Origin of the sequence: Streptomyces sp. NPDC058650 (genome assembly GCF_042717315.1) — a bacterium.
Lineage (GTDB): Bacteria > Actinomycetota > Actinomycetes > Streptomycetales > Streptomycetaceae > Streptomyces.
On sequence record NZ_JBHXRL010000007.1, the window covers coordinates 221,853 to 337,195 of the forward strand.

The following is a 115,343-nucleotide window of genomic DNA, read 5'->3' on the forward strand; positions in this document are numbered from 1 at the left end:
CCTCCGGTGAAGGGGTTGGTGCTCACAGACTGGACTGCTCTGTCGTCGGACGGGGACAGGTTCTGGGAGTTCACCGGGGACAAGGGCGTGGGCTACTGCGCCAATTACGCCGGCTACCTGTGCGCCTCGACGCCGTACACGCAGCGCATGTACTTCGAGTACCCGATGTCGTCGCTGTACGGGAAGAAGATCCTGGACGCCACCTGGGAGGTCTACCAGACCTGGAGCTTCACCTGCACCCAGCACAACTACCTTCTCGTCCGAGTCGACGAGAACAAGGGCATCTCCAGCTCCACGACGTGGGGATCCAAGCCCGCGTATGTCGACATGATGGGCGACAGGTGGGCGGCGCAGGGACGCGGAGCGCTGTGCGACCCCGCACAGCCGGCGAACTGGCTGCGTTACAGCGACAACGCGACCGGCGGCGAGACCGACGAGAACCTCACCCCCACGCTGCAGTCCTTCGTGGACAACCAGAAGTCCCAGCTCACTCTGGAGCTGCGCGCCCAGGACGAGTCGACGACCGCTGCGTGGGCACGATTCCGTAACGACGCCAAGCTGTCCGTCACGTACGTCTCCAAGCCCACCGCGCCCACCTCGGTAGGCGTGCGCAACGGCACGACGGGCAGGGCGTGCAACGCGTCGAGCACGCCGCTCGTGACGAGTGACGACACGCCGTACCTCACTTCTGTCGTCCAGTCCCCCGACGGTGCGCAGGCCCAGCTCAGGGCCCTGTACGAGGTGTGGAAGGCGGACGGTTCGCAGAAGATGTTCTGGGCTGTGTCGCCCACAGGCGGAGCCCGCGTAGCGGACAACGCGGCGGCCGACACCACCTCGCCCACGCTCGCCGACAACACGAACTACCGGATGCGCGTCCTGACGGAGGCGTACTGGGCGAACGATCGCGGCGCTTCCGGGAACCTGCAGTCGCCGTGGTCGACCTGGTGCTATTTCCGTGTCGACAAGAGCAGCCCCCCGCCACCGATCATCACGAGCGACGACGGCCTGTACCCGCCCGCAGCGAGCAGCGTGCCTTCCGGTGCGGTCGGCAAGGCGGGCAAGTTCCGCTTCACGCCGGCGGACACGAACGCGAGCCTGTCGGGCATTCAGTCGGATGTCACCTCCTACAAGTGGCGGCTGAACAGCGGTCCCCTTTCGGCGCCGATCAACGTGTCCACCGGTGCGTCGGCGACGTTGTGGGTGACTCCGAACCAGGACATGGAGAACACCCTCCAGGTGTGGGCCTACGACGCGGCCAGGCACAGCTCGGTGACGGCCTTCTACAGCTTCAAGGTCAATCGAGCCGAAGCCCCTGTGGGGAAGTGGTCCCTCGACAACAGCGGCGCCGACTCGACCTCCGCCACGAAGCATCCCCTCACACTCGGCGGGTCCGCCGTGTACGGCACCAAGAGCCGCGCGGGCTCTCACGGCCTGCAGACGAACGGCACCACCTCGTACGCGGCCACGTCCACGCCGCCGGTGAACACGCTGTACTCGTACAGCGTCTCCGCGTGGGCGAGGATCAACCCTGGTGAGACGGGCGGAACCGTCGTCGGCATCGACGGCGAGGTCTACAGCGGTTTCTACATCGCCTTCGACGAGGGACGCTGGAAAATGATGACCTCTCCCCTCGACACCACGAGCGGGAACATCAACGACCAGGTAGTAGCGTCCGATCAGCCGGCCACCACTGGCGTGTGGACGCATCTGACGGGGGTGTACGACTCCGTCGAGAAGGAGATGCGCCTCTACGTGAACGGGCGCCTCCAGGGAACGCACGCGATGCAGGCCTCATGGAAGGCCACGGGTGGCCTGCAGATCGGCCGCGCTCTGTGGAATTCCGAGTACCACGGATACTTCGCCGGATCCATCGACGAGGTGAACACCTGGTCTCGGGCGCTCTCCGGTGACGAGGTTGCCCAGATCGCGACCCAGGAGGACGAGGACGCCAGCGACGGTTACGCGGGCGACCCCACCACCGCCAACGTCGCCTCCTGGGACGCCACCACGGCGACCGGCAACACCATCCAGGACGCCTCCGGGTACGGCCGCGCGATGACGCTCAACGGCGCCACCATCGACATCGACCCGGCCACCGCCGACAACGAGGCCCTGGATCTGCCCACGACGAACGCGATGGCGCTCAACGGATCGTCCGGCTATGCCAGTGCCTCCGGTCCCCTCGTGGACGACACGGGCTCCTTCACCGCCTCCGCCTGGGTGCGTCTGGACTCCTCGAAGGTCACGGACACGTCCAAGGGGTACCTCCTCCAGGTCCTGGGCCAGCAAGGCAAGTCGAACTTCTCGTGGGGCATCTGGTACGAGCAGGCCGCCGGATCCTCTGTCGGCACGTGGAAGCTCGGACGTTCCAGTAAGGACGCCTCAGGTTCCGCATGGTCCTATGTCTCGTCCGCGCCGGCGGTGAAGGACCAGTGGGTCCGACTGACCGTCGTCTACGACGCGCAGGACGCGACCACCTCCGGTGACGGCGACGAAGTCAGCCGCGGCACCCTGCTCCTCTACGTCAATTCGGCGAAGTACGGCAGTGACAACGGAGTGGCGTTCACGACCCCGTGGCAGGGCCTCGCGAAGTTCGAGGTCGGCCGGGGCATCGTCGACGGCGCCGTCGGGCGCTACTTCCCCGGGTATGTGAGGAACGTCCGGGTGTGGGTGGGTGCCATGTCACCGTCCGCGGTCGGCGACTTCTACGCGACCGAGCAGGACTAGCGACACCATGCCGGTGGCTCGCCGCGCGTTTGCGGCGAGCCACCGGCTTTCCATTGGTCGGCACCGCATCCGTTGCCGGCTTTCCTCCCCCTAGAAGAAGGAAAAGCCCATGTCACCTGCCCCGAAGGGCAGACGACGCCGATCCTCCCTGCACAGGTGGTTCGGCCGAGGCGCACTCGCGATCTCGATAGCCTTGGTCCCGCAGATCGCGGTTCCCGACGGTTTCGATCTCACCACCAGTGCCGCCGCCTCAGCCCAAGAGTTCGAGACGCCCGCGAAACCCAAGATCGACCGTGTCGAGGACTACGACCGGAAGGCGTTCAAGCCCGTCGACGCCACGGCCCTCGCCGCCAAGGCGACGAAGGAGCGACTGGCCAAGGCGCAGTGGCCGACGGCCGGTAAGGCGACCCTCCCGCTGCCCACCGACGGCACGACTCAAGCAGAGGTCGGCGGCCTGCCCGTCTCGCTGGCGCCGGTCGGGAAGAGAGGGAAGCGGTCGGCCGGAATCGGCGCGGCCTCGGCCGGCCAGGCCGAGATCAAGGTCCTCGACCAGGGAACCGCCCGCAAGGCAGGCATCAATGGCGTCGTCGTCTCCGTCGTCCCCGGTAAGTCGGCGGACACGGCGGACCCGCTTCGCTTCTCGCTGGACTACTCGTCCTTCGCCGACGTCTACGGCGGCGACTTCGGCGCCCGTCTCCACCTGGTCCGGATCCCCGCCTGTGCGCTGACCACGCCCGACAAGGCCTCCTGCCGTACCCAGACCTCCGTCGACTCGAAGAACGACACCGTCGACCAGACCCTCAGCGCCGACCTGTCGGGCGGCACGCTCCGTACGGCCCAGCCCATGCTCCTGGCCGCCACCGCGGGTGCCTCCTCGACGCAGGGTGACTTCGGTGCGACTCCGCTGTCGTCCTCGGCAACCTGGTCCGCCGGCGGCAGCACGGGTGACTTCAACTGGAGCTACCCGCTGCGGATGCCGCCGACCACGGCCGGTCCCGCGCCTTCGCTCGCCATCAACTACAACTCCGGCAGCGTTGACGGCCGTACCGCGAGCGAGAACAACCAGACGTCCGTGATCGGCGAAGGCTTCTCCCTCACGGACTCCTACATCGAGCGCAAGTACGGATCCTGCAAGGACGACGGCCAGGCCGGCAAGGGCGACCTGTGCTGGAAGTACGCCAACGCGACTCTCGTCCTGAACGGCAAGGCATCCCAGCTCGTCAATAACTGTGCCGACGCGGCGGCCTGCACCACGGCGGAGCGCTCCGAGGCTGCCGGTGGATCGTGGCGTCTGGGGGATGACGACGCGAGCAAGGTCGAGCACCTCACCGGCGCCGCCAACGGTGACAACAACGGCGAGTACTGGAAGGTCACCACGCCCGATGGTGTCCAGTACTTCTTCGGGAAGCACAAGCTCGAGGGCTGGAGTGACAACGGCACAGCGGCGGACGACCCTGTGACCCACTCCGCCTGGACCGCTCCGGTCTTTGGCGACGACGCCAGCGAACCGTGCCACGCCAGCACGTTCGACACCTCCGCCTGTACCCAGGCGTGGCGATGGAACCTCGACTACGTCGTCGACCCTCACGACAACGTCATGACCTACTGGTACGGCAAGGAAACCAACAACTACGCCAAGTCCGGCGTCGACAGCCCCGGCACCCCGTACGTCGCCGGCGGCTACCTCAAGCGCATCAACTACGGCCAGCGTCTGGACAGCATCTACTCCAAGCCGGCCTCCCAGTCGGTGGCCTTCGTCTACTCGCAGCGCTGCACCGCCACGGACTGCAGCGGCCTCACCAGTACGACCAAGGCGAACTGGCCCGACGTCCCGTTCGACATGATCTGCGACACGGGCAAGGCCTGCACCAACATCATCGGTCCCGCGTTCTTCACGCGATACCGCCTGACGCTCATCAGCTCCTACGTCTGGTCGGGCACCGGCACCACCATGCGGCTCGTCGACTCCTGGACGATGGAGCACGACTTCCCCGCCACCGGCGATTCCTCATCTCCGAGCCTGTGGCTGAAGTCCATCCAGGCCCACGGCAAGGCCGACGGCACCACCCTCAGCATGCCGAAGACGACGTTCGGCGGCAGCGCTCCGATGCCCAACCACGTCGAAGGCGGCGACAACACCCTGCGCTACTACAAGTGGCGCGTGCGCGTGTTCACCTCGGACACCGGCAGCAAGACCACCGTCAACTACTCCGATCCGCAGTGCGTCCGCGGTACCACGATGCCCGCGAGCGAGGACAACAACAGCCTGCGCTGCTTCCCCGTCTACTGGTCTCAGTCCGGCGGAATACCCGAGCTGGACTGGTTCCACAAGTACGTCGTGGACTCCGTCGTCGTCACGGACCCCACCGGCTACGCCGACGCCCAGGAGACGCACTACACCTACGCGGGTGGCGCCGGCTGGGCCTTCGCCGACGACGACGGCATCACCAAGGACAAGTACCGCACGTGGTCGCAGTGGCGCGGCTACTCGAAGGTCACGACCGCCACCGGCGTCACTACCGGCACGCAAGGCAAGACCTTCACCCTGTACATGAGGGGCCTCGACGGGGACAAGACGAAGGGCAGCGCCGTCCGTGACGAGAAGATCACGGACTCGGCTGGCCAGACGATCGAGGACTCACGCCAGTACAGCGGCTTCGTCCGAGAGAGCATCACCTATGACGGCGCCGAAGAGGTAAGCGGCAGCATCACGGATCCGTGGTCGTTCAGGACCGCCAGCCACAAGTACACCTGGGGCACGCCCGAATCCTGGTTCGTCAAGCCGGGCACGGTACGAACCCGGCAGAAGACCTCGACCGGCACTCGTACCGTTTCCACCACCACGACCTACGACACCACGTACGGCATGGCCACCAAGGTGGACGCGGCCGGAGACATCGCCAAGTCCGGCGACGAGACGTGCACCCGCAGCACCTACGCCCGTAACACGACGGACTGGCTGGTCCAGTTCGCGTCGCGTATCGAGACGTACGGGGTGGGCTGTTCGGTCACGCCCTCGCTGCCCGGGGACACCATCTCCGACCTGAAGACCGCGTACGACGGCCAGGCCGCCGGCGTCGCTCCCACCAAGGGCGACATCACCAGCTCCTACCGTCTGTCCGGCTACAACTCCGGGACCCCCACCTACCAGACCGTCTCGACGTCGACCTACGACACGCTCGGCCGACCCACGGCGGTGACCGACTCGCTCAGCCGCACGACCAAGACCAGCTACGTACCCGCCGTCTACGGCCCGCTGACCCAGCAGACCGTCACCGACCCCAAGCTCTACACCGCCACCACGTGGCTCGACCCGGCATGGGGCAAGGCCACCAAGGTCACCGACGCCAACAGCAACACGACCGAGTGGGAATTCGACGCTCTCGGCCGGCTCACCTCCGTCTGGAAGCCCAACCGCATCCGGGCCATGTCGGACGCCGCGAGCATCGTCTACACCTACAACGTCAGCAACACGGCCGAGACCTGGATCCGCACGGACGTCCTGAAGAACGACGGCACGACCTACAACAGCTCCTACCAGATCTACGACTCCCTGCTCCGTCCTCGCCAGACGCAGGTCCCCGCACCCAACGGCGGACGAGTCATCTCCGAGACTCTCTACGACGACCGGGGCCTGGCGACGATCGCCAACGGCGGCATCCACGACAACATCGCGCCCAGCGGCAGCCTCGCGAACACCTTCCCCGGCTCGACGCCCGCTGCCACCGAAACCGTCTTCGACGGAGCCGGCCGTCCGACCGAGACCCACTTCCGCGTGTACAACCAGCCGAAGTGGACGACCTCCACCGCCTACGAAGGCGACCGGACCGCCTACACCGCGGCCTCCGGCGGCACCGGCACCCTCACCTTCACCGACGCCTACGGCAAGACCACCGAGCGCCGCGAGTACCCGGGCACCACACCGACCGGGAGCGAATACACCGCGACGAAGTACACGTACACGCCGGGCGGCCAGATCGAGACCATGACCGGTCCCGACAAGGCCAAGTGGACCTACACATACGACCTGCGCGGCAGGCTCATCGAGTCCACCGACCCCGACAAGGGCAAGAGCACCAGCACGTACAACGATACGGACCAGGTCCTGACGTCCACGACCACCGTGGACGGCAAGGCCAAGACCCTCATCCGCGAATACGACGCCCTCGGCCGCCAGACCGGCACCTGGGAAGACGTCAAGGACAACGCCCATCAGCTCACCAAGAACCTCTACGACACGGTGGCGAAGGGCAAGCTGACGGCTGCCATCCGCTACGTCGGGGGCACCACGGGCCAGATCTACTCCAACGTGGTCACCGGCTACGACACGATGGGGCAGCCCGCGGGTATCAAGACGGTCCTGGCGGCCGCCGACCCGCTGGTCGTCGCGGGAGCGCCGCAGACCTTCACCACATCCACCGCGTACAACCTGGACGGCACGGTCCAGAACACCATCCTCCCCGCCGTCGGCGGACTCCCCATCGAAACCGTCGCCTACAAGTACAACGACCTCGGCATGCCGACGTCCGTCGAGGGCATGACGGACTACGTCCGGTCCATCGGCTACTCACAGTACGGTGAAGCCGAGGACACCCGTCTGGGCACCTCCACCACTGCCAAGCACTTGCAGGTGGTCAACCGGTACGAGGACGGCACCCGGCGACTCAGCAACAGCCATGTCGTGGACGAGACGAGCGTCGGCTACCTCAGCGACGTCGACCTTAGCTACGACGCCAGTGGCAACGTCACGTCCATCAAGAACAAGGCCGGCGTGCCGGACAACCAGTGCTTCGCCTACGACGGCTACCGCCGTCTGACCGAGGCGTGGACCCCTGCCTCGGGTGACTGCACCACGGCACAGTCCGTGTCCGCGCTGGGAGGACCGGCTCCGTACTGGCACAGCTGGACGTACAAGCCGGGCGGCCTGCGCGAGACCCAGACCATCCACACCACGTCCGGCGACACCAAGACCGAATACAACTACCCGGCCGTGGACGAATCCGGAGCAGGACAGCCCCACACCCTGACGAGCACGGTCACGGGAACCACGACCGCGAACTACACCTACGACTCCCTCGGCAACACCACCAAGCGCCCCGGCACCACCGGCGACCAGACCCTCACCTGGAACATCGAGGGCAAGCCGGCCACGCTGACCGAAGGCACCAAGACCACCACCTACCTGCACGACGCCGGCGGCGCTCTCCTCATCCGCCGAGGCCCGACGGAGACGGTGCTCTACCTTCCCAGCGGCCAGGAACTCCGCTACGACACGGTCACCAAGAAGTTCTCCGGCCAGCGCTACTACGGCGCGGGAAGCGGCAAGGCCCTGCGTACGGAAACAGGGCTGAGCTGGATCGTAGACGACCACCACGGCACCGCGTCCATGAGCGTGGACGCCACCACCCAGGCCGTCACCCGCCGCTACACGAAGCCGTTCGGCGAGGCCCGCGGCACCACCCCGACCTGGGTCGACGACAAGGGATTCCTAGGCAAACCCCAGGACGAGGAAACCGGCCTGACACACATCGGCGCCCGCGAGTACGACCCCGCCATCGGCAGGTTCATCTCCGTGGACCCGATCCTCTCGCCCGGCACCCACGAATCCGTCAACGGCTACACGTACTCCAGGAACGCTCCCACCACGTTCTCCGACCCCACGGGCCTCAAGGAGATCATCACGGAGCGCGGCGGAGCGTCCGACAGCATCTATCTCAGCACCCACAAGGCGAGCTGGAGCGGCGGCCCCGGCAACTGGGTCTACACGCAGAACAATGACCGTAAAGTCACCTTCAGGGATGGCTCGTCGGTCACTCTGCGGACGACGGTGACCATCGGCAAGACCATCAAGGTCGAACACTTCACCAAGGGCCCCGACCCCATCCCGATCAGGAAGGAAGCAGCACCCTTCACCGGATACGCGATGGGAAGCAATTCCAACTACAACCCCACGCAGAGCCTGGGCGTCGATCGCGGTCCGCTCGCCACATGGCAGAAGGTGCTTCTTGGAGGTGCGGTAGTCGTAGCCCTCGCAGTAGCGGTCGCACCAGTAGCGGCCGTCGCGGGTCCGGCCTGCCTGGCAGCCTGGGTCGCTTGCGCCGAAGGCGTTGCGGAAGTAGCGGCAGGCGACGCGGCAGGTAGTGGTGTCGCAGTAAGCGGCGCGCTCGGTGCAACGGCGGTTGCCAGTGCGGGACGGAACAAGGCAGCCACCGCAGCGACCAAGTGCAACAGCTTCGTCCCTGGCACCAAGGTGCTCATGGCCGACGGCACGACCAAGCCGATCGAGAAGGTCAGGGTCGGCGACAAGGTTCTCGCTGCCGATCCCAAGACGGGAACGGTCAGGCCGGAAACCGTCACAGCCGAAATCCGGGGCCAAGGCACCAAGCGCCTCGTCAACCTCACCATCGACGTCGACGGACCCGGCGGCACCAAGAGCGCCCGAATCTCGGCTACTGCCGGCCACCCCTTCTGGGTCGCAGCAGAGCGACAGTGGATCGACGCCACAGACCTTCGCCCCGACCAGATGCTTCAGACCAACATCGGGACGTACCTCCGGATCGACGCCATTCAGCGGAAAACAGCCCTGAATGCCAAGGTCTACAACCTCACCGTATCCAACCTCCACACGTACTATGTCCTCGCGGGCAGCACACCAGTACTCGTGCACAACAGCTCGGGTAACGCATCTATCGATGACTTTAGAGGCGGATACTACTTTCATACGGTGCTGAACACGGCCCAAGGGAACATAGACGTCGGAGCCTTCGTCGAAATCGATGGAAATAAGCTCGTACTAGATAATGTGTCCATCTATGGAGCAAACGGCGATCTTCCCCGAGGCTCTGTCGGTGCGAGTGATTTCTTGGCTCTTAAGAGAAAGGTCACCGACGCGGCCGCGGCCCAGGGATTTGAGAGGCTTGAGGTCAATTGGCTTCGCACAAGCTCAGGTCCGGAGAATGGCAAGTCGGGAAAATGGAATATCGACCTTCCTAAGGGATGCTAGCGAAAACTCACCAAACGATGGGAAGAGTATCTACATGGATAGATATCTAAGTGCGCTGAGCTCAGTGCGCGGGGACCTTGAAGACGGTGCTGGCCGTGAAGCCATCCTAATCAAGTTGAAGGAGGCGGGCCTATCGCAAGTCGAATGCATTCGCGCCGTTGTGGATCTCGGATTGAGTAGTCGATCAGATGCCAAGCATCTGGTACATTTCAGTCGGGCTTGGTCGTCCACCAGAATGCAGAGCGAGCGCTTGCATAACAGTCTCGAAGACCTTATGGATGAAAATCCATAAGCTAACCGAGATTGCCGCGAAAGCCGATCGGGCTGGCTTATTTCGGCGTCTACCTTCAGCTCAGAATTGAGATGAAGGCGTAAGGGCAGCCTGCAGAGGCTGACGCACAGCGGGTTCACTCCTTGCCCAGAACGAGGAGTGAACCCGCAGGGTCGTCACCACTGGCCGCGGTGAGGTGTCCGAAAGGGCAGGGGCGGCTGGTGGCCGCGAGGCTACATCCGCATTCATCAACTTGGCCGCCACGGGTTGCCCTCAGCGGCAGATCCTGCATAACCTCGATTAAGTCAGCGAGGTTCGGCCGCTGATTGGTTCGACGGTTCGCCCGTAATTTTCTCTGTTGGGGAAGGCGGCATCTGAACCGTCTGCTTCCTCCCTGTTCGAAATGACCTGCGTTGTGGCCACGCGTGCACAGCCGTGCCCACTACGCCGTTCTCGTGCCCCGGAATCCGCCAACCGTCCCGGCGGCCTGTCGGCCTGTCGGCCTGTCGGCCTGTCGGCCTGCGATGGCATCACCCCCTCAGTCGGGAAGTGATCACTGGGCGGACGGGAAGCGATCTTCAGGGTCTCGAAGCGCCGCAGGCCAGACCTAGTCGTGAACACCCCTGCCCCGGCATCGCGGCTGGGCTGCCGGACGAGGAACGGACCGGGGTCTGGCACGCTGTGCGTGTCGACCGGCCTCTCGATGCCCTCGGGCACGTCCGCGCCGTCGTGGGAGGCGAGCCGGGTCACCCGACGTACGGAGAATGCGACAACTGCCCGGTGGACACGGTCGCCACGGGCGACCTCACGACAGTACTGAAGGCAGCACAGGAAGCCGGCGCGGACACCGAGCCGCTGTACGTCCCGGACATCCTCACACCCATCGCCGCTTCCTTCGCCCGGCCCCTTCGGTAAGCGCAGCTGGGGACGGAGCCCAGTTGTGAGGACACCCGGCCGATCCTAGGAGAAGTTCGGCAGGATCGTGCCATGGACTCCTCGGTGTTAGCGGCTCTCATCTCGGTCCCGGTCGCCCTGCTCGCCTCGGCCGCCGCATACGCGGCGGGCCGGGCCCAGGCCAGCGGCGCCTACCGCGGCCCCGTGACCGCCGTGCGACGGCAGCACCAGCGCGAGGCGTACGCCGCTCTGCTCACCGCGGCGAACACCTACACCGAACTGACTGAATGGGGGGTCTGCCTCACCGAGGCGAGGATCCACCTGGGCGTCGACGCAGTCTTCGAGGACCGTGCCGAGGAAGTCACGAGGCATGCCGCCCGTGTCCGTGCCGACGTTCCCGTCGAACCGGTCCGGGCCGCCGCCTCGGTGGTCCTTCTCGAGGGCCCCGACCACATCGCCGAACTGGCCAGGAATATCGAGCTGATCGCGCAGCGGGTGCGCTCGGACGCACGTGTCGGCCGGGGAGGTCCTGCCGGGGCGCTGTTCGCGTTCACCGAGGGGCGCGACTGGGAGGTTCCGGCTCGCTACAACCTCATCGAGGCGGTCGACGCGTTCACCGCCGCTGCGCGCGGCCACCTCAACGGAGGCGACGTGCCCGCGTGACTCGGGAATCCGACCGCACCACGGCGTTCCGCCGGAGCCACTCAGCCGCCGGCCGGGGGCATGCACCAGGGGCAGCGCGGTTTCGACCGCGTGTAAAGGACCGGAAAGCTGAACCGTTAACCATTGTCGAGTTTGCAGACGCGTATACAGGTCGGCTTGGGAGTGCCGTGAAGGGCTGAAAGATCGACTTCGGGGCTGTGGTGAAGGTTCGCCTGGCAAAGGGGCGAGACGTGCGTCACATCGTCGCAGCTCATCCGGTGTTCCTCGTGCAATTGCGCGAAGGGCGCGACGGTCGGAAATGGCGCCGAAACCCAAAGCAACGGCAGGGCAAGAGCCGGCGGGTGGTGTGCTTCGTGCCGGATCTCTTCTTCGCCCTTCGACTCAACCTGTACCCAGACACCTGGAAGCAGCTAGGGACCTTTCCCTGGGACGCGATCCGCCCCGTCACCGACGTCGTTGTGGTGTCACCAGACTTTCACCGCGCCACGGTCTTCTCGGACGCCGCCCCCACCAAGCAGACACCGGTACGCAACGCGGAAACAGTGCCAGCCCAACGCACACTCGGATGTCACCCCCGCAGATAGCACGTCCAGCACACTCCCCGACGGGCGGCCTTCCGGCTCACACAGTGGCGCGGACGACGATGCGATCGCGCCTGGCCACAGTGTCCTTGTGGCGGGATGGTGTCGGGGCGTACGCGTGGACGGTGGGCCGGGTCGCCGCTGTTCCAAGTGGCGGCCTGTCCGTTGGCGAGCCCAAGAAAGATGCTCTGCTGCGCTTCACCTCCGACTGCCCCAAAGCGGTCTGCGCTACGAACTGGCCGAGCAACCGGCAGCGCGCGCCGGCCCGGGTGGTGATGTCATCGATGCAAGGCGGCCGGGTCAGCGTGCGGCGAGGGGACTCCACAACCTCGCCGGCTGCTGAATGACGCTGAGTCCCGTGGTTTGTAGCGAGGCTCCGGATACCACCGAAATTGGGTGCCTTGCCCCTTGTGAGGTATGCGAGCATGCGGCCATGAACGAGCAGCATGACCCGGAGCCCCCGGACCCGGAGCCGGACCCGGCGGCCGAGACGGTCGGAGAGGCAGATCCTTTCCGGATCGACCTGCCAAACCTCCCTGGCTTCTACGTCCCCCGGCTGCCCGGCATTTATGAGTCGGTCTTCAGGCCGCTGCAGCCGTACCTCGAGCAGCAGAGCCATCTGTCCAGGTTCGTCGCCGCGGCTGCTCGCATGCAGGAGTTCGCAGTTCCACGCGTGCCCGTCGTCGTCCCGGGACTCAACGCTGCGATAGAGGCCATGCGTGCGCAGATGGCCGACCTGACCGGCTTCAACGACGCGATCACGCAGGCCCTTGCACCGCTCACAGCCGGGGCCTTCCAGACCGCGCGCTGGCATCGGGTCTTCGCGTCGATGGCCGAAGCGGCCCGGGGTATCTACCCGGAGAACCTGCGAGAGCTGACACCTGGGCTCGACGAGATGGAGACGCTCCTCGTCGACGAGGGGATCCCGCTCATGTGGGTTCCCGGTCCGGGCACGGTTCAGGCTCTCCTGGAAGCACCCGACGCCGCTACGCGCCGACGGCTCATCGGGCAGCGCTGGAAGGGCATCGCCAACGACTGCGAAGGCGTCCTCGACAAGGTCAAGCACCCCGACCTCGAGGCTGCCCGCAGCTTCGCCCTGGACGTAGTGCACGCGTTGAGGGACGGCCACACCAGCGCGGCCCAGGCCCTGGCGGCCAACCTGCTCGACTCCGTCCTTCAGCGTCACCTCAGCCAGGCCCTGCGAGTCGAGCTCACGAGGAACGACTTCAAGGAGAAGGGCGTCAAGTTCAGGCTGGACGCCTACAAGTTCAAGATGGCCTGCACGTTCGCCCCCGTCTGGTACGCACACGCCAAGTACTACGCGGCCAACGGAGACGCTATCCCCCGTACGTTCGGCAGGCATCCCAGTGCCCACGGCGTCTCCAAGAACCAGTACTCCCGCATCAACACTGTCTACGCTCTGATGCTCGTCACCTCGGTGATCAAGTTCTTCGACACCGAGTTGCCTCGCTGAATCGGCAGTGCCGAAGACGGGGTAAGCGACATGTGTGGCTCGTCGGTCAGTCCGGGATCCATCGGACGCGATAGCGGGCCTGGAGGTCGTCGGCCGTCATGCCCCGCCGCTGCGCGCATTCCTGCTGCTCGGCGGCCTGCTGGGTGGCATCGAGTCCGAGTCCATCGGGGGGAGAGGCATCGTCGAGGGCGAGCTCGGGTACCGCCCAGTCTGTCTCGATGCCAAGGACCGGACCGAACGGGGCCGGGCCCAGGCCGGAGACACCAACAAGGTCGGGTGATCCGCTCGTGGCCATGAACGTTTCGGTTCGGCCATCGGGGAGAGTCAACCGACCGGGCGCGGCGTCCCATAGGTCGTCGCCGGTGTCTGTGTGGAGGCTTCCCGCCCAGGTGGTGTGGCGGTCGTAGGTGAACTCCGGCATGGTCTCGGGATCGAGCTTGAGGACCAGAGCGGCGACGACCGGCACCTCGCGTCCATCGCCGAGTGTCACGGTGCCCTCACCTACATAGCGGGGCTTCCCGTCTTCCCACGGCATTGCGCCCCCTTTTTTTGCGTTTGCCCGACGGAGATGGGTCCGTTGGCCTGCCTGGCACGGCAGCTGACCCCAGCGGCACTCCACGCCCTACCTGCGTCTCCCCAGGAGCGGTCGTACGACGCGTCGCCACTCAACCCCGTAGTCGGGCTCGGGACCGGCCGCCCTCGGCGCACTGACGGCTCACCGGACCAAGGACGACGCGGATGCATCTCCGCTCACGCCCGTTCGAGCGGCGGATCACGCGGAGCCGAGGCTGGGCGGCACCGCCCAACCGCATCTCCTCGCCGGGCGGCCGTCCATCACCACTCCGGACCGTCGGTGGGAGCGCCCGACAACCGCGGCCGGTCCGGGCGACGGGATCGAGGCCAACTCGCTCACCACCCGTCCGCCGGCACCATGCGCCAGGACTGCTCCGGCCACGCGACGGAGGAGCACCGCTTCAGGCTGCCGGTGCCCCGCCGTCCACGGGGACGCCCAGTCGGCCGGCCAGGGTGGTCAGGGTCGGCCCCAGAGGAAGAGCGACCCGGGCGACCGCGTGCCGGTCGCCCCGTGTGGGGTCCCGGTTGACGATCAGCACCGGCTTTCCCGTCTGGGCCGCCTGGCGGACGAACCGCAGCCCGGACATCACCGTCAGCGAGGAGCCCAGGACCAGGAGCGAGATCGCCGCATCGACCAGTTCTCGGCAGTACTCGACCCGCTGCGGCGGAACGGCCTCGCCGAAGAACACCACGTCCGGTTTGAGGATGCCGCCGCACGCGGAGCAGGGCACCACGGAGAAGTCCCCGACCTGCTCGTCGGTGAGGTCGGCGTCGCCGTCCGGATTCAGTCCGGCGGCCACCGGCGCGAACCCCGCGTTGGCCTCCTCCAGTCGCCGGGCGAGTTCCCGGCGCGAGCCGGAGGCACCGCAGGAAAGGCAGACGACCCTGCCCAGGCTGCCGTGGAGCTCCACCACGCCCTCGCTGCCGGCGGCGTGGTGCAGGCCGTCGACGTTCTGGGTGATCACACCCGAGAGCAGACCGTGCCGCCCGAACGCCGTCACAGCCCGATGCCCGGCGTTGGGCCGGGCCCGGCCGAACGTGCGCCAGCCGAGGTGACTGCGTGCCCAGTACCGGCGCCGGGCCCGGGCGCTGGCCGTGAACTCCTGGTAGGTCATCGGCGTATGCCGCCGCAGGCTCCCGCCCTCACCCCGATAGTCAGGGATGCCCGACTCCGTGGACAGGCCCGCCCCGCTGAGCACCAGCACACCGCCGACTCTCAGCACGTCGGCGACCGGCTCGGGATCCGTGATGCCTGGCGGCAGATCCTGGGGCGGAGTCCAGCTCAGAGTGGGGCGCATGCGCATGCCGCCAGCGTACGGAACGGGCCACGACCCCGCGGAGCCGATGGCAACCTGAGGCCGTCTGCCGCGGACGTTAGGGCACACTCCCGGCAACCGAGCCGGGAGCAGCGCGCACAACCTGCTGGGTGGGGCGCCGGCGCAACACCGTCGCCGCGACGACGAGGTCCACGCAACCAAGATCCGGACCTTTCGCGGACCGTCCTCCCGGCAGTACAGGCCCCAACCGTCATCGTTGCTGGTCAGCGGGTATCTGGCACATGTACCACCAGCAGACGAAGAATCTTCTCGTGTCGTACTCGCCGAAGAGGCTCGGGTTCTTCTAGGGGCACAAAAAGGACGCCTGACCTTGGATTTCGCCCAGGCAGGCGCCCCTCGGTCGGGGTGCGGCCAGCGCGAGAAGGGTTATGCGGCGCAACTCCCGGTTTCTCCCACTGTCATCCCACTCTTGACCAGCTCTTCCGGTCTATTTCCGGTCCAAGTCCGGTCCGGCTGAGGGGGTGGCGGACGTCGATCCCGCCGGGGCGTCTGGTCAGCCGCCACCCAGCACACATGGGAAGGGCCCCACCCCGGGCGAACCGGGGTGGGGCCCTTCCTGTTTGCGCTGCTCGTTCAGGCTACTCCTGGACGGTGCGGCGACGCCGCATCCACCACACCAGGGCCGCGCCGGTGGCGGCGATCGCCGCGGCGATGCCGGAGATCAGGCCGATCGGGGTGTCCGATCCGGTGTCGGCGAGGCCGCCGTCCGGGTCCGGCCGGTTCGCCGGAGGCGTCGCGCCCCCACTGCCGCCGGTGTCACCGTTGCCAGGGTTGGTCGGGTCCGGGCCCGGCGACGTGGGCGGGGCGGTCGGGTCGGTCGGCGTCGGCGTGGGCGTCGGCTTGGGCGTCGGCGTCGGCGTCGGCGTCGGCGTCGGCGTCGGGTCAGGCTTCCCGTCATCCGTCAGGGCGGCGCCGTTGCCGCCCAGGAACGCGGTGTCGCTGTCGCGGGCGGAGGTCTCGGTGCGCACGGAGTCCTTCGTCGCGCGGGGCAGTTCACGGTGCTGGACGGTGAACTCGCCGCCGGTGATGTTCCGCTTGGGGACCTTTGCGAAGTCGATGCCGCCGACGAAGAACGTGTAGATCCTGCCGTCGCCGAGGGGCCATTCGTAGGTGAAGTCGCCCTCGGTGAAGGACTTCACCATCTCCTGCCACACGGTCCGCTTGTCCCAGTGGGCGTTCTCACCGCGCAGCGGCCACCGCTTCAGGTTGTTGCTGTTGATGAGGGGACGGAAGTCGGTGGCCCTCTTCGCGTCCTGCTGGCGGATCCACTCGGCCGCGACGCGGGACTTGTAGACGCGGCGCAGGTCAGCGTACTTGGGGTCGGTGTTGATCTGCTTCTCGACGTGCGGGACGAGATGCTGGGTGATCAGCCGGTGGCTGCGCTCCTTCTCCTCCTTGCTGAGCTTCTTCGAGCAGTCCTCTCCCGGTACGGGGGTGTCGAAGTCCATCGCCGCGTGGTTGACCTCCAGCGGGGCGTCGAGGATGTAGATCCCGCCGTCCTGCTCGCGGACCTTCGCCCGGCCGGGAACGATCCAGTTGCGTCCCGATCCCCAGCACGGCACCCCGTCGACCTTGGGGGCGGCGTCCATGAACTCCTTGCCCGGGGACTTCTTGGGGTCCATGGCACGGGAGAAGTCCCGCTTCATCTCCATGTCGGCTACGAGGAGGACACGGCCGGCGTCGGTTTCACCGAACGCCTTGTCCATGATGGTGTCGGGCTGGTCGGGGTTGAGGTTCACCCACTGCCGGTCCGGGGTGAGCGCCAGCCACGTGAACAGGGCATCGGAGGCCAGTTCGAGCTTCGCCTGTCCGCCCCAGCCCGGGTTGTTGTCCTCATCGGGCATGAGGTCGGCCTTCATGGAGAAGTCCAGAGCCTTGCCCTTGACCGGGTTGCCGACGTACTGGAGCTCCAGAGTGGAGAAGTCCACCCCGCCCGGGCCCCGGCCGAGCGCGGACCGGGCGTTGTTCGCCAGGTACTGGTTCTGCAACTGCCGAGCTTGGGCCGGGTTCTGTCCCGACCCGTAGGCCATCGAGGCGCCCGGGCCCTGGGTGCCGCGGTTCGGCAGCGGGTTGAACACATTGTACGTCTTCGTGTACTTCGTCTGCGGCCACAGGCCCTTCGCGGTCGCCCGGCGCTCCGCGATCCGGATCGGATTGTTCCCCGTCCCACGCTCCGCCCGCAGCTTGTCGTTCTCGGCCTTGAAGTCGCGGAGGGTGGCCCCGTTCGGCTTCTCCGACGTGAACATCGTCAGGCGGTGCCGGGTGAAGTCGTACTTCGCGTCCTTGTGTCGCAGGATGATCCTGTCGGCCCGGAGCTGGGCCGGCTTGCGCTTCCCGTCGGACTTGAACTCCCCCAGCTCACCGGTGCGCTGGTTGTAGGAGTCGTACCGCCGGGAGGCGATCTTCTTGCCGTCCTTGTCGAAGATCTCGATCGTGACCTCGCACAGCCAGTCAGGGCCGACCATGTTGAAGTCCTGAACCGCCTTGACCTCGAACACGCCCCCCTTCTGCTTGCTGACCTGCGCGCTGATCAGGTTGACCTTCCAGCTGCCGAACGGCTTGGGGTTGTTCGACTCGTTCCGATGCCGCTGATAGCGGGAGTAGATCGCTTTGCGCATGTCCTCCGGGTCCTTGGAGGCCGCATACGCCTTGTCCCACTTGTCGATGTCCGCGCGGCTGCCGGTGACCTGTCCCAGCTCGGCCGCAGTGGGCGCGGGAACGTTCTCGAAACCCTTGAACGCGTTGTTGTAGTAGTACTCCCCGTCCGGCCCGGACTTCGTCCAGTGGTGCTGACCCGTCGGCGCACCCGAGTTGTTCGGCGTACGCGGGATGGTCCTCTTCAGGTGCATCTGATCGCACCGCTTGCCGCCGGTGATCTTCGCGTAGTCCCCGGGCGCGGCCGACGCCACGGACGGCAGGCCGACCAGCAGCACCGCTGCCGAGGAAACGACCGCCAGCGCGGCAGATAAGCGCCTTTTCAGACGCTGTCGTATAGGTGTGCTCACGTAGTGTCCCTGGTCGTGGGGGCCACGGGACTCAAGACTGCGAGGGCAGGCCGGACAAGGGGCCCCCGTATCGTGCCCGCTCCTGCCGACCAACCACACTAGAGGCCGTCAACACCGCACGTACAAGGTGTTGTTGACGCACCGTGTGATGACTCCGCGAAGATCCTGCGCGGGTGACAGCGCGGTTCGGTAGGTTCTGGCCATGACCACACCCCACTCCGACTACGACTCCACCCGCCACCCCGATCTCCTGGTCTGGCTCACCGAACGCCAGGCCGCCTTCGAGAGCTGGGCTCGGGAAGCCGGCGGCGTCGACAGGTTCGACTTCTCCGACGCCTCCCTCGACGCCTTGGAAGACCTGGTCAAGGAGACATTCGCCGAGTCGCAGGAGATCACCGCACAGCGCCGCTCCCCCTTCATCCAGGGTGCCGTGTGGTACATCGGCGAGACCCTGCGCCGACGGCGCGAGGGCTGGGTATGGAAGTTCGAACCGGACGTTGCCTTCGGTCTGCTCCCGGCGTTCTATCCGGCGGTCCCGGACCCCGCATACCTGGACACCCCCTGCGTCGGCGCACCCGACGCCAAGCCCGGCGAACACTGGTACCCCCTGAACACGCTGCGCCGACTCCTCGCCACCGAAGACGAGTTCGACAACCCGATCGACGAACGGCTCGTCGGCATGATCGTAGGTTGGTACGACGAAGACGAGGAGGACGACGAGTAACTGGCGCCCGCAGTGCGAGCGCCAGGCCATGTCTGATGAATTGATCTCGTGGTGGGTCGTGGTGAGCTGAAGGCTCGGCTCGGCCTCGCCGAGGGGGACCTGCGCGTCCGCACCGTGTACAAGTTCCTCGCCGACGGGCGGCCCGTGCAGTTGCCGACGAGCTCGGAACCGTGCAGGCTCACGGGCGGCACCCCCGTCGTTCTGCCCGACGGCGGGCCGCACGCTGGTGCTGGCGTCGCGAACCGCGTGGCCGAGATCGGCATCATGGTCAGTCATGCCGTCGAACAGCTCGAGTCCACCTGTAGGCCCGCCCCTCGTTGGTGCGCCGACTCACCGCCGCCACGGGCAATCGGTCAGGGGCCCACCCTGTGCCGACCAAGATCCGGGCCACACGCGGACCAGCCTCCTGCAGCTTGGCCGAATCGTGGCCGTTTCCGCCGGTCAGCGGCCGCGCGAGGCGTGTACCACCAGCACTCGAAGAACCTCCTGGTCTCGTACTCCCCGAAGAAGCTAGGCTTCTTCTAGAGGCACGAAAAGAGGCGCCTGACCTGGGCTTTTGCCTGTCAGGCGCCTCTCGCTTGCCCCGCTTGCGGGCTGTCCCGTAACTGCTGGTCCACGGGGCTGGCCAGGTGCGGAAACTACATAGCTGCCGCGTGCGTGGTGCCGGTATGGTCCGGTCCCCGACCTGCCGTACCAGCGGCCTACGTTCAGAGAGCGACGCACATGACCAGCCGGCGAGCAACGACGACCCTGTGGCGCCCCACCGGCCCCAAGGAGCTGGATCTGGTTCGGGAGCTGAACTGGCGTGCGTGGCCGCCCCGGCTGCCCGAGCAGCCGATCTTCTACCCGGTCCTCAACGAGGAGTACGCGATCAGGATCGCGCGGGACTGGAACGTGAAGCACGATGGCGCCGGCTTCGTCACTCGTTTTGAGGTCGAGTCGGAGTTCTTGAGCCGGTACCCCATCCAGCAGGCGGGCGGGCGGACGATCCTCGAGCTCTGGGTTCCGGCCGAGGAGCTTGACGACTTCAACGCCCACATGGTCGGCGAGATCCAGGTGGTCCACGAGTTCAACTGAGGCGGGGAGAGCTTGCTGACGGGAGCACGTTGGCCCGGTGCGATGATCCCGACGTGGCTGGTGTGATCACGGCGTCGGAGCCGTCCTGGACAGCCCCCTTCACCGGGCTGAGCCCACGTGCCTTCGGGAATCGGGCCGTTGCTCGCGCTCCAGCCCCGCAAGCGGTTTGCCGAGGCCACCATGCTCATCGTGGACGGCACCTCGGTGCCCACCCGCGACCACACCATTGCCGAGCAGTCGAAGAACTCCCGGTACTCCACCAACCACCGGGTCGTCATCGACGCCGACACCCGGCTCGTCGTCGTGGTCGGCCGGCCGCTGCCCGGGAACCGCAACGACTGCAAGGCGTGGGAGGAATCCGGCACCAAAGCCATTGTCGGCAGGACACTCACGAATCGCCGACGGCGACCGCCGTCTCGAAGGCGACGGAGTCCACCACGCCCTGCGCGGCATCGCCCGGATGCATCACCTCGCCCTCGCCGGATGAGCGGGCGACCACACTGCGGCCTAGCACGCCCGAGGTGACCTAAAGATCATTTACGGGACAGCCCTTAAAAATGAAGTGCGCAGGCGGCCCGTCACGCAAAAAGAGGGCGGCCCCACCAGAGACTCGCTGGACACCCCCGCCTCCTGAGCCTCCGGGACGCGAACCGCGTTGCCCGATCGCCCATCGGAAGCTGCCCTGGCGTCCGTTGTGCCCCATCGGCCCCGCCGACTAGACAGGGAGGCACGTACCCGTACCGCGCCCTTCAGGGGGATTTCCATGCACGCCAAGGACGCACCGAAGCCGTCGATCGCGACGAGGGCAGAGGCGGGCGCTCGTCGTGACGGGCCGCGCGGCGGCACGGTCACCCCCACTACCGGTGTCGGCGGTGTCCTGTCCCCGCAGACGGTCCTCGCCCTCCAGCGCACGATCGGCAACGCCGCCGTCTCCCGGCTGGTCGAGGAGTCCCGGCACCAGCACGGCGCCGGCTGCGGCCACGCGCAGAGCTCCGAGGCCGCGCCCGCCCCCGTACAGCGTTCCGCCGTGCACGGCGTCCTGCGCAGCTCCGGGAGCCCCCTCGACGACGGCACCCGCGCCGACATGGAGTCCCGGCTCGGCGCCGACTTCTCCGACGTGCGCGTGCACAACGACAGCGCCGCCCGCGCGTCCGCAGCCGAGGTCGGCGCCCGCGCGTACACCTCCGGCAACCACATCGTCATCGGCGACGGCGGCGGCGACCGCCACACCCTCGCGCATGAGCTGACGCACGTCATCCAGCAGCGTCAGGGCCCGGTCTCCGGCACGGACAACGGCTCCGGTCTGCGCGTCTCCGACCCCTCGGACCGCTTCGAGCGGGAGGCCGAGGCGAACGCCCGGCGCGCCTTGTCGGGTGCGGCTCCGGCGGCGCAGGCTCCCGCGCAGCCCGTCCAGCGCGCGACCGGAAGCACGCAGCCCTCCGTTCAGCGGGTGCTGACGGAGCAGGAGGAGACGACGTCCTCGTCCTCCGCACCGGTCGCGCAGGAGGCGGTGGTCACGACCGCACCGGCGTACGGCACCGAGATCAGGACCGCGCAGGAAGCTAACGCCAACGGACTGACGGCCGACAACACCCTCGTCGTGAACGCGGGGCACTCCGGCGACATGTACCACGTCCGGGCCGCCATGCTCCTCGACCCGAACCTCAAGCTCCTCATGTACGGCCTGCTGGACGACTTCGACGAGGTGGCCGACGTCAATCGGATCTCCGGCTCCGTGCGCAGCAGGTTGATGGCGGACGAGATAGGGCCGAGAGCGACGCGAACGGCGGAGTTCAAGACCACCAAGACGCGGCTCCAGCGAGGATCCGGCGACCGGACGCCTCCAGAGGGCATGACCGACGCAAAGACCATCAAGCAATGGCGCAAGGCCCAAGTGGACGCTGACATCGCCGTGGAGCAGGATCGGCTGGACGCCCACGAGACCGACCTTGAGGAGAGAATCGGCGCCACTACCGCCGGAGACATCACCAGGGAGAGGGGCAACCGCCCCCGCGCCAAGCGCGCCATCGCCCGCAAAGCCCTCCACATGTACCAGCTCCACGAGGACCTGGGGCCCAACCGGGTCTTCTTCACCAAGAAGTCCGGGGAGAGTCTCGGGCTCGCGCACGGCGGCGGGGAGAACCTCTCCACCAACAAGTTCAGGAGCGGCATGCCGGGGCTGAACGTCGCGGGCCGCGAGGAGCGGATGCAGGAGTTCTACCGCGACTACGCGGCTCCTGATCAGGCCACCGAGCAGGCTTTCAACGACGCTCGCACGACGGCCGGTCACCCGCTGGGCAGGTTCCAGACAGGCGTCCGGTACGTCATCGTGAACTACCGGGACAGCGGCCACACTGGGGAGGGGAACGCCCCCGCGCTCGACACCGGGCGGAGTGGTCTGGCCCAGCTCCAGGAGATGATCAGCAATCACCCCGATCTCGGGGGCGCGCGGCCCGTGCTCATCGGCGGGTATCCGGATCCGGCCACCGTCGACGGGCCGCACCTGCTCAAGTACTGGGAGTGGCCCGGGATGACGGGCCGCCGCTCCGAGCTGGCGCTGCTGCACTACCTCAAGGAGAACTTCACCATCATCGGCGCGGTCGGCATGCGCAGCGGCGTCACCGACCAGTTCGCCTTCGCCGGGATCAAGACCCTGTCGATCGACATCTCCCCGAACCAGGCCAGGCCCAAGAGCGGCCAGACGGTGGACAACGAGACGGACGTGGAGAAGTACCCGTCCAAGGGCTGGGAGCGCGGTGGCAAGCTGGAAGCGATCCTCGGTCCGCAGTACGGACGGGCTTTCCTCCGCGAGGCCAGGGAGGACGACCAGAAGGTCCCCAACGGGGCGTGGGAGGGCCCCTTCGGAGAGCGGGACCGGGCGATGCTCCGCGACGCGATCGCGTATTTCTTCGCCGAGGCACGCAGCGACGGCGGCGCCCTCGCGACGGCCGAAGACTTCCGGCACTCCTCGCATCCGCTGCATCAGGCCAGCCTTGACGAGCTCGAACGGAGCACCACGCTGGGCGAAGCGAAGAAAGCGGTGATCCGCGCGAGGATCGCGGCACAGCAGGCGTAGGACGCCAACACCGTTGCCCAAACCCCTACTTGGGCTCCGTACAGAGTTGAAACACGCTCAGCTACGGTGTGGCGCATGCAGGGGGAACTGTAAGAAAACTCGGGACCGTTCACGCTCGACGGCAGTGGGGCCATGCCGCTGGAGGAGGGGGATCCCCAGCAGATCGGAGCTTTCCGGCTGCTGGGGGTGCTCGGGTCCGGTGGCATGGGGCGGGTCTATCTCGGTGCCGTGCCGGGGAAGTTCGCGGCGGTGAAGCGGGTCCTGCCCGTGCTCGCCGAGGACGCGGACTTCCTCAGTCACTTCGGGCACGAGCTGGACAATCTCGCGCGGCTGCCCGCCGGGGCCAACACGAAGCTCCTCGCGAGCGACCGCACGGCCAAGCCGCCGTGGTTCGCGACCGAGTTCATCCCGGGGTCACCCTCAACGAGGCCATCCGGCTGCAGGGCGGGCCGCTGCCCGTCGACGCCCTGTAGCGGCTCCTGCGGCACGCCGCCGAGGGGCTGCGGGTCGTGCACGGTGCCGGCATGGTGCACCGCGACCTCAAGCCGTCCAACGTCATGCTGACCGGCGGCGGCCTCTCCCTCGTCGACTTCGGCGTGGCCACGCCGCCGACCAGAGCCGTCTGACGAAGACCGGCATGCTCATCGGGACGCCCGCCTGCATGGCCCCCGAGCAGGCCGTCGCCGACCGGCAACTCACCGGCGCCGCCGATGTGTTCGCGCTCGGCAGTCTCGTGCTGTACGCGGCCAACGGGCGGCCCCCGTTCGGTGACGGGTCCGGGCCCGACCTCCTCTACCGGGTCGTCCACGGCGAGCCCGACGTCGGGCAGCTCACGGACGCCGACCCCGAGCTCACCGCGCTCCTCCGGCGCTGCTTCGCCAAGGACCCCGCCGACCGGCCCACCGCCGCCGATCTCGTCGAGCTCACCGAGGAGCGCGCCACCGGGGCCGTCTGGCCCGCCGCCGTCGGCGAACGCATCGGCGAGCGCGCCGCGTTCGCCTCCGAGGCAGGGTGTCGGACGAGGCCGGACGCGGCTGGGATCCGTGCGGGTCCCGTACAGCAGCCAACGTCAGCCGGATCGGCCCCGGTCTTCCGTCTGGCCGGGAACCGGCCGTGAACGGTTGGAGGCGGCGTAGGCATATGAGGCCGCAGGCCAGGACGAGGAGGCTCTGGTGGAGGTCGGCGCGTCGCTCGTAGCGGATGCGTAGCCGATTGAACTGGTGGAGCCAGGCGAAGGCCCGTTCAACCGCCCAGCGGACCGTGCCGAGTCCGGAGCCGTGGGGCACACCGCGTCGGGCGATCACGGGCTTGATGCCGCGCTTCCACAGCAGACGGCGGTACTTGCCGAAGTCGTAGCCCCGGTCGGCATACAGCCGCCGGGGCGTGCGGCGAGGCCGACCTCGCAGGCCCCGGATCGGCGGGACGGCGTCGAGCAGCGGCAAGAGCTGGGGTGACGTCGTGCCGGTTGCCGCCGGTGAGTGTGACGGCGAGCGGGGTCCCGTGACGGTCGACGATCACATGGTGCTTTGAACCGGGGCGGGCACGGTCGACCGGCGAGGGGCCGACGTGATCCCCCCTTTCAGCGCCCGGACGTGCGAGCCGTCGACGGCGCAGTCGTCCAGGTCGAGCAGGCCGGCACGGCGAAGTTCACCCAGCAGGACGGCGTGCAGGCGCGGCCACACGCCTGCCTCGGTCCAGTCCCGCAGCCTGCGCCACGCCGTCGCCCCGGAACAGCCCACCATCTCCGCGGGAACATCACGCCAGGCCACACCCGTCCGCAGCACATACAGGATGCCGGCCAGCGCCGCCCGGTCAGGAACCCGCAACCGCCCAGGATGACGCCGACGCCGTTCAGGAGCCGGTGGCGACCAGCACGCATCCGTTCGGCTGCTCGCCGGCAACGGTCTGCCGCGTCATCCAGCGGCTGCGACCGCTGCTCGCGATCGAGCCGGCCACCCGCCCGGCGGACGCGGTGGAACGGTTGTGGATCGTGGACGGCACCCCTGATCCCGGTCCGTGACCGTAAGACCGGCGCGTCCTCACGCACCCACCGGTTCTCGGCGAACGTGCAGGTCACGCGGTCCAGGCCGTCGCCCACCTGCACAACCTCGCACCCGCCGCATGATCAGAACAGCGCCGAACCCGGCCCTGACCAGCCCGGGCCTGTCACACGCGGAGCCCACTCGTCGCGTCGCTGAGCGGGCCCCTCGCGGATAGTCTGGGATTCATGATCGAGTCCGGACGGCCGCGGCTCCGTCGGAGCTACGGCTACGGCAGGCTCGTGCGGCTGTCGCCGGTGATTCTGACCGTCGTGATCGCCAGCCTGGCTTACGCAACTCCGCCGGAGATGGCCTTCAGCCGCCTCCTGCCCGCGGCGCCGGCTCTGGCCGCCGCCATGTGGCCGGTCCTCCCGACCGTCCTCCTCGGGACCGTCTGCCTCCTTCTGATGATCGGCCTCAGCCTCGTCTTCCCCGATCTCGGGACGTGGTGGACGTGCGGGGGGATCATCGCAGTGACCGTGGCCGCCGCATACGGAAGCCATGTCCGGCTTCAACGGGAACGCACCCTCTTTCAGGTACGGCTCGTCGCCGACGCGGCCCAGCAGGTGGTGCTGCGGCCCCTGCCGCACCGTTTCCGGAACGTCGAGATCGAATCGCTGTACCTCGCGGCCGCCGCGGAAGCCCGCATCGGCGGGGACTTCTACGAGGTGGTCGATACGCCGTACGGGGTACGGCTGCTCATCGGCGACGTGCGGGGCAAAGGCCTGCCCGCAGTGGGGGCGGCCGCGGCGATCGTCAACGCCTTCCGAGAGGCGGCACACGGCGAGGCTTCCATGACCGACGTCGCCCGCAGGCTCGACGCCAGCTGTGCCCGGCACAACGCCGCCCATCCACCCGAGGCGCCGATGGAACGCTTCGCCACCGCGCTGCTCGTCGAGATCCCGCATCAAGGCAGCCACATCACCATCGTCAACTGCGGACACCCGCCGCCCTTGATCCACAGCCTCAAGAGCGTGCGCATCCTCGAGCCGTCCGTCCCCTCGCCTTTGCTCAGCCTCGCGGAATTGCTCGGCGACCAGTACCGTGCGGACTCCTTCGACTTCGCTCCCGGCGAACTTCTCCTCCTCTATACGGACGGGATCGCCGAAACCCGCGCCCGGGACGGTGAGTTCTTCCCGTTGACAGCGTGGATGCGCCGACAGCCCCCCACACCTCCCCGTGATCTGCTCACGGCCCTGCACCACGACCTCCTCCGTCACAGCAGAGGCAGCCTCGACGATGACATCGCCGCCTTGGCCGTACGGCTGCGCACGCCGTGAGCCATGCACGTGGGCGAGGTGTCGCCCCACGAGCCCTGGAGGCTCTCACCGGCTGGGCTTTCGCCGCCTTCCGAGGCGACGGCCTGGAATGCCTCGAACTCCTCCACCCACGGCGGGCGGCGCGTGGCTGTCAAGGCACGGGCAAGGCCTGTTCCGCCCAGATCGTCTTACCTGCCGGCATGTATCGCGTGCCCCAGTGCTCGGTGAGCTGGGCGACCATGAACAGTCCACGTCCGCCCTCCTCGTCGCTGCCGGCGTAACGGGCATGCGGTGAGGTGTGCTGCGAGTCGGAGACCTCACAGATGAGAGAACGGTCCCAGATCAAGCGCAGACCGATCGGGCCGGAGGCGTGACGGATCGCGTTGGTGACCAGCTCACTGACCACCAGTTCCGTGGTGAAGGCCAGCTCGTCCAGTCCCCACCGCGCAAGCTGTTCCGCGGCCATCGAACGTGCGCGTGCGACGAGCGCGGGGTCCGAGGGCAGCTCCCACTCCGCCACCTGGCGTGCGTCCAGCGCACGGGTGCGCACGACAAGGAGCGTCGCGTCGTCCCGCACATGGTCCGACACCAGCTCCGCGACGATCTGGGCGCACAACAGGTCGGACGACGATCCTCGCTGCTCCCCGAGTACAGCCGCCAAGCGGTCCAACCCCGCGTCGATTCCTTGCCCCCGGGCCTCCACGAGGCCGTCGGTGAACAGGACGACCAGGCTTCCCGCGGCGAGCGCCACCTCCGCGCCCTCGTAGGGAAGCCGCCCCACGCCCAGAGGAGGCCCCGGTGGCAGACGAAGGAATTCGACGGGGCCGTGCGGCTGCACCACGGCCGGCGGCAGGTGTCCCGCCGCCGCCCAGGTGCTCGTTCGGGAAGCCGGATCGTAGATCCCGTAGACGCACGTCGCTCCGACGGCGCGACTGCCGTCCGAGCCTTTCACGTTCTGGTCCGACGCGTCCCTGCCGACCTGATCGTTCAGCCGGGCCAGGAGTTCGTCAGGCGCGAGGTCCAGCTCGGCCAGGGTGCGCACCATCGCGCGCAAGCGCCCCATGGTGGCAGCGGCTCCCAGCCCGTGACCGACAACGTCCCCCACAACGAGTCCGACACGTGCGCCGGACAGCGGAATGACGTCGAACCAGTCGCCGCCGGCGCCGAGGTGGCTGTCGGCGGGCAGGTAGCGACTCGCCGCCTCGACCGCGCTCAGCTCAGGCAGCGAGCGTGGCAGCAGACTGCGCTGAAGCATGAGCGCGGCGGTCCGCTCTCGTCGGTACCGCCGGGCGTTGTCGATGCACACGGCGGTCCGCGACGCCAGCTCCTCTGCCACCGCCCGATCGCCGTCGCCGAAGGGTTCCGAGTCGTCGCCCCGCACGAAGGTGACAAGGCCCAATGGCGTCCCCCGCACGATCAGCGGGACGTACAGTCGTGTCGGCGCGACCACGGCGTCCGCGGTCGCACGGCCCCCTGCCAGGCTCTCGGCCTGCGACGATCCGGCGGCGTACGCGACCCGCTCGCCCACCCGGGAGGGGTCTCCGTCGGAATCGGCCACGCGTATCAGGTCCCATGCCGTGACGGGCTTCGGTTCCTCTCCCTCGAGCACCTCTACCGCCACGTCGACCAGCACGACGTCGGCGTACTGCGGCACGGCGATCTTGGCGAGCTCCACTGCCGTTCCGGACGGGTCGAGCGTCGCCCCGATCCGCGCACCGGCCTCAGCGAGGAGCGCGAGGCGCTGCTGCGCACGGTAGTGGTCGGTGACGTCAATGGACTGTTCGCACACGCCCACCGGCTCTCCCCGGCCGTCCAGCAGTCGGAAATAAGACGAGGACCAGACGTGCTCACGCCGCGGGTCGGCCGGGGCGCGCCCTCGGAAATGCACGTCGATGACCGGCTCACCGGTCTCGAGGATCTGTTGGACGAAGTCCTCGGGCGGCGCCAGATGCTCGGTGGTGAGGACATCGCCGGGAAAGAGTTCGCTCATGGAGCGGCCCAGCGCTGCTGCGAGGTCGCCGCCGAGCTCCCGGACACTGGATGCGTTGGCCCACAAAAGGCGCGCGCCGGGGCCGTAGATGGTCAGTGTCACCGGCGACTGGGTCACGAGCCCCTGCAGCATCGCCTGTCGGGTCTCCCACCAGCGCAGCCCCTCCAGCTCGGCCGCCATGAGGACGGCGGAGGGGGCCCGGCCGGTGGAGTCCTCGTCGGAGGCGGGGGTCAGGGGACGTAGAGTCACCGCCACACGCACGGTGTGTCCGCTACGGTGGCGCACGTCCACGACGGCACTGCGTGTGCCACCGAACCGCAGCCGCTGATCCAGTCGCCGCTCTTCCGATCTGTCGCGATCGGCGTGCGGGGTGACGAGCAGGTCCGCCGCCCGGCGTCCCAGTACCTGCGAAGCGGGATATCCGAGCAGGGCCTCGGCCTCACGACTCCACCCGACGAGCACTCCGTCTACGGCAATCAAGGCGAAAGCGGCCGGGGGCGGACCGAGGAGCCCGCCTTCGTCCGCCCCGGCGAGAGGAGCGAAAGGTAGCCCTTCCATGGTCCTATCATCCTTCCGAGCGGTCGAGACCGCAGTGCGCTCGGTCCAGTCCGGACGGCCACCACACAGCGCGGGCGGGGCGCGGCGGGGCCGTACCGACCGCAGGATCCTGAACGAGATCGTGTGGAAGTTCCGCACCGGGACGGCCTGGCGGGAGCTGCCCGAGCGATACGGGCCGTGGGCCACGCTCCACACCCGTTTCCGCAGGTGGGCGGCGGACGGAACGGTCGACCGGAGGGCTCCGCACCGCTCAGGCGAGGGCGGACACGGCGGGCGACATCGACTGGCCGGTGTCGGTCGACTCCACGATCGTCCGCCACCCGCCGGTGGCACCGGATCGGCCCGACATGAGCCGACGACGGGCACGGCCGATGGAGCCGGGCTGCGGTCCCGACGTCGTAGCCTTGTAACAGCCCGCGCACGACCGCACGGCCTGGAGCACTACGGGGCAGGAGAGCAGCATGGACAGCTCCCTCTGGCTCATCGTGGCCGTGGTTCTCGTGCTCGTCGCGGCGGGATTCGCGGCTGTTCTGCTCGTCCGCGTCTTCCAGGCTCGGAGGCTGCTGCTGGACGCCGGTGTCCCGTTGCGGTCCAAGGCCCTGTTCTGGGCAGCGGTGGTCTACACGATCTCGCCGATCGACCTGCTCCCGGACCCGGTCTATGTGGATGACATCGGCGTCCTCTTGGTCGCCCTCCGGGTGTTGCACGCGGCGACCTCCGGGAGCGAGGCGGACCCCAGGGGGCTCCCCCAGGGTTCGAAGGCCTCGGGGAGCGGTCCGGCGGCGTAGTCGAAGCCGCTCGCCCGGTGACCGTACAGCGGCTCCGGTGGTCTTGGCGTAGGCGTTCCGGCCGTCCTCAGGAGGGCAGGTTCTGTTCCGCCCACACCACCTTGCCGGTCACGGTGCGGCAGGAACCCCATCGGCGGCACAACATGTTGATGAGCTGGAGACCTCGGCCGCCCTCGTCACTGAGATCCGCGTGCTGGATCTGGGGCAGATCGGGGCCCGTGTCCGAGACCTCCACGACAAGTCGGTCGCCGCGCAGCAGCCGGAGTCTGCCGGGCCCGTTGCCATAGCGCAGGGCGTTGCCGACGAGTTCGGAGACGACGAGTTCGAAGACGTCGGCGAGCTCCGTCAGATCCCACTCGGCGAGCTGGTCCGTGACCAGGCTCCGGGCGACGGACGCCGCTCGCCCTTCCTGCGGCAACTGCCACTCGCGCAGGTCGGCCGGGACGTCCGAGACGGCCGTCGCGACGATGAGTACGGCCTCGTCGAAACGGGTGGCGTCGGCCGGGGCGCGCTCGATCAGGCCGCCGGCTTCGAGAGCCTCGGATGCCAGGCCGCACGCCGTGGAGCGCAGACGCTCCAACTGGTGGTCGATGTCCGCGCGCCGGGACTTGACGAGCCCGTCCGTGTACATCACCAGGTTGCCGCCCCTCGGCACTTTGACTCGGATCGGGTCATACGGGATCACTCCGGCCCCGAGCGGCGCGCCGACGGGTACGTCCACGAACTCGGCGGAGCCGTGTCCGTCAAGGAACAGCGGCGGCAGGTGCCCGGCGCTGGCCAGCGTGTAGGTGGAGTCTGCCGGGTCGAACACGGCGCAGAGGAAGGTGGCGACCTGCTCGTCCTCCAGGTCACGCGTGGCGAGGTCGAGCCGGGCCAGGACGCGCTCCGGAGCCATGTCCAGGGTCATCAGGGTGCGGGCCACCGTCCGCAGACGCCCCATCGTGGCGGCCGCGGGCAGCCCGTGGCCCATGACGTCGCCCACCATGAGGGCTGTACGTCCGCCGGGCAGAGCCATGATGTCGTACCAGTCCCCACCCACGCCGTGGTGCGCCGTCGAGGGCGCGTACTCGGAGTGCACGCGCAGCCCTGGCGTCACCGGGGTCGCGCGCGGCAGCAGTGCGCGTTGCAACGAGACGACGTGCTCGCGCTCGCGCCCGTACAGCCGGGCGTTGTCGATGTAGACGGCGGCCTGGGAGGCCAGCTGTTTCACCAGTGCGAGGTCTGTGGTGGAGAACGGTGGTGTTCCGGGGCCGCGGACGAAGTCCGCGCTGCCGAGCAACAGCCCGCGGGCGATCAGCGGCACGGCGAGATAGCTGTGCACTCCGGCGGCTCGCATCTTCGCCGCGGCACTCTCCGTCGGCGCGACCTTGATGAAGTCGTCGTTCCTCATGCGGCTGACCAGCACTGGCTTGCCCTGTCGCAGACAGTAGCGGTGGAGCAGCGTCTCGTGCGTCTCTTCGGCGCGGACGGAGGTCTCGCCCACCGGAGTGGGCTCCAGGGAAGACAGCTCCTCGACGGCGCACAGCGCGGTGGCCCGCATGAGCGGGACACCCGTACCCGTCCACTGCGCGCCCTCGTCGCCCCGCAGGACACTGTCCAGGATGTCGACGGCGGCGCCGTCGGCGAAGCGGGGCACGGTGAACTCGGCCAGCTCTTGGGCCGTGCGTTCCAGGTCGAGGGTGGTGCCGATCCTGGAACCGGCGGAGTTCAGCCAAGCGAGCCGGCCTCGCGTGGTGAGCCGGTCGAGCGGGACCTCGCCGCCACCCCGGGCGAGTCGTCTGCGGGCTCCGGCCGAGCGGTGCGCCGCGGCACCCTTTCCGGCCGAAGCTCGGGCGGCCAGGCGCCGTCTTCCCTCGCCGCCGTTCATTCTTTCGACCTCCAGAACAGGAACTCGACCGCTGTTGGTGCTCAGCATGCACCCTTTTTCGGCCGATCGGCCGACTTCCGGCCGGGAACTCGGCCGGTACGGCGCGGAGGGGGAGGAAGCGGTCCTCGGGACGCGGGCGCGCCTACTGGAACGGGACCTCCGTTCCTCGGGCTTCCGCTCGCGGTACCAGGCAAGATCCGAACCGCACACCGGCCCTCATGGCCGGTCTACCGCCCCCGGGATCCATGAGAAAACATGGTCCTCTGCTCTCGCGACTCATGCAATTTTGCCCGGTGGTCGGGCGGCTCCGAGTCGTCGGAAGCGGATCAGCCCGCCGGCTGGCAATGCGCGAGGATCGCCCCCTTGCTCGCATCCGTGGAAATCGACTTCATTCGATCTGCCAGACCGCAGGCAGCCGTGAAGGAGAATGCCCGGGACCTTTGCCCGGTACGACGACCTCGTACGCGTTTCGGAACCGTCGGGCCGAACGCGGGGGTACACCGTGGTCATGGACGTGGAGCGGGCAGAGCGGCTCGCCGACCATACAGAACCGGCGGGGATCACTCACCTCGGAGCCCCCTCATTGGACGGGCCGGGAAACGCACACCGCCTCCGGCGGCATCTCCCCGAGCTCCCGGGACGGCTCCCCGGGCCCCTGACACCTGACGAGCCCGCTCCGGCCTGTGCCGGCCTTCCACCGCCGGGCAAGCGAGCGAGCGGCGCCCCTCCTGGTGGCGCCCGGCCCCGGGGCGGCGCGCGCCTAAGATCACCGGGACGGGGGACGGCGGACGAGACACGGGAGAGGCGGCGGACATGGCGGACGAGCGCGTGTACCTGGTGACCGGAGGCGGAACGGGGATCGGGGCGGCGACCGCGCATTCATTGGCCCGGGCGGGACACAAGGTGGCGGTGTCCGGGCGCCGCCCCGAGCCGCTGCGGCTGGTCGCCGAGGAGACCGGCGCCCTGGCCGTACCGTCGGACATCGGTGACCCCGCCGCGGTGGCCTCGCTCGTCGAGACGGTGGTCGGCGCGTACGGGCGGCTCGACGGTCTGGTGCTCAACGCCGGCATCGGGCGGGGCGGCGGGGTGGGCGAGGTGACCCTGGAGGACTGGGACGAGGTCATGCGGACCAACCTCACCGGTCCGTTCCTGCTGCTGCGCGCCGCGCTCCCGCACCTGCTCGACGCCCGCGGCGCGGTAGTCGCGGTGGCCTCGGTGTCCGCCCTGCGCAACGGCGTCGGGAACGCCGCCTACGCCACCTCCAAAGCGGCGCTGCTCCAGCTGTGCCGCTCGCTCGCGGTCGACTACGGGGGCACGGGGTTGCGCGCCAACACCGTGTGCCCAAGCTGGGTGCGCACCGACATGGCTGACCGCCGAATGAACCGGTTCGCCGAAGAGGCGGGCCTGGACGGGAACGGTCTGGAAGCGGCGTACGAGGAGGTGACCCGGGTACTGCCCGCCGGCCGGCCCGGCGAGCCGCAAGAGGTCGCGGAGGCCATCACCTGGCTGCTGTCGCCCGCCGCCTCGTTCGTCAACGGTGCGGTGCTCACCGTCGACGGCGGCGCGACCGCACTCGACCCGGGCACCCTTGGCTTCGAGTTCCGACTGGAGCCACGCGCCCCGCGGGCCTGACCGACAGCCACGGCCGAGGTGACCGGTCGCGTTCAACCGACCGGCCACCCCGCACCGTCGGGGGGGGTCGCGGTCATCCCGCACGGTCGTGACGGCCAGCGGCGCGCCGCTGGTGGGGGCCTGGACCTCAGCGCAGATCCTGGTCCGACCGCCGCTCGTCGTCCGTCCTGCCCCACACCGAACCTCTCGATGTGGAGCCGGACGGCCTGCGGACGAACCGCGGCGGGATCGCACGGGCCGCCTCGCGGTAGCCGCGCGCCGCTTGAGGTCGCGTGCCGCTCCGGACGATCTCGGGCTGAGGGCGCGGGCGGGATCGGCGGGCAGCTGCCGAGGCGGTCGGCCGACGGCACGGGGCATGCAGGCGGCACCCGCCCCGCGGTCGACCGGCCGACGGGCCTCGGCCCCCACCCGAAGAGCAGTCATGTGTCGGGGGTCACACGTCGACCCCTTCGTGTCGCGGGCCCTCCCGCTGTCCAGGATGAGGTCATGGAGATAGGCATCGCACTGCCCCAGTACGGCACCCACGCCCGCGCCGACCGCATCGCAGCCTTCGCGCGGGACGCCGAGGACGCCGGGTTCGACTCGTTCTGGGTCGGCGACCGCGCCCTGACCCCGGTCGCCCCCAGCGACCTCTATCCGGGGCACACCCCGGAGAACCCGTACCCCCACCAGTACAAGACCTTCCTCGACCCGCTGACCGTGCTCACCGTCGCCGCCGGCGCGACTTCCCGCGCCCGGCTCGGCATGAGCACCCTCAACGGCCCCTGGTACCCGCCGGCCCTGCTCGCCCGCTCCCTCACCTCGCTCGACCAGGTCAGCGGCGGACGCCTCGACGTCGGTCTCGGCATCGGCTGGCTGCGGGACGAGTACACCGCCGTCGGCGCCGACTTCGGCCGGCGCGGCGCCCTCCTCGACGAGCTGCTCGACGTCCTCCACGGCTTCTGGACCCAGGAGGAGTTCGGCCACGAGGGGCCCCACTGGACGATCCCCGTCTCGTATGTCGGCCTCCGCCCCGTCCAGCCCGCGGGACCGCCGGTCTATCTCGGCGGCTTCAGCCCGGCCGCCCTGCGCCGGGTCGGCCGCCGGGCGGCCGGCTGGGTCGGCGCCGTCCTGCCGCCGGGGGCGGCCGAGGGCCTGTGGGACGTGGCGCGGCGAGCCGCCGAGGAGGCGGGCCGCGACCCGGGGACGCTGCGGCGGCAGATCCGGCACAACCCCGCACCCGGCGCCACGGCGGACGCGATCGCCGCCGTGCTCGCGGGCGTGCGGGACACCGGCGCCGACGGCTGCTTCGTCGACCTCCAGCAGTCGGTCGACTCGCCCGACGAGGCCCTGGACCTCGGGGCCAAGGCCCTGGGCATGCTGCGGGGCTGAGCCCGGCGGACGGGCCCGGACGTCCGGGGCCCGTGCCCGACCACAGCGGAGTGCCGCTCGGCAGCGGCCGGCCCCAGACGCCCGTGCGCCCCGAGAATCTCGGCGACCGGTCCTCGGAAGCACCGAAAGGCCCCCGGGGCCAGGCCTCTTCAGACCTGGCCCATTCGCACGGGAGTCGGCGGCCGTGCGCAGGGCCCTTCCGGTCATCACCCTCAACGCGGGCGAGTCAGCCCGGACATGATGAGCACCATGCCCAGGATGAGGATCACGCCCGTCTGGCCATCGCGAGCCGGGCCGTTCGTACGGCTTTTCTCGCCGATACCAGCCCATGCAGTCACGATCCAATGCTCGGACGACAAGGGCAACACGTCACGGATGTCGCCGAGCTCCTCATCAACGCCGCCCAAGCTCTCCGCCCTGACCATCACGGGTCCAGCCCGGCCTTGGCCCCGGGCCGCCGGGCCGCCGGGCCGCCGGGCCGCCGGGCCGCCGGGCCGCCGGGCCCCAACCTCAGCCCACATCGAGGGCGTTCCGCAGACCGAGGCGGTAGCGCAGACGGTCGTGGCGCTTGAGCCCCTCCAGCTCCGGGGCCCGGAAGAGCGGCCGCACCTCGCAGCGCGCGGCGGCCGAGCCCGTCCGGTCGAGCAGGGCGTTGACGGCTTGGCGGGCGGAGGCGTTGGCGCCTTCCATCGTCGCCAGGTCGATGTCGACGGCCACGTAGTCGCCGGCCAGGAAGAAGTTGGGGATCTTGGTGGCGGCCTTCGGTCGATGATGGAACGTGCCGACCGGATGGATGAGGAGCTGGTCCTCGTTGGTCGGGTTCGGCGTGCCGAGGCCGTCGACGCCCGGGTCCAGAAACCAGGAGTGCAGCGCGCTGTCCTTCAGGACCGTACGGCCGGTGTCGTTGAACGCGGCCTTCAACTGCGCCCAGACCTCCCGGGCGACCTCCGTGCGCGTGCACTGTTTGGCCGTCTTGCCGTAGAGGACGCCGGGGCGGTCCCATTCCGAGATGTCCACCGAGAGACAGTCGACGGCGGCTCCGTCACCGTAGTCGGCGGGGAAGTCGCGGGACGGCCAGTGGCGCGCCTGCTGGATCGCCGTCAAGGACCAAGGGGAGTCGATGCAGTTGGCATGTCCGGCGAGCAGCGGCGCGTGTTCGGTGAGATAGAACTGGATGCCCGTCATCCAGTCCGTTTCCAGCTTGTCGCACCGTGCCAGCTGCGGGTCCGCGGCCCGCAGGGCCGCACCCCAGGTCCTCCGGGCGTGCTCCACCGGCATCGCGGAGACGTAGTGATCGGTGGTCACCGAGCGACGGACGCCCTGTGGATCTTCGACGACGACCGCGGCGATCCGCCGGGAGCCGGAGTCGTAGGCCAGCTCCCTCACGGTCCAGCCGATACGGAACTCCACCCCGAGGCTCGTCAGATGAGCCACCCAGGGATCGATCCATGCCTCGTTGGTCGGCAGGTTCAGGATCCGGTCGAGGGGCCCGTCGGCGCCGCGCCCCAAGGCGTTGAAGGTGAAAGCCTCCAGGAGGGTGGCGACCGTACGGGTGCTGGCCTCCTCGGCCTTCGTCGCGACGATGTTGCGGGTCAGTCCGACGGCCAGGATGCGCTGGTAGTCGTAGCTCATCCGCTCGGCCCGCAGGAACTCCCACCAGGGTGTCCGCTCCCACGCCTCGTCGCGCCGCTCGTCGCAGCTGGTCAGGAAGACGAGGAAGCGGTTGACGAAGTACGCGGCCTCGTGGAGCGGGATGGAGCGGGCGGTGTCGAGGAGGGCGGTCAGGGCGCCGCGGATCTCGTCGAGGGTGAGCTCGGCGGGCCGGTGGCCCGGCCAGGGGAGCGGGATGCGCAGGTCCTCACGGCCGGTTCGGGCGAAGGACATCTCGGCCGGAGCCACGAGGTTGTCCCAGACTCCGTTGGCGTTCCCCGGGAAGGGGATGCGCCGCATCGTGTCGGGGAGATTGTGGTAGATGCCGGGGATGAATCGGAAGCCGTGCTCGGCGGGGAGCGGGCGCCGGCTGCCGTGCGCACTGTCCGGTACGTCCATGGAGCGGGCCTTGCCACCCAGCGCGCGGCGCTCGTAGACGGTGACGCGGAGGCCGCGCTCGGCCAGTTCGTGGGCGGCGGTCAGTCCCGCGACCCCACCGCCGAGAACAGCCACGGACTGCGGCGCGGACGGCTCCGCGGCGACAGCCGGTGCGGCGCCAGGAGCGACCGCCCCGACGGCTACCGCTCCGGTCGTGGCGGCCACGCCGGCCACGAAGGTGCGTCGTGAGGTACCCGGACGGCCCATGCCCCAACCCCTTTACCAGCGGTAACCCGATGTCCAACGCAGGAGCATAGGGCCGTCATCCCGGTCCCGGAAGTTGAGTGCGGGTCCCATTCGCACATGGCGCGATCCCGCCCCTCGCGCGGCAGCCAAGCGCCCGCCGAGCGCGCGGGCAAGAACGCGTCTCCCCCTGTCCCGATCCGCCCCCAGCGCGTGGCCTGCCCGGGCTCAGAGAGTTGGCTGCGCCTCGTCCAAGAGGACGCGCAAGCGCTCCAGCGCCCACGCCTCCGCATCGTCTGCCGGCTCCCGTTCAAGACAGGCGCGCAAGTCGACGCGTCTGTTGGCCCAGCTCTTCCCTGCCTGGTCGTATGGGTAGAGCACAGAGACGAGGAAGTGCGCAAGGTCCGAGCGCCGGGGATCCTCCGGCTCGGGGGAGATGAAGAACGTGCGGATCGGCGGAGCGTGATCGCCGATCACCCCCGCCCCCTCCAGGTCGACCACGCGCACACACTCGTCGATCTCGATCTCGGCATCGGCATCGGCATCGGCGATCGGGCCCACGAGGAAGTTCGCCAGTTTGGCGTCGCCCAGGTAGACGCCTTCCGCATGAAACCGTTCGAGCAGCAGCCACGCCTGCTCGAGGTGGCGCGGGCGCAGCCGCCCGTTCAGCTTGTGGTGCAGGAAGTTCGGCCCGTCGACGTACTCCAGGACGAGGACGACCTTGCGCGGGACGTCCAGCGTATCCAGCAGCGCCGGGGCCATCCGGTCCAGTCGGCGTTCGGCGAGGAGCCGGTAGCAGGCGATTTCCCGGCGCAGCAGGTCGCAGCCGTCGGTGCCGTCCGGCTGCAGCTGCCCGCGGTGATAGCCGGTTTTCAGCACGACCTGCCGCAGCGTTGCCGCCGTCGCGTCCATGGCGTGGAAGACCCCGCTCTTGCCCTGCTGGGCGAGTGCGCGGAAGGCGGGGTAGCGGCGCAGGAAGCGCCCCACTTCGGGGTCCTCGGCCTCCGGCTCGGTGAACCCGGCGAGGACGTCCCTCACGCCTTCGGGCACGGCGTGCGCGAGGCTGCCGCGGTCGTCCGTAACCTCACGGCCGTCCAGGACGAGCGTGCTGCCCACGTACGCGCCGAAGCGGTAGAAGAGTGGCAGCCGGCCGCCGAAGGGCCGGGCACACGGCACCGCGGGGCACTGGTCCCGGTACGGCCCGAGCGCCTCCTTGAGCACGCCCAGGAACGACGCCTGCGGATCCGGCAGGTAGACGACCAGGCACTTCCCGATCTGGGAGTAGCCGTGCATCCCCGCGTTGAGGTGCTGCAGGGTGGCGAGGTCCTTCACGTACTTGAAGTGGAGGCCGGCCCCGAGTAGCAGCGGTGCCACTAGGCCCAGCATCTCCCGGGCGTTGAGCAGCGTCATCGGAACGTACAGCTTCCACCCCTGACGGATGCCCGGGGCCGGAACCCCGCACGCGTACCAGAGGGCGGACTCGGTGAAGGAGCTGCCGGCGCCGAGCTCGCGGGGGTGGGGCAGCGCGGGGAGCGCCGGGGCGGCGGGTGCTTCCGGGACCGCCGCCGGCGCGCCGCGCACCACGGCAGGTCCAGCCCTCAGCACTCCACCAGGACTGTGGTCACGGTCACCGTGGTGATCGTGGGGCTGGCCGCCTCCGCATCCTCCCCGGACCGGGCCGGAAGGAGGGCGGCCAGCTCACGCTCACCGGTCGCGAAGCCGATCAGCCGGTGCACCCGCTCCTCGTCCGTCTTCATCGCCTCCAGCTCGCGGATGACGGACTTGTATTGCTCAGGGTCCTCGCGCATGGTCCGGATGACCTCGAGAATCGCCTCTTCGGTTTCGCGCAGCGCGTCCTGCTCACTCGGCTCGTAGGCCATGATTCCTCCTGGTCGTGGGAACGAAGATCGACTACGCCATCACTGCAGTCCGGGTGTCGACAGGAGCCTCGGGGACCGTCCCGGCCACGGCCGCTACCGGCTCGGGATTCCGCTCTGCCATCCGGCTCGCGCGGACGGCAACGGCGAGGATCTTCCCGTCGATGCGAATCACCAGGCCGTCCGACAGCCACTGTTCGACCAGCCCCGTCATCCCGCTCGCCCCGCCGAGCGCCTCGAACGCGTCGCGGTCCTCGTCCCGGAACTTCTCGGCGAGCAGTCTCTCCGCCACACCGGCATCGAGGTGCCGGTACAGCGCGCTTCCGGCCCGGTCGAGGGGATGCCGGACGGGTGGGCTCCCGACGTCGCGGTGATCGACGATGACACCCTCCTCGTCGGGCCGTTCGATGAACTCGAGGCGCGCGCCCGCCCGGTTGGCCCGCCGCCACTCCGCGACCGCGGCCTCCACCTCCGAGGTGTCCACCGGCTCGCCCAACGACGGGTCCAGCGTGAAGTCGTGGAGGTAGACCAGTTGGTCCAGGTCCGCCTTGTCGACGGGGAAGGCGTAGGCGAACATCCGATGCGCCCCCTCCCACCGCACACCGTGGGCTTCCGGCTGCTCGAAGTACGGGCTGAAGCGGTGCAGCTGGAACCGGCCGCCCCCGGACGGTGGCTGGAGGTGCGTGAGTTTGGGAATGAGCTCCGCCATCCGCGCGTAGGACGCCTGGCTCTCCCCCGGAAGACCGAACAGCAGGTTCCAGCCGCAGTAGATGCCCAGCTCCTGGCACCACTTGAGCAGCTGGATGTTCTGGTACGGCTTGACCCCCTTGCGCATCAGCGACAGGAGGTCGGCGTCCAGGCTCTCGATGCCCGGCTGCACCCAGCGGACTCCCGCCGCGGCGAGCGTCTCCAGCTCGCTCCGCCGCACGTTCGCCTTGATCTCGTAGAAGAACATCCAGTCGTGGCCGCGCGCGGCGATCTCGGGGAGGAGGGTCCGCAGGTACTCCCGGGGCATGATGAGGTCCATGGAGTAGAAGCGCCCCACGCCGTAGCGCTCCTGGAGGCTCTCCAGCTGCGCCAGGACGACGTCCGCGTCCCAGGCGCGGAAATCCATGATGTCGTGGAGGCCGCAGAACGTGCACTGCACCTTCTGCCCGTACCAGCAGCCGCGACTGCTCTCGAAGGGCAGCCACGGGTTCATCTTCTCCGTCAGCCCGAGGCGCGCGAGCCGCTGGAAGTAGGCGTCGTAGTCCAGCTCCAGCTTCCGGCTGCCGGCCACCACCAGCTCCGCGGCGGGCGCGGTCACCACCTCGCCGTCCGCGGTCCGACGGCTCACTCCCGCCAGACCGCTCAGCGAGCGGCCGTCGCGGAACCGTCGCACCACCTCGCCCAGCACCTGCTCGCCCTCGACGTGCACGACCGCGTCGACGTACGGGCAGATCCGCATGATCGTGCTGCCCATGGGACCCGCGCACTGCGACCCCCCGAACACGATGCGCAGTGAGGGGAACGCGTGCTTGAGCCGCCGTGCGAACGCCATCGAGGCGCCGAGCTGGGAGATCGTCAACGAGAAGCCGACTACGTCGTACGCGGACCAGTCGACCTCGTTGACGAGGTCGTCCAGGTACTCCTCGGTGACGGGTGCCAGCGCTGCCAGGATCGTGTCGGCGAGCTCCGGCCACGGGAAGCCGACGGCCAGCGGACGCTGTTCCAGCATTCCCGTGAGGTGGTCGCCGTGCTCAGGCCCGTAGTAGTGCTGGGAGAAGATCCACTCCGGCAGGTGGCCGAGCAGGTTACCCAGGACGTTGTAGAGGTTGAGCCCGATGCGTGCCGCGTAGTCCACGTACGCCTCGTGGACGTCGGACGCGATGCCCTCCTGCCGCAGGGCCGACGCGAGCGTCGCCAGCTGGATCGACGGCAGGGTGGGTGACATCCACGGCAACGAGACCAGCGCCACGCGGGCGCCGGCGGTATCCGTCCCCCTCGTCCGCGCTTCCCGGGCCATCAGCCCCGGGAAGTCCACGCGCTGGCCGGGGAGGCTGCCGGATCCAGCGATGAGCCGGTCGACCTCCTGGAGGAAGGACCTGGCCAGCCGCCGGTGCTCCCGCTCCAGCTCCGCAGTCCCGAGAGAGGCCATGCTCGCGGTGACCGCGGCCCCGAGCCCACCGGCGGCCGTCGGCTGCACGGCACCGTGGTCCCCTGCCGTCGGGGGCATCGGGCCCTGCTCCGCGCGGCGGGCCTTCTCCGCGTCGGCCAGGGTGAAGAGCAGGCGCAGCAGCTTAAGACGTACGGGGTCGGACCGGCCCGGGTCCGAGCCGTCCACGACAGGGTCCTCTCGAACAATCACGGCCCCACCCTGGCCGATTGCCGCCGACCCACAGCCCCGCCCTGCCAGGGACGCGCCGACGCTCACCCAAACGGACCGAGGACCACCCACGGACACCACCGTTTGCTCGAACCGGCACGCTGACGTCCGTTCCCCGGGGATCGGCCGTGTCCCCGAGGGTGGGATCCGCCCGGGGCAACGGATCAAGCAACGCGGGGAGTACGCACACGGCGGTGGACCGACGAGGGCGGGTGCCGCAGCGGCTGCTGCGCCACCCGCTCTCTCAGGTCAGTTCGCGTTCACGAGGTCGTGCGCGGGGACGGTCACGGTCCGTCGGCCGGGGGCGCCGCCGAGGATGACCTTCCGCAGGGCACTGTTGTTGTCGAGGTTGGTTTCCTTCAGCCGCTTGGCCGGGTTGGCCAGCACCTGGATGTAGTAGGTGCCGTTGGGCACGTCCGTGATGTCGAACGACTGTCCCGGCAGGTCCTGGGTGTAGGTGTCGCCGGAGCCGACGTCCAGCACCTCTCGGACGGAGATGGAGTTCTCCTGGCCGCAGGCGGTGGCCAAATCGGTGTTGAACGGGTGCCAGTTGGCGTTCTTCACCGTGTAGTCGACGGCGTCGGTGTTGGCCAGGCAGAAGGCCTCCTTGCCGCTGCGCACCGCTTCCTGCTTGTCCGCCTTCAGGAGCCGGTAGCTGGCGAAGTCGGTGAAGTGCCAGTGCACGTGGCCGGGACGCGGGTCCCACTCCATCGTGCCGGTCGGGGTGTAGCCGACCTGCTTGCCCGTGGCGTCGTAGAAGTACTGGTAGGCGTCCATCTTGGCTTTGCCGGGCGAGCGGAAGCCGTCCACCACGAGCTGGGCCGGGCCGGCGTTCCACACGTTGGCGCTGAAGGCCAGGTAGTCCTTGCCTGGGATGTTCTGGCCACCGTCGCTGATGGTGATGCCGTAGGCCGGCAGCGACCGCAGGTCGGGCTTGGGGACGTTCGGGACGGAGGGATTCCCGCTGGGCCGCTTGGCCTGCGGTGTGAGGGCGGGCGCCTGGCGCGAGCCGTCGGTCTGCCCGGTAGTGTCGCCGGCGCGCATGTCGGCACGCGCGGCCTGCTGCCTCTTCACCGCCCACGGCACGGCCGGCGGCGCGGCCTTCAGCGGCCCGTGGCCCACGTTGTACGAGGGGCCGGCACCGCTGGTCTCCGGTGCGCCGGCCTGGGCGGGGGTCTGAGCGTGCCCCGGCCCGTGCCCGGCGTGACCGGCCGGAGCCCGGTGGGCTGCGCCGTGCCCTGCGTGCTCCCCGGCGGTGGCCGACCGGGCGGGCGCGGCGCCGGCGCCGTCCTCCCAACTGCGCTCCTGGACGGTGACCTTCACCGTCGCGGGCCGGTCGGCGATCCCGAGGAGGTCCCGGTACTTCTTGGCGATCCCGATCTTGGCCGTGTACGCGCCGGCGGCGAGCTTCACCGGCTGAGTGTAGGAACCGCCGTAGGTGTTGGCGGCCCACCCCTTCTCGACGCCCCACACGGAACCGAGGGTGAAGGCGTTGGTGGGACAGCTCTCCGGATACTTCGAGGTGGAGGGCGCGTCGGGTCGGACCCGTCCGCTGGCGTTGTTCGGACAGAAGCTCTCCGTCCGGCTGACGACCTTCTTGCCCGTCTTGTCGGTGACGGTGATCTCCGCGAAGCCGGGCAGCCCGGAGAAGTCCTTCACGGTGCCCGGGGGCAGCGTCTTGGCCTTGGCCTTGCCGCCCTCGTACACGGTCTGGGTGATGGTCACCGGGTGCTTGTAGGACTTCCGGGTCACCTTGAACTCCAGCGGCGTTCCCTCCGCGGTCAGGTAGGTGCCGAGGTCCAGGTAGACGCCCGGCTCCTCCTTCCAGGAGGTGAGCGTGACCGAGTCGGTCGCCGCGATGAGACTCAGTTTGGGCCCCGTCGCGGCCGTCGCCTGCTCCGGCGTCGCGGCCATGAAACCGGCCGTCACGGCCATGGCGGCGACGGCCGTGGTGCCGGCGAGCAGCGGACGCCGCAGCCGGGCGGTGCGTGTAGTGGTCATCGTTCCCTCGTTCTCCGGATGCTGTGAGAAGGAAGCGGACAGCGGGCGGGCCACCCGGCCGACGGGACGGCAGAGCCGCCCGCCCGGCACGGTGAGAGGCACTCGCTGCGCCCGTGCGGTGAGAGGAGGGGACCGGATGCCCGGTTGTCCGGAGAGTCGAAAGCGTCGGGATGTTGGCCGGATAGCGCTGTTGTGTCCATGAGGGGTGCTCGAGAGGCACCCGGCGGGGCGGGACGGGACGGGACGGGAGCAGCTGAGCATCGCACCCCTCAACCTTGTTGCGGCAGCGCAGGGTTGGTCCGCCCTGGTGCTCTGACCGCGAACCTTTGCCGGGTTGCTCGTTGTGCTGGTCGGAAGCGATGACGCTTCCCACCAGCGGGGAGGCGGGATGGCGCAACCGGTCAGGGTTCGCAGGCTGACCGCGCAGGAGAGGCAAAAGCTGCGGCAGGTCGTACGGAGGGTGCAGCAGGTCGTGCGGAGGGGCAGTACCGGCTCAGTGCGGTTCCGCCGGGCGATGTGGCCGCTGGCACATGAGCCTGATGGGCGCGCCCGGCGGCCACCCCCCGCGTGACACGCGGTCCTTCGAACCCTTCGCTCGCACCCCGCGCCACCTCGTGCTCGCCGAGCTCCCGACCCACGCCGAACCGCTGACCGACGTCAGCGCAACCACAGCACCGGCGAACCGGCGCTACTACTACGAACAGTTGCCCCACTGGCCGGAGGGGCTCGTGGTGCTCGGGGACTCGGTGGCGGCCTTCAACCCCGTGTACGGACAAGGCATGTCGGTGGCGCCCCAAGGGCGCCCTCGCCCTGTGCGCGGTACTCGCGGCCGCCCCGGCCCCGAGCCCTGCCCGCCGGGCCCAGCGGGCCGTGGCCCGCCCGATCGACCAGGCGTGGGCCCTGGCGACCGAACAGGACATCCGTTTCTCCACCACTAGCCTGGGCAAGACCCCGAAGCTGGCCGACCACCTCCTGCACCGCTACGTGAGCCGCCTGTCCTACGCCGCGGCGGGCTCCTTCCACGCCGCGACGGCCATGACCGACGTATCGGGCCCTCCAGTCCCCGCCCGCCTCGCTCGTCACGCCGAAGGTGCGGATGTCGGCCCTCCTGGGTCCCCTCCGACCGCCGCTCGACCAGCCCCAGTTCCTACCCGCCGAACGCGCCTTGCTCGATGCTTCGTGTGACACCCCCCGACGACGCGGACAGGCGTGAAAGCGGCACCGCCCGACCTCAGGCGTTTGCCGTACGGCTGTGCGAAGTCGTAGCTCTTGAAGAGGAGTTCGCTGACGAGGCAGGCCGGTGGGGTCGGAGGCGCGGGGCGTCGGGCGTCGGGCGTCGGGCGTCGGGCGTCGGGCGTCGGGCGTCGGGCGTCGGGCGTCGGGGCGGGAGCGCGCGAGGTCAGGCCGGGTTGCGCAGACCAGCCAGGAGCCGGTCGAGTGCCTGCTGCCCGGCCTGCGGGTCCCCGCCCCGTGCGATCCAGAGCGCGGCCTCGTTCATCGCCCCCGAGAGCAGTCGGGCCAGGGGCTCCACCGGCTGATCCGCGATGGTCCCGGCCGCGGCGAGCGCTGCCAGGGCCTCTGTGAGGTGCCGGCCGGAGGACTCCTCGTCCAGCGTCCGCCATTCATCCCAGCCCAGCACGGTCGGCGCGTCGACCAGCAGGATCCGTCGCACCGCCGGGTCGGTCCCCGCGGCCAGGAACGCCTGACAGCCGGCCCGGAGCTGCTCCCAGAGGTCCTCGTGCCGATCGGCCACGGTCGCGACCCGCTCGCCCAGTTCCTGCTGGACCTCGGCGACGACAGCCCTGAAGAGTCCTGCCTTGCTGTCGAAGTGGTGGTAGGCGGCTCCTTTGGTGACCCCGGCGGCGCGCGCCACGTCCGCCAGGACCACTTGGTGGTACCCGTCGGCGGCGAACCGCCGCCGCCCTTCGGCCAGCAGCGCCTGCCGCGTGGCCGCCCGCTGCTCTGCCCGGTTGACCGCCATCACGCGTACCACCCTTTCCCCTTCACATACCCAGGGTATGCTAGCGCCACCATTCACATACCCCGGGTATGTGAAATAAATCCGACAGGACCTCTGCCATGACGAACGAACCCACGCCCATGCCCCATGCCAAGCTCGGCGGCTTCTACCCGGTGCTCGCCACCCGGGACGTGGCCGCCTCCCGCGACTTCTACACTCGCCATCTCAGGTTCGAGGTGACCTTCGAAGCGGACTGGTACGTCAGCCTGCGCCGCCGCGACGCCCCGCAGTACGAGCTGGCCCTGCTCGACCACACCCACCCGACCCTCCCCGAGGGCCACCGGACCGCGCTCGGCGGCGGCCTGCTGCTGAACTTCGAGGTGGACGACGTAGATGCCGAGCACCAGCGGCTCGTGGTCGAGGCCGAACTGCCCGAGGTACTGCCCCTGCGCACGGAGGAGTTCGGCCAGCGTCACTTCATCCTCGCCGCCCCCGACGGCGTGCTCATCGACGTCATCACCGTCGTCCCACCCAGCGAGGAGTACGCCGGCCAGTACACCGGCGTCTGATCCCTGGGCCCGGCCTCAGCAACCGGAGCAACCCGCGCCCCCAGGCCCCGCCCCTTCACGCGCAGGGCTCAGCGCCCCACCCCTTTCCTCACCGAGAGCCCGGTTCCTGAGCTGTCCGATCCCGGCGAGGGTTCGCTCGCTTCGATGCCGGGACGGAACCCGCGTGATCCGTTGCGATGGCTTTGTTCACGACTTCCTCTCGTGAGCATCAAGATCCGGCGCGACTGCCGCCAGCGCGGCACCGGCCTCCACCACGCGGTCGAGGCCGTCGCCCACCTGCACAGCCTCGCCCTCGCCCTCGCCCTCGCCGCATGATCAGACCGGCCACGATCCCTGCTCCGACCTGCCCTGACACAGCCTTCTGCACCACTTCAGAAGAGGCGCCTTCCGGTCACGGACCGGGACGAGGGTGCCGTCCACGATCCGCAGTCGCTCGGCCGGGTCGGCCGGGCGGGTGGCCGGCTCGATCGCCGGCAGCGGCCGCAGCCGCTTGATGACCCGGCACACCGTCGCCGGCGAGCAGCCGAACAGCGGCGCGAGCTGCCGCATCCGTAGCCCGTGAACGTCTCCACCCACAACGGCTAAGCCCTCAACGCCCCACACCTACAGGGGAGATGCTCACACCACACCTTCCGCAACACGCTTTAGTCGGTCGGCTGCGCATGCGAGCGGGCGCGGAACGGGCCCTCGTTGGCGAAGGCGTGGGCGGCGAAGCGTTCGCCCATCCGGCGGTACGCGGCGGCAGTGGGGTGCAGGCCATCGGGAAGGTCGTCCACATCGGCCGGGCCGAGCAGTTCGCGTCCGTCGAGGTAGTGCAGGTGAGGATCGCGTGCTTGCCGGACCTCCACGATTCTTGCCAGCTCGTCACGGACCACCTGCAGCGACAACGCCCCACGGGCCAGATCGGCCGGATCGCCCAGCGCTGTGATCCTCCCGTCCCGGCCCACCGCGGTCGGGCCGGGACGCGCGTCGAGTGCCGGGCAGCTCACCGGGGAGATCACCAGCAGCGGGGTGTCCGGGTGGCCGTCCCGGATCGTGTCCAGGAATCCGTGCACTGCCGGGCCGAACGTCCGCAGTCGGAAGGTGGCCAGGCCCACGATGTTGACACCGGTCTTGAGGCTGATCAGGTCGGCGGGCATGTCGCGGATCGTCCGGGCGACATAGGGGTCCAGCATGTCGTTTCCCGGCTGACTGAGGTTGGTCACCTCCACGCCCCCGAGCGACGCCGCCACCACGGGCCAGGTGCCGGTGGGGCCGTCGGCTTCGAGACAGTGACTGATGGAACTTCCGTGGTGCACCCAGAGGGGCCGACCGTCGGGCAGGGGCGCCAGGACCTCACCGTCGGCACGGAGCGCCACCAGTTCCGTGGGGGTCTGCTGCGGCAGCCACAGCTCGACGTTCTTCATGCCGGTCGGCAGCCCGGCGAAACACGCCGTTCCCGGCTTTCCCGGGATCAGTCGCTGCGCGGCCCCGGGGCCCGCCATCCGCACCACATGACCCAACGGCGCTCGTCGGCGCCCGGCAAGAGCACCGTCCACCGTCAGTTCCAGCATCCCGGTCGGCCGAGGCTGGGGGTCACTGTCGAGCTGCCCCGTGGAGGTGAGGACCTCGAACTCGAGCACCCGCGCATCGGTGCGGAACACCAGCCGCACCCCTGAAGGCATCACCGTTCCCCCGTAGACCGACGGGTCCTGGTACTGCTCCTTGGTCCACGCTGGCAATCGGCGCGGCATCACCCCCGCCGGCGTCCTCTCCAGGTCCAACGCACCCCGTACCTCCACCGGTCCGCCCACCAGCGGATACTCCCGCATCGCCACTGTCACCGCTCCTCGGCTCTGGCCCGTCCGGCCGGGCAGGTGCTCAGCCGGAGCCATCGGGCCTCTCCAAGAACCTAAGGCCTGTCGCCCCCTTCCCGTCGGGTCGGGCCCCCCGGCCCGCACACGTGACGCACTCCCCGGAAGACCTGACCTCATCCGCCGAGCATGGTCAGACACCCTCTAGGACCTGTCCGGTCGATCATGAGCGGGTCAGATGACCGACGCGGCTGCCGTGCCAGGCCGGCAGCTCGTACGGCGGTACGGGCAAGCTGACCTTCATCTCCCTCTTCACGCGCGCGCGGCGGATCCCGGAGAGGGCCATGTGCCTTGTCCGCTCGCGCGCGGTGAGCATCGTCGAGGGCGGGAGCAGATCGACACGAGGGGGCGCATGCCATGAGCGCAGAAGCCGAGATTGCCGAGATCGTGACCGCGGAGCGGAGCTCCGAGACGGTCCCTACCTGGGGAACCAACCCGGGGATCCCGCCGTTGCCCCGGCATGAACTCCATACGGGAAACCCCCGACGTCCTGCGTTACACCGCCTTCTCCGACGATCCTGAGGGAGGCAATCCCGCCGGAATCGTTCTCGACGCCACGGGCCTCAGCGACGAGGAGATGCTGGCGATCGCCGCCGAAGTCGGCTACAGCGAGAGCGCGTTCCTGACAGCGCCGTCAGAGGGAGCGGGCGCCGGCGCGTCGGACGCCGGGCGCGCGTACACCATCCGCTACTTCAGCCCCAAGGCGGAAGTGCCCTTCTGCGGTCACGCCACCGTCGCGACGGCCGTGGCCCTCGGCGAGCGCATCGGCCCCGGCGACCTGGTATTCACCACGCAGGCCGGGACCGTGCCGGTCACCGTGACGCGCGAGGGCGGGGCGCTGCGGGCCACACTCACGAGCGTCGAGCCGCACATCGAGGAGGTCGCGGCCGATGACCTGGCAGAGGCACTCGCCGCGCTCGACTGGCCGGCCGGCGACCTCGATCCCGCCTTGCCTCCCCGCATCGCCTTCGCGGGCGCACGCCATCTGATCCTTGCCGCCGCGAGCCGAGAGCGGCTGGCCCACCTGGCGTACGACTTCGCCCGCCTGGAGGCCCTCATGCACCGGCTCGACCTGACGACGCTGCAGTTGGTCTGGCGCGCCTCTGCGGAGGTCTTCCACGTCCGCGCCCCGTTCCCGGTGGGCGGTGTGGTCGAGGACCCGGCGACCGGGGCGGCGGCCGCCGCCTTCGGCGCGTACGCCCGTGAGCTCGGGCTCGTGCCCGAGGCGACGGTCCTCACCCTCCACCAAGGGGAGGACATGGGACGCCCCGGCGTCCTCACGGTGGAACTGCGGGCGGGCGACCGGCGGATCAGGGTCGGCGGCGCAGGGACCCGCATCCCGGCCTGATCCAAAGGACAGGCCCTAGGACGTGTCCGGCCTATCATGTGACTACTCCGAGGTCGAGTCGTTGATGTGGGCATGGGTCGGGGTGACCTGACGGACGCCGAGTGGGAACGGCTGCGGCCGTTCCTGCCGGTCAGCAACGGTCGCTGTGGCCGGTGGCGAGATCACCGGCAGGTGATCGACGGGATTCCGCACCGGGTGCGGACCGGAGTGCAGTGGCGTGACCTGCCGAACGGTTCGGCCCATGGAAGACCGTGTATGAACGCCACCGCATGTGGTCAGCGGACGGGACCTGGGAGCGTCTGCTCCGGGAAGGCCGCGCATGAAGCCGGCCAGCCTCGCTGCCGACAAGGCATACAGCAACGGACTCGTGCGCGAGTACGTGCGGCGGCGGGGTATCCACCACACGATCCCGGAGAAGAGTGACAGCCAGGCCGCTCGCTTGCGCAAAGGCTCACGCGGCGGACGGCCAGCTGGCTTCGACGAGGACCGCTACAAGAAGCGCAACACCGTCGAGCGGGCGATCAACCGCATGAAGCAGTCCCGGGCGGTGGCCACTCGCTACGACAAACGCGGCTACGTCTTCCTCGGCACTGCGATGGCGGCCGCCCTGGTCATCCGGCTCCGGACCTGACGACCGGACGCAGCTCAGCGGCCGCCCTCGGCCGGCCGCTGGTGCCCACACGGCACCGGGCCGCCGTCCATTTCGAAGACCTCGGCGTCACCACCCACGGGCAGACCATGCTGCTGGTCCGTTGCTCACGCTCGTCTTAGACACGCTCGCACCCTAACCAGCAACATGATCGGCCGGACAAGTCCTGGTCGCACCACCGCTCGGGTGGATGCCCACCCGGTGCGGTCGGTGCGCACCCGTCCTGGTGATGTCACCGAAAATTGTGCCGCCCACCGGTACGGCACGGCTGAGTGCTTGATGCTTTGCTGTCGGTGTCCCCCCGGGCCAGGAGCAGTTCAACCAGTGCCCGATGGAGCGCTCCGGGCAGGGTGCGGCACTCGACGATGGATATGCCGCAGGCGTCGCCGTGGCAGAGACCAGCAGGTTTGCGGTCGTCCCCGTCCCAGGCCCTGCCGACGACATCGTCCGTGCGGTCCTCCACAGGCAGCCAGGTCCGCCAGGACTCACCGTCGAACTCGACGATCTTTGAGAGTGCCCCGGGCTGATCACCCGGCCGCGATCGGTCCGAGGTAGGTACCGCCGGAGACGTCGATGGTCTGGCCCGTCACCCAACACCCCTGCGGGCCCGCCAGGATGCCCACGACGTCGGTGACGTCCTCCGGCTCGGCGATCCGTCCGAGCGCGGTGATCGACTCAAGCCCGGCCACCGCCTCGGGAACCGCAGCGTAGGGGGCGATCATGTCAGTCAGAACCACCCCGGGTTCGACCGTGCTCAAGGTGATCCCACGCCGGCCCGGCTGGTTGGCGAGCGACGGGCCGAGAGCCGCCAGCGCCGCCTTGGTGACGGTGTATCCGATCCGGCCGATCGACAGCCCCTTACTCCTCGCCATCACCCGATCCACGGGACTGGCCCTGGTGCTGTGACCGGGAACGTATGCCGGGTTGCTCGTTGTAGTGGGGATGGACTGGTACTGCTGGTGAGATGTCTGCATGCCGCGGCTCCGGCCCGCATCTCCTCTGCTGTAAGGGAATGAGGAGGCCGGTCCGAGTCGGCTCCTCTTGTGGGCCTTCACGTGCGACGGCAACAGGTACTACGTTGCGGTTGTGATCAATGACGCGGTTCCGCAGAAGGAAGGTGGGTGGGTCGTCCTCGTGGAGGCCGAGACCTGCCCCGGTTACGAGGACCACCGTTGGCAGCTCGTCGCGACGCACGCTGTCCCGGAAGGAGGCCGTGCGGCAGCCGACGGACTCGCGCGAAAGATCGCCATGGAGTATGTCCCCAAAGAGGTCAGCGTGGGCCCGGGGGACACACCCGCGCGCAAGGTGTTCCGAGCCGCCGACAGCTCGTGGCTTGTCGAGGTCCGGGGAAACGACCACAAGAGGATTCTGTGCCGGATCACCACTGCCGAGCTGGTGCGTGAGCGGAAGTACCTGCATGCCCGGGACACCCTGGCTGACCGCAGGCGCCGGCTGTTGGGTTAGGCCGTGTATCGAAAGTGGATCTTGGGCTGTGAATGATCACGGTTCATGGGGCGGGGAGATCTCACGGACGAGCAGTGGGCGGTGCTGGAGCCGCTGTTGCCGAAGGGGGCCAGGGCGGGGCGGCCGCCGGTCTGGCCTCGGCGGCAGTTGATCGACGGCATACGGTTCCGAGTCCGGACCGGCGTTCCGTGGGGGGGGACGTGCCCGTCGAGTACGGGCCGTGGAGCCGGATCTACGACCTGTTCCGCCGATGGCAGCGGGATGGCACCTGGCACCGGATCCTCACCCGTCTTCAGCCCCTGGCCGACGCGGAAGGTGCTATCACGTGGGACCTGAGCGTCGACTCCACGGTGTGCCGCGCTCATCAGCATGCGGCCGGGGCCCGGAAAGAGGGCGACCTGCCGAAGGAACCGCCGGGCGGCGGGTTTACCGAGCCCGATGATCACGGGCTGGGACGCTCGCGCGGCGGGTTCACCACCAAGCTGCACCTGGCTGTTGAGCAGGGGCAGAAGCCGATGTCGATCGTGGTGACCGCAGGGCAGCGCGGGGACTCGCCGCAGTTCGAACCCGAGCTGGAGAAGATCCGCGTGCCCCGCATCGGGCCGGGCCGGCCACGCGTCCGCCCCGATCGCGTGCGGGCTGACAAGGCGTACGCCTCCCGCAAGAACCGCGCCTACCTGCGCCGCCGCGGGATCCGCTGCACCATCCCAAACAAGGCGGACCAGGCCCGCAATCGCCAGAAGCTCGGCTCCCGCGGCCGCCGGCCGCCGCGCTTCGACCCGGTCGACCATCGCGAGCGCCATGCGGTCGAGTGCGGGATCAACCGCCTCACGAGGAACCGCGCCGTCGCCACGCGCTACGACAAGCTCGCGGTCCGCTACGAGGCGACTGTGCTGGTCGCAGCGATCAACGAATGGCTATGACCCTGTCTCACGCGTCATCACGTATGTGTGCCCGATGTCGGGATCGCCGTAGAAGAAGAACAGCTTCAACTCGTCGTGCTGATCGCGGTCCACGTAGAAGGACCACGCGTATGTCGATGGGGGTTCAGGAGTCGAGGTGTCAGTGGCCGTCGCGGGGGAACGGCTCTCCACTCGGGTCCGGGCTGTCAGCGCGAGTCGGACGACCTGTCCGCCGTCATCGTCAGTCAGTTGCCAGGTTCCCGTACCGGAGAGGCGCCAGCCGTCCTCAAAGTCGAAGTCCTGCCCGTCGAGCTTTTCGAGGAGAGCCGTTCCGTCTTTGCGAAGCACCAGGCGGGTCCCCTCGACGCTTTCCCAGCCCCCAGCAACTTCGGCCGGCGTGGTGTCGTGGATCCCTGTTCCCTCGTAGTACTGATAGGGACCGGCACACGCAGTCAGAGCAGCCAAAACCACCATCAAGCCACCGAGGGCCGCCCCCCACGCGCGCAGCCTGCTTCCGCCCGCCACCAGGACCTCCCACCCTCAACCCGCATCGGCCAACCGATAGGAGTGGGCCGTGGAGAGATACCTTGTCAGATTCGTTGAACGTGTTCAACTCTGCGACTGGAGGCGCGTACGACCCCCGGCTCGTGCATCCAGCGCTGCCCGCAGCCACCGATGAGCACCGCGAACAGCGTTTTCGATACACGGCCTAGCTGGGCAGGCGGATGGCCGGCCTGAAGCGTGCAGACGCCTTGGTCCTTCGCTACTTCCCCGGTTCGGATGTCTGCTCGAAGAGGGCCAAGTGTTCTCTCAACGCCGTGTTCTCGGCTTCCAGGAGGGCGATGCGCTTGCGGGCGAAGTACAGCTCCATCACGGCGTCCTGGAATTCGGAGACGAGCTGTTCAGGGGTGAGTTCCATGGTCAGGCCGATCCGATCTCGGTCACGATGCCGGAGGGGCCGCGCCACTTGAGGGCGCCGCCCTCGGCGTAGAGGACGCCGCCGTTCACCGGGTTGGTGATCGGGACCGTGGTGGCGTTGCGGATGCCGATCACTCCGTCGCCACCGCCGTACGATTCGGCGCCCGTGACGCCGAACATGGCGTTGTGTGCGGCCAGCGCACCGCTGTTGAGTACCCGCAGCTTCGCGGTGCCCGTCCGGTCACGGATCTCCACCAGGCGGCTGGCGGAGTCCTCGTTGGCCTGCATCAGCAGCCCGATCAGGGAACTCCGCTGGGCGATCTCCACCCGACCGCGCGGGGTGGCGCCGATCGCGAGGCCGATGCCCACGGCTCCAGAGCCCTTCACCACGAAGTCGTCCACGCCGTTGTTCCGCAGCGTGATGAGGTTGCCCTTGGTGGGACCGGTGGTGTGCGTGACGTAGATGCCTTGTGCGGCGGTGCCGCCCGATCCGTCGGTGACGCCCTCCGTGTCCAAGTAGACGGACACCGCGGCGGCTCCCCCGTCCGAGGCGTCCACGTGGCCTCGGTGCAGGATCTTGAGCGTGCCCCGGCTCTTCTCCTTACCGGACAAGTACATCGCCGAGTCCTCCGGGTTGTCGGAGGTGACGTTCAGCGCGACACCATCGCCGGCCACACCGGCCTGGTACACCGTCAGGGCGTGGAGTTTCGCCGTCGCCGCCGTGGACACGGTCTTGAACGACGAGGTCGTGCCGCCGTCGGTGCGGAAGTTCCGGGCCCGTACCTCGCCCGGGTACGTCACATCCCCCTCGGCCTGTCCGGCCTGCTCGGCCGCCGAAGCGCTCTCCGACCCAGCGGCCACCGTCACAGCCCCCGCAGTGAACGCGCCCAGGAACAGCCTGCGTGTACTGGTCACTCTCGCTCCTCGTCCCACCCCGGCCAACAGCTCGGCACGCTACGCCGTGGCGACGGCTCGCGCCAGATCGATCAGCCTGCCCACGAAGTGGCCGCACGTGATCTTGATGTCACCAACCCGCGGCGGCAAGGCCAGCGATTACGTCATCGGCGTCGAGTTCATCGGGTCGCCGGGCCCCCGGGCCCCCGGGCCCCCGGGCAAGCGTCTCGCCGAGACCCACGCCGCCATCGCCGCCTCACCGCCGGATCGGGGCGATCCGGTGGGTCTTGGCACACCGCCTTTCTGAGACGACGTGGTCGCCCGCGGAAGTCCGCGTCACCGCGACGACTCGAGTGTCGGCGTTTCGGTCACCACCCGCTCCGGCCACCGGCCGGGCCCGGCAAGGGTCGGTGCACCTCGCACGAACGCGCATTCGCCTGCCCACGGGGTTCGCATCACGTCCGAAAGACGTGTGTTCGACCGGCCCGGCATCGTCGTTGAGCCCGGCGACACCCCAACTCCCGCTCCTGGAGGCCGCCATGGACCCCTTGCCCGCCCCTCGGACCCCTCTGCCTCCTGCGGCTCAGACCATTCCCGTCCGGCTCGTGGCCGCGACCCCCGCGATCAGCAGCTCCCTCGTACGCGTCGAGCCGGGCACCCGTCGGGTCCGAGCGTCCCTCTGGGTCTCGACGGCGTCGCGGCACTGACCGTCTCTTCGTCACTCCGACCCGCCGTCGTCCCATGAGGGTGCCGGAATCCCGCACGGCGCCCCGGTCTTGTCCGTGACGGTGACGCGACTGCTGACGGGCTTCCGCTTGGCCCCCCGATCTTCGTGAGGTTCCGACATGCCGTGTTCCCCCGTCCACATCCGTTCCCTGCTCACCGCCTACCTCGACCGGCACCCCGCCGAGCGCTGCGCGCTGGCGGGTCTGCTCGCCGCCCTGGACGCTCCCGGCGACCCGACCAGCCGCACGGCCCTGCCCGGGCACATCACGTGCAGCGTTGCGGTGATCAACCGTGACCGTCGGGTCCTGCACGTGCCGCACAGAGACACCGGCCTGCTGCTCGTCCCGGGCGGCCACGTCGAGGCCTCCGATGAAACCCTGCTGGCCGCAGCCCTGCGCGTGGTCGATGAGGAGGCCGGGATCCCGGCCGCGGCTCTCGCCCTCACGCCGGAGTTCCAGGACGGACCGATCGCCATCGACATCGACATCGACGTCCACGACATCGGCGCCCGCCCCGCCAGGGGCGAACCGGCGCACCAGCACTACGACTTCCGCTTCGTTCTCCACCTCGCGGACGACGCCCCGGACGTCACTCTCCAGGCCGAGGTCGACGACGCGGTCTGGCTCCCCTTCGAAGAGGTCTCCTCCCCCACCCTCCGTGCCAAACTCACCGCCTCCGGGTTGACCGGCGTGATCCGGCCGGTGAACGCCTCCGCGGTCGTCCACGACGGCCACGGCCGGTACCTCCTGCATCTGAGGGACGCGAACAAGCCGATCTGGGCCCCTGGTACGTGGGACCTCCTCGGGGGCGGCCGGGAGCCCCAGGACGGCACTCTCCGCGACACGGTCATCCGCGAGCTGCGTGAGGAGGCCGGCCTGGACCCGGCCGGCCTGGCGCCCTACGCGGTCGACCACGTCATCGGCACCGACGGAACCCGGGTCCCGATCCAGCTGTTCACCGGCCTCTGGAACGGCGACCCGTCCGCTCTGTCTCTGACCGAGGGCGTGATGGTCGCCTGGGTCCGCCCCGAGAAATTCCCCTTCCTGACCATGGTGCCGTCGACCAGGAAGCTCCTCGAACGGCACGCCGCCGAGCACCCCGCACCCGCCGGCGGCACAACGGTGGGTACGACCTTGTCGGAGACGTCCCCGCCCCACACTGTGCCGAACATCATCGGCGTCCACCTCTACCTGGAGCGCGACGGCAAAGTCCTGCTGGGCCGGCGGCATCCGGATTCGGCGTACGCGGGTGGAGCGTGGCATGCGCTGGCCGGTCATCTGGAGGCGGAATCCGCGACGGCAGGTCTGGTCCGGGAGGCCTTCGAGGAGGCCGGACTGGTGATCGACCCGACCGACCTCGACCTCGTCCACACCGTGCACCTGGTGGACCGGCCCGGGGGCCGGCCCCGTATCGGATTCTTCTTCCGCGCCCGCCACTGGGAGGGCGTACCTCAGGTGCGTGAGCCGGAGAAGTGCGTCGGCTGGGAGTGGCACGGCGTCAAGGACCTGCCCGAGCCGATCGTCGACTACACCCGCGCCGCGATCGAAGGCATCCAGGCCGGCCGCGTCTACACGGAGCTGGGGTGGGCGCGTTGACGGACTTCGCCGCCGTAGGCGCCTCGTATGCCGCTCACTCCCGCACGGTGCGGGGCCGCCTGCGTCACGACCTCGTCGAACTCCGCCTCCGGGCCGAACTGCCCGCCGGCCCCGTGCGCGTGCTGGACGCCGGCTGTGGCGACGGCGAGATGACGATCCGGCTCGCCGCGGCCGGACACCGCGTGACCGCGGCAGATCCGTCGCCCGAGATGCTCGCCGTCGCGGCCCGGCGCCTGGCCGCCCGGCCCGAACTCGCCGAGCGGGTCCGGCTTCTCGAAGCCCGCATTGACGACCTGCCCTTCGACCGGGAGGGGTTCGACGCGGTGTGCTGCCACGGAGTTCTGATGTACCTGGACGAATCGTCGAGTGCGGTCGCCCGCCTGGCCGGTCTGGTCGCACCGGGCGGACTGCTGAGCGTGCTCACGAAGAACCGGGCCGCCCTCGGCGTTCGCGAGGCCCTGCGCGGCGAGTACCCCGTGGCGCGCCGGCTGATCGCGAACGGCTCCGACGCGAGCGTCGGCAACCTCGGCCTGGAGACACGAGGGGACACAGCCGAGGTCCTCGACCGGCTCGCGACCCAGAACGGCCTCACGCCGCTGCCGTGGCAGGGCATCCGAGTCCTGCACGATCACCGCGACGACGACTGGGACCCGGGCCCCCACGCGTACGCGCAGGCGCTGGAAACGGAATGGGCCGCCTCGACACGGGATCCCTACCGACAGCTCGGACGTCTCGTTCACACGCTGGCCCGCCGCCGACCGGACGACCGCCCACTCCCGGCCTCGAAGTCGAAGCCGAAGCCGAAGCCGAAGTCGCGTCCGATGGAAGGAGAGTTGTGAGCCCGTTCAGCAGCGGAGGGCGGCACACCGTGCCCCTGGACGTGCACCTGATCGCGACCCGCGACGGACCGGCGGGAGCGGAGGTGCTCTTGTCCCGCCGCGCCGGAGCCGTCTACGCGTCCGGCCTGTGGCACGCCGTCTCCGGACATGTCGACGACGCGTACGAGGACGTCGTCACCGCCCTCGTACGGGAGACACGCGAGGAGACGGGCCTTGTCGTGGCTCCGGCTGACGTCCGTGCCGTTCTCACCGTGCACCACCGCCCTCCGGCCGGGGATACGGGGCCGAGGGTCGGGTTCTTCTTCGAGGTCCGCCGTTGGGAGGGCACGCCGATGGTCATGGAACCGGAGAAGTGCGACGCCATGGGCTGGTTCCCGCTCGACGCCCTGCCGGAGCCGATGGTCGCGTACTGCCGGGCCGGACTCGACGCCTACCGGGCGGGGGCCCGGATCGCGCTCCATTTCCAGGAGCCCGCCGACCCGGTCGCCTACGACCCGCAGGCGGACAGACTCCACATCGTCCCCGCCCCGGACGCCACTGGCCGGCAACCCGAGGAGCCCGTACGGGACTTCGCCGAGCGGGCGGTGGGCCGGATCGCCGACTGGACCGACGTGTCCTGGGCCCGGGAGAACAGCCAGGTGTGGCAAGTCCACGGCGCGGCGGGCGGTGTCTGGTTCGTCAAGGTCCATCAGAACGACAGGTTCCACGTCCGGGAGACCCAGGCCCTGCGGACATGGGTACCGGAGTTGAATGGTGCCGGGCCCCGGCTGGTCGCCGCTGATCCGGAGCTGCGGGCGACCGTTCTGACCGCCGTCGAGGGCCGGTCGCTGCACGGAGCGGTACTGGCGCCGGGCGAGGAGCGCGAGGTGTTCCGGGCGATCGGTGAGCTCGCGGCCCGTATCCACGCCGGCCCCCTGGCCCCGTCCGGCCCCACGGCGGCACGGACCGACCCGTACGCCAAGCTCAAAGGACACTTGCACGCCGCACGGCCTCATCTGGAGCCCGGCGACGAGGAGTACGTGCGGTGGGTCGCGGAGCACGCCAGGCTCCTCCCGCCGCTCGAAGCGGTGGTGACCCACGGCGACCTCCAGCTTCGAAACCTCCTCCTCGCCGGCGACGGCACCCTCCGCGTCATCGACTTCGAGCGCAGCGAACCGCAGCCCGCCGTGCGGGACTTCGTTCGGCTGCTCGACACCCTCGGCACCCGGGACGACCTCTTCGAGGCGTTCTTCAACGGCTACGGCCGACCCCTCACTGACGTCGAGGAGGCACACCTCACAGCCAGCGCGGTCCTGGACGCGGTGTCCGGCATCGCCTTCGGGATGAAGGTCGGCGATCCGGAGCTCGTCGAGCGCGGACGTCGCACCCTCGCCCGCCGCAACGACACGGCCCACTCCCTCCCCCTCCCCTCTACCCATGGAGGCGGGACTCCATGATGGCGCCCGCCCCCACCACAGACACGCCTGCCGGAGCGTCCCTACCCCGCGATTGGCCACCCGGACGACGCCGGTGAGATCACCCGGACGCGCGCGGACTTCATCCGGTCGGAGCCTCTCGACAACGAGTGGCTCGGCTGCTGCCGCGATCACCACGCGTCGCGGGTGGAGCCCGGGGGTGACGCCCGCGCCTACGTCGTCGACGCGCCGCCCGGTGGGCTCGTCTCGTGCGCGCTCGGACTTATCCCCACCCCGCCCTACCTGCGCCCAAGTACCCCAAGGGGCTCGCCGGTCGGATCCACGCGGTGGCGACCGATCCCTCCTCCCGCCGCCACGGCCACGCCCGGGCGATGCTGACCGAGGAGTCTTCCTGAGCCGGCCGCGACCAGCGGACCTGCCGGACGTGACGACCGGCGCCGCCCCGGGGCGCGGGCGAACCCCAGCGTGAACCGATTCGACACACCGTCAGACGAGGAGAGACCTCTTGGAGTACGGCGATCGATCCGAGTGGATCCAGCACTACGCCGAAGGGAGGGGGTTCCGGCCGCTCGGTTCCAGCGAGCGGGCGTTGCTCGCCGAGCGCACCCCTCCACCGGACGGCGGCGGGCAGGCGCTGGAGGTGGGGTGCGGGACGGGCGCTCTCTCCCTCTACCTCGCCTCTCTCGGCTATGAGGTGGACGCGGTCGACTTCGCCGACAGTGCGCTCGTCCGCGCCCAGCAGGAGCGTCCGGCCACCACGGGGGTGCGGTGGATCTGCAGCGACGTCGAGCGGGACGACCCGGTGGACCTGCGCGAGGACGGGTACGACCTGGTCGTCCTGCGCCTGGTGGTGCCGTTCTTCTCGGACCGCGCCCGGGTCCTCCACGCTCTCGGTGAACGGCTTCGGCCCGGCGGCGCGCTGGTGGTCATCACCCCTACCGCTGACGCAACGCCTGAGGAGCGGCGCGGCATCGCGCTCGACGAGGCAGAAATCGCTCTGATCACCGACGGCTGGGAGACATGCGAGCGTCGGGACACGGACGGACTCGCCTCCATCGTCCTGCGCGGACCGTGTCATCGCAGCACCCGCGCGGTGGAGCGATAAGGACCCCCATCCGGGCCGGCGGCGAGCGCGGCCCTGGCCGTGGTCACCGACGCCGCCGTCCGCGTCCTCCTGGGCTCCTCGCGGCGTGGGATGGCGGAGCTCCCGAGCGGCACGACAGACGGCGGGGAGTCGTTCGAGGCGGCGGCGGTCCGTGCGCTCGCAGAGGAGACCAGGGTCCTCGCCCGCGCCGAGGACGCCCACGCGGGGGCGATGCTCGCCGACGACAACCATGGCGTTCCCCGGCTGACCGCCATCGTCCGCATCACGAGCTGGACCGGGAGACTCACCAACCCTGAGCCGGACAGATTCGTCCGATGGGAGTTCCACGACCCCGCACGCCCTCCCCTGCCTCGGCAACGTCTTCATCCCGGCTGCCCAGGCGCTGGACACGGTCTGGCCCGGGATCGTCCCCGGCCTGCCTTCGGTCCACGCGTACACGCTCGACACCGTCCAGCCGCCGGTGCCGGGCGAGCCCGCCGAAGCCGTCCGGCGCCGTCACGCCATGGCGGACAGGGCGATCGCCGGCGGCTGGGCCCCTTCCCCTGCCGTACAGCAGGCGCTGCGGTCGGTTCCCGCCATCGCCTCGCCCTGAACAGGACATGAGGTCCGCGTACGACGATGATCTCGCCGTCGTCACCCGTCGCAACGAGGCCGGGCGCGCGACGAGTTCGGTGTCCGCGGCATGGCTGCAGGCCGACATGATCGAGGGCCTCGGCCTCAAGCCTGGTGCGCTCGTGTGGGAGGCGGGTTCCGGCGGCAACAACGCCGAGCTGCTCGCCCAGGTCGTCGGCCCGAGCGGCCGGGTGGTCACAAGCGACATCGACGAGTGCGTCGTACGCCGCGCTCGCAGGTTCCTCGTGGAGGCCGGCAGCGGACGCGTCGCCGTCTTGAACGGCGACGCCGCTCTAGGCGTGCCCGCGCGCTTCGTCCCGCGCGGCGGCTTCGACGCGATCGTGATCACGTACAACTGGACGTACGCGGCCACGCAGACGGTGCCGTGCCCGTACTCGCCGTGTGCCCGGCCGGAACTCCCGATCATTGCCTGCCGCCCGGCGCCGACGTCGTGGACAAGGCCCCATGCCGCGTGGTGGTCCAGCGGCCCGGGCGTGACGGACGGCAGCGCTCCCCCGTTGAACGGGGTGAAGCTCGCGTCGATTCCGGGGAGGGCCAGTGACGGACGAGCGCGCCCAGCCCGGGGTGGTGTCCGCGGCTCCCCTGGCCCTCACCGTACGTGGCGGCGGGCTGGGCGAGCCGCCACGCGCAGGTGCGCCGCTCAACGAGCCGGCCGCACCGTGCGGCGACTCGCCACTGCCGGACACCCGCCCATCACCTGACCTGTACCGACTCCGTGAGGAACATTGACGATGGAAACCGACCCGTGGGGCACGATCAACGACCTCGCCCGCCTGTTCAACCGGTTCGACGCCGAACACGACATCTCGGACGAGGAGCAGTGGACCCTGCAGGTCCTCAAGATGACGGAGGAAGTCGGGAAGGCGGCCCAGGCCGTCATCGGCGCCCGTGGCACCCATCCGATGGGGGAACCTAGTCATGCCTGGCAGGACCTGCACAAGGAAGTCGGGGATGCGGCGATCGCCTGTCTGGTCGCTCTGGCCCGGATGCGCCCCGACGCCGACGTCTTCTTCAAGCGCTTGCTGGAGGAGAAAGCCGCGGGCTTCCTCCCCGCCGACACCCACACTCACACTCACACCGACCACGCGTAGTCCCCACACGCCAGGCCTTACGGCGGCAACGACGTGCCGTTCACTCAGGGAGATCAGAGAGATCAGAGAGATATGAATGCCACCGGTACCTCTGACGAGCTGCCAGGTCCGTCGATGACCGACGAGGAGTACGGGGTCCTGCGCGCCTCGGCAGCCCTGTGGGCCGGGACCTCGGTGCTGATCACCGATCGGCGGGGCAGGGTGCTGATCCAGCACGTCGACTACCGCGACACCTGCCTCCTGCCGGGCGGTGCCGTGGACAAGGGCGAGTCCCCCTCGCAGGCCGCCGCCCGGGAACTGGAGGAGGAGCTCGGCGTCACCACGACCGTCGACCGCGGTCTCGCCGTCGACTGGGTCTCCGCCAGCGCGGTCGACGCGCCGCCCGCCGTGCGGTTCAACGGCGAGATCCTGCACGTCTACGACGGTGGGACGTGGGACGACGACCAGATCGCCGCCATCCGGCTCCCCACCCACGAGATCGAGGCCGTCGAGTTCGTCGAGCCTGCCCGCCTGCCCGACCTCATGTCCCCCAGCGACGCACGCCGCGCCCTTTCCGCGCTCCGCGCCCGTGTCAACGCCGCGGGCACCGTGCTCCTGGAGAACGGCCACCCGATCGCCCCTACCGTCCTCGACACGACTGGCGTCCTGCGCACCGCACGCGCCCGCCATCATTACCTCTTCCACCCCTCGCCCGCCCCGGAGGGTCTACCGGTCCGGCAGTCCTGGGGCTACTTGCTCACCCCTGACGGTCGCATCGTCGTACTTCTCGAGCCGGACACCGGCGCGGCGTGCCTCCCTGGCGGCACACCCGAATCCGACGACCGCGGCGACCCCGTTGCCACGCTGCGCCGTGAGGTCCGCGAGGAGGTGAACGCCGAGTTCGGCGATCCGCTGTTTCTCGGGCATCTCTCAGACCCGGGCGGCGAGCCATGGGTACGCGTCCGCTTCGCCGCCGCCCTCACGAGCGTCGGCCCGGCCACAGCCGACTCGGCCACCGACCGTACGTACACCCGAATCCTGGCCACACCGGAACAGGCCCTGGAGCTCTTCGACTGGGGCCCGCCGGCCGCCGAACAGCTCGCCGCGGTACACCGGGCCCGCGAGCGGCTCGGCATCCCCAAGGCCGTCCGCCAGCCCGTCACCGAGCTCACCGCCCCCACCACCTGGTAGCCCCCCGGCCTATGATCAGCGCCCAGGCGGCTGAAGCTGCCGGGACAGCCAAGGCAGCCGGTGTATCGACGCCGTCCCCTTCGGGGGTGATCCGTCGTCCGCCCGGGCGTACCCGCGCATGAGACTGGTGCCGTCCGGGCAGGCGGTCGTCCAGACGGCCCTTGCGGGGCGGCGACGGGACGAGGTGCGGCGTGGCACGCGGCAAAGGACGGCAGGACCGGGGCGACAGGCTGTTCGCGCGCCTCCGGCGCGACCCCTTCGCCGTCCAGACCGTACGGTCCGCGGCGGCTGCCACTCTCAGCTACGTCGTCGCCCTCCAGCTCAGCAGGGAACCGGTACCCCTCACCGCACCCCTCACCGCCCTCCTCGTCGTCCAGGTCACGCTCTACTCCACCGTGACCACCAGCCTGCGCCGGGTGAACTCGGTCGTCGTCGGCGTCCTCATCGCCATCGCGTTCAGCGCAGTCGTCGGCCTCTCCTGGTGGAGTCTCGCCCTCGTGATCCTCGCCTCGCTGCTCGTCGGCCGGCTCGTCAAGGTCGAGGAGTTCATCCCCGAGGTCGCCATCAGCGCCATGCTCGTCCTCGGCGTCACCCAGGTCTCCGACACCGCCTGGGACCGCGTCCTGGAGACCCTCATCGGCGCCGTCGTCGGCATGCTCTTCAACCTGCTTCTCGCCCCGCCCGTCTGGGTCGACACCGCAGGCGAATCCATCGAGGACCTCGCCCGACGGATGCGGCTGCTACTCCTCGACGTGGCGGACGAGTTCACCGGCGCACCCCCCGTCGAGCAGGCCGCCGCCCGGCTCCACGAGGCCCGCCGCCTCGACAACGACGTCGCCGACGTCGACGGGGCCCTGCGCACAGCCGAGGACAGCCTGCGGCTCAACCCCCGCGTCAAGGAGGGCCTCCTGCACCGGGTGGTGTTGCGTACCGGCCTCGACACCCTGGAAATCTGCGCCGTCGTCCTGCGGGTCCTCGCCCGCACCCTCACCGACCTGGCGAAACATCGTGGCGGGCACCAGCTGCTGCCCGAGGGGACCGCCCTGGCCATCCGGGAGACCGCCCAGTACACCGCCGACGCCCTCGTCAGCTACGCCGTCCTGGTCACCGCGCAGGGCAGCGAAGGCGCCGAGGCCGCGGAGACCCGGCTCGCGGGCGAACTGCGGGCAGCCAGGGCCTGCAGGGACCACGCCGCCGACCGGCTCCTCGCCCTCGCCCTCGCCGACGCCGGCCGCTGGCAGCTGTACGGGGCCCTGCTCACCGAGATCGACCGGATCCTCGACGAACTCGACCCCGAGCACCGGGGCCACCGCCTGATGGAGGAGCTGGACCGGCGGGTCCGCGAGCGCAGTGACCGCCGACGCCGTCTCGCCCTCCGTGGCCGGTGGGACACGCGCCGGCCCACCCGCGCCGACGGATGACCGCTCGCGACGGGGGTACCCGCGCCGGCGAAGAGAGAACCATGCGCGCGGCGTCTTCCGTCACGGGCGCCGGAACGGGCACGGTCACCACCGCCCTTCCCGGCCAGGCTCGACCGGCTTCCCTGGCCCCGGTGGCACTGGATGATCGTCATCGGACTGGGCACCGTCCGGATTCTCGACGGTCTTGAGGTCACCATCATCGGCAACGTCGCCCGCCGGCCGGCCGAGGAAGGGTCCGTGGAGTTCGCCTGGGAGGCGCAGGACAGAACGATCAGCCACGCGGTCGTCGATGAAACCGACTACCAGGAACTCGCCGCCCGGGTGACGGGCGCGCAGGCGGCCTGCGCCCGGCCCCTGGCCCTCGACGAACACCGCCCACTGCTCTGCGCCGTCCCACCTGCCGGCGACGGCGTACCGCGTGCCCGGTGGTGACCCGGCCCGCACAGGACGGCACCGGTGCTGTGCACTGAAGTTGTCCACCTAGGCCAGGTGAGTGAAGGCACTCGTCTCCTGCTTCGGTCCGGACGACTGCTACGGCTTCGCCGGTGAGTCGGCCCGAGAGCGCCTTCCGGACGGAGCGCCGGATGGCTTTCTCCGGGGCCGCCGGCGGACGGCTGCGCATCATCCGCTTGCCCTGAAGGCACGTCGCACGCCGTGGTGGTGAGGAGCATGTCGGCTTCCGGAGCCAGGCGAGGGCCTCCTCGGACCTCGCGCGTACGGGGAGCAGGGATTGGCGAAACGGTGCAGAGGACCCTGAACGACAGGTGGGCGTCGGGACCATCCCCTCAGTGCGGTGTGATCCTGCCGGCGACCGGCAGATGGTCGCTGCCGGTGGCGGACAAGGTGCGGATCTGGCCGACTGTGGCTGAGCGGGCCATGACCTGGTCGATCCGGGCCAGCGGGAAGGCGGCGGGGAAACTGAAAGCGAAGCCCCGCTCCGCCACGTTCAGCTGTGAGGTCAGCGGGGCCAGCCCGCGGTCGTCGACCGTGCCATTGAGGTCGCCCAACAGGATCACTGTTGCCACTTTCTCAGCCGCGATGGCCTTGCCCAGCAAGCCGGCGCTCTCGTCACGCCAAGAAGACGCGAGGCCGCTCGCCCGAACGCGGACCGAGGGCAGGTGCGCGACGTACGCCGCGATCTCCCCACGCGGCGTGTGGACCACCGCCCGCAGCCCGCGACTCCAGGGCCCAGCAACCCCCTGCGGTTTGACGTCCAGCAGCCGGACACCGGTCAGCGGATGCTTCGACCACAGCCCGACGGTGCCCCGGACCGCGTGGTACGGGTATGCCGGGGCGAGAGTCTTCTCGTAGACCGGCAGCGCCGGGGGCACCAGCTCCTGCAGCGCGATGAGATCGGGCTCGGCGTCAGCCAGGGCGAGGGCCGTACCCGCAGGGTCGGGGTTCTCATCGCTGACGTTGTGCTGCACCACCACCAGGTCGTGCACGCCAGGTTCCCCACCAGGCAGGAGCAACCCGCCGAAGAGATGCGTCCATGCCGCCGTCGGCAGCAGCAGGGCCACCAGCGCGGTGGCCGAACGACGCAGCAGCGCCAGGCCGAACAAGGCCACGACAAGCAGACCGAGCCAAGGCAGGAACGCCTCCAGCAAACTCCCGAGGCGGCCCGCGGAATTGGGCACCGCCCGGTGGAACGCCAACAGCCCGGCCGTCAGCACAGCGCATGCGGCGGGCACCCGCCCCCGCGTCCAGGCCGATCGACCCCTCGCATCCCCCATCTCGACCGCACCCGGAACCCGCCGCCCGGCCCATCGCCGCGCCCACCAGGGCACCGCTGCCTTCAGCATCGACGTCACACCACTGTCCGCCCGCTCCACCTGGCTTCCCATCCGCTCGACCTCGTCACCCAAGACGAGTCACCAGGTGAATCAGTTTCCGCTTCCCGTCAGCGCTTGCCACTTCTGTGCACGGCCCGATCACAAGATCTTCGCCAGAGCCGAAATTACATGGGCGTCCACAAGAGGCGCGGGGAAGGCCGTGGGCAGCGATGCTCTCGCGGAGCTCGGCGAGCGTCCGCATCGGCGGGGTCGGGCCGGATGCACCGGTGAACCCGGGCGGTGCGGCCACATGGGCGGGCACGGTGTGTCGACCCGGGATTCGGAGGGGCGGGCGCCAGATGGTGGTGCCGGGGGCCGGGGCCTGGCCGACGAGGTAGATCCGGTTGCGGAGTTCCGTCTCGGCCCGGTCCAGGTCGACTCGTAGGTCGAGCCAGACCCGGTCCTTGCGGTTGCCTGGTGGCGGACCGCAGGTTCGTGTAGCCGTGGCCCCCGCCGGGCCGGGCAGATGCAGGGGATCGACAGCTTGGAGACCGTCGGCTCGCTGCTGCTCTTCGGCGGCGTGGTGCTGATGCTCGTGGTGGCGGAGTCCTTGTTCTGGTTCGGTCTCGTCGGCTTCGCGCTCTTGACTGTCGTTTACGCCGCGAAGGGTGTCCGGCTGCTCCGTGCCGGCTTCCGCCGCAGGGCTCGATCCGGATGACAGGTCCTGGTTAGGGCGTCGCGAGCGCCGGAGCGAGGGCGGCCAGTAGGCGGGTGCCGAGGTCCTGCCTCGCGGCCTTGGTGTCCGGGTGGGCGTCGTCGAAGCCTGTCCAGTCGACCTCGCGGACGGCGTTCTCGAACATCGCGAGGTTCAGTGGCTCGTCCGGGTGGCCGGGCCACTCGTCGGCCTCGCGTAGCACCGTCTCCAGGAGGGCGAGTGGCAGGGTGCAGTTCTCGGCAAGGAGGACCGCGTCGTACAGGTCTTTGGCTTGCGGGTACGTGTCGCTGACGAGCCACATGAGTTTCCAGGCCAAGGAGAGTTCCCGGTCCGCGGCCGGCAGGCGGACGCCGGCGATCTCGGTCGGCAGGGGCGGGGTCGGGAGGCGTTCCTGGAAGACGAAGTCGAGCTGGACCTGGCCGCCGGGCAGTCCGGGGGCCGTCCACGGCAGGACCAGTCGGTGACCGGGCACCCGCTCGTACGTCCAGATGTGTTCGGAGACGGCGCCGGCCGCGGAGATCGACAGTTCCGTACCGCTGTCCTCGGCAAGGCGCTCCGCCGCCTCGGCGATGGCGTCGAGCATCGTGCGGGTACGCGGTTCCTCGATGCGCCAGGTCTCGGGGACGACGACGAAGTCGATGTCCTTCGGGGCGCGGGCAGCCTCGCCGAACCAGGCGGACATCAGCATGCTGCCACGCAGGACGAGGGAGTCGGCCCACGGCGAGCCGGCGACGGCCGCGAGAACGAGTTCGAGGGCGGCACGCCGTGCGGCCTGCCAGAGGGCCCGCAGCTCCGGGTCCTCGACGACGCCGTCACCGGGCCGGTAGGCCTCGTCGAAGTGCTTGAGGGCCGGGTCGAAGACCCGGTGCCGGACAGCCGCGTCGCCGATGCCGGCGGTCAGGGTGTGCGGATGTCCGTCTGTGCGGCGCACGTAGTCGGCGCGGGGCTCCGCGCCGGTGCCCGGCCCGTCCGGGATCGGCGGTGTCGACGGCTTCTCGTTCATACGGCTTCCTCCAGCCAGCCTTCGTCCCATGACAGGTCGCTGTCGGAGAGGACGAGCTCCCGCTCCTGAGCGACCAGCTCGTGCCCGGCGGCGACCAGCGCGGCGACGAGCACGTCGCAGGCGCGTCCCGCCGCGTCCGCGGGCCCCGCGTGCCGCTGGGTGACGAAACGCTCATGCCGCCCGCCCGGGCCCGGCAGGACCCGGCGGGCGTTCCACGAGACGTGGGCGCCGTGCGGCATGACGAGGGCCTCCAGCTCGGCCCGGTCGTACGCAGCAGGCAGCGCCAGCTTGAGGTGGTGCTCGTAGTAGCCCCCGCCGGGGCCCACGGGTTCCGCGCTCCAGGGCACCGTCTCGACCTTGACCCGTGCCGGCTCGAAACCGGCCTCCCGCAACCTGGCCACGACCGCCGGGTGACCGGTCCGGTCGGGCAGGGTCAGCATCGGCTGGACTGGCGTCCGACCCCGGGCGAGGACGATGGTGGTGGCTTTCAAACCCCGCTCCGCCGCCCACACGCCAAGTCGGGCCTGCTCCCCCTCGTTCCGGCACCGGACCGTCACATGCGTCTCGTAGACGTCGTCGACCTCGCACATTTCACACCCCCCGTACACCGCAGCGAGTCTGTCAGACAGGTTGCCGAGGGCTCATCCGGGTTTCCGGCCGGGGCCCCGTAGGCTCGCAGCCGACGACGACAGGAGATCGGCATGTGGAAGCGGGCCCTCGACCGGGCCGGGGTCAGGGAGCCGCGGTTGCGGCGGGACTACGCGGAGCAGCGGCGGGTGGTGCGGAGGTTCGCGACGGCCGAGTACGCGGCCGCGCGGCTGTTGCTTCCTGCGGCGCTGTTGCCGCACGTCGTGGCCGCCGTCGCGTTCATGCACGACACCGACGACCGGATCGACCGTGGGGCGCCGGAGGAGCGGGCGGCCGCGCTCGCGGGGTGGGACGGTCGCGTACGGAAGGCCTTTGCCGAAGGTGACTCCGGGCTGCCGGTGCTGCGTTGCCTGGTGCGGACCGCCGAGCGCCACCCGGACGTACGCGGCTACGTGGACGAGTTCCTGCGGGGCTGCGAGCGCGAGGTCGCGTGGCGGACCATTGCGGACGACGAGGAACTGGAACAGTACGTACGGGAGTACTCCTTGCCCGCGCTGATGCTCACGGCCTGTCTCCTCGCGCCCGCGGACGCGTCGGCGCGGGCGGCGTTCACGGACGGCTGCCACCGGCTCATCCGTGCCATGCAGCGCATCGACTTCCTGGAGGACCTGTCCGAGGACGTGCGCGCGGGCAGGCCGGGCGTCCCCGCCGACGCGGTGGCACGCCACGGCGCGGACCTCACCCGGCCCGGCGCGACGTTGGGCCGGCTCGTGGAGGAGCAGGCTGACCGGGCCGCCGGCGACCTCGCGGCGACTGCGCCTCTCCCGAGCTTGGTGGACTCTTCGTACCGGCCCTTCGTACGGGCCCTCGTCGGCGTCCAGCGCCTCCGCCTCGACGCGGTACGCCGCGCGGGCGCGTCCCTGGCGACACGGAGCTCCGGCCCGTCGGCGTCGGCGGCCGCCGTCCTGCTGCTGCGGGAGACGGCGGCACGGGTCCGGCTGGTCGGCCCTGGGTCTGTCCGGCGAATCATGTGACCGTCAGGTATTGGCTCGTTGGTCCTTGCATGGGGCGGGGCGATCTGACGAATGCCGAGTGGGTCCAGTTGGAGCCGCACTGGCCATCGTCCGGAATTCGAGGCGGACGGTACCTGGGACGGGATCCTGCGTGCCGTCCAGGCGAGCACCGACTTGGCCGGCCGGGTCGACTGGAGCATGGTCAGCGTCGATTCGACGTCCTGCCGTGCCCATCGGCACGCGGCTGGGGCCCGCAGGAAGAAGCCACGCGTCCCGGCCCCACCGCCCCGACGAAGGGCTCGGAACCCTCCAAGGGATACGAGAACGGGCCGGCCCCGGTTATCCCTGTTCGCCCGGGGTGCGCTCGGCGCGACAGGTCTGGCGGTAGGCGCGGGGGGTCGTTCCGGTCAGGGCGCGGAAGTGGCGGCGCAGGGTGGCCGGCGAGGTGAAGCCGACGCGTGCGGCGATCTGTTCGACGGGAATCTCGGTTTCCCTGAGCAGCCGCCGGGCCTCGGCGATCCGGGCATGGAGCAGGTACTGGAGCGGGGTGTGGCCGGTATGGGTGCGGAAGCGCCGGGTGAGACTGCTGGTGCTGGTGCGTGCGTGCGCGGCGATGTCCGGGAGCGTCACGGCCTGGTCGAGCCGGGTCTCCAGCCACTGAAGAGTCGGTTCGATCCCCGCGCTGTCCATGATCTCCTGTTCGATGGCGTCCTGGACCTTGTCCGCATCGAACTGCAGGGGGGTGATCAGTTCCCGGGCGGTCTCTACCGCCACGCGCGCACCGTGGTCGCTGCGGAGAATGTGCAGACAGATGTCCAGTCCGCCGAAGATCCCCGCAGCCGTGAGGAAGGAGCCGTCCTCGACCACGGTGCCGAGTGGGTCGACCTGGATCCGCGGATGGCGCGCCGCGAGTTCCCCGGTGTGCCGCCAGCCGGTCGTGGCGCGGCGCCCGTCCAGCAGACCGGTCGCCGCGAGGACGAATACACCGGTGCCGACAGCTGCGAAACGGGCCCCCCGGCCTGCCGCCGCGTGCAGCGCGGCGTGAAGGGGTGCCGGCAGGTCGCCACGGTGGCCGGGGTGCCCGGTGATCAGTACGACATCCGCGCCCGCGAGACCTTCCAGGCCCCAGGGCAGGCTGACATGTACGGGATCGGGCGTATGGACCACCCGAAGACCGGGGGCGGCGCAGAGTCGCACCTCGTACGTCACCCCCGGACGGCCACGGGACGCGGCTCCGAATGCCATTCCGGGGGTGGTGAGGTGAGGGCCGGGAACCCCGTCGAGCGCGAGGACAGCGATGACTGACACATCCGGAATATAGCCAGGTCGGCGCAAGTGCCGCCGTCAGGTCTCCCGCTCCCGGTTCCCAGGACCTGCCTGCCGGGTCAGCCGGACTTGCGGATCGTCTTCCCGATCCAGTCCGCGTACACCGGCACGTTGGTGTAGAGGCCCGGCCCCGTGGCGCAGGCCGGGTCGGTGTCACCGTCGCCCGATGTCGTACCGATGAGTTCCCAACGGCCGTTCCTGGCGCGCTGAAGCTGCGGTCCGCCGGAGTCCCCGTTGCAGGCCATGGCATTCGGCTTGGGGCTCACCGTGCACAGCCGGGTCTCCCCGGCACGATCGAAGCACTCGGCCTCGGATCCCCTGCGGGTGTCCAGCTGCTGGAGCCGCTCGGGGAACACCCAGTCCTTCGGGGAGTCGGCGCCGACGACGGTACCGAAGCCGAGAATCCGCGTGGGCGTGCCCACCGGCCCCGCCTGCTTCGCGATCCGGATGGGCTTCTGGGCGACCGGGCGGTCCAGGCGTATCAGCGCGAGGTCGCCCTTGGGGATGCCGGACTCGCTCTGGGCGTAGCCCGGGTGCATGACGATCTTGTCGATCTTGCGGACGGTACCGCCGGACGTGCGGTGCTCGCTCCCGACACGGACCACCCCGTCCGGGGTCACCCCGATGGCCGGGTCCACACAGTGAGCGGCCGTGAGCACCCATTGCCGGTCGATCAGCGTCGCCCCGCACTGGGCCTTCAACTCCCACCCGTCTTCCAGGGTGGCCGACAGGGGGATCGACGCCATGAAGGAGTAATGCTCCGTGGAGTTCTCGCCGTTGACGACGGCGCCGGCGGTGCCGGTCATGAGCGTCACGCTGAGCACGGCGGCAGCACCGGCCGCGGCTACGGCTCGCGCCGCCAGGCCGCGTCGGCGCGTGGAACGGGGATCGAACGTCGGGCGGTGGGCAGGGGAAAGATGCATGTCAGTCCTCTCGGAAGGGAGCATGAGATGGGCACGGGCCGGGCGGTCCCTCGCGTCCGGGCTCCGTGTTGATCTCCATCCTCCGGGCCGGGCCCCGCCCCGAAACAGGCGCTCGAATGTCACTCTGGGCTAAATTCGGGACATGTCAGTGATCGCTGTTCTGGCGCTCGACGGAGTTCCGGGGTACCAGCTCACCACCCCTGGACTGGCGTTCGCCGCCGCCGCCAGGCACCACCCGTGGGTCGACTACGACGTGCGGATCTGCGTCGCGCCGGGCTTCGAGAGCACGGGGGGCGCGGCTCCCTTCCGTATCGAGACAGCGTGGGGTCTGGAGGGACTGGAAGACGCCGACACCGTGCTGCTGCCCGGCTGCGCGGGCTTCCGTGACGAGCCCGCGCCCGCCGTGGCCGACGCCCTGCGTGCCGCTGCCGCGCGTGGCTGCCGCATCGGCACCGTCGGTACCGGCACGTTCGTCCTCGCCGCCACCGGTCTGCTCGACGGCCGGCGCGCCGCCACCAGCCGCCGGTACACCGAGGAACTGGCGCGCCTGCACCCCGGCGTCGAGGTCGACCCCGAGGGCAAGGTCGTGTCGCACGGCCTTTTCCACAGCGCGGCCGGGGCCCTGGGGGGCCTCGACCTCTGTCTCCACCTGGTCACTCTCGACCATGGCGACTCCGTGGTCACCGAAACCGAGAGACAGGTGTTCCTCCAGCTCCAGGCCCCGGCCGACGACCTCACCGGCGACATCGCAGCCAAGGCCCTCGCCCCCTCGGACGGCAGCCTCGACGAGGCGATCCGGTGGATGGAGGCCAACCTCCAACATCCGCTGACCCTCGCCGAAATCGCCGACCGTGCGGGGCTCGGCATACGCACGCTGACCCGGCGCTTCCGCGCCGAGACCGGACTCAGCCCGCTCCAGTACCTGCTCCGTGCCCGTATGCAGCTCGCTCAGCGGCTCCTGGAACGCACCGACGACCCCATCGACGGCATCGCCGCCCGCACCGGCCTCGGCACACCCGCGAACTTGCGGCACCACTTCCAGCGCTGCACCGGCACCACCCCCGGCATTTACCGCAACGCTTACCGCTCCCTTGCCGCTGCCTTCACCTGGACCGAGCGGGACGAGGCCGACCGCCCCTGAGTGGCACTACCGGTGGCTTTCCGGCCCTACTCCTGAAGCCGGCCGGCGGCGGGGTCGCGTTCTGACCGCCCCTCAGGGGGAACGCTGGCTGGGTCGGGTTCCGTAGTGGTCCACGAACACCTGCCTCATCGTCTCGGCGGGGCTGAACAAGCAGCATCTCGCGACTCGAACCCAGCGGGTGCCGGATGGCGCCGTGCGCGGCTCGGGCCGGCCGCACGGATCGCGGCGCCGAGAGTGGACTCCCCGACCCGTAGCCCATCCCTGTAGGCGCCGTCGGCGGCCGCCGGCCAGGCAGGCAGGCAGGCAGGCAGGCAGGCAGGCAGGCAGGCAGGCAGGCAGGCAGGCAGGCGAGGATGTCGGTCCGGGAGGTTTCGGGACGACTGGTCGTGTTGGGCTGCACCGGCTACCTCTGGGCCTTCGCTGCGCTGACTCCGCCTCCAAGGGGTCATGACGCACTTCAGGCGACGCCGCCACCACGCAGACGGAGACACGCAGCCGTGCGGTGGAACGTGGCCGCCCCTATGACGAATCGATGACCTTCCTCGTTCCGCCAGAGCGGCTTGGCATTCGATGCGGCGTAGGTCAGAGGGTCCTCATCAGCTGGGAGGTCGCACCCACGGCGCGAAACGCTGTCCGGGGGCCAGGTCCTCGCGCCAGTGCCGTGCGACGATGCCCTCGACGATATTCAGGCCTTCTGCGGCGATCAGGCAGGAGGACGGCTCTGGCCCGTGGGCATCGGCTTCGAACGCGACCAGCACTGGTGGTTTCTCACCCACCTGACGGGTGATCATCAGCGTTTCATCGGGCGTCGGCGCACGGAAGACGGGGTCCTGGAATGCCGTGGGGCAGATGACGAAGAGAGGATCGCTGAAGACCAGTTCGAGGCCGTGGTAGTAGGTGATGTCGTGTCCGGCCCCGAGACGGAATTCGCCGCCGTTCCAGGCGACGACGTCCCAGTCCCACCACGGGCCATCCGGGAGCTTGATCGCGCGCCGCGACTCCTGCGGCACGGCCGTCATTCGGGGATCACCAAGCCGAGCTCGCGCAGTCGAAGAAGGCCCGCCGCCAGGCAGGCTTCCACGGTGTGGGCCTCGGCACGCACCAGGAGATCGTCGTGGAACGGCTGCCCACTGGCGACGAACGTCCACGGCTTCGTTCCGTCGCGCAAGCGCTCGGCGTCGGCCTTGATCAGGACGGTCACGCCCTGATCGGCCAGTGCTTCCATGACCCGCACCACGTCCACCGAACGGTCCGCCCCCTCACCCGCACTCGAACAGGCAGACACGGTACACGGCACCCGCAGCCCTCGGCTTGACGGCTGAGACGTCGTTTCCCACGGCTGTATGACGGCCGAAGTCATCGCCCACCGCTCAGTGTCAGTGGTCGCCCGTACGGTTACGGCATGTCATCGCCTACCGGTATCACTCTGCTTGCACTCGAAGCGTCCTGGATCAACGCCAGGATTCGGGAACTGATGGACGAGCCGCACAGCGACGAGCGCGCGGCCGAGTACCGGCGGCTGCTCGTGCTGTGGGACGAGGCGACCAACCAGGTTTCCGGGGGGCGTATCCCGGAGTTCGTGACCGCGGCATGAGCCTCCGTCGCGGTGCGTATCAGCTGTACGGGCGGGGGCGCGTGCAGGTTCGGGCCGGCGCGGCCAAGTAGGGAGGCTCGCCGGAGCGCCGCTGCCAGCCCTTGTCAGCACGCTGTTCGAGTCTGGTGTACGGCCCTGGGCGAACGTCATCGAGGGGTAGAGCCGTATATAGGCGGCTAGTTGTTTGTAGACGCTGCCCGTGTGGTGCCCCGTGGAGAATCGAGTGAAGCAGCCCCGCCGCAGGCCCCTGGATCTGGCCAGCTACGAGGAACAGACTCGCCGCGGGCCGTGCTTCGTCTGTGCCTTTCCTGACGGGCACCCCGGCTACGAGCACGAGCTCATCTATGAGGACGCCGACCACGTGGCGTTCCTCGACCGCTGGCCCACCCTTCCGGGCAAGGTCCTGGTAGCCCCTAGGTGTATTGACCCGCAGCGTTGTTGACGCGGCTGATCGGAGGCTTGCCTTCGAGTGCGGTGTGGCAGCGGTGGTGGTTGTAGGTGTGGAGGAAGTCTGCCAGGGCTTTGGTCCGCTCGGTGTTCGAGGTGTAGGGCCGCAGGTAGGCCCACTCGTCGAGGAGGGTGCGGTTGAAGCGTTGGACCTTGCCGTCGGTCTGCGGCCGGTAGGGGCGGATCTTCTTGTGGGCGATGCCTGCTGCGGTGAGGGTCTGGGCGAACAGCTTCGACTTGTAGCAGGCGCCGTTGTCGGTCAGGACGCGTTCGACGGTCATGCCGTGGTCGGCGAAGAACGCGCTCGCGCGCTGCCAGAAGGCGATGGCGGTGTGCTGACGCTCGTCGGGCAGGACCTCGCTGTACGCGAGACGGGAGTGGTCGTCGACCGCGGAGTGGATGCAGCTGTAGCCGATCACCGGCCTGCAGCTCTTGCGCTCGGTGGTGGTGGCCTGGCGGTTGCGGTCACCGGCGTTCCTGCCGACCGTTCGCCAGCCGCCTCCGTCGGGGATGTTGCCCAGCTTCTTGAATCGACGTGGACCAGTTCTCCCGGCCTGGCGCGTTCGTAGCGTCGGATCGGCTCGCCCGTGGGACGGTCGAGCCAGGCCAGGTGGTTCAGGCCGTGGCGGACCAGGATGCGGTGCAGGGTCGAGGCGGGAAGGCCCAGGATCGGGCCGATCCGTGCCGGACCGAGTTTGCGGTCGGTCCGCAGCCGGCAGACACGGGTCTCGACAGTGGCGGACGTCCGCTGTGGGGTCGTGTGGGGCCGGCTGGAGCGGTCGGCGAGACCCGCGTCGCCCTCGGTCCGCCAGCGGCGGACCCATTTGCGGGTCGTGGGCCGGGATATGCCCATCTCCGCGGCAACGTGCGCGACCGGACGACCGGACAGGACACGTTCGACCAGGATCCGCCTGCCATGAACGGTCAGCCGGGCATTACGGTGGGACACGAAGACCTCCGTGTGCGGTGTGGAGCCTAGACACCTCCACCACACCGGAGGTCTTCGCCATGATCAAGACCAGCCAGCGTTAACAACGCTCGTGATCAATACACCTAAGCCGCCTCTTTCGGATCTTGGTTCGGCGGAACCCGTTCGCCGCCTGCCCGCACACGCACATATTGGCGAGGTGGACGAAGCCGATGCGAGCGGTCAGGTGTGGAGGGACGAGGTTCGCGTGCGTCCGACGGCTGAGCAGGATCGGGACGCGCTGGCACGGCTTGTCGAGGTGGACGCGGACCCCTTCGAAGTCGAGTTGTACGAGCGCGCGGCGGATCCCCAAGTGCTTCGATCGATCGCGCTCAGAGGGCGCGGGCCGGGCAGTACGCCAGGCATGTGCGACGGCTTCGCGCGCGTCAACAGCGCCAAGGCAGTTGAGCAGTAGCCTTCCGATCACTTCACCCTCATCGCCGCGTACGCCGCGGGCCACCTCGTTGGCTACGGCTACGGCTTCCGCTGCACCCCTGCCTACTGGTACGGCGAAGACCTCCTGCCCCATATCCACCCCGAGGAGGCCCGCACCACCGACTCCCTCACAGGCATCTGTGAACTCGCCGTCCGCCCCGGCTGGCAAGGCCTCGGCACCCGCGTCCACCGAGCCCTCCTCGACATCACGCGCACCCGGTGGGTCTCCCTGCTCGCCATGCCCGGTTCCCCCGCCCAGCACCTCTACCGCCAGCTCGGCTACCGCAACGCCGGCCCGTACAAGACCGGACCCGACGGACCGGTACTCGACCTTCTTCTCCTGCGCACCAGTCGCTGACCAGCTTCACGCCGTCAGCCGAGAAGCTGGTATCGACCGCAAGATCTGCACTGGCAACCCCCACGGCCGGGTCGGCCCAGGCATAGCGCTGGGGGTCGTCGCGGCGAAGGGCCGGCCGCGGACGAGCGCGAGGGCACGGCGCAGGGCGAGCTCGCCGTCTTCGTCGTAGCGGGCGAGGCCGATGCGGGCGAAGTTCCCTCTTGTCCCTTCCCAGCTTGGCGGCGGAGGGAGGATGTCGTCGGCATCGTCTCCCTGCCGTCCTGCTTCGTATGTGAGGATGCCTCACGGACTGGCCTATCGTGCGAGGGCCGTCTCAGGCCAGTGATCACCCCTTACGATCACGTCCATGTCGACCACACCATCCGCCCCTGTCCTGCGCGGCAGCGGCGGCGCCGTTCTCCGCTACGAGGTTGACGCACTGACGCTGCGCCGCGGGGACGAAGAGATACGCATCCCCTTGCAGGCCGTGCGCGACGTCATACCGGACCGCCGGGCCGTAACTGTCGAACTGCGGGTCCCGGCCGGCGGCGCGCCCGTCACTCACCGGATCGGTGGCGTCAGCGAGGCTGCGGCAGGCCTGTTCGCGATGGGGGTGGGCACGGCCCTGGCCGCGCTGCCGGAGCCGGACCCGTCCTTCGACGGCGCCTCGCTCGTGACGACCCGCTCGCCGGCCACTCCGGGTCCGTCCCTCAGCATCGGCGAGAAGGCAAGGCAAGGCATTACACCTGGCAATTGATCGCGTTCGGGCCCGGTCTCGTAACGCTCATCCTGACCTGCGTGCTGTTCATCATGCACGGAGATGCGGGCATGCTCATCCTCGCGGTCCCGATGGGGATCGTGACCGTGTTGTTCAACGCCGCGAGTGCGCCGCAACTGACGGGACCCTCCGGATGTGGCGTCTCCCCCGGCACGTCATCACGGTGATGGCCGTGCGCACCAGTCCACAGGGTGAGTCGGGGACGTACGAGTACACGGACCCGGGCGGCCAGACCCACAGCTACGACCGGAACACGTACGCGAGCCAAATCGAAATCAGCTACCCCCCGGGCCGCCCCGGCCATCCGGTCGATATCCATCCCCCCTCCACACGTGTGGCGGCCACCATCGGGACCCTGCTGCTGTGGGCCGTCACGGCGGGCCTCATCTTCGTGGCAATGATGGCCGCCACCGAGTGACCATCACGTGCGGACTACAGGACGTCAGCCTGGTGCTGCCGACGTCGGTCTGTACGCCGCGATCTGCCGTGACGCAGAGGTCCGCCTGTCTCGTCCTACAGAGCACGCCCATGGTCCCGAAGCAAGCACTCAGGTGTTTCCAGAACTCGGCGACATCACTTTCCCGTGGGACCGGGTGTTCTCGCTGCTGGGCTACAGACGTTCTCGAATCCCTCCTACATAGCCAGCCTGCTACACGAGCAGCACCTGTGTGCCGCCTGGCCCATGCAAATGCTGCGCTGCACCTCAGATACCGCCCTGCTGCATCCGACGGCCACCACCAGGACCACGAGCAGCAACCGGAGCAGCAACCCGGCAGCAGCGCCTGCAGCACAGTGCCGTGGAGGGCGCGGCAGTCGCCGGACATCGCGCAGCGGCGGGCGGCCAGGCCGTGCTGGAGGGGCTCGCCGATCTGGTTGCACAGCAGCGCCAGGACGTCGGCGGCGTCAGTGTCGGAGAGGTAGGCCGGGGCGACTTCGAGCATCAGCTCCCCGATCGCGTGGGTGCTGGCGGCGAGGTCGTCAACGAGGGCGCGCAGCGCGGCGAGCGCGGGATCCGCTGGTGGATCGGCGGGCGGGAGAAGCGGGGCGATGCGGACGTCGCGGACGGCCTGGCGGACCACGGCGCGCACGGTGGGCTCATCGACGGCCTCGAGGCCGCTGTGGGCGAGCGTGGCGAGTCGGTGGGTGATCAGCTCCACGACGGTGTCCGCACGGGCGGAGACGGCGACCAGGGCGCGCTGGGACAGGCCGTAGTCGAGCGTGGCCGCGGCGGCCGGGCCGGTGTCTCGTGAGCGAGACGTCTCGGTGCCGGCGGTGACGGCGCGTGGACCGCGGCCAGGGCCCGGGCGACGTCCAGGAGCCGGTACGCCTGGGCGCGGCTGATGCCTAACTCCTCCTGGCAGTACGCCTCCCAAGAGGTGAAGCCGAGCGGCAGCCAGACCCGGGCGGTGTGCGCGTCGCGGACGCGGGCGGCGAGCACCGCTACGGAGCGTCGGACGTCGTCCATCGCCTCGCGAAGCCCCGCCGTCATTTCGCGGGCGCCGTCGGCGGTCAGTTGCGGCCGCACCGGTCCTGTGAGCCTTCGTGGTTCTCGTCGTGCTCGCCCATGCCTCCATCGTCCTGCGAGCCGGCGCGGCCGGTCCAGGGCCTGCGGAGGACCGGGTCTGAACCGGACCGTAGACAGTTCCACACACCCTCACAGCATGGCCGTTCACCAGGGGAAACAGGCTATGAGCCACACAGGGCACGGCTCACCACAAGGGCGCGGTCAGCTCACTCACCACAGGCTCGGGGGTGGAGGAAGGGGGCGGCCCGGCGGTACTGCTCCCAGAGCGCATCTGGGCGCTGGGCCTCACCCACGCACGCCATATCGACGCGGGCCGACGCCGACCTTAACCGCTCACAGCCGGGCACCGTCGGGCTCTCACCGCCACGCTCACACGGGTCAAGACGGTGCGGGCGCGGTGCCGAGGTCGGCCGGGCCGGCGCCGAGACGTCGTCGGACGGGCCGGAGCTCTGGGAGCCAGCGGGCCCCGGGGGTGGGTTCGGCGGTCCAGTTCTCGGAGGCAGCGCGCTCGGCGGCGGTCAGCCCGCGCTCGTGGAGGGCGGAGCTGCAGATGGTCGTGGCTACTTGCTGTGTTCCTCGAACGCGGCACGCAAGTCGGCGGTCGCCTCCTCGCGGCTTGGTCCTGGATGCGGAACTTCGGGATGAAGGCAACGAGTTCGCCGTTCTTGAACAGTGCGAACGAGGGCTCGGACGGCGGGAACGCCCGCGAAGTAGCTGCCCATCCGGTCAGTGGCTTCGAGGTCCCCGTCGGCGAAGACGGTCAGCAGAGTGTCGGGGGTCAGTACCCCACAGCCACACAACATGCCCGCCCACCAGGAAAAACAGTCTGTGAGCCACACAGAACGATGCCTGTTCGGCCTAGCATCACGCGCTCCGGTCGTGGTCCGCTCTTAGCGTGGGGGTGACGCTTGCAGGGCACTGAGGAGGACTTCTGATGAGCAGTCGCAGCGTGGTAGCCGGCATAGCTCTGGCGATCGCTTCTGTCGCCCCGTTGTCCGGCGTCGCTCACGCTCAGGATCTCGACTGCCGGGACTTCCGCTTCCAGGAAGACGCCCAGGCGGAGTTCAACCGGGACACGAGCGACCCGAACCGACTCGATGAAGACCAGGGCCCCGATGACGGCATCGCCTGCGAAGCACTGCCCAGGCGCAGCAGCACGGGCACGGTGCCGCCAGTGAGCCCGAGCGCTACCGCCGTCCAGCCGGTAAATCCGAGTGCCACCGCCATTCTGCCGGCGGTACCCGTCGTTCCGGCCCCCGTCGTTCCGAGTCGCGGTACCCGGGCCGGAATCGGCGGAGCATCCGGCCCGTCCGGTCCCAGCATGGGCGCAGGCCTGGCCTTGGCCGCCGGGGCAGCCGTGGCGGGCGGCTACCTCGCAGTGAGGCGTTCGCGTCAGCGGCCTTGAACAGCGGCGCCCCGGCTGCCGCGACGGTGCGCCGGTCCGATGGACCGACAGCGCCACGGCATGGGGGACTGTGTAGGGGGCGGGGGTTAGTCGCGCAAGCCGCGCCGTTCGGCGTCCTCACCTGCGGTGGTGAGTGCGGTGGTAAACGGCACCTGATCGTGGAGAGGGTTCGGACGCGGGCGCGCTGGCCCTAGACCTCGAAGCAGCCCTCGACCGCGCCCGCGCCCGATACAGCCCCGGCATCGTCGGCAGCGCCGCCGCCACCGCCGCGCCAGCTGACCGCGTACCCCTCGATTCCCCGGTCAGGAGCGGCCTTCCCCGGAGTGCTGCGGTCGCCGGCATCGTTCACGTGAGTCCCGATGTGAATCGCCTGGTCATGGTTGGTGCCGTGGGTGGCGTACTGTTGCGCCTACCGACGCGGGGTGGAGCAGCTCGGTAGCTCGCTGGGCTCATAACCCAGAGGTCGCAGGTTCAAATCCTGTCCCCGCTACTGAAACGACATGAGGCCCGGATCCACAGGATCCGGGCCTCATGTGACTGAGCGCTTCACTTGGCGAGTTGAGCGCCTCGGTTGGCGGCCATGGTCGGGAGCGGACGCCAGCTGGCGGGAACGTTGCGCATGACCAGAGCGCAGTCCAGGGTTGCGCTCCCTGGCGGGAAGCGGTTCGGGTCGTCGAAGAAGGACGACGCGGCGGAGCAAACCCGGCCGGCTTCCACGTGCCAGGCGTCGGTGTGCAGTTCCATGCCGTCCAGGTGGCGGCCGGACCTGGTGGCCGAGTAGCCCTTTGACCCGTCTTGAAAGAAGCGGGAGGCCTCGGCGAGATCGGCGAAGAGCTCGCTGCCCCGCAGCTCGTCGGACGGCTCGACGGTGACGTCCACCCGGGTGTCGCCGTCCCACGTCGCGAAGGCGACACGCACCTGGCCGGGTGTCTCATGCACCTCGAAACCGGCGCGGCCGTGTTCGCCGGGGAAGACGCGGCCTCCGGCCCAGACGTTGAGCCGCGAGGCGGTATCGCGACGCGGGATGTAGACGCCGGTCTCGACGCCGTCCGGTCCGTCCCATTCGACGGCGATCCGATGCGCCGAGTTCTCGCTCCGCAGCCCGAACACCTTGGGGGCCCAGACCGGCCGGACATTTCCCAGCCGCAGTAGGCAGATGCCCGCGACCGCGTGGCCGTGCACCAGTTGCGGGCGCAGCGGCTGGGGAAGCAGGCGTGCCGCGGCGTCCGGGGCGACCCGGTAGTTCACCAGAAGCCGTCGTTCAACGACGCTGGACAGGCGCGGTTGCCTCATGATCCCTCGCTCTGCGCCCCGGGGCGCCATTTGGTGTGGCGCAGGACGATCTGCTCGGGGCAGACGGCGCTGAGAAACCGACCGATGCAGGTGGCCAGGCGGTCCTCGGCCAGTGTGTAGAGGATCCGGTTGCCGTCCCGGCGCTCGGTGACCAGTCCCGCTCCTTTGAGCACGCCGAGATGCCGTGAAATGGACGGCGCGCTGATCGCGAACCTGCTTGCGATCTCGCCTGCCGCGAGCTCGCCACCTCTGAGGTCCTCAAGGATCTGGCGCCTCGTCGGATCAGCGAGTGCCCGGAAGGCCCCCGCCTCGTCCTGAGCTTCTGTCATGTTAGATACTTAGCACATAAGCTAAATATCTATCAACGGGCCCGGCGGTCTTCGCCGGCCTTGTCGCGGCGGTCCCTTGCGTCGTCTCAAAGTCGCACCGTTCGCCAACTCTGGCGCTCACTCGCCAACTGAAGCGCTCAGTGAGCTTCTTCGAGTTGGCCACCGATCGGGCGATTGCGACTGAGCGCTTCAGTGTCGAGTGGGCGGCTGCAGCGTCCGGTGCCAGCAGCTTGGTGAGCCGGGACAAGGGGCCGCTCGAAGCTTGCCGGCCTGAACGCCAACCCGGCGGCAAGGCCGGTGAGCGACGATCAAGCTGTTGTCAGCCGCTGGTTCTAAGGTCGGCCCTATGACATCAGACCTGGTCCAGGACTCATGGACTCGCATCGACGCGTGGCTGCGCGAGCACGCGCCCCGCACGTTTGCCACGCTTCGGCCGCCTGCAGGCGGCGAGGAGATCGCAGCAGCGCAACAGGAACTGGGGGTCACCTTTCCTCCGGACCTGGTCGGTTCACTCCTCCGGCACAACGGGGCGCTGGAGGGACCTGAGGCTTTCCGCTTCAGCACGGGCGACCGGCTGCTCGGAGTGAGCGGAATCCTCGGGGACACAGGGTTCATGCGCGGCATCGACCAGGGCCTCGACGGGGAGACCGAGGGCTACTGGCTTCACGATTACGTGAAGTTCGGTTCTTACGACGTGACGTCGGACGGTCTTCTGATGGATTGCCGTACCGGGCGGGACTCCTTCGGTGTGATCGGACGGTTCTTCGACGAGACCGGCACCAGTTTCGGGCAGGCCGACTCGCTGGGTGAGTATCTGGCCGAACTGGCCGGCACGCTTGAGCGCGGCCAGGACGCCGGTGTCGTCACCTTCAACGGCCGGCTGTTCTGGGAGGCGCGTCCGCCTGCCAGGCCGCAGTACAGTGCCGACGAGCCCCTTCCCGCACCGGATGAGCAGCTGCCAGAGCTGGACCTGTCCTACAGTCCCACCGACCTCCTCCACGTGAGCCACCTGGACGGGCATGAGGAACTCGGTGCGCTGATCGCAGTCCTGCCGTATGAGCAGGTGGTCGACGCCGCGCGGAAGCAGCTGCGCAGACTGGCGGTCGAAACGGGTCTGAACAACTACCCGGAGGTCAAGACAGCCCTGGACGCGTGGGAGTGCGGTGTGGCCCTGCCGCAGCCTGACCAGACCGGCCCGCTCGCCTTGCGACTCCGCGCGGTGCTCGCACAGGCCGACACCGGCCGAGACCACACGCGCAGGTGGGCCGCGGAGAAGATAGCCCTCGGGATCTGGGGGTCCCCGTACAGGTCCGTGTGCGAGAGCGCGGAGACCCGGAGTCACTTCACTCTCGACTGGCGTGCGGATCTGCATGCGGACCTGGGCAATCAGCCCCTGCCACCGATACCTGACGACCGATTCTGGGGGGCGCTGCGCAACCCCGCCATCGACTCCAGTTGGTACGCGGCCCAGTACAGCCAAGATCAGGACTGACCCCAGGGGTTTCGGTTCCGCGTGAGCGCTTCATGTGGCGGTTATAGCCAGACGAAGCGCTCACTAAGGATCTTCAGCGCTCCCGCTCCAGCGTGAGGATGGCCTTGACGATTGACGTCATGCGGTTGGGGCTGCACCGGGACCTGCGGAAGATCCGCCAGGACTTACGGCTCGCGACACCGCGTTCAACGGGCGCTCGTGCTGCGGCCAGCGCCCGGTTGAGGGTCTTCTCGGTGGGAGTGAGTTCCTGGAGTGGCTTGCGTTTGATGCCGGTCGTCAGCCACGGTCCTGCGCCTTGGTAGGCGAGCTCGGCCAGGTGGGAACGCCCTGGCGCTGGCAGATCCGGATGATCCGGTGGGTGCGGGCGGCGGTCAGGTCCTGTGTGCGGACCGGCAGGGCGGGCGAGAGCCACAGCAGCCGGCCGCCCGGGTCGGTGACGACCTGCACGTTCACTCCGTGGCGCCGGTGTTTGTGGGAGTAGTCGGCCCGGCCGTCGCCGACCCGGTCGCACTCGGCGAGGGTGCCGTCGAGCAGGATGTAGTCGGGATCGTGCTCGCGCAGCGTCTTGAGTAGACCCGGTGCTCGTTCGGCGAGCAGGTCGACGACCGCGCGGGTGTAGGCGTGGGCGGTGGACTCGCTGATCCCGAACCCGGCGGCGATCTTCGCCAGAGTGGTGTGCTCTCGCAGGTACGCCAGTGCCACCATCGCCCGCTGGGACGGACGGAGCTTGCAGCGCCGGTCGCCCTCACGAGTGACAACCAGCATGGCGACCCACTCCACGAGCGCATGCGGCAGGTCAAGTGCGGCAGGATGGATGGACCAACGAGGCCCCCCGAGCAACGTGATTGAGACGTCAGACATCTCGATCAACAGCTCGGGGGCCTCGTTCGTTGCGCTTCACGACCATCACCCGATCGGTGGCCAACTCGAAGAAGCTCAGTGAATGCCTTGAAACCCCGGCCCAGGCCACGCCTTCGAGACCGTCCGCCGGTTCGCGGTCCGGGTGCCCCGGGCGCCGTCGCGGACGCCGGCGCCTCGGAATCCGCTTAGGGTCGACCGGCGGGCCCAGGCGTCGGCGGGCCGTAGCCGTCGCGGCCGTCACCGCGGCCAGGACCTCGCGAACCTCCGGGTCAACCTGGGCGAGTGCGGCGGCCAGCGTGTCAATCGCGACCAGGGCATCGTCGGCGGCCGCCGCGCTCCAGCCGATACCCCGCTGTGGCATCCGCGAGCTCGCACGCCGCTTCCGCCACCTGGTCCGCATGCTCCTCGATGCCAGGCCCTGCCCGCTCCACCAACCCCATGCCGACCACAACTCCACGAACGGCCCCGGGGACACTCACCCGGCCCGGATCCCGGCGACGACCTCGCGAACAAACTCGGGCGGCGTGTCGGCGGGCGAGTCCACTTCGGCGTAGGCGCTCCCGTTCCGCCAGGCGCAAGGCAGCACGGATTCGTAGTTCTGGCGGAGCACTTAGCGGACCAGGCCGGCTACTTCCTCATCCCCACATCAGCGCCCCTGAAGCGGCCGTCGCCCTCGAGCCCGTGCCTTGGGGGACGTAGGCGAACGTCCCCTTCCAGACCACAGTCCGGTCGTCCGGAAGTTCGCCGCCAGCGATCCCTCCCGCGACCTGTCGCGCCCGCAGACCTGTCCTGTCACGCCGCGTCTGTCAGATGGCGAGCCCTTGACCTGCTGGGGTGGCAGGTCGTTTGCAATTACTGGGGGTCGGTTTTCTCAGTCGACCTGGCTTTCGCGGAAGTCTCGTTCGCGATAGAGACAGAATCGGACACTCAGGGCTGCAGAGCGTCTCGGGCGTTCTCGTACATCCAGTGGTTCCTGCGCGGCTGAAGAAGCAGTCGGCGAACTTCAGGGCGCTGTTCCATGCCCAGCTGGTGCAGCCGTGGCCGAGGCACTTTTCCGGGAAGTAGGGGTTCATGGAATCGGCGTAGAAGGGGTTCGGTGTGAACTTCCGCTCCATGAGTCCAACCACCAAGTTGTGCTGGTCAGTACTTCGCCGCTCATCGCTGTGCTCGGGGCGCCACTGAGGTTTGTAGTGAACCAGCTCGTTGCGCAGCCTCATGAGCAGAGCTGCTTCGCTGAAGGGACGGGCGCCACGGTCGAATTGCTCCCGCCCGAGCAAATGCAGCACCTTCTGGTATCGCTCAAGCGTTTTGGACTCCTTCGAGAGGTTCCCGCCAGCGGCCGTGATCTGCTGCCGTTCTTTCAGCTCCAGTCCTGTCCGGGCTTCGGCGCCTTCGACGTGCGCGAGGTCGTCTCTTGCGGCCGTGAGGATGAACTCGTTGATGCATGCCTCGATGAAGGCTCCGGACGCGAGCACGGAAGATGTCGCGTAGGAGCGGTGGTCCGACCTGGTACCGATGGGCGCAGTGTCCTCCTCACCGGAGCTCGGTGCCAGGGCTTCCAGTTCGCCGCACTTGCGGGAGAAAGAGCTCGCGGCGCGGGCATGGTCCAAGGAAAAGTAGTGCCAGACCCAGATCGGTACGCTGTTGTCCACGAGGCCAAGCGTAGACACGACGCGTCCGGATTCCGCCGTTCAGCAGTGCCGCAGCGAGAATACGACACCGCGAATGAGAAAGAGTGAGAATCCGACAGCTTCAATGCGACAGGACACTTGTGGGTCTCCGATGGATGGCACAGGTGCCGTCTTGATGCCACTACAGCTGAGACTGTGCCGCGAAATCCCGGACCCTACATCCGATGTAGGGTCTCGCCACTCGTGGACAGCCCAGACACGCTGACCAGGCGCTTTTTGCAGTCTCACGAGGATGGCACAGCCGCTCCATCTCAGGTACGTGGCATTTCCTCAGCGGCCGAGGGGCGGAGTGGCGTGAGGTTGGTGCTCGAACCATCTGACGTTGGTCATCGCCTTCTGGTAGACGACGCCATGGTGCACGGCGTACGACCCGGCGATGTAGTCGCCGGCCGGGTTTGTCTGCCCGCCGACGACCCGGACCCGGATGTCGAAGGCCCTGATGCCGGCCGCCAGTTGGCCAGCCAGATTACCGGCCGGGGTGGAGTCGCCCTCTTGGGTCTCCGTCGAGTCGCCACCGAAGGTGGACAGCGACTCGTGGGTCCCGGGGATAGACATGGCGCCCAGATGCGTACTGCCAGGAACGTCCTTCATCCAGTCCGAACCGGCCGTGGCGGAACTCAGGCTTCTGTACGACGGGTGCTGATGATGGTGTCCGCGTGCGCGGAGGTGGCTGCGGGCACCGTCAGTGACGCGAGGCCGACCACTGCGGACAGCAGGGCGCCCGTGGGGGTTCTCCAGTCTCGGTTGGTCGTGCTCTCCTCAAAAAACGGGGCACATCGCACACAACGTCCCCCGGAATCGCCCTGATATGGCGGTCGAGGTGCGTCAGCGTAGCCGACCTTTCGGTGACGTCCGACGTCTAACGCGAAATCCCGTTCCACGATAGCTGCTCGTTAGCGAACCGCTAGCGGGGTATGGGATCTTGCTCTGGGCAGCCTTTACGTCGCTGGTTCGATGAAGTCAGCGATCCATGGGACACCGTACGGGGCCCGGATCCCTGGCGGTCTTCTTGGCCCGCGCGAACACCGCGACACAAGGATTTCACTCCTCGTCTGGGCGATGAACAAAAAAACCCGACCGGAATCTATGTGGATGACAACGTCATCGATTTCCTCCCGGTCGCATCCGGGGCATTTTTCCATGCCCCACTCAGAGAACATACGGAAGATTATATGACTGAAAAACGGGCGAGACGGTCGAGGGTTTCGCTCCTCGCCCTCGTTCTCGCGTTGTTCGGCGGGCTTTTCGTGGGGATCGACGGCAAGCCGGCAGCCGCCGCCGTCGGCGAGATCGACGCATGGAGCGTCAGTCACTTCGATTCCGCGACCTACAACATCCGGAACTCGAACCAACCCCATCGCTGGGGAGAAATAGCCGAGTTGGTCGCACGCAACGACGTCGTGGCACTCCAGGAAGTGCGGGACGCCGCGTACCCTGGGGATCAGGCCAACGGGATCAGCGGTTTCGAGAACGAGCAAGAGCTCCATTCATGGCCGTACGGACCAGGGCCAACAGATGTGCTGCGCCTGCTGGAATACACCTGGACCCCACCCGGCGGGCAGCAGGTCTTTGCATACAAATTGACGAACATGAGGCAGCAGCGTGCAGTGGCCCTGATAGTCCACGCACCGATACCGCGGGAAGAATTCTTCCCGGTGCCGCCGGTTGCGGACGACGTGGCGTCCAAGGCCATGCTGGGGGCGATCATCCCCGACGCCGCCGGCCACGAGGGAATCTTCTTCAGCGCTCACGCCCTCAACGGCGGTGGCGACGTGGCGCGCCTGGTCAACTCTGCGTCGGCACTCGGGGATGCCGAGGGCCTGCCGTGGGCGGTCATGGGCGATTTCAACACCAACCCGACGTGGGGCAACCAACTCCCGAACGGGGCCCGCTTCGTGACCAGCGGGAACCCCACCTACCACTGCGGTGTGGGAGGCAGACGGCAGAACGAGTACGACTACATGGTCACCAACGACCATGACCCCCTGACGGCGACTGCGAACCCGGGCACCTCGAACTCCCCTTCCGACCACTGCACGGTGGAGTTCACCCCCGTGACCCCGTGTGTGGGGTTCGGAGTGATGGAGAAGAACACCCCATGCACGCCGCCGCCCACCGGTGCCGCGCGCAGCATCGGGGTGAGTTTCGTCAACCTCACCGGTTGCGATCTGACGTTGGAGTGGCACGCTCTGCCACACGGCATCTGGACCGCCACACCGCCCGATCTCATATCCAGGGAACAGGGCGCAGCGTGGGGATCGGAGAGTTCGGGGCTCGCGACGGGGACGGAGGGAAATATCCGGTACGTCACCCGGAACTGCTTGGAAACGAGCGACAACAACCGCCAGGTGCAGTTGCACTGGAACAACCCGTTCATCGGCTCCAACAGCTACGACGAGAACGGCAGCGACTTCTCCACGTTCAGGATCGACCGGCAGGGCGGCGTCGGAAACAACACCACCGTGATCTGGACCGTACGGCAAAAGCCGATAGCCGTGGTGGCGATGGGTGACAGCTACATCTCGGGCGAGGCCGGACGGTGGGCCGGGAACGCGAACACCGGCAACGCCGGTTCTGCCTGGGGTACGGACCGGGCCGCGTCCGCCTGCAACGCCGACGAGAGCAGTTGCCAGCACGACCTGCAAGGGGTTTACGGGGACACCTCCTACGACGGGGGCAGCGGCTGCGACCGCTCCGAAGTGTCGGAGATCGCCGGCGCCGAGATCGACGGCATCCCGCCCGAGCGACGGTTCAACCTGGCCTGTTCGGGGGCGACCACGGACCACGTGGTCCGCAGCGGGTTCAAGGGAGAACGGCCACAGGTCGAGCAGTTGAAGGACCTGGCGAGGTACTACCGGGTCAGGACGATCGTGCTTTCGGTGGGCGGTAACGACCTGGACTTCTCCGGGATCGTCTCGGGCTGCGCACAGCACTTCATCCTCGGTACGGGAGCCTGCAAGGGCGGACAGGACAGTGCCTTCCGGGGCAAGCTCACCGGGGTCGAGGACAAGGTGGTGGAGGCAATGAACAGCATCCACGCCGCCATGCGCTCCCAGGGGTACGACAGCAGGTATTACCGCCTGGTGGCCCAGTCCTACGCGGGTCCGATCGCCGACAGTTCCCACATCCGATACCCGACGGAGAGCTACGAGCGCTACACGTCGGGCGGCTGCCCGTTCTACAACGAGGACGCCTCCTGGGCCCGCAACGAGGTCATCCCGGCGATGAGCACGATGATCAGGAGCGCCGCACGGCGAGGGGACGCCTTCTTCCTCGACGTGCAGGACGCACTCGCCGGGCACGAGCTGTGCCACAGCAGTGCCGAGCAGGCTGCTTCGGGCAACACCCTGGCCGACCCGCTGCCTGCGGCGAAGGCCGAATGGGTGCGCTGGGTTCCCTACCTGCTGCTGCCGTGGGGATCCCAGGGCAACAAGCAGGAAGCCGTCCACCCGAACGCCTACGGGCAGAAGGCGCTCAGCGGCTGCCTGACCCAGGCGAGCGGCCAGATCGACAACGGTGGCCGGGAGTTCCGCTGCACGTCCACGGCCGGCTCCGCGCAGCCCTCCGTGCAGACGGTGGAGTACGACATCCCGGCGTCCACGAACCGGATCCTCGCCAAGGACAACCGCCGCACCGGCCTGGGTGGTGACCTGCCGGACTGGAGCAAGGCCGGCTACCGAGGCGGCGAACCGCTGCCGGGAATCTTGAGGCTGCGCAACCCGCGCTGCACGATTACCCCTGCGATACTGGCTGAGCATTACAACGTGAAGCCCAACGACGGCCAGGATGACACCGCCGGCATCCAGAAGGCCATCGACTACATCCGCACCGCCTGCACTCCCTATGCCTCACCGAAATGGCTCTCCTCGATCGCACTGCCCAGTGGCACCGTCGAGGTCAGCAAGCAACTGTCCGTTGACGCCTCTTACCTTGTCATCAGCGGTCAGGGTACGGCTCCCGGCACCGGCACCAAGATCGTGTTCCGGCCGGACGCCGCGACCAAGTACGACACCCTCTATCAGGGCAGCCGCTGGGACCAGGACGCGATGCGCTACGAATGCCCTGGCAAGCTGGGCGGCTCCATCACCGGCACCGGCGGGTGGATCTGGCCCGGACGCGCCCTGTTCCGTGTGCAGACACGCGAGGTGTCAGCCAAGCACCAACGCATGTGCGGCGACATCTCCGCGATCCCGGAGAACCGCCGGGACCTGTTCGAGGGATCGGTCAACCAGCACTGGGAATCGGGCGTCACCCTCGCCGAGAACACCGCCACCCCCGGCTACGCCGCGCGTGAGGGCGACACCACCATCCCGCTCAACAGCACCGCCGACATGTCCGTCTTCAAGCCGGGCGGCTACCTGTGGGTCGGGGCCGCAAACAGCATGGCCTTCTACGACAGCCAAGGGGTGGACACTGTCGGTCAGGTGGGGGAACTGGAGAACCTGCACATGCGCCAGCAGGTCTTCGTCATCTCGTCTGTCGACAGCACCCAACGCACCGTCACCATCGACAAGCCGCTGGAGTTCGATGTCCCCGTGACCTCCGTTTCCGATGGCTCCCCGCCGATCGGCGCCACCGTCTACCGCAGCAAGGTCACCCCGCTCAAGATGATCACGGACGTTGGGTTCGAGGACTTCACCTTCACCCAGCAGATCGACGGCCTGAGCGCCGAGTGCACCGATCCGGCCCCGAACTGCGCCACCCACAACTATGGCAACCTCGCCCCTGAGGCCGCCATGCACGGCATCGTGTTCAAGTGGGCTGCCAACTCCTGGGTCAGGGGGACCAGGGGCGAGATGACTGGCTCCCACCCCGTCGTCACAGAGGTCGCCAAGAACCTCCAGATCGAGAACAACTACTTCGACGGCGCCTGGAACAAGGGCAAGGGCGGCAACGGATACCTGCGCGGCTCCCGCGTCTGGGACTCTCTTTACGCCTTCAACACCACCCGCAACCTGCGCCACTTCACCTTCCAGTGGTCGTCCTCCGGCAACGTCGCCTTCGCCAACGACTTCGACTCCGACCTCAACCTGCACGGCGGCTGGGAACGCCGCAACCTCTTCGACAACAACACCGTCCACGTCCCCTACAACCACTCCTCCGGCAGCTGCACCGCCAACTGCGGTGGAGAAGGAGGCGTGGGCGACAAGGGCACCTGGTGGCCGATCTACTGGAGCGCCGGTTTCAAGGCCGTCAATTGGTCCGGCTCCAGCGGCCCCCAGAACGTCTTCTTCAACAACGACCTAGCCAAACAGACCACCAAGAACGGCCCTTACCAGCCCTACCAGCCCTACTCCACCCGCGGCCGCGCCTACCAGTTCGGCTCCGCCAAGGACTCCCCGCGATCCTTCAAGCACCTCGACTACGGCATTCCCGGTGACCCGTCCCCCGAGTGGAACCCCATCTTGGACTGGGCCGGCGAGGAGAACAGGGACTACACCGCGGGACGGGGCGTCAACAACAGTTACCAGGACAGCGGTGACTCCCTCTTCGTGAAGTCCTACCAGCACTGACGACCACCGACCCACGACACCAGGGCCGTACCCACCGACCGGCGGGTACGGCCCTTCGGTGTACCGGACGCCCGCGTTGACCCTCCGGGCCACGCGCACGGGCAGAAAATCGCCGGATGCTCGGATCCAGGCTTTCTGTAGTGGTCAGTTGGCTGCCGGGGTGAGCCGGCCTTCGAAGGCGACCTGAAAGGCGTTCAGGAGTGCATCCCAGCGCATGGTCCACCGCTTGTGGCCCTTCCCGGTCGGGTCCAGGCTCATGAGGGACCATGTAGACGCACTTGAGGGCCGCGGCCTCGTTGGGGAAGTGTCCGCGGGCCGGGACAGCCTTGCGGATACAAGCGTTGACGGACTCGTTCGCGTTCGTCGAGCAGATCACCTTGCGGATCTCGACGTCGAAGGAGAGGAAGGGCACGAACTCAGCCCAGGCCGGTGAGGAACCGGATGTTCTCCAGCCGTGCCTGCGGTAGCTCGCTCCACTCCTCGTACCGCCACCCCCGTGCTTCGACCAGCTGTCGGGTCCAATCGAAGGTGAAGGCCACGGTGGGTTCGCTCAGCCGACGCAGGGGCTTCACGTCCACGACCTTCGGATCGTCCCTCGTGATCAGCAGAAAGTCCGGAACGTGCCTGCGGATCCTGCTATCTACCTCAGTCTTCAGCAGGAACGGCTGCGCGACGATACCTCGTACGGACGGGTCGAAATCGGCGAAGAGAAGCCTCGCCAGCTCCAGGCGACTCTCGTAAATGACGTGATCACGCAGTGTGGCCGACCAGTAGACGCTGGAGAAGTGCCTCTACCCTCGGTACCACCGGAACGTACGCCACGGCGCTGCCTTGGCCAGCCGGTCCAGCGGGACCGATCGCCACGCCTGATTCACGACGCATTCACCGTCCCGGCATCGGAAACTCACCAAAGCCCCTGCGCCGTCCATCGCGCCCCCCAGCAGCCGCCCTGATAACCAAGGTGACAGCGCGGTATCCGCGACGGTGCCAGCTTCGTTCGGGGTCACCCGAATAGATGACGTGCTCGACCTGCGGATCTCAGATGGTTGGCACAAGTGCCAACCTGGTGCCATTGCAGCTGAGACTGTGCTGCGAAATCCTGGACCCTTCATTCTTGTAAGATCTCGCCCTTCGCTGCATACGCCGAGGCCGTGACCTGCGGCTTCTCGCGGTGTCTCACGGCGCTTCATCTGCGGCTGTCTCAGCGGCTGGTGCATTTCCTCCGGGGGCAGCGATGCCCCGCCGGACGGGCAGGCCACTGACCTGCGGTGCCTCACGGCCCGCTTCATAGGTGCAGTCGATATGAAGCGGGCGGTGAGATTATGAAGCTGGATTGGAGACGCTACAATTCTCCTTTCAGGTCTGGGCCATGTCGACGAACCGGGAGTAGTGGCCCTGGAAGGCGACGGTGATGGTCGCGGCGCGGCCTCCATCCCTGCACTGCGGCCCCGTTGCGCCAAGGGCAGGAAGGCAGATCCTGACGGAACATGCATGTACGGCTTCGAAGTACCTCTTTCCGGTCGGACTGAGGTCTCATAAGCGGGGCTCTTGCTGCCCGGTGCGTTCCTTGGCGCGCCTGGAACGCGAGGAGTGCGGTCTGCCAGGTGTGAGGCACCAGGCCCCGGCTTTCTGGCCGCAGTCGGGGCAGGTCACGTCGTACACCTGCCACACGGTCCGGGCCACCTCGTGCTTTTTCTGCTGCTCCTGGAGCTCGCGGAGAGTGGACCGCAGCCGGTCGGCATGCGGCACTTTCCGTGCCTGACCGGTACGTCGCCCTTCGTCGATGACGCACTGCTGGCCGGGGTCCGCTCCGCAGTGCGGGCACGGCCTGGTGTTCCAGTACGCCTGGCCGACCTGCTGGTGGAGCGGTGCGGTCTCCTGCGGCTTGAGCGGCCTGAGCGGTGTGGAGGGTTGGGGCGGGAAAGGCATGTATCGCAGGCGTTGGCTCCACAGCTCGAGCTGAGCCTGCCGGTGCTCCCCGAGCTTGCCGATCCCGGTGGCTGCCTGGAACAGCGGCCAGGTAGTCGGCGGCCGCGCGGACCCTGTGCTCCTCCTCCTCGGACCGGCCGTCCCGGGTGACCGTCTTCCCTTCCGCCAGGAGCGCTTTAACCCTGCCGGTCTTCTGGTCGGCCATGGCCTGGTTCAAGCGGGCAAACAGTTCCTGGCGGGCCTCTGTCTCCTTCTTCACCCAGAGCAGGGCGTTGTTGCGGCGGGCGGCGTCCAGTTGGTGCTGGAGCTGTGGGCTCACCCCGGCCAGCTCGGTGATCTCGCGGCACACCTCTTGCGCCAGATCGGTGGACTCGATCCGACGGGCGTAGAGCAGCCGGCGCATCAGCTCGTGCGCCTGCACGTCCTGCTCCGGTTCCTCCTGCTTCTTGCCCGGAGTCCACACGGTCGAGGAAGGCGTGTTGCGGGCCTGGACGATCCGCTCGACCGCCGGGGTGGAAAGGCCCCGGTCGGTGATCTCGCATTCGTCCAGGGCGAACCACTCGGTGGGTCGGTCGAAGGCCTCGGTGCCGATCCGGACCCGGCGGGTGGTGCCTTCGCTGTCCAGGCGGATGCGGTGCACGTACCAGCGGTCGATCAGGGTGTCGGAGTCCACCGGAACAGACACCCCGAGCACCGGCTCGTGCTCCGCGTCCCAGTCCGGCGCCACCTCTTTGTCCAGGTGCACACGGAGTTTCCTGTGCGGTAGCTGAATGTCGACGACCGACCCGACCGGCACCCCGTCCGGCTGGACGAAATCGAAGCCGGCCTGCGTACCGCGAGCGCGCAGCCAGACGTCGGCCGCGGCCTTCATGTACAGATGGTCGGCGCTCGCCACTCCGCGGGCGCTGCGTCCGCACAGGTGAGGGTGCCCGTCGGGACCGGGGAAGTGCGCGAAGTGGCGGACCCGGTCGGTGTACAGCTTGGTGGTCAGCTGGCCACCGCAGCCTCCGAGCAGCAGCCCGCACCAGAACGTGTCGTGCTCGTGCTGCCGGCGGAAGGCGTCCAGCTCGATCGCTTCCAGCGGAAGCATCAGCGGCTCTTCCGAGTCCGCGCCGCCCAGAACCGCCGTTTGAATCTGCCGCCTGTCCCCCCGCACGAGCCCCCACCTTCCCCTTCAATTCAGCGTGCCACCACACCCGCCGGCTCCGCAGCCGATCCCGCGTCCGTCTCGCCCGACGCGATTACCAGAGCACTTATGCGTTTCGGCGGAGGGCGCGAGCGGCGGTCTGGCGCTGCTGGGCGCGGACATCTTCGAGCGGTATCGGCACCTCCTCCTCCTGGCCGTCCTCGATGTCGGGGAAGACGATGCCAGGCGAGGTTGTGGCGGCCCCCCACCCGCGACCCGAACTTTCTACCCGTCGCCGATCCCTGGTCCGGACGCGGAAGCGGGCGCGGAGGGGCTGGAGAGGGCACTCGTTGCGCTGGTGGGCGCAGGCTATTCGTCCCAGTCGTCGTCTGGTTCGGATTCCCGTACGAACCACAGGTCGAGGGTGTACTGCTCAGTCGTGGGGCACTGTCTCCACGCTGCTCCGATCTGTTCCGCGTCCCATTGCTCCTCGACACCGCGCTGGGTGCACGCGTTGTAGTAGGCGGCTGTGGCTTCTCGCCCACTCCATGCCGCGTGGCCGTCGTAGACGCCGGGTCGAGGCAAGACCATCTCGCCCGCCGGCCCGAAGGTGCCCTGGTTGATGACGAGCTGGCCCGTCTCTGATTCCAGAGAGACAGGGACCGTGCCCTCAGCGTCTTCCGGGGGGTTCTGGGGGGCGTCCCAGACCCTGATGATGACCTCTACAGCAATGTCGGGCTGGCGGGTCTGCAGGTAGAGGTGATAACCATTCCGGCGGAGCAATAGTCAAGACCTGTGGATCAAGTCATGGCGAGCCCCTAACACAATGAGGCTGGCGATCTCGTTCGTTGGCCATGGTTTCAGTCTTCGGTCATGGGCCAGGTCTCCCAGACCAAGTCAAGGCGTCGGTATGCGTCGTCGAACCAGGCATCGACCAGTGGGACGATGACCGTCACCGTCGTCAGGGACATTGAGTGGTCCTTGATCGTGACCTGGCACCGGTCATCGTCCTCGTCGAGTTCGATGAACAGCCACGGAGCGCGTTTCCCCTCGCGCCAGGTGATGTCCTGTCCCGCGTCGAGCAAGTCCAGGGCCTGCTGCCACTGCCGCAGGTCCTCGGGGAAGATCCAGGTCTTGAGGGTGCCACGGACGAAGGGCGTATCGACCAAGAACTCTCCGACCAGGACATCGGTCTCGGTGGGACGCCTCCGCTCCTCCTTCCCCGCGATCCGGAGAATGACGCTATTGCCCTCCCCCTCCAGGCGGATCAGGTCGATCGGACCCTCAGCCATGACTGCCCCTCCCAACTCGCGCATGTTGCCGAACACTAAACGTCGGCACGGACACAGGACCGGTTGAGGTGTGTCAGGCCGCGTGAGCTTCGGGGCGTTCGACGAGGTGTCCTCGTTCGAAGCGGGCTCCGGCGCGGACGAGGGCGACGAGGTGGGGTGCATTGACGGCCCGCCACCTTTGCTGGGCGGACTCGACGAGTTTGAAGACCATGGCGAGGGCGGCGGCCGCGCTGCCGGCGCCCTTGGTCACCTTCGTGCGGAGCCGGACAGTGGCGAAGGTGGACTCGATGGGGTTTGTGGTGCGCAGGTGGATCCAGTGCTCGGCGGGGAAGTCGTAGACGCCAGCAGCTCCTCGACGTCGTCGGTGATCTTCTTCACCGCCCTGGGCCACTTCGCGCCGTAGACGTTCTCGAAGGCGGTGACCGCCTTGAACGCGTGCTCGCGGTCCTCGGCGTTGTAGATGTCCTGCAAAGCGCTGCGGGCTCCGGGCTGCGCCGACTTCGGCAAGGCGTTGACGACATTCGCCGTTTTGTGAACCCAGCGCCTTTGGTGCCGGGCTTGGGGGAAGACCTCCGCGAGGGCCTTCCAGAAGCCGAGCGCGCCGTCGCCGACGGCCAGGACCGGGGCGCGCATCCCGCGCCGGGCGGCATCACGCAGCAGGTCGGCCCAGGACTCGGCCGATTCGCGGTAGCCGTCGGCCATCGCGATCAGTTCCTTGGTGCCGTCCGCGCGCACCCCCATCAGGACCAGCACGCAGGACTTCGCCTCCGCGAGGCGGATACGCAGGTGGATGCCGTCGGCCCAGACGTAGACGTAGTCGGATCCGGCCAGGTCGCGCTCGCCGAAGGCTTTGTGGTCGGCCTGCCACTGCGCCGTGAGGCGGGTGACGGTGGCCGGCGAGAGCCCGGCCGAGCTGCCCAGGAACTGCTCGAGCGCGGGTACGAAGTCGCCGGAGGACAGGCCGTGCAGGTAGAGCAGGGGCAGCACCTCGCTGATCTTCGGGGACTTCCGTGCCCAGGGCGGCAGGATCGCCGAGGAGAACCGCTTGCGCTCCCCGGTGGTCTCGTCGAGGCGCTTGTCGTTCACCCGCGGAGCCTTCACCTCCACCGCCCCGGCGGCGGTGGTCACCGACCTGGGCTGGTGGTAGCCGTTGCGAACCACCAGACGGCGGCCGTTCGCGTCCCGCTGATCAGCCAACTCGGCTATGTAGGCGTTAGCCTCGGCTTCCAGAGCGGCGGCCAGCATCTGCCTCGCCCTTCGCGGACGATCTCGTCGATCAGGGAGGTCCGGGGTGCTGCCATCGGCATTGACTACGCTGAGCATGGGCGTGCCTTCCCGACCCGCGCTGCGAACGCGGGCCTACTCGGTGACCTTCAATCGATCACTCGGGAAGGTATGCCCTTCGCGTCCCAACCCGAGCCCGATCCACAGGTCCTGAGCATTGCTCGGTCTCCGGCGACTACCTGGGTCCTTGACCGGTAGTACGCCTCGTCGCTGCCGACGTAGGCGTCCGAGTCGTACACCTCCACGAGCCCACAATCCGGCCGGGCGCTGGTGCTGTACTCGGTGATGAGAGACACGAGGGCTCCGTCACTGATCACGAAGTGTTTTCCACGTAGACGCGTCTCCAATGAGGACGCAGTTCAAGGTGAGCATGCCGCAAACGCGCGGCGGCCGGCCGCCGCGCACTCTCGTCTCAGAGAGGGATCTCCATGCGTCATCGGTCGTCCCCTGCGCGCCCGGACCCTACCTCGCGGCAGCGTATGCCGGTGCGCTAGGCACGGCCACCGCGGCAGCCCTCACCATCCGGCTGCGAACTTGATCGGCCGGACAGGTCCTAGTTGATGGGAGGGATCACCTCGATGTTGCTGAACGAGTCCGAGCGCCGGACAGCCCTCCGAGAGATCCTGCAGGCGGCCACATCCGGGACCGCCCCGCAGGCGCGGTCGGTCGACGCGGGTCAGCCAGTGGCGGGGAAGACCGAGATCGCGGCACTCGTCCCCGATGGACGCAGACGTGTTGTTCGGCGGTCCGGGAGGAACCGCGGGCATAGGCGGAGTCTTGAGCGCAACACGCCGACAGCGTAGTCACGAGTAGGGAAGGGCTGCTTCGCGCCCGGTCGGCTTCCTGCACGGGCCACGGCCTGTCGAGCGCTCGGTCCCGCGCTGTCATACCCCCGTCATACGCTTCCCGTCATGAGCGTCTCTCTCTACTACAGTGCGCACCGCACGACACCGCTGACCGAGGCCGAGTCGGCCTCGGTCGCGCGTGTCGTCGCCGCGCACACGGCGTCATTTCCGTACGACGACGAGGAAAGCCTGTACCTGTACGACCGGCATACGGCCGAGCCGCACGAGATCGTGGCCGGGTCCACCAAAATGCCGCTCGATCCCGGTCGTCTGATGCCCGTGATCGCCCATGTACTGGACAGCGTGACGGAGTTGCGCCGGGCCATGCCGGATGCGGAGTGGCGTGTGCACATGGACGACCTCGACGTCCCGTGGGACGAGGCCGAAGGGTACGCCCTGCCCGGGATGCGCGACGCGGACCTGATCGCTGAGCTCGCAGCAGTCCACGGTGGAGAGGTGGCAGCGGAATGACGGAGGGGAGAACGGGAAAGGCCACGGAGGCCGTGGCGCCCACGCCGGAGCAGCAGAGCCTTCGGCGAGGCGCTGTACCGTCGCATTTCTGAAGACACCGATACCGGTCACGTGTTGCTGCCTGAGGACAACGCGGTGGCTGTCGTTCACCGCGCGCGGGACGGTGGGACGATCCTCGTGGCAGCCGACCGGTCGGTGCTCTCCTCCGGCACCGCGCTCGATATCAGCGCCGCCCTGATCGACTTCCGGGCCGGCCGGCGCACACCCGTGGAGCGGTTCCGGTAGCGGGAGACGTGCCCGCGAAAGAGCCGCGCTCAGGTCGGGTAGCCGATCGACGTGATGGTGTCACCGAGCTGCGCCAGCGTCACGGCAGGGTTCAGGGCAGCCACTGCATCCGGCGTGAGAGGCCGCAGCTGGTACACATCGATGACGCCCGTGCCCGACCTGAGCGCGGAAGCTTCCGCGCGTCCCCCCGGCCGTCGTGGTCGAGGGACTTGGTGTGCTTGCCCGCCAGAGCGCAGTCGCTGAGGTGGACGCTGTCCGGTACGGGACGTCCGCGCTCGCGGAGGTAGGCGACGACCAAGCCCGGCTCTACGGGCCCCATCCGTACGGTCCGCATCGCGGCCTCACGCTGCTCCAGCTCGGCGATCCGGGCCCGCACAGCGCCCAGGGCCTCATCGGGACTCATTCGGTCAGGGCGGCCGGCACCGACATTCGTCCCGCACCGCAGGAACCATGACAGGGCCACCCCCGGTGCTGACCCCGCCGAGGCAGCCGCTCGACCACTCCACGGCGGCGAGCCGGTCTGGCCGTATCAGCAGCCCTACCAGGCAAGCCATCTCCATACCAACGGGCCCCACACCAACGCCGGGTGCGCTGAATGCATGACGTGGCCGGGGCTACCGCTGTGGCGATCAGGTGAGGCAGGCATTCGCCGCGTATCCAGCAACACCCCCGAGAGGTTGCATTCCCGAATCACATCCGCGCTGCCGTTTCCTTCACGTCCTGAGCAGTGACGCGGCGGCGTTCCACAGGACCGGAGGACATCATGCGTACTCAAGGTTTCAAGCGGCGTACGTCCTCCCTCGCCCCGTCTTGGGGCTGGGCCTCGCCCTGCCGTTCGCCGCGGGCATCACCCCCGCATCCGCACAGGAAACAGCGCTGCATCACCGCCTCCCCTCCGGCCTGTGGAATTGCGCCATCAACCCCGAGGACGCCCCGTTCCTGGATTTCTGGTGCACCAGTACCGGTGACCTGCCCGCTGGTTCTGTTCACACGTTCGTCTTCGAGGTCGATGTCGCCCAGAACGCTCCGTGCTCTCTCACCAACACCGCCGCCGTCAGCTCCTCCAACCTTGGCCAAATCGACAAGGCCAGCGACCCCACCACCATCACCGGAGGCACCTGCAACGGCGGCAACGGCGGAGGCGGATCAATCCTTCCCATCAACCTCAACGGCATCTTCACCATGTTCAACAACATCAGCACCAACAGTCCCGGAGGCACGAACGCCCCCAACCAGAACTTCACGAAGACGACCAACTGAGAACCAGCCGCGCGTCGGGGCCACCCGGTGCACTGGCCCCGACGCGCGGCCGCTCCCGCTCCGCGGCCGGCGGCGCACACCGCGCGATTGAGACCCCGAGTCTGCACACGACCGATTATTGACAGGACCCGTCGAGGGGGCGCAGCGGCCGCGCCTCCACAGTGACCGACGCCCGAACGCCGGGTCTCGCCCTCAGCCGTGCGGCGCGCTTGTGCGACGCACCAGAACGGAAGACCTCTGTGCTCCAAGGAACAGCAGCCGTGACCCGCGCAGCACGAGGGTCACGCGTCGGAGTCCATCGGCACTGTCGCGGCCGTCAAGGGCCGGTCAGATGACCACCGAGCCCGCCGTCACGCGCGGGAGGCGGCCCGGACCGGGCAGCCACACACGGGCGCTGGTGGCGGTGGTGGCAGTGGTCGGGGCGCTGCTTCTCGGCCCAGCCCAGCCGATCCGCCGCGACGGTGCCGCGCCCACAACATCCGCCCCGGCCGACCACGGCCGCATGCCGGCCGGTGGACGGGCGACGGCAACCACGCCTGCCGCCGACCCCCGGATCCAGTTACTGCGGGCGGTAGTGCGAAGCACCCTTCCCCACGACCCCCAAGCCTTCACCCAGGGTCTGGAGTTCCACGGCGCCACCCTCTACGAGAGCACGGGGCTGGTCGGCCAGTCCTCCGTGCGCGCAGGACCGCCAGGCAAGCCACCCACTCGGTACGTCGCCCTGCCGGCGCCATTGTTCGGGGAGGGCATCGCGCTGTCCGGCGCCAAGCTTTGGCAGCTCACTTGGCGCAACGGCATCGCCATCGAGCGCGACCCCACCACGCTCGCGGAGCGTCGCCGAGTCAGTTACCGGGGGGAAGGCTGGGGCCTGTGCCACCAGCGCAACGCCGGGCAGGAACGGCTGGTGATGAGCGACGGCACCGACCGGCTCACCTTCCGCGACCCCGACACCTTCACGGCGACGGGCGGCGTCAACGTGCGCCAGGACGGTGCGCCAGCTACACGGCTCAACGAACTGGAATGCGCGTCTGACGGCTTCGTCTACGCCAACGTGTACGCGACGGACACGATCCTGCGCATCGACCCGCACACCGGCACCGTCATCGCAAACATCGACGCAGCCGGACTTCTGACCGCATCCGAACGCCGCAGAGCCAAACATCTGAACGGCATCGCCGCCGTACCGGGAACCGACAGGTTTTTGATCACCGGCAAACTCTGGCCCCACATGTTCCAGGTCACCTTCGTCCCCAGATGAGCCGTCCCCGCCGCTCGCCCGACGGCCCGCCGGACTTCCATATGGACAGCAGGCTGTCGATGTCAGGGCCGACGCGGGCCACGCGGACTCGCCCTTCGATCAGCTCTCGGTGAAGGCCCTGCGACAAAAGGTGCAGGTAACAAGCCGGAGTGGGGCCGGGCACTGCTCTGGCGGGAGGTTCGTCGGGACGGCGGGGGTGGTCATGGCGGGTCCTCGCACAAGGAAGCCCGTACGAAACCCGAGTAGTCCGTTACGCGCGGCCGCGCACCGCCCTGGGAACCCTTGCACCCCTATATCTGGTGGCCAGACCGGCGTTGGCCGCCGCGCACCTGCGTACGGTCGCGCAGGGCCTGGCATCGCGGAGCGGACGGTGCGGCGCTGGCCGGCGCCGATCCCCTCGGGCTGTTTCCCGGCCGCCGGGCAGGTCGGCCCCTTCCGCTTCGCGGCCAGAGGGCCAGGCGAGGGGATGCGGCCCCTGCGCGATCCCGGCGTGGCCGAACCGGACGACGACGCGAGGACTGACCAGGACGCCGGTTCTTGGGCTCCGACCTGACCGGCCGGGGCCCGCAGGGATGGTGGGAGGGGTCAGCTCGGCTGGTCCCCGGTGTAGCGGTAGATGGCGCTTGCGGAGTTGACGCACCACACGGTGCCGTCGGCGGCGGCGCCGATGTCGACTGCGGAGCCGGGGATGCCGACCCAGGGGTTCGCGTCGTGGCCGGTGTACCGGTAGATCTGACCCGACGAGTTCACACCCCACACATGGGTCCGCGACCCCACCGAAATCCGGGTCAGACCACCGGCGACGTTGACCCAGTTGGTCGAGCTCTGGTCTCCGGTGTAACGGTAGATGCCGCCTGCGGAGTTGACGTGCCACACGGTGCCGTCGGCCGCCACGCCGATGTCGACCGCGCTGCCCGGGATGCCGACCCACGGGTTCGCATCGTGGCCGGTGTACCGGTAGATCTGACCCGACGAGTTCACACCCCACACATGGGTCCGCGACCCCACCGAGATCGTCGTGAGCCCCCCAGAGATGTTCTTCCAGTCAGCCATGCCTGGCCCCTTTCGTTTCGGCTGTGCCGCTTGGCACGTGCCGAGCATCGGCGATACCCGCACGGAGCAATAGACCGATTGGTCGCTAAAATGATCCAGAAATCGATGTTTTGGTCCTCCCTTTCCTCCGTCTGTATGGGCAGAGGGCGGTTCGTACTGGTTCCGGAAGTCCGAGAATGCCGTAACCCACAAGGAGACCTCCGCGGCATCCAGTTGACGTCCGGCTCCCAGCGCAGGCCGGCGAAACAGGGACGCCCCGCTGGCACCGGGAAACGGCAGCGGTCTTCGACGGTTCGGTCCGGGTGGGTGGAAGCGGAGCGTTTCTCCGGTGAACCTCTTCACCCGCGCGGCTGAGCCGAGGGCGAAACCGCTGGTCGCCACCTCGTGTTGCCGGTAGTCCAGCCTTTGTGATCAAGAAATGCTCCGTGGCATTGCCGCGCTCTCTCTCGCCCTGACCCCGCTCTCCGTTCCCTCGGCGGCCACCGCTGCCCCGGCCGCCCCCGCGGGCGCCGAGGTCGGAGGCCACCGAGGCGCCGACCGTGGCGGCCAGCTGCAAGCTGTCGGGAGGCGAGTGGCTCTCGTACTTCGACGGGCAGGAGGTCAGCGACCCCGGCAAGCTCGACCTCGACCACATGGTGCCGCTTGCCGAGTCCTGGGACTCCGGGGCGAGCGCCTGGACGCCCGCGCGGCGCGAGGCGTACGCCAACGACCAGGACGCCGCCACCTCCCTCGTCGCGGTCACCGCGCGTACGAATCGGTCGAAGGCGGACCAGGACCCGGCCGAGTGGATGCCGCCACTGCCGGACGCTCACTGCCGGTACATCGGCGAGTGGACGGCCACAAAGCTCCGTTGGGACCTCGCTGCGGACCAGGCCGAGGTCGACGCGCTGACCGTGTACGCGGAAGCCTGCGAGACCACCGTCGTCCCCCACACCCCCGCCCCGTAGCCTCCTGGCCCGGGAACGCACCGTGCCCCACACCGGAGGACGGATTCCAGTGATCGTCGCAACACGTGACCATTGAAATCTAGGGCCTGTCTCTCCGATCACGAGAACCGGACCGGGCTGGGGCTGGCCGGCCCCAGCCGTGCTCAACCGACCGGCGACATCGGTTGGGTTCGTCTCCTGCGCTAGTGAACAGTGCGGTCAGCATGGGTGCGCCGTGAGCGAGTGCCTGGTGCGGCAGGGGGCCTGTGGCGACGAGTGACGCGAGTCCGTGGCCGATAGTCCAGCTCTGTGTTGCCAGGTCCAGCGGGTCGACCTCGTCGCGGAAGCGGCTGTTCGACTTGGCCCGTTCGATGGCCTGGACGAGACGGTGCAGGGTTTCGTCCGCGGCGCTGGTGTCTTCAAGGTCGAAGCCCGCGTCAAACATGACGCGGTAGAGGTCGGGGTTCTCCAGGGCATTGGCCAGGTAGGCGGCACCCAGTGCGGCGAGGTCTCGTACTGGATCCGCGGACATCTTGACGGCTGCGAGTTGGGCGGCCAGGCGTGTGAAGCCTTCTTGCCGCAGTGCCTTCCACAGTCCGTCCATGCCACCGAAGTAGGTGTAGACGGCCATCGTTGACACGCCGGTTCCGGCGACCAGGGTGCGCAGTGTGACCGGTTGCCTCGTCCGAAGCCCGAGGTCTACCGGCAGCTGTCGGTGGCCACCGGATCGAAGCTGGTGTTCCTCGCGGGGCAGGTCGCCCGCGACGCCGACGGCCGGCCCGTGGGCCAAGGGGACTTCGCCGCTCAGGTCGAACAGTGCTATCTCAACATCGGCACCGCTCTGGCCGGGATCGGCGGCTCTTTCGACGACGTGGCGAAGCTGACCATCTACGTCGTTGACTGGAGTCCCGAGAAGATGCCGCTGCTGGGTGAGGGCGTGGGCCGGGCGGCGGCGAAACTGGGCATCGATCCGGTCAAGCCGATCACCCTGCTGGGCGTTGCGGCGCTGGGGGAACCGGACCTCCTGGTCGAGGTCGAAGCCACCGCGGTCATCGAATAGCCGTATCGCTGCAAGCAGGGAGACCATGGGGCTGGTCATGCCGAGTCGGGGAGATCTGACGGACGGCGAGTGGGCGGTGCTGGAGCCGTTATTGCCGGTGAGTAACAACCGGTGCGGCCGGTGGCGCGATCACCGGCAGGTGATCAATGGAATCATCCACCGGCTGGGCACCGGGGTGCAGTGGCGGGAGCTGTCCGAACGCTTCGGCCCGTGGAAGACCGTCCACAAGCGGTACTTGCCGTGGTCGGCCGACGGCACCTGGGAAAGGCTCCTGCGGCACGTTCAGTCCGCAGCCGACGCCGAAGGCGACATCGACTGGAACATCAACGTCGACTCCACCATCACGCGCGCTCACCAGCACGCCGCAGGAGCACCTCAGGCTCCACCGCCCGCGTCGAGGCCTTCAAAGGGGGGCCGCCGAAGGCCAGTGCGGCGGCTGCCGGCCATCGTGATGCCGCACTGCCTCCTGGAGGGGGCGGTGCCCCGGGCGAAGCTCTCGGCCGGTCCCGCGGTGGCCTGACCACCAAGATTCACATTGCCGCGGAGGGCCGCTGCCGCCCGCTGTCTTTACTGATCACGCCGGGACAACGAGCGCGGATACGTCTACCTCGGCACCGTCACCGCCGCCGCACTCCTCATCTGGCTCCGATCATGATCGGAGAGACAGGGCCTAGAAGCCGCGGCTGACCCCCGCGCCACCACGGCCTCGGCGCCGGAACCGGCGAGCTCCTCTGCAGCGGGCGCCCTGGAGGAGGGCAACGGCGTGGGTCCGGTACGGCGGAGAGGAATCGGTGCGGGGAAGTCGGCCGTCAGCGGCGGAGTCTTCCTTGTGCCCCTTCTTCACCGTACGCGTGTATCCCCCCGGCCCGCGCGCCGTGTCTCGACGCACACCGCGGGGCGGAAGCGGACGCGTGCTCACACCGGTTTGCGGGGGGTGTCGCCCCGCAGGAGACTGAACGTATACCCCGTTCCTGCAGGACTCGGTTCGATTCCCGTCGACACCGGAGGAGTCCGCCATGGGACAGCACACAACCGAGTCGAGACCCACCATCACCGGTGTCGCCACCATGAAGCCCGGCCAGAGGCAGGACGGCTTCGAGTACGTTCAGAGGTTCCTGGAAGAGCTGGGGTACCTTCCGGCGCACTCCTACGAAGCCGGTCGCCTCGACAGCATCACCGCACTTGCCCTGGCCTGGTTCCAGGAGCACAGCGCGCTCACGCCGACGGGTTCGTTCGACGAACGGACGCGTGAGGTCATGCTGAAGTCCCGTTGCGGGTTCATGGGTGACACGGTCTTCCGCGCGATCGGAGAGCCCATCTTCCACAGCGTCAACGGACCCATGTGCGCCTGGGACAAAAACCACTTCACCTACGCGTTCGGCGCGGGGACCGTGCAGATACCCGGTGACGACGAGTTCACCGCCGTGCGGACCGCGTTCGCCACGTGGCAGGCCCTCCTCCCCATCACGTTCACCGAGGTGTCCTCGGGGGCGAACCCCGACTTTATGGTCAGTTGGGTTCCGGCGAACGACCCCGACTACCCCCTCCTGGTAGGCCCACGCCACGCACATTCCTTCCCGCCTCCGGGGTGCGGGACACCCGATATGCCCAAGCCGCTCCACTTCGACAAGGACGAGCACAAGTGGCGCCTGGGGGACGAGCCCGACTGCTTCGACGTGGAGAGCGTCGCCCTCCACGAGATCGGCCATCTCATCGGCATGCGGCACGCGGCCGGAGTCGGCATGCAGCATGACGTCATGTGGGCGTTCTTCGATCCCAACACCCTGAGGCGGGTGCCGACGGAGAACGACAAGAGGCGCGCGCGCAGCCTCTACTGGCAGCAGCTCGACGGCAACCCGGCCACCGCCCAGCTCGCCGCGTCGGGCAACCGGCTCTACCAGCGCCACAGCACGGGCGCGGTCTTCGAGTACACCGGAACGCCCATGATCGGCTGGCTGGCACTCGACCTGAACCCCACGACGACACAGATCGTCGCCGACGGAGGCGAGCTGTACCAGCTGCGTCACACCAGCGGCGCGATCCTCCGGTACACCGGCACCCCGCTGGGGGCCTGGCAGCAGCTGGACAACAACACCGCCACCGCGCAGCTCACCGCGTCCGGAGGGAACCTCTACCAGCGTCACAACTCCGGCGCGATCTTCCGGTACACCGGCACGCCCATGACCGGGTGGCAGCTCTTGGACAACAACCCGTTCACGGCGCAGATCGTGGCCGACGGAAACCAGCTGTACCAACGGCACACCACGGGCGCGATCTTCCGGTACACCGGCACCCCCCTGACCGGCTGGGAGTTTCTCGCCTTCGCCGGCAGCGGCGCCACCCGGATCGAGGCCGGCGGCGGAGTCATGTACCAGTTCAGGCTGGCCAGCGGTCAGATCCTGCGGCACCTGGGAGGAACGACCTGGGACACGGTCGACACCGACCTCCGGACCTTGGAGATCAGTGTCGGCGCCGGGGACGTGTACCAGCTCCTCGACAATGGAGAGATCTTCCGGCACACGCCGAGCGGCGAGGTGGGGCAGGTGAGCCACCTCCGGCTGCCGGGCCGGCCCATCCCGGTCATGATCGCCAGTTCGAGCACCCAGCTGTACCACCTGCGCGCCAACGGAGAGCTGATGCGGTACTACAAGTAGCGCGTACGTGGGTTCAGTTGTGGTCGAGGGCGCCGGCGCCTCCTGGGGCGCCGTCGGTTCCGGCACCGCCCGAGGCCCCGGCGCCTCCGGATCCGCCCTGGGCGCCGGCCCCGCCGTCGGCGGCGAAGACGCCCTCGCTGTTCTGGCCGCCCTTTCCCGGGGCACCGGCGGGGCCTCCGGAGCCACCCCCCGCCGCACCGCCGGGACAGCCCGTGGCATAGGCGGCACAGTAGTTCAGGCCTGCCGCGCCGGCCGTGACCGTGCTCGAGGCGAAGGTGTTGCCGGACTGGACGAGGAGTGGCTGGGTCGTGAAGTAGGCACCGCAGGAGGCATCTCCGCCACGACCGCCTCGGCCGCCGCCGCGCCCGCTTCCTCCCTGGCCTCCCTGACCGCCGCTTCCCCCGTTGCCTCCACCCCCGCCGGCGCCGCCGGCACCGAGCGGGCCCACGGAGCCGCCGCCATGTCCACCTCCGGCCCCTTGGCCACCCACTCCGCCCTGGCCCCCGGCTCCCCCTGCGCCGCCTCCTGCTCCGGAGCCTCCGCTCACCGTCCCGTTGTGGAAGGAGGCACGGGTCAGACTGAGCGCGGCCTGGTTGTGCAGCGCTCCCCCGTAGGCGCTGCCGCCCTTGCCTCCGGTGCCGGCGTAGCCGCCGTTACCCCCGGAGCCTCCACTCGCGGCGGCCCCACCGCCGCCGCCTCGGCCGCCGTTGCCGTTGACCCGGTCGGCGCTGCCCGCCCTGCCTCCTATGCCGCCTCCGCCGCCCGGGCCACCACCTCCGGCGCTGCCTCCCGTCCCTCCTTTGCCCCCGGGGCCTCCCTGGCTCCCTCCTCCTGCCACGGCCTGGCTGTAGGCCAGCCGGGTACGGCCGTCGACGTGCAGCGCACCCGCGTTGTGGACGGCTCCTCCCAGCGCGTCGCCGCCCGTGCCTCCGGCTCCTCCTGACTGACCGGGTCCGGCGGTCCCGCCCGTTCCTCCGCGGCCTCCCGTTCCGGCGTCACCGCCCTGACCGCCGGACCCGGGTGGCTGCCCGTCCCCCACTGCCCCGTAGCCGGCGAGACCGGCGGCACCGCCGGCACCGGCCGGTCCGCCCAGCCCGCCCGATCCCCCGGGCCCGCCCCTGCCGCCCACGCCGCCGCGAGCCGCGGCAGCGTGGAACCAGCCACCGTCGATGCGCAGGCTCGCCTTGGCGCCGTTGGCGATCGCCCCTCCCGTCGCGGTGCCTCCTCCCCCGCCGGGGCCGCCGAAACCGCCGGAAGCGCCGAGGCCGCCCGAACCGCCCTGCCCTCCCATGCCACCTGGTCCGCCCGTTCCACCGCCCCCGGGGGTGCCGGGGAGCGCCGCACCGCCGCTGCCTCCCGATCCGGACGGCGCGGCAACGTACCCTTGTCCGCCCCAGCCTCCGTCGCCTCCTCGGCCCCCTTCGCCGCCCTGACCGCCCATCACGCGGTCGTTGGCGAAGGTGTTGCCGGTGACCGTGGCATCCCCCCAGTTGAAGAGGGCGCCACCGTCTCCGGTGCCGCCTCCGCCGCCCCGGGCCCCCTCGCTGCCGATGCCACCGCCACCGCCGGAACCGCCACTTCCGCCGGCGCCTCCCGCGCCTCCCGCGGCCGATTCCCCGACGCCCTGCCCGCCTCGGCCGGCGCCGCTGCCGACGAGGCCCAGACCGCCCTGTCCGCCCATGGCACCGTTCCCGCCCATGCCGCCCGACCCGGCCTGTGCGACGTTGTCCTTCCACCACACGGCGTCGAGGGTCAGGACTCCCCTCGCATGGATCCCGCCACCGCGCGCGCCGCCGCCCGTGCCGCCCTCGTCGCCGCCGCCGGCCGCTCCACCGTCTCCTCCTCGGCCGGCGGGCCCGCTGGGACCGCCTTCGCCCCCGCTGCCCGCGGTGACGGGCACAGCACCGTCGCCGCCCGTTCCACCGGCTCCGCCCTTCCCAGCGCCCGCCCCGGCCGCCCCTGATCCGCCGGCCCCTCCCATTCCCCCGCTGGCGGTGTTCCCCGAGATCACTCCGCCCGTCGCGTGGAACACCCCGTCGCTCCAGACACCGCCGCCGCTTGCCCCGCCTCCGGTGCCACCCGGACCACCGGCCCCCGAGCGGCCCCCGTCGCCTCCCTCGCATCCCTCGCCCCCCGCACTGCCGAACCCGCCACCGCGCCCCCCTGCCCCTCCGAGACCTCCTCCGCCCGCCGCGTTGCCGGCACCACCGCCCCCGCCGTTTCCGCCCACGGCCCGGTTGCCTTGGGCCGTGGCCGCCGACCAGGTGACCGTCCCGGTACTGTGGACGCCTCCTCCGGACCCTTGACCGCCGAGCGCCGCACCTCCCGCCGCGCCGGCCGGTCCCCCCGTACCCCCGACATGTCCCTTCCCGCCCGCACCGCCGGGGCCAGGACCATCCGGTCCCTGCCCGCCCGTGCCGCCGGCGCCGCCGTTCCCGCCGGGCGCACCCTGTCCGCCCGCGCCCCCCGTCCCGCTGACGCCCCCGGCACCGCCGACGGCGTGGTTGTACGTGAGTGAGGTCGTCGCATCGACGGTGAGCGTCCCGGTGTTGTGGACGGCGCCCCCCAGGGCGGCACCGCCGGTTCCGCCACTCCGGCCGGGCGCGCCCGCACCCCCTTCGCCGCCTCTTCCGCTCGGTCCTCCCGCGCCGCCGCCTCCAGGGGAGTCACCGTCGGCCCCCTTCCCTCCCATGCCGCCGTCACCCCCCGCGCCGCCGGCTCCGCCGCGCCCGCCCACGCCTCCCTGGCCACCGACCCCGCCTGCCGCCGTGTTGTGCTGCAGCGTCGAGCCGAGCATCGTGAGCGTCCCGGCGTTGCGGATGGCGCCGCCCCTCGCCTCCCCTCCGGGGCCGCCGACCCCGCCTCCGCCCCCTGCACCGCCGGCCGCGCCTTCGGTACCCGATCCACCGAGACCGCCCTTCGCGCAGTTGGCCGATGGCAGGACGAGCCCCTCCGCCCCGCGGCCTCCCGTGCCGCCGGCGCCACCGGCACCCCCGGCCCCTCCATCGGCCCCTCGCCCACCCGCCCCGCCCTGCGCGCGGTTGCCCGTCACCACCACATGGTCGAGAACGACCGTGCCGCTGACGATGAGGAGGGAGCCGCCCTCGGCCGCGCCTCCTCCCCCTCCCGCCGTACCCGGTCCGCCGGAACCCCCCGCGCTCCCGGACGCACCCGCGTCGCCGACGTCCCCACCGGTCAGACATAGGCCGCTGTCGCCCTCCTGACCTGGCGATCCCGCCGTACCGCGCGCCCCGGCGGCACCGGCGACTCCCGCGCTTCCGGTGGCACCGAGGGCACGGCCGTTGGCGAGCGTCACGCCTCTGAGGGTCAACCGTCCGCCGTCGACGACGAAGTGGCGCGTGAGGCCCTGCCCGTCGAGGACGACCTTGTGCCCGTTGGCGTCGATGACGACGCTGACGGACGCCGGGATGTCCACACTCCGTGACAGGGTCAGGGCCGGACAGTCGATGCCGAACAACACCGTTCCGCCGCTCAGGACCGCCTGGCGAAACGCGTCCTCACTGCACGAGGTGAGTGTCGTCATAGAAGAAGCCCGGCCTAGGGGACCGCCCCCAGGTTCAGCGTGCACCCCGGCATGCGCACGCGCCACCGGTGGAGCCCCCGCACGGGCAGGCGCCAGCCCACTCACACCGCACTCCTCAATCACTGCTCCATCACCGGCAGCGCGCAGCGTCACCACTCAAGGGATACCCTTTGCGGCCTCGTCGTCGCCCAGGTCGCCAGAGCGCAGGCTGCGAATCCGGCGCCGAGGAGGCTGGAGCCTGACCAGCCGTAGGTGGTGACGATGGTGGTGGTCGCGGCGGCGCCGAGGGCGGAGCCCAGTGAGTAGAAGACCATGTAGCTGCCGATGACGCTGCTGACGCGGTGCGGATGTGTCGCGGTGAGCAGGTGCTGGTTGCTCACGTGCACGGCCTGGACCGCGAAGTCGAGGACCACGATTCCGAGGGCGAGGAGCCATAGGGACCGCGACAGTTGGGCTATCGCTGCCCACGAGAGGATGAGCAAAGCGAGGGCCAGTCCTGTGACCGGGGTGGTCCGTCCTGCGTCCGCCCACCGTCCCGCGCGTACCGCGCCGAGTGCGCCGGCGAGTCCCGCGATGCCGAACAGTCCGATCTGACTCTCGCTCAGATGCCATGGTGCGTCCGCCAACGGCAGGGCCAGTCCGCTCCAGAGAGTTCCGAACGATGCGAAGAGGAAGAACGCGATGAGTCCGTGCGTCAGGAACGCGCGTTCTCTGAACAGTTCGGTTTGCGAGGCGACGGCTCCGCTGTACCTCGTGGGCGGGTTCCGGCGCCGCTCTGGTGGGAGCGCCGCGAGGACGAGGGCTGCGAGTCCGAGTGACAGCGCGGCGAGCAAGGCGTAGACGCTTCGCCAGCCCCAGACCTCGGCAAGTGCGCCGGTGACGGCCCGTGCGCCGAGGATGCCGACCACGACACCAGAGGTCACGATGCCGATGTTCCTGCCGCGTTCGGCGGGCGGCGAGGCCGATGCGGCGTAGGCCACCGTGGTTTGCACCACGACCGCGAACACCCCGGCCGTCGCGAGCCCCGCGAAGGCCACCCATGCGGTGGACGCCCAGGCCGTCAGGGTCATGCCCACCGCGGTGATCGCCAGGTGCGCGGCGATGAGTCGGCGCCTGTCCGCCACGTCGCCGAGCGGCACCAACAACAGCAGGCCTGCCAGGTAGCCGAGCTGGCCGATCGCGACGATCCACCCGGTGAGGTGTGACGGAACGCCGAGGTCGCGCCCCATCGGCTCCAGGATCGGCTGGGCTGCGTAGATGCTCGCCACCGCGACTCCGCATACCACGGCCAGCAGTATCCGCCGCCATGCGTTCATTGCACCCAACCCCAAATCAGTAGCGAATTGCAACCGATTTGACCGTAAGGCATGATGGTTTCAATTCGCAACTCATTGGGAGGTGTCATGCCGCGCACCACCGCGCTTGCCCCGGAAGCCGACTGGACCGACCCCGCCTGCCCTGTCGCTCGCACGCTCGACCTCGTCGGCGACAGATGGAGCCTTCTCGTCATCCGCGACGCGATGGACGGGGCACGGTCGTTCACCGAGTTCCAGCGACGGACGGGCATCGCCCGCAACATCCTCACCGACCGTCTCCGCAAGCTCACCGCTCACGGGCTCCTCGCCCAGCGCACCGCGCCATCGGGCCGTCGCCAGGAGTACGTGCTCACCGACGCCGGGCGCGCCCTCTTCCCCGTCATCGTCACCCTGCGGCAGTGGGGGGAACGGCACGCCTTCTCCCCCGGCGAGGTCCATTCCGTCCTTGTCGACGAGCGCGGCACCCCTGTGCCGGACCTCGCACCGACCGGCGCCGACGGCACTCTCCTCGACGCCGACACCACCCATGTGCAGAAGGCTCCCCAGTAGAGAGCACGTTCCGGCGCGCAGCGCTGGGCGGGAACGGGATGTTCCTGCGTCTCGGCAGAGCCCGCCAGTTCACTGGTCGGACCACCCCCAGGAACGGTCGTACGGGCCCTGGTCGACCAGTGCGTATCGGAACGCCCCGCCGTGACCGCGCCGACCGTCGCGACCGCTGCCGATAACAGCACCAGCGCGTACCCGACCCGGCGTACGAATCGCGCCGGGAAGGCGTCCGATCCGGACGGGGTGGCATCGTCGCCCGCGCGCCTCGATGCAATGAACGGCATGCCGTGCCCCCGCCTCCTTTCCTTCCGAGCGGAGGAAGCGTGCCGACTGCGCGGGGTCAGGACCTGGGGCTGCTTGCTTCACGCTTGCGCTTCAAGGAGGCGATCGGGAGCGAGACAGCGCTGGTGACAGCCAGCGTCCCCATCATCACCAGACCCACGCCGATCACGAAGAGACCGCTCGCGTCGTCAGACCAGTCGTACGCAGCGGCAACGGTCAGTCCAGCGGTGGTGCCGATCACCCCACCCACAGCACGGTCCCGGAAGGCCGCCCAGCACACCGGAGCCAGCAGGGTAAGCGCAAGCCCGAGCACCTGCCACGCCTCGTACGGGCCGGTCGTCGAACCGTCAGGGTGCACATCGCGATGCTGGTCCCAGCCCAGCCACGCGGCCCACGCCGCTACCCCAACCCCCGCCAGTACCAAGGCAGCCAACGCCTGGAGGCTCGATCTCTGCTGTCCTCTGCTCATGACCTCAGTGTTCCGGCCTGCCCGAACACGCGTCAGAGCTCGGATACTCAGTTCCACCCGAGTAGGGACGCCCCCAGTGAGTACGTGTTGCCGTGGGGTGAGACTGGCGGCCGGTCCGGCGGGAGACGTCGAACTCGTTCCGGGTGAGGACGTGCTGCGCGCGCCACACTGCGTTTGAGAAACGCACCTCGATGCCCCACCACTTCGGCATCGACACGCCGCGCCCCCATCGGCCGTCCGAACTCCCACCCAACTGGCAGACACGCGGTCTGGGCTGATGCACCGCCAGGTAAGTATGATCAAGCGATGTCTGACATGACTGAGACCACGCCCGGCTGGCTGACCACGGACGAGCTGGAAACGGCCCGTTCCCAGATGCCGATCCTTTACGTCGAGGCCGTGCCCGTACGCGTGGACGACAGCGGTGAGGTCACCAGCATCGGTCTGCTCCTGCGGATCGGCGCGGACGGGACCATCAGCCGGACCTTGGTGTCCGGCCGGGTGATGCAGCACGAGAGAGTCCGTGACGCGCTGCTACGCCACCTGGAGAAGGACCTCGGCCCGGTGGCTCTGCCGCATGTGCCCGCCTCCCTGCAGCCCTTCACCGTCGCCGAGTACTTCCCCACAGCGGGCATCACGCCGTACCACGACCCTCGCCAGCACGCGGTGTCCCTGGCCTACATCGTGCCGGTGACCGGCGACTGCCGGCCCCGGCAGGACGCGCTGGACCTGGTCTGGTTCAGCCCGCAGGAGGCGGCCTCTCCGGCCGTCCAGGGCGATATGCCAGGCGGTCGCGGGGTGCTCCTGAAGCAGGCCCTCGCGTACGTGGGACACACGTACTGAGATCTGCCGGACCTTCGCCAGGGGCAACCTGGGCGTCGTCCTGTCGGGGGGTCCTGCCGGGGGCTCCTGTCGGGGCTCAGCGCAGTCGGCGTGCGCGCAGCACCACGTCGTCGGTGTGGTGTGCGCCCGCGCCGCCCTCGGGTGCGACGCGTGGCCGCTGTTCGTCCACCTCCACCACCCAGTCGTCGCCGAGCAGAGCGGCGACCATCGAGGGCCAGACGTAGTCGGCCGGGTCGAAGCCACTGTCGTCCGCCTGCTGGGTGTCCATCCCCGCGTGGTGGACGAGCAGCAGCACGCCACCGGGCGCGACGGCCGTGATCAGGGCGCGCTCGGCTGCGGCATCGGGGGTCCGCAGCAGGGCCGGGTACTGCGCGGAGACCAGGTCGAAGGAGGCCGGCGCGAGCCCCGCCTCGGTCAATGTGGCGTGGACCCAGCGAACGTCGACGCCCGCGTCCCGCGCGTGCCCGGCCGCCCGCTCCAGTGCCACGCCCGAGACCTCGAGCGCGGTCACGTCCCAGCCGCCGCGCGCCAGCCAGACGGCGTCCGCGCCCTCGCCGCACCCGACGTCGAGCACCCGTCCGGGTACGAGATCGGCGCTCTCGGCCACGAGCGCGCCGTTGGGCCGTCCGCTCCACAGTTGGTGGCGATCGGCGTACCGGCTGTCCCATTCCGCCCGTACGACGGGGTCTCCGAGGTACCCGTCGCCAGGCGAAGAGATGTCGGACGCGGGTGATCCTGATGCGATGTCGTCGGTCATGGGCCCACCGTCGCCGATCGCTTCCCGCTCCCGCCACTCCTGTTGCCGGACCGGCAAAGCGAGGGTGACGGCTCCTTCGCAGGACTCGGAGGTCTTGTCGTACCGGGTGACGACGCCACGCCACTGCTTCAGGCGGGTGAAGCACCAAGCCCTGCGCCACCGCCGTCGCGGTCGACATGAAGAACGGCCGCGAGCTCTCGAAGGCTCCTCTCAGCGAGCCGGACCCACCTCGCTTCCAGCACTCCTCGGTGTCCGCCGGCAGCGGTGTCGCCGTACTCCTCGCCTGCGGCGGCACCGACAACATCACCCCGCCACGGGCGAGCGGAGCGAGTCCGAATCCTCCCCTACGACCTGGGCCCTGCGGACAGGCTCTTCACGTACGAGGACCGGCTCATCGTCGCCCGCTGCGACGCCTATTCGACAGGGTCCAGGCCCTTCACGGCCTACGAACGTCGCTGATGCACCGCCGCACAGCCGTCCCCGGGTGCCGCGACGCCGTGACTCGGTTGCGTTCGCCTGGGGGCAGGGAACGTGGATGCGTTCGAGGACCGCGATCAGACGGCCTGGCCGACTCGCTGCGGGAGCGGACCGACGGGGCGATGGATGACTGAGCCGATAGATCCTCCTTGTGTTCCTCCCGGGCCGATGAGGGGGGGGTCGGGTCGTCGGGCCGCTGGTGGTCGGCCTTGCAGTTCCTTCTCCCCTCGCCTGACCCTGGGCCCGCTACGACCGCGTGGCCGTCCCGCAGCCTTCGTGGCCCTCCCCGATCGGCGCGCTGCGGTCGTAGGGATCGGCTGTCCGGCTGTCCATGACCGTGTCCGGCGCTCCCCCGCCGAACTCCGGCCTGAGGTATCCGGTGGCGTTGCCGCAACCGCCGTTGGTCATGTCGGCCTTGTACGAGAGGAGCGTGAAGGTGCCCTCCTTGGTGATCACCTTTGCCGGGTCGTCCCAGCTCACCACCGTCTCCCGTCGCACGATCGTGCGCACGACCTCGTCGCCGCCGCCCGCCGGTGCGGCCGG

91 protein-coding genes, 1 tRNA gene and 15 pseudogenes (2 of these 107 cut by a window edge) are annotated in these 115,343 nt (G+C 69.2%); 58 read left to right on the forward strand and 49 right to left on the reverse strand.

The window, feature by feature from the left end; all coding sequences use genetic code 11:
- From ACFWWU_RS15245 to ACFWWU_RS15270, 6 genes are all read left to right on the forward strand, one after another.
- Positions 1 to 2,727 carry the 3' portion of a LamG domain-containing protein gene (locus tag ACFWWU_RS15245; protein WP_384144542.1) on the forward strand. It extends 957 nt beyond the left edge of the window, so the window shows 2,727 of its 3,684 coding nt (coding positions 958-3,684); its start codon lies off the left edge, out of view; its stop codon occupies positions 2,725 to 2,727.
- Between the two features lie 109 nt (positions 2,728 to 2,836).
- Positions 2,837 to 9,730: an RHS repeat-associated core domain-containing protein gene (locus ACFWWU_RS15250; RefSeq protein WP_384144545.1), complete on the forward strand. Its 6,894-nt coding sequence runs from the start codon at positions 2,837 to 2,839 to the stop codon at positions 9,728 to 9,730.
- A gap of 1,051 nt (positions 9,731 to 10,781) precedes the next feature.
- The gene (locus ACFWWU_RS15255; RefSeq protein ID WP_384144548.1) at positions 10,782 to 10,916 is read left to right on the forward strand and encodes a hypothetical protein; all 135 of its coding nucleotides are present in this window, start codon (positions 10,782 to 10,784) and stop codon (positions 10,914 to 10,916) included.
- A gap of 72 nt (positions 10,917 to 10,988) precedes the next feature.
- Positions 10,989 to 11,558: a hypothetical protein gene (locus ACFWWU_RS15260; protein WP_384144551.1), complete on the forward strand. Its 570-nt coding sequence runs from the start codon at positions 10,989 to 10,991 to the stop codon at positions 11,556 to 11,558.
- 230 nt (positions 11,559 to 11,788) lie between these two features.
- Positions 11,789 to 12,142 (forward strand): hypothetical protein, encoded by a 354-nt coding sequence (locus tag ACFWWU_RS15265; protein ID WP_384144554.1) that lies wholly within the window; start codon positions 11,789 to 11,791, stop codon positions 12,140 to 12,142.
- Positions 12,143 to 12,572: 430 nt separating this feature from the next.
- Positions 12,573 to 13,613, forward strand: a complete 1,041-nt coding sequence (locus ACFWWU_RS15270) for a hypothetical protein (protein WP_384144557.1) — start codon at positions 12,573 to 12,575, stop codon at positions 13,611 to 13,613.
- A gap of 46 nt (positions 13,614 to 13,659) precedes the next feature.
- Here the strand turns inward: ACFWWU_RS15270 and ACFWWU_RS15275 are convergent, their stop codons facing one another.
- From ACFWWU_RS15275 to ACFWWU_RS15285, 3 genes are all read right to left on the reverse strand, one after another.
- Positions 13,660 to 14,103, reverse strand: a complete 444-nt coding sequence (locus ACFWWU_RS15275) for a hypothetical protein (protein WP_384144560.1) — start codon at positions 14,101 to 14,103, stop codon at positions 13,660 to 13,662.
- A 484-nt stretch (positions 14,104 to 14,587) separates the two neighbouring features.
- The gene (locus ACFWWU_RS15280) at positions 14,588 to 15,490 is read right to left on the reverse strand and encodes an NAD-dependent protein deacetylase (protein WP_384144562.1); all 903 of its coding nucleotides are present in this window, start codon (positions 15,488 to 15,490) and stop codon (positions 14,588 to 14,590) included.
- A 611-nt stretch (positions 15,491 to 16,101) separates the two neighbouring features.
- Positions 16,102 to 18,456, reverse strand: coding sequence for a hypothetical protein (locus tag ACFWWU_RS15285; RefSeq protein ID WP_384144565.1), 2,355 nt, complete (start codon positions 18,454 to 18,456; stop codon positions 16,102 to 16,104).
- A gap of 274 nt (positions 18,457 to 18,730) precedes the next feature.
- On the opposite strand from ACFWWU_RS15285, the gene ACFWWU_RS15290 reads away from it, so the two are divergent.
- The 7 genes and pseudogenes from ACFWWU_RS15290 to ACFWWU_RS15320 all read left to right on the forward strand — a co-directional run bounded on the left by ACFWWU_RS15290 (position 18,731) and on the right by ACFWWU_RS15320 (position 24,522).
- A complete protein-coding gene (locus ACFWWU_RS15290; RefSeq protein WP_384144568.1) occupies positions 18,731 to 19,252 on the forward strand; it encodes a hypothetical protein in 522 nt (173 codons plus the stop codon).
- A 63-nt stretch (positions 19,253 to 19,315) separates the two neighbouring features.
- A pseudogene (locus tag ACFWWU_RS15295) lies at positions 19,316 to 19,546 on the forward strand (GntR family transcriptional regulator); the annotation flags it as partial.
- Positions 19,547 to 19,975: 429 nt separating this feature from the next.
- Complete coding sequence (locus ACFWWU_RS15300; protein WP_384144571.1) at positions 19,976 to 20,329, forward strand: hypothetical protein; 354 nt, start codon at positions 19,976 to 19,978, stop codon at positions 20,327 to 20,329.
- A gap of 53 nt (positions 20,330 to 20,382) precedes the next feature.
- Positions 20,383 to 20,816 (forward strand): annotated as a pseudogene (locus ACFWWU_RS15305) (transposase).
- A 276-nt stretch (positions 20,817 to 21,092) separates the two neighbouring features.
- Positions 21,093 to 23,405, forward strand: coding sequence for a DUF4157 domain-containing protein (locus tag ACFWWU_RS15310; protein WP_384144574.1), 2,313 nt, complete (start codon positions 21,093 to 21,095; stop codon positions 23,403 to 23,405).
- 524 nt (positions 23,406 to 23,929) lie between these two features.
- Positions 23,930 to 24,031 (forward strand): hypothetical protein, encoded by a 102-nt coding sequence (locus ACFWWU_RS15315; RefSeq protein WP_384144577.1) that lies wholly within the window; start codon positions 23,930 to 23,932, stop codon positions 24,029 to 24,031.
- 11 nt (positions 24,032 to 24,042) lie between these two features.
- Entirely contained in the window at positions 24,043 to 24,522 is a 480-nt protein-coding gene (locus tag ACFWWU_RS15320) for a protein kinase (RefSeq protein ID WP_384144579.1), read from the forward strand.
- A 28-nt stretch (positions 24,523 to 24,550) separates the two neighbouring features.
- On the opposite strand, the pseudogene ACFWWU_RS15325 reads toward ACFWWU_RS15320, so the two are convergent.
- A pseudogene (locus tag ACFWWU_RS15325) lies at positions 24,551 to 24,856 on the reverse strand (transposase); the annotation flags it as partial.
- A gap of 63 nt (positions 24,857 to 24,919) precedes the next feature.
- Positions 24,920 to 25,231, reverse strand: coding sequence for a transposase (locus ACFWWU_RS15330; protein ID WP_384144582.1), 312 nt, complete (start codon positions 25,229 to 25,231; stop codon positions 24,920 to 24,922).
- Between the two features lie 56 nt (positions 25,232 to 25,287).
- Here ACFWWU_RS15330 and ACFWWU_RS15335 point away from each other — a divergent pair.
- A pseudogene (locus tag ACFWWU_RS15335) lies at positions 25,288 to 25,501 on the forward strand (IS5/IS1182 family transposase); the annotation flags it as partial.
- Between the two features lie 131 nt (positions 25,502 to 25,632).
- A complete protein-coding gene (locus ACFWWU_RS15340) occupies positions 25,633 to 26,724 on the forward strand; it encodes a PP2C family protein-serine/threonine phosphatase (RefSeq protein ID WP_384144585.1) in 1,092 nt (363 codons plus the stop codon).
- Positions 26,725 to 26,854: 130 nt separating this feature from the next.
- Here the strand turns inward: ACFWWU_RS15340 and ACFWWU_RS15345 are convergent, their stop codons facing one another.
- Complete coding sequence (locus ACFWWU_RS15345) at positions 26,855 to 29,251, reverse strand: SpoIIE family protein phosphatase (RefSeq protein WP_384144588.1); 2,397 nt, start codon at positions 29,249 to 29,251, stop codon at positions 26,855 to 26,857.
- On the opposite strand from ACFWWU_RS15345, the pseudogene ACFWWU_RS15350 reads away from it, so the two are divergent.
- A pseudogene (locus ACFWWU_RS15350) lies at positions 29,250 to 29,474 on the forward strand (transposase); the annotation flags it as partial. The gene ACFWWU_RS15345 and the pseudogene ACFWWU_RS15350 overlap by 2 nt on opposite strands.
- A 27-nt stretch (positions 29,475 to 29,501) precedes the next feature.
- Here the strand turns inward: ACFWWU_RS15350 and ACFWWU_RS15355 are convergent.
- The gene (locus ACFWWU_RS15355; protein WP_384144591.1) at positions 29,502 to 29,714 is read right to left on the reverse strand and encodes a hypothetical protein; all 213 of its coding nucleotides are present in this window, start codon (positions 29,712 to 29,714) and stop codon (positions 29,502 to 29,504) included.
- Here ACFWWU_RS15355 and ACFWWU_RS15360 point away from each other — a divergent pair.
- Positions 29,713 to 30,039: a YkvA family protein gene (locus ACFWWU_RS15360; RefSeq protein WP_384144593.1), complete on the forward strand. Its 327-nt coding sequence runs from the start codon at positions 29,713 to 29,715 to the stop codon at positions 30,037 to 30,039. The two genes, ACFWWU_RS15355 and ACFWWU_RS15360, sit on opposite strands and share 2 nt — an antisense overlap.
- A 67-nt stretch (positions 30,040 to 30,106) precedes the next feature.
- Here ACFWWU_RS15360 and ACFWWU_RS15365 read toward each other — a convergent pair whose 3' ends face one another.
- Entirely contained in the window at positions 30,107 to 31,906 is a 1,800-nt protein-coding gene (locus ACFWWU_RS15365; RefSeq protein ID WP_384144596.1) for a SpoIIE family protein phosphatase, read from the reverse strand.
- An 813-nt stretch (positions 31,907 to 32,719) separates the two neighbouring features.
- Between ACFWWU_RS15365 and ACFWWU_RS15370 the strand changes: the two genes are divergently transcribed.
- Together ACFWWU_RS15370 and ACFWWU_RS15375 are read left to right on the forward strand one after the other, a co-directional pair.
- Positions 32,720 to 33,538, forward strand: a complete 819-nt coding sequence (locus ACFWWU_RS15370; protein ID WP_384144599.1) for an SDR family NAD(P)-dependent oxidoreductase — start codon at positions 32,720 to 32,722, stop codon at positions 33,536 to 33,538.
- Between the two features lie 486 nt (positions 33,539 to 34,024).
- Positions 34,025 to 34,909: a TIGR03619 family F420-dependent LLM class oxidoreductase gene (locus ACFWWU_RS15375; protein ID WP_384144602.1), complete on the forward strand. Its 885-nt coding sequence runs from the start codon at positions 34,025 to 34,027 to the stop codon at positions 34,907 to 34,909.
- A 212-nt stretch (positions 34,910 to 35,121) separates the two neighbouring features.
- On the opposite strand, the gene ACFWWU_RS15380 is transcribed toward ACFWWU_RS15375, so the two are convergent.
- The 7 genes from ACFWWU_RS15380 to ACFWWU_RS15410 form a co-directional block, all read right to left on the reverse strand.
- Positions 35,122 to 35,334 carry a hypothetical protein gene (locus ACFWWU_RS15380; protein WP_384144605.1) on the reverse strand — a complete coding sequence of 71 codons (213 nt, stop codon included), beginning with the start codon at positions 35,332 to 35,334 and terminating at the stop codon, positions 35,122 to 35,124.
- 85 nt (positions 35,335 to 35,419) lie between these two features.
- On the reverse strand, positions 35,420 to 37,204 hold the full coding sequence (locus ACFWWU_RS15385; protein WP_384144608.1) for an FAD-dependent oxidoreductase: 1,785 nt from the start codon (positions 37,202 to 37,204) through the stop codon (positions 35,420 to 35,422).
- 204 nt (positions 37,205 to 37,408) lie between these two features.
- Positions 37,409 to 38,764: a hypothetical protein gene (locus tag ACFWWU_RS15390; protein ID WP_384144611.1), complete on the reverse strand. Its 1,356-nt coding sequence runs from the start codon at positions 38,762 to 38,764 to the stop codon at positions 37,409 to 37,411.
- A 14-nt stretch (positions 38,765 to 38,778) separates the two neighbouring features.
- Positions 38,779 to 39,060, reverse strand: a complete 282-nt coding sequence (locus ACFWWU_RS15395) for a hypothetical protein (RefSeq protein ID WP_384144614.1) — start codon at positions 39,058 to 39,060, stop codon at positions 38,779 to 38,781.
- Between the two features lie 31 nt (positions 39,061 to 39,091).
- Positions 39,092 to 41,380, reverse strand: a complete 2,289-nt coding sequence (locus ACFWWU_RS15400) for a RiPP maturation radical SAM C-methyltransferase (protein ID WP_384144617.1) — start codon at positions 41,378 to 41,380, stop codon at positions 39,092 to 39,094.
- 291 nt (positions 41,381 to 41,671) lie between these two features.
- On the reverse strand, positions 41,672 to 43,423 hold the full coding sequence (locus ACFWWU_RS15405) for a lysyl oxidase family protein (protein WP_384144620.1): 1,752 nt from the start codon (positions 43,421 to 43,423) through the stop codon (positions 41,672 to 41,674).
- Positions 43,424 to 44,822: 1,399 nt separating this feature from the next.
- Positions 44,823 to 45,404, reverse strand: a complete 582-nt coding sequence (locus ACFWWU_RS15410; RefSeq protein ID WP_384144623.1) for a TetR/AcrR family transcriptional regulator — start codon at positions 45,402 to 45,404, stop codon at positions 44,823 to 44,825.
- 98 nt (positions 45,405 to 45,502) lie between these two features.
- Between ACFWWU_RS15410 and ACFWWU_RS15415 the strand changes: the two genes are divergently transcribed.
- Positions 45,503 to 45,952 (forward strand): VOC family protein, encoded by a 450-nt coding sequence (locus ACFWWU_RS15415; protein ID WP_384144625.1) that lies wholly within the window; start codon positions 45,503 to 45,505, stop codon positions 45,950 to 45,952.
- A 390-nt stretch (positions 45,953 to 46,342) separates the two neighbouring features.
- Here ACFWWU_RS15415 and ACFWWU_RS15420 read toward each other — a convergent pair.
- Both ACFWWU_RS15420 and ACFWWU_RS15425 read right to left on the reverse strand, forming a co-directional pair.
- Positions 46,343 to 46,507: pseudogene (locus tag ACFWWU_RS15420) on the reverse strand (IS5/IS1182 family transposase); the annotation flags it as partial.
- Positions 46,508 to 46,596: 89 nt separating this feature from the next.
- Positions 46,597 to 47,763 (reverse strand): GDSL-type esterase/lipase family protein, encoded by a 1,167-nt coding sequence (locus tag ACFWWU_RS15425; protein WP_384144983.1) that lies wholly within the window; start codon positions 47,761 to 47,763, stop codon positions 46,597 to 46,599.
- Positions 47,764 to 48,265: 502 nt separating this feature from the next.
- On the opposite strand from ACFWWU_RS15425, the gene ACFWWU_RS15430 reads away from it, so the two are divergent.
- Entirely contained in the window at positions 48,266 to 49,153 is an 888-nt protein-coding gene (locus ACFWWU_RS15430; protein WP_384144628.1) for a PhzF family phenazine biosynthesis protein, read from the forward strand.
- Between the two features lie 72 nt (positions 49,154 to 49,225).
- Positions 49,226 to 49,784 (forward strand): annotated as a pseudogene (locus ACFWWU_RS15435) (transposase).
- A gap of 545 nt (positions 49,785 to 50,329) precedes the next feature.
- Here ACFWWU_RS15435 and ACFWWU_RS15440 read toward each other — a convergent pair.
- Complete coding sequence (locus ACFWWU_RS15440) at positions 50,330 to 50,686, reverse strand: SDR family oxidoreductase (protein ID WP_384144631.1); 357 nt, start codon at positions 50,684 to 50,686, stop codon at positions 50,330 to 50,332.
- A gap of 202 nt (positions 50,687 to 50,888) precedes the next feature.
- Between ACFWWU_RS15440 and ACFWWU_RS15445 the strand changes: the two genes are divergently transcribed.
- Positions 50,889 to 51,266, forward strand: a complete 378-nt coding sequence (locus ACFWWU_RS15445) for a hypothetical protein (RefSeq protein WP_384144634.1) — start codon at positions 50,889 to 50,891, stop codon at positions 51,264 to 51,266.
- A 45-nt stretch (positions 51,267 to 51,311) separates the two neighbouring features.
- A protein-coding gene (locus tag ACFWWU_RS15450) for an IS5 family transposase (RefSeq protein WP_384144637.1) occupies positions 51,312 to 52,189 on the forward strand; the annotation gives its coding sequence in 2 pieces (ribosomal slippage) (positions 51,312 to 51,458 and positions 51,461 to 52,189; 876 coding nt in all).
- On the opposite strand, the gene ACFWWU_RS15455 is transcribed toward ACFWWU_RS15450, so the two are convergent.
- The 3 genes from ACFWWU_RS15455 to ACFWWU_RS15465 all read right to left on the reverse strand — a co-directional run bounded on the left by ACFWWU_RS15455 (position 52,184) and on the right by ACFWWU_RS15465 (position 54,001).
- The gene (locus ACFWWU_RS15455; protein WP_384144640.1) at positions 52,184 to 52,693 is read right to left on the reverse strand and encodes a hypothetical protein; all 510 of its coding nucleotides are present in this window, start codon (positions 52,691 to 52,693) and stop codon (positions 52,184 to 52,186) included. The two genes, ACFWWU_RS15450 and ACFWWU_RS15455, sit on opposite strands and share 6 nt — an antisense overlap.
- A gap of 238 nt (positions 52,694 to 52,931) precedes the next feature.
- A complete protein-coding gene (locus ACFWWU_RS15460) occupies positions 52,932 to 53,087 on the reverse strand; it encodes a hypothetical protein (RefSeq protein ID WP_384144643.1) in 156 nt (51 codons plus the stop codon).
- Positions 53,088 to 53,089: 2 nt separating this feature from the next.
- Complete coding sequence (locus ACFWWU_RS15465) at positions 53,090 to 54,001, reverse strand: hyaluronoglucosaminidase (RefSeq protein ID WP_384144646.1); 912 nt, start codon at positions 53,999 to 54,001, stop codon at positions 53,090 to 53,092.
- An 824-nt stretch (positions 54,002 to 54,825) separates the two neighbouring features.
- Here ACFWWU_RS15465 and ACFWWU_RS15470 point away from each other — a divergent pair.
- From ACFWWU_RS15470 to ACFWWU_RS15515, 10 genes and pseudogenes are all read left to right on the forward strand, one after another.
- Positions 54,826 to 56,301, forward strand: coding sequence for an NUDIX domain-containing protein (locus ACFWWU_RS15470; protein ID WP_384144649.1), 1,476 nt, complete (start codon positions 54,826 to 54,828; stop codon positions 56,299 to 56,301).
- Positions 56,289 to 57,140, forward strand: a complete 852-nt coding sequence (locus tag ACFWWU_RS15475; protein WP_384144652.1) for a class I SAM-dependent methyltransferase — start codon at positions 56,289 to 56,291, stop codon at positions 57,138 to 57,140. Before ACFWWU_RS15470 ends, ACFWWU_RS15475 begins: the two co-directional genes overlap by 13 nt.
- Positions 57,137 to 58,576: a phosphotransferase gene (locus ACFWWU_RS15480; protein WP_384144655.1), complete on the forward strand. Its 1,440-nt coding sequence runs from the start codon at positions 57,137 to 57,139 to the stop codon at positions 58,574 to 58,576. The genes ACFWWU_RS15475 and ACFWWU_RS15480 overlap by 4 nt, the downstream gene beginning before the upstream one ends.
- A 484-nt stretch (positions 58,577 to 59,060) precedes the next feature.
- Positions 59,061 to 59,660 (forward strand): class I SAM-dependent methyltransferase, encoded by a 600-nt coding sequence (locus tag ACFWWU_RS15485; RefSeq protein ID WP_384144658.1) that lies wholly within the window; start codon positions 59,061 to 59,063, stop codon positions 59,658 to 59,660.
- Between the two features lie 39 nt (positions 59,661 to 59,699).
- Complete coding sequence (locus tag ACFWWU_RS15490) at positions 59,700 to 60,263, forward strand: NUDIX domain-containing protein (protein WP_384144661.1); 564 nt, start codon at positions 59,700 to 59,702, stop codon at positions 60,261 to 60,263.
- Positions 60,260 to 60,994 carry a hypothetical protein gene (locus ACFWWU_RS15495; protein ID WP_384144664.1) on the forward strand — a complete coding sequence of 245 codons (735 nt, stop codon included), beginning with the start codon at positions 60,260 to 60,262 and terminating at the stop codon, positions 60,992 to 60,994. The genes ACFWWU_RS15490 and ACFWWU_RS15495 overlap by 4 nt, the downstream gene beginning before the upstream one ends.
- A gap of 30 nt (positions 60,995 to 61,024) precedes the next feature.
- A complete protein-coding gene (locus ACFWWU_RS15500) occupies positions 61,025 to 61,384 on the forward strand; it encodes a MazG-like family protein (protein WP_384144667.1) in 360 nt (119 codons plus the stop codon).
- Between the two features lie 114 nt (positions 61,385 to 61,498).
- A complete protein-coding gene (locus ACFWWU_RS15505) occupies positions 61,499 to 62,554 on the forward strand; it encodes an NUDIX domain-containing protein (protein ID WP_384144670.1) in 1,056 nt (351 codons plus the stop codon).
- A 191-nt stretch (positions 62,555 to 62,745) separates the two neighbouring features.
- Positions 62,746 to 63,975, forward strand: coding sequence for an aromatic acid exporter family protein (locus tag ACFWWU_RS15510; RefSeq protein ID WP_384144673.1), 1,230 nt, complete (start codon positions 62,746 to 62,748; stop codon positions 63,973 to 63,975).
- A 41-nt stretch (positions 63,976 to 64,016) separates the two neighbouring features.
- Positions 64,017 to 64,212, forward strand: a pseudogene (locus ACFWWU_RS15515) (MFS transporter); the annotation flags it as partial.
- 548 nt (positions 64,213 to 64,760) lie between these two features.
- On the opposite strand, the gene ACFWWU_RS15520 reads toward ACFWWU_RS15515, so the two are convergent.
- The gene (locus ACFWWU_RS15520) at positions 64,761 to 65,708 is read right to left on the reverse strand and encodes an endonuclease/exonuclease/phosphatase family protein (RefSeq protein WP_384144986.1); all 948 of its coding nucleotides are present in this window, start codon (positions 65,706 to 65,708) and stop codon (positions 64,761 to 64,763) included.
- A 583-nt stretch (positions 65,709 to 66,291) separates the two neighbouring features.
- Here ACFWWU_RS15520 and ACFWWU_RS15525 point away from each other — a divergent pair.
- The gene (locus ACFWWU_RS15525; RefSeq protein WP_384144676.1) at positions 66,292 to 66,465 is read left to right on the forward strand and encodes a hypothetical protein; all 174 of its coding nucleotides are present in this window, start codon (positions 66,292 to 66,294) and stop codon (positions 66,463 to 66,465) included.
- 10 nt (positions 66,466 to 66,475) lie between these two features.
- Here the strand turns inward: ACFWWU_RS15525 and ACFWWU_RS15530 are convergent, their stop codons facing one another.
- Positions 66,476 to 67,465, reverse strand: a complete 990-nt coding sequence (locus ACFWWU_RS15530; RefSeq protein ID WP_384144679.1) for a nucleotidyl transferase AbiEii/AbiGii toxin family protein — start codon at positions 67,463 to 67,465, stop codon at positions 66,476 to 66,478.
- Positions 67,462 to 67,956 (reverse strand): hypothetical protein, encoded by a 495-nt coding sequence (locus ACFWWU_RS15535; RefSeq protein ID WP_384144682.1) that lies wholly within the window; start codon positions 67,954 to 67,956, stop codon positions 67,462 to 67,464. Before ACFWWU_RS15535 ends, ACFWWU_RS15530 begins: the two co-directional genes overlap by 4 nt.
- A gap of 210 nt (positions 67,957 to 68,166) precedes the next feature.
- Between ACFWWU_RS15535 and ACFWWU_RS15540 the strand changes: the two genes are divergently transcribed.
- Positions 68,167 to 69,087 carry a squalene/phytoene synthase family protein gene (locus tag ACFWWU_RS15540; protein ID WP_384144685.1) on the forward strand — a complete coding sequence of 307 codons (921 nt, stop codon included), beginning with the start codon at positions 68,167 to 68,169 and terminating at the stop codon, positions 69,085 to 69,087.
- A gap of 29 nt (positions 69,088 to 69,116) precedes the next feature.
- Positions 69,117 to 69,382: pseudogene (locus ACFWWU_RS15545) on the forward strand (IS5/IS1182 family transposase); the annotation flags it as partial.
- 23 nt (positions 69,383 to 69,405) lie between these two features.
- Here ACFWWU_RS15545 and ACFWWU_RS15550 read toward each other — a convergent pair.
- Both ACFWWU_RS15550 and ACFWWU_RS15555 read right to left on the reverse strand, forming a co-directional pair.
- Positions 69,406 to 70,374, reverse strand: coding sequence for a GlxA family transcriptional regulator (locus ACFWWU_RS15550; RefSeq protein WP_384144687.1), 969 nt, complete (start codon positions 70,372 to 70,374; stop codon positions 69,406 to 69,408).
- A gap of 77 nt (positions 70,375 to 70,451) precedes the next feature.
- Positions 70,452 to 71,315 (reverse strand): S1 family peptidase, encoded by an 864-nt coding sequence (locus ACFWWU_RS15555; RefSeq protein WP_384144690.1) that lies wholly within the window; start codon positions 71,313 to 71,315, stop codon positions 70,452 to 70,454.
- A gap of 142 nt (positions 71,316 to 71,457) precedes the next feature.
- Between ACFWWU_RS15555 and ACFWWU_RS15560 the strand changes: the two genes are divergently transcribed.
- Entirely contained in the window at positions 71,458 to 72,456 is a 999-nt protein-coding gene (locus ACFWWU_RS15560) for a GlxA family transcriptional regulator (RefSeq protein WP_384144693.1), read from the forward strand.
- Positions 72,457 to 73,052: 596 nt separating this feature from the next.
- Here the strand turns inward: ACFWWU_RS15560 and ACFWWU_RS15565 are convergent.
- Positions 73,053 to 73,475, reverse strand: coding sequence for a hypothetical protein (locus ACFWWU_RS15565; RefSeq protein ID WP_384144696.1), 423 nt, complete (start codon positions 73,473 to 73,475; stop codon positions 73,053 to 73,055).
- Positions 73,472 to 73,681, reverse strand: a complete 210-nt coding sequence (locus tag ACFWWU_RS15570) for a hypothetical protein (protein WP_384144699.1) — start codon at positions 73,679 to 73,681, stop codon at positions 73,472 to 73,474. The genes ACFWWU_RS15565 and ACFWWU_RS15570 overlap by 4 nt, the downstream gene beginning before the upstream one ends.
- A gap of 177 nt (positions 73,682 to 73,858) precedes the next feature.
- Between ACFWWU_RS15570 and ACFWWU_RS15575 the strand changes: the two genes are divergently transcribed.
- Entirely contained in the window at positions 73,859 to 74,050 is a 192-nt protein-coding gene (locus tag ACFWWU_RS15575; RefSeq protein ID WP_384144702.1) for a hypothetical protein, read from the forward strand.
- 413 nt (positions 74,051 to 74,463) lie between these two features.
- Here ACFWWU_RS15575 and ACFWWU_RS15580 read toward each other — a convergent pair.
- Positions 74,464 to 75,446, reverse strand: a pseudogene (locus ACFWWU_RS15580) (IS481 family transposase).
- A 178-nt stretch (positions 75,447 to 75,624) separates the two neighbouring features.
- On the opposite strand from ACFWWU_RS15580, the gene ACFWWU_RS15585 reads away from it, so the two are divergent.
- The 5 genes from ACFWWU_RS15585 (at position 75,625) to ACFWWU_RS15605 (ending at position 78,264) form a co-directional block, all read left to right on the forward strand.
- Positions 75,625 to 75,879: a hypothetical protein gene (locus ACFWWU_RS15585; RefSeq protein WP_384144705.1), complete on the forward strand. Its 255-nt coding sequence runs from the start codon at positions 75,625 to 75,627 to the stop codon at positions 75,877 to 75,879.
- 21 nt (positions 75,880 to 75,900) lie between these two features.
- On the forward strand, positions 75,901 to 76,257 hold the full coding sequence (locus tag ACFWWU_RS15590; RefSeq protein WP_384144989.1) for a GNAT family N-acetyltransferase: 357 nt from the start codon (positions 75,901 to 75,903) through the stop codon (positions 76,255 to 76,257).
- A 346-nt stretch (positions 76,258 to 76,603) separates the two neighbouring features.
- Complete coding sequence (locus ACFWWU_RS15595; protein WP_384144707.1) at positions 76,604 to 76,993, forward strand: hypothetical protein; 390 nt, start codon at positions 76,604 to 76,606, stop codon at positions 76,991 to 76,993.
- 193 nt (positions 76,994 to 77,186) lie between these two features.
- Complete coding sequence (locus tag ACFWWU_RS15600) at positions 77,187 to 77,432, forward strand: hypothetical protein (RefSeq protein ID WP_384144710.1); 246 nt, start codon at positions 77,187 to 77,189, stop codon at positions 77,430 to 77,432.
- A 379-nt stretch (positions 77,433 to 77,811) separates the two neighbouring features.
- Positions 77,812 to 78,264, forward strand: coding sequence for a hypothetical protein (locus ACFWWU_RS15605; RefSeq protein WP_384144713.1), 453 nt, complete (start codon positions 77,812 to 77,814; stop codon positions 78,262 to 78,264).
- A gap of 600 nt (positions 78,265 to 78,864) precedes the next feature.
- Here ACFWWU_RS15605 and ACFWWU_RS15610 read toward each other — a convergent pair.
- Both ACFWWU_RS15610 and ACFWWU_RS15615 read right to left on the reverse strand, forming a co-directional pair.
- Positions 78,865 to 79,269, reverse strand: coding sequence for a BrxA/BrxB family bacilliredoxin (locus ACFWWU_RS15610; RefSeq protein WP_384144992.1), 405 nt, complete (start codon positions 79,267 to 79,269; stop codon positions 78,865 to 78,867).
- 865 nt (positions 79,270 to 80,134) lie between these two features.
- Positions 80,135 to 80,293 (reverse strand): hypothetical protein, encoded by a 159-nt coding sequence (locus ACFWWU_RS15615; protein WP_384144716.1) that lies wholly within the window; start codon positions 80,291 to 80,293, stop codon positions 80,135 to 80,137.
- 67 nt (positions 80,294 to 80,360) lie between these two features.
- Here ACFWWU_RS15615 and ACFWWU_RS15620 point away from each other — a divergent pair.
- A tRNA-Met gene (locus ACFWWU_RS15620) sits at positions 80,361 to 80,434 on the forward strand.
- A 56-nt stretch (positions 80,435 to 80,490) separates the two neighbouring features.
- On the opposite strand, the gene ACFWWU_RS15625 is transcribed toward ACFWWU_RS15620, so the two are convergent.
- On the reverse strand, positions 80,491 to 81,237 hold the full coding sequence (locus tag ACFWWU_RS15625; protein ID WP_384144719.1) for a DUF2071 domain-containing protein: 747 nt from the start codon (positions 81,235 to 81,237) through the stop codon (positions 80,491 to 80,493).
- Positions 81,234 to 81,566 carry a metalloregulator ArsR/SmtB family transcription factor gene (locus ACFWWU_RS15630; RefSeq protein ID WP_150263333.1) on the reverse strand — a complete coding sequence of 111 codons (333 nt, stop codon included), beginning with the start codon at positions 81,564 to 81,566 and terminating at the stop codon, positions 81,234 to 81,236. The genes ACFWWU_RS15625 and ACFWWU_RS15630 overlap by 4 nt, the downstream gene beginning before the upstream one ends.
- A gap of 346 nt (positions 81,567 to 81,912) precedes the next feature.
- Here ACFWWU_RS15630 and ACFWWU_RS15635 point away from each other — a divergent pair, with 346 nt between their 5' ends.
- On the forward strand, positions 81,913 to 83,058 hold the full coding sequence (locus ACFWWU_RS15635; protein WP_384144722.1) for an SMI1/KNR4 family protein: 1,146 nt from the start codon (positions 81,913 to 81,915) through the stop codon (positions 83,056 to 83,058).
- Between the two features lie 73 nt (positions 83,059 to 83,131).
- On the opposite strand, the pseudogene ACFWWU_RS15640 reads toward ACFWWU_RS15635, so the two are convergent.
- From ACFWWU_RS15640 to ACFWWU_RS15650, 3 genes and pseudogenes are all read right to left on the reverse strand, one after another.
- Positions 83,132 to 83,919: pseudogene (locus ACFWWU_RS15640) on the reverse strand (transposase family protein).
- Between the two features lie 806 nt (positions 83,920 to 84,725).
- The gene (locus ACFWWU_RS15645) at positions 84,726 to 85,571 is read right to left on the reverse strand and encodes a hypothetical protein (protein ID WP_384144725.1); all 846 of its coding nucleotides are present in this window, start codon (positions 85,569 to 85,571) and stop codon (positions 84,726 to 84,728) included.
- A 309-nt stretch (positions 85,572 to 85,880) separates the two neighbouring features.
- Complete coding sequence (locus ACFWWU_RS15650; RefSeq protein ID WP_384144728.1) at positions 85,881 to 86,165, reverse strand: hypothetical protein; 285 nt, start codon at positions 86,163 to 86,165, stop codon at positions 85,881 to 85,883.
- A 533-nt stretch (positions 86,166 to 86,698) separates the two neighbouring features.
- Here ACFWWU_RS15650 and ACFWWU_RS15655 point away from each other — a divergent pair.
- Positions 86,699 to 91,123 (forward strand): GDSL-type esterase/lipase family protein, encoded by a 4,425-nt coding sequence (locus ACFWWU_RS15655; RefSeq protein ID WP_384144731.1) that lies wholly within the window; start codon positions 86,699 to 86,701, stop codon positions 91,121 to 91,123.
- Between the two features lie 144 nt (positions 91,124 to 91,267).
- Here ACFWWU_RS15655 and ACFWWU_RS15660 read toward each other — a convergent pair.
- The 5 genes and pseudogenes from ACFWWU_RS15660 to ACFWWU_RS15680 all read right to left on the reverse strand — a co-directional run.
- A pseudogene (locus tag ACFWWU_RS15660) lies at positions 91,268 to 91,550 on the reverse strand (transposase); the annotation flags it as partial.
- Positions 91,540 to 91,881, reverse strand: a complete 342-nt coding sequence (locus tag ACFWWU_RS15665; protein WP_384144995.1) for a TnsA-like heteromeric transposase endonuclease subunit — start codon at positions 91,879 to 91,881, stop codon at positions 91,540 to 91,542. The pseudogene ACFWWU_RS15660 and the gene ACFWWU_RS15665, both read right to left, overlap by 11 nt.
- Before the next feature lie 584 nt (positions 91,882 to 92,465).
- Positions 92,466 to 94,142, reverse strand: a complete 1,677-nt coding sequence (locus tag ACFWWU_RS15670; RefSeq protein WP_384144733.1) for a hypothetical protein — start codon at positions 94,140 to 94,142, stop codon at positions 92,466 to 92,468.
- Positions 94,143 to 95,038: 896 nt separating this feature from the next.
- Positions 95,039 to 95,470, reverse strand: coding sequence for a DUF5959 family protein (locus ACFWWU_RS15675; RefSeq protein ID WP_384144736.1), 432 nt, complete (start codon positions 95,468 to 95,470; stop codon positions 95,039 to 95,041).
- A 73-nt stretch (positions 95,471 to 95,543) separates the two neighbouring features.
- Positions 95,544 to 96,777, reverse strand: a pseudogene (locus ACFWWU_RS15680) (IS256 family transposase).
- Between the two features lie 888 nt (positions 96,778 to 97,665).
- Between ACFWWU_RS15680 and ACFWWU_RS15685 the strand changes: the two are divergent.
- Both ACFWWU_RS15685 and ACFWWU_RS15690 read left to right on the forward strand, forming a co-directional pair.
- A complete protein-coding gene (locus ACFWWU_RS15685; RefSeq protein WP_384144739.1) occupies positions 97,666 to 98,070 on the forward strand; it encodes a hypothetical protein in 405 nt (134 codons plus the stop codon).
- Positions 98,071 to 98,205: 135 nt separating this feature from the next.
- Positions 98,206 to 98,355 (forward strand): hypothetical protein, encoded by a 150-nt coding sequence (locus tag ACFWWU_RS15690; protein WP_384144741.1) that lies wholly within the window; start codon positions 98,206 to 98,208, stop codon positions 98,353 to 98,355.
- Between the two features lie 91 nt (positions 98,356 to 98,446).
- Here the strand turns inward: ACFWWU_RS15690 and ACFWWU_RS15695 are convergent, their stop codons facing one another.
- Entirely contained in the window at positions 98,447 to 98,758 is a 312-nt protein-coding gene (locus tag ACFWWU_RS15695) for a hypothetical protein (protein WP_384144744.1), read from the reverse strand.
- Positions 98,759 to 99,165: 407 nt separating this feature from the next.
- On the opposite strand from ACFWWU_RS15695, the gene ACFWWU_RS15700 reads away from it, so the two are divergent.
- Complete coding sequence (locus tag ACFWWU_RS15700; RefSeq protein ID WP_384144747.1) at positions 99,166 to 99,615, forward strand: hypothetical protein; 450 nt, start codon at positions 99,166 to 99,168, stop codon at positions 99,613 to 99,615.
- A 331-nt stretch (positions 99,616 to 99,946) separates the two neighbouring features.
- Positions 99,947 to 100,873, forward strand: coding sequence for a glutaminyl-peptide cyclotransferase (locus ACFWWU_RS15705; protein ID WP_384144750.1), 927 nt, complete (start codon positions 99,947 to 99,949; stop codon positions 100,871 to 100,873).
- A gap of 585 nt (positions 100,874 to 101,458) precedes the next feature.
- On the opposite strand, the gene ACFWWU_RS15710 is transcribed toward ACFWWU_RS15705, so the two are convergent.
- Positions 101,459 to 101,974, reverse strand: coding sequence for a tectonin domain-containing protein (locus ACFWWU_RS15710; RefSeq protein ID WP_384144753.1), 516 nt, complete (start codon positions 101,972 to 101,974; stop codon positions 101,459 to 101,461).
- Between the two features lie 467 nt (positions 101,975 to 102,441).
- On the opposite strand from ACFWWU_RS15710, the pseudogene ACFWWU_RS15715 reads away from it, so the two are divergent.
- Positions 102,442 to 102,873: pseudogene (locus tag ACFWWU_RS15715) on the forward strand (HNH endonuclease family protein); the annotation flags it as partial.
- 79 nt (positions 102,874 to 102,952) lie between these two features.
- Here ACFWWU_RS15715 and ACFWWU_RS15720 read toward each other — a convergent pair.
- Positions 102,953 to 103,483, reverse strand: coding sequence for a TetR/AcrR family transcriptional regulator (locus ACFWWU_RS15720; RefSeq protein WP_384144755.1), 531 nt, complete (start codon positions 103,481 to 103,483; stop codon positions 102,953 to 102,955).
- A 45-nt stretch (positions 103,484 to 103,528) separates the two neighbouring features.
- On the opposite strand from ACFWWU_RS15720, the gene ACFWWU_RS15725 reads away from it, so the two are divergent.
- The 3 genes and pseudogenes from ACFWWU_RS15725 to ACFWWU_RS15735 all read left to right on the forward strand — a co-directional run bounded on the left by ACFWWU_RS15725 (position 103,529) and on the right by ACFWWU_RS15735 (position 106,566).
- A complete protein-coding gene (locus tag ACFWWU_RS15725) occupies positions 103,529 to 103,912 on the forward strand; it encodes a RidA family protein (RefSeq protein ID WP_384144758.1) in 384 nt (127 codons plus the stop codon).
- A 37-nt stretch (positions 103,913 to 103,949) separates the two neighbouring features.
- A pseudogene (locus ACFWWU_RS15730) lies at positions 103,950 to 104,554 on the forward strand (IS5 family transposase); the annotation flags it as partial.
- A gap of 374 nt (positions 104,555 to 104,928) precedes the next feature.
- Positions 104,929 to 106,566: a matrixin family metalloprotease gene (locus ACFWWU_RS15735; RefSeq protein ID WP_384144761.1), complete on the forward strand. Its 1,638-nt coding sequence runs from the start codon at positions 104,929 to 104,931 to the stop codon at positions 106,564 to 106,566.
- 13 nt (positions 106,567 to 106,579) lie between these two features.
- On the opposite strand, the gene ACFWWU_RS15740 is transcribed toward ACFWWU_RS15735, so the two are convergent.
- Positions 106,580 to 108,307, reverse strand: a complete 1,728-nt coding sequence (locus ACFWWU_RS15740) for a hypothetical protein (protein ID WP_384144764.1) — start codon at positions 108,305 to 108,307, stop codon at positions 106,580 to 106,582.
- A gap of 27 nt (positions 108,308 to 108,334) precedes the next feature.
- Here ACFWWU_RS15740 and ACFWWU_RS15745 point away from each other — a divergent pair, with 27 nt between their 5' ends.
- Positions 108,335 to 108,529 carry a hypothetical protein gene (locus tag ACFWWU_RS15745; RefSeq protein ID WP_384144767.1) on the forward strand — a complete coding sequence of 65 codons (195 nt, stop codon included), beginning with the start codon at positions 108,335 to 108,337 and terminating at the stop codon, positions 108,527 to 108,529.
- 1,730 nt (positions 108,530 to 110,259) lie between these two features.
- On the opposite strand, the gene ACFWWU_RS15750 is transcribed toward ACFWWU_RS15745, so the two are convergent.
- Positions 110,260 to 111,426, reverse strand: a complete 1,167-nt coding sequence (locus ACFWWU_RS15750; RefSeq protein WP_384144770.1) for an MFS transporter — start codon at positions 111,424 to 111,426, stop codon at positions 110,260 to 110,262.
- An 87-nt stretch (positions 111,427 to 111,513) separates the two neighbouring features.
- Between ACFWWU_RS15750 and ACFWWU_RS15755 the strand changes: the two genes are divergently transcribed.
- Positions 111,514 to 111,975, forward strand: a complete 462-nt coding sequence (locus ACFWWU_RS15755) for a winged helix-turn-helix transcriptional regulator (RefSeq protein WP_384144773.1) — start codon at positions 111,514 to 111,516, stop codon at positions 111,973 to 111,975.
- Between the two features lie 337 nt (positions 111,976 to 112,312).
- Here the strand turns inward: ACFWWU_RS15755 and ACFWWU_RS15760 are convergent, their stop codons facing one another.
- Positions 112,313 to 112,723: a hypothetical protein gene (locus tag ACFWWU_RS15760; protein ID WP_384144776.1), complete on the reverse strand. Its 411-nt coding sequence runs from the start codon at positions 112,721 to 112,723 to the stop codon at positions 112,313 to 112,315.
- A gap of 306 nt (positions 112,724 to 113,029) precedes the next feature.
- On the opposite strand from ACFWWU_RS15760, the gene ACFWWU_RS15765 reads away from it, so the two are divergent.
- A complete protein-coding gene (locus ACFWWU_RS15765) occupies positions 113,030 to 113,566 on the forward strand; it encodes an NUDIX hydrolase family protein (RefSeq protein ID WP_384144778.1) in 537 nt (178 codons plus the stop codon).
- Positions 113,567 to 113,642: 76 nt separating this feature from the next.
- Here ACFWWU_RS15765 and ACFWWU_RS15770 read toward each other — a convergent pair whose 3' ends face one another.
- Both ACFWWU_RS15770 and ACFWWU_RS15775 read right to left on the reverse strand, forming a co-directional pair.
- Positions 113,643 to 114,323, reverse strand: coding sequence for a class I SAM-dependent methyltransferase (locus tag ACFWWU_RS15770; protein WP_384144781.1), 681 nt, complete (start codon positions 114,321 to 114,323; stop codon positions 113,643 to 113,645).
- 723 nt (positions 114,324 to 115,046) lie between these two features.
- A protein-coding gene (locus ACFWWU_RS15775; RefSeq protein ID WP_384144784.1) for a hypothetical protein crosses the window boundary here: on the reverse strand, positions 115,047 to 115,343 show its 3' end. 786 nt of this gene lie beyond the right edge of the window; 297 of the gene's 1,083 nt are visible here — the last part of the coding sequence; its start codon lies beyond the right edge, outside the window; the stop codon is at positions 115,047 to 115,049.

Coding starts and splice junctions, on each gene's coding strand:
- ACFWWU_RS15250 (WP_384144545.1), top strand. CDS start 2,837: ATGTCACCTGCCCCGAAGGGCAGACGACGCCGATCCTCCCTGCACAGG.
- ACFWWU_RS15260 (WP_384144551.1), top strand. CDS start 10,989: ATGGACTCCTCGGTGTTAGCGGCTCTCATCTCGGTCCCGGTCGCCCTG.
- ACFWWU_RS15270 (WP_384144557.1), top strand. CDS start 12,573: ATGAACGAGCAGCATGACCCGGAGCCCCCGGACCCGGAGCCGGACCCG.
- ACFWWU_RS15280 (WP_384144562.1), bottom strand. CDS start 15,490: ATGCGCATGCGCCCCACTCTGAGCTGGACTCCGCCCCAGGATCTGCCG.
- ACFWWU_RS15290 (WP_384144568.1), top strand. CDS start 18,731: ATGACCACACCCCACTCCGACTACGACTCCACCCGCCACCCCGATCTC.
- ACFWWU_RS15300 (WP_384144571.1), top strand. CDS start 19,976: ATGACCAGCCGGCGAGCAACGACGACCCTGTGGCGCCCCACCGGCCCC.
- ACFWWU_RS15310 (WP_384144574.1), top strand. CDS start 21,093: ATGCACGCCAAGGACGCACCGAAGCCGTCGATCGCGACGAGGGCAGAG.
- ACFWWU_RS15315 (WP_384144577.1), top strand. CDS start 23,930: ATGGTGCACCGCGACCTCAAGCCGTCCAACGTCATGCTGACCGGCGGC.
- ACFWWU_RS15320 (WP_384144579.1), top strand. CDS start 24,043: ATGCTCATCGGGACGCCCGCCTGCATGGCCCCCGAGCAGGCCGTCGCC.
- ACFWWU_RS15340 (WP_384144585.1), top strand. CDS start 25,633: ATGATCGAGTCCGGACGGCCGCGGCTCCGTCGGAGCTACGGCTACGGC.
- ACFWWU_RS15345 (WP_384144588.1), bottom strand. CDS start 29,251: ATGGAAGGGCTACCTTTCGCTCCTCTCGCCGGGGCGGACGAAGGCGGG.
- ACFWWU_RS15360 (WP_384144593.1), top strand. CDS start 29,713: ATGGACAGCTCCCTCTGGCTCATCGTGGCCGTGGTTCTCGTGCTCGTC.
- ACFWWU_RS15355 (WP_384144591.1), bottom strand. CDS start 29,714: ATGCTGCTCTCCTGCCCCGTAGTGCTCCAGGCCGTGCGGTCGTGCGCG.
- ACFWWU_RS15365 (WP_384144596.1), bottom strand. CDS start 31,906: ATGAACGGCGGCGAGGGAAGACGGCGCCTGGCCGCCCGAGCTTCGGCC.
- ACFWWU_RS15370 (WP_384144599.1), top strand. CDS start 32,720: ATGGCGGACGAGCGCGTGTACCTGGTGACCGGAGGCGGAACGGGGATC.
- ACFWWU_RS15375 (WP_384144602.1), top strand. CDS start 34,025: ATGGAGATAGGCATCGCACTGCCCCAGTACGGCACCCACGCCCGCGCC.
- ACFWWU_RS15380 (WP_384144605.1), bottom strand. CDS start 35,334: ATGGTCAGGGCGGAGAGCTTGGGCGGCGTTGATGAGGAGCTCGGCGAC.
- ACFWWU_RS15385 (WP_384144608.1), bottom strand. CDS start 37,204: ATGGGCCGTCCGGGTACCTCACGACGCACCTTCGTGGCCGGCGTGGCC.
- ACFWWU_RS15395 (WP_384144614.1), bottom strand. CDS start 39,060: ATGGCCTACGAGCCGAGTGAGCAGGACGCGCTGCGCGAAACCGAAGAG.
- ACFWWU_RS15405 (WP_384144620.1), bottom strand. CDS start 43,423: ATGACCACTACACGCACCGCCCGGCTGCGGCGTCCGCTGCTCGCCGGC.
- ACFWWU_RS15410 (WP_384144623.1), bottom strand. CDS start 45,404: ATGGCGGTCAACCGGGCAGAGCAGCGGGCGGCCACGCGGCAGGCGCTG.
- ACFWWU_RS15415 (WP_384144625.1), top strand. CDS start 45,503: ATGACGAACGAACCCACGCCCATGCCCCATGCCAAGCTCGGCGGCTTC.
- ACFWWU_RS15425 (WP_384144983.1), bottom strand. CDS start 47,763: ATGCGGGAGTATCCGCTGGTGGGCGGACCGGTGGAGGTACGGGGTGCG.
- ACFWWU_RS15430 (WP_384144628.1), top strand. CDS start 48,266: ATGAACTCCATACGGGAAACCCCCGACGTCCTGCGTTACACCGCCTTC.
- ACFWWU_RS15460 (WP_384144643.1), bottom strand. CDS start 53,087: ATGGAACTCACCCCTGAACAGCTCGTCTCCGAATTCCAGGACGCCGTG.
- ACFWWU_RS15470 (WP_384144649.1), top strand. CDS start 54,826: ATGCCGTGTTCCCCCGTCCACATCCGTTCCCTGCTCACCGCCTACCTC.
- ACFWWU_RS15495 (WP_384144664.1), top strand. CDS start 60,260: ATGAGGTCCGCGTACGACGATGATCTCGCCGTCGTCACCCGTCGCAAC.
- ACFWWU_RS15500 (WP_384144667.1), top strand. CDS start 61,025: ATGGAAACCGACCCGTGGGGCACGATCAACGACCTCGCCCGCCTGTTC.
- ACFWWU_RS15505 (WP_384144670.1), top strand. CDS start 61,499: ATGACCGACGAGGAGTACGGGGTCCTGCGCGCCTCGGCAGCCCTGTGG.
- ACFWWU_RS15520 (WP_384144986.1), bottom strand. CDS start 65,708: ATGGGGGATGCGAGGGGTCGATCGGCCTGGACGCGGGGGCGGGTGCCC.
- ACFWWU_RS15530 (WP_384144679.1), bottom strand. CDS start 67,465: ATGAACGAGAAGCCGTCGACACCGCCGATCCCGGACGGGCCGGGCACC.
- ACFWWU_RS15540 (WP_384144685.1), top strand. CDS start 68,167: ATGTGGAAGCGGGCCCTCGACCGGGCCGGGGTCAGGGAGCCGCGGTTG.
- ACFWWU_RS15555 (WP_384144690.1), bottom strand. CDS start 71,315: ATGCATCTTTCCCCTGCCCACCGCCCGACGTTCGATCCCCGTTCCACG.
- ACFWWU_RS15560 (WP_384144693.1), top strand. CDS start 71,458: ATGTCAGTGATCGCTGTTCTGGCGCTCGACGGAGTTCCGGGGTACCAG.
- ACFWWU_RS15565 (WP_384144696.1), bottom strand. CDS start 73,475: ATGACGGCCGTGCCGCAGGAGTCGCGGCGCGCGATCAAGCTCCCGGAT.
- ACFWWU_RS15570 (WP_384144699.1), bottom strand. CDS start 73,681: ATGGAAGCACTGGCCGATCAGGGCGTGACCGTCCTGATCAAGGCCGAC.
- ACFWWU_RS15575 (WP_384144702.1), top strand. CDS start 73,859: ATGTCATCGCCTACCGGTATCACTCTGCTTGCACTCGAAGCGTCCTGG.
- ACFWWU_RS15595 (WP_384144707.1), top strand. CDS start 76,604: ATGTCGACCACACCATCCGCCCCTGTCCTGCGCGGCAGCGGCGGCGCC.
- ACFWWU_RS15625 (WP_384144719.1), bottom strand. CDS start 81,237: ATGAGGCAACCGCGCCTGTCCAGCGTCGTTGAACGACGGCTTCTGGTG.
- ACFWWU_RS15630 (WP_150263333.1), bottom strand. CDS start 81,566: ATGACAGAAGCTCAGGACGAGGCGGGGGCCTTCCGGGCACTCGCTGAT.
- ACFWWU_RS15635 (WP_384144722.1), top strand. CDS start 81,913: ATGACATCAGACCTGGTCCAGGACTCATGGACTCGCATCGACGCGTGG.
- ACFWWU_RS15650 (WP_384144728.1), bottom strand. CDS start 86,165: ATGTCTATCCCCGGGACCCACGAGTCGCTGTCCACCTTCGGTGGCGAC.
- ACFWWU_RS15670 (WP_384144733.1), bottom strand. CDS start 94,142: ATGCTTCCGCTGGAAGCGATCGAGCTGGACGCCTTCCGCCGGCAGCAC.
- ACFWWU_RS15675 (WP_384144736.1), bottom strand. CDS start 95,470: ATGGCTGAGGGTCCGATCGACCTGATCCGCCTGGAGGGGGAGGGCAAT.
- ACFWWU_RS15685 (WP_384144739.1), top strand. CDS start 97,666: ATGAGCGTCTCTCTCTACTACAGTGCGCACCGCACGACACCGCTGACC.
- ACFWWU_RS15695 (WP_384144744.1), bottom strand. CDS start 98,758: ATGAGTCCCGATGAGGCCCTGGGCGCTGTGCGGGCCCGGATCGCCGAG.
- ACFWWU_RS15705 (WP_384144750.1), top strand. CDS start 99,947: ATGACCACCGAGCCCGCCGTCACGCGCGGGAGGCGGCCCGGACCGGGC.
- ACFWWU_RS15710 (WP_384144753.1), bottom strand. CDS start 101,974: ATGCTCGGCACGTGCCAAGCGGCACAGCCGAAACGAAAGGGGCCAGGC.
- ACFWWU_RS15720 (WP_384144755.1), bottom strand. CDS start 103,483: ATGGCCGTCTACACCTACTTCGGTGGCATGGACGGACTGTGGAAGGCA.
- ACFWWU_RS15735 (WP_384144761.1), top strand. CDS start 104,929: ATGGGACAGCACACAACCGAGTCGAGACCCACCATCACCGGTGTCGCC.
- ACFWWU_RS15745 (WP_384144767.1), top strand. CDS start 108,335: ATGGATCCCGCCACCGCGCGCGCCGCCGCCCGTGCCGCCCTCGTCGCC.
- ACFWWU_RS15750 (WP_384144770.1), bottom strand. CDS start 111,426: ATGAACGCATGGCGGCGGATACTGCTGGCCGTGGTATGCGGAGTCGCG.
- ACFWWU_RS15755 (WP_384144773.1), top strand. CDS start 111,514: ATGCCGCGCACCACCGCGCTTGCCCCGGAAGCCGACTGGACCGACCCC.
- ACFWWU_RS15760 (WP_384144776.1), bottom strand. CDS start 112,723: ATGAGCAGAGGACAGCAGAGATCGAGCCTCCAGGCGTTGGCTGCCTTG.
- ACFWWU_RS15765 (WP_384144778.1), top strand. CDS start 113,030: ATGTCTGACATGACTGAGACCACGCCCGGCTGGCTGACCACGGACGAG.
- ACFWWU_RS15770 (WP_384144781.1), bottom strand. CDS start 114,323: ATGACCGACGACATCGCATCAGGATCACCCGCGTCCGACATCTCTTCG.